This is a genomic window from Pseudomonas sp. S2_F03, from assembly GCF_054668335.1.
The window spans coordinates 3,263,008-3,378,017 of the sequence record NZ_CP162759.1 but is presented as its reverse complement, the minus strand read 5'-3'; the positions used below and the strand labels follow the sequence as shown (position 1 = coordinate 3,378,017).

Here is a 115,010-nt window from a genome sequence, read left to right as displayed (position 1 = left end):
GCTTGAACGGGGTTTTCTGATCCGCCCATTCGGCTTTTTCGGTCAGGAAACGAATTTTCTGATAGTCCGCGAATTTCATATCGCGGAACTCGTTCGGCAGGTTACTGCGCGGAGCTTCGTATTTTTGCGCGGCCAGCTCTTTTGCCTTGACCGACACGTCATCCAGATTGAATGCCCAAAGCTGGCCGGCGCTGAACAGGCAGAGCAGTGCAGAGCCCGCTACCAGAGCGCTTCGGAACCGTTTGGCAGTCAATTTTGGTGCATTACAGGGACTAACAATCACGAGCAACCCTCGCCGAAAACAGATCAAAAAACCAACGGCCAGTTAAAGGATTTGCACGATCAACGGCCTGAAAAAACCGATCTTGCAAACCACTCTTGCCAAGTTGGCGAGCATTGTTCCGACTCCGATGGGGCTAAATGATTCCCCAAACGGTCCAGGACAAGTCTCTACCTAAGTCAAAATGGACCAACGAACGCCGATCCCCGTAGCGCGCGATTATCTAGTAGGCCGCGTTACAACGCATCAGGCGCAACAAAGTATTTCTCGCGTAAAACGCCTGTTTTCAGTCGAAAAGCCCTTAAAAAGTTGTTTCAAGCGCTTTCAGGTCTGTAACAGGAAGGTGACCGGGCCATCGTTGACCAGGTGCACCTGCATATCCGCGCCGAATCTACCTGATGCCACTGTGCCATGCACCTGTTTCGCTTTGCCTAATAGATAGTCGAAAAGCTCCTCGCCCAAGGCCGGAGGCGCCGCGGTCGAAAAACTCGGGCGCAACCCGCTTTTGGTGTCGGCAGCCAAGGTGAACTGTGAGACCAGCAGCAACCCGCCGCCGACATCCGCCAGGGACAGATTCATCTTGCCCTCGGCGTCGCTGAACACCCGATAGTTAAGCAGCTTATTAAGAAGTTTGTCAGCGCTGGCCCGAGTGTCCTCGGGCTCAACCGCGACCAGCACCAGCAACCCCTGGTCGACCGCTCCCACCACCTCGCCCGCGACCTCGACTCGCGCACCCCGTACGCGCTGGAGCAAACCCTTCATGCTTCTTCAGGCGGCAGGTCGAGCAAGCGGCGCGCCATCTGGTTGGCGGCTCGCACCAGCGCATCAGTGATACCCGGTTCGGAGGCAGCATGGCCGGCGTCCCGGATGACCTGCAATTCACTGTTCGGCCAGTTCTGGTGCAATTCCCAAGCGTTATCCAACGGACAGATCACATCGTAGCGACCGTGAACGATCACGCCGGGCAAATGGGCAATCTTGCCCATGTCACGAATCAACTGGTTAGGCTCAAGGAACGCATTGTTGGTGAAGTAATGACATTCGATGCGAGCAATCGACAATGCACGCTGCGGCTCCGAGAAGCGATCGACCACCAGCGGGTTCGGACGCAGGGTGGCGGTCCGGCCTTCCCAGAGGGACCAGGCCTTGGCCGCGTGCATCTGGGCAATCTGGTCATTGCCGGTCAGGCGCTTGTGGAAAGCGCTGAGCAAATCATCGCGCTCGTCCATCGGGATCGGCGCAACGTAGTCCTGCCAGTAGTCCGGGAACAGACGGCTGGCGCCCGCCTGGTAGAACCACTCGATTTCCTGTGGGCGGCAGAGAAAAATCCCGCGCAGGATCAGACCGTGTACACGCTCTGGGTGGGTTTGCGCGTAGGCCAACGCCAGGGTCGACCCCCAGGAGCCGCCAAACAGCACCCACTTGTCGATGCCCAGATGCTGGCGAATTCGCTCAAGGTCGGCGACCAGATCCCAGGTGGTGTTGTTTTCGAGGCTGGCGTGGGGGGTGGAGCGACCGCAGCCGCGCTGGTCAAAGGTAACGATGCGATACAGGTTTGGATCGAAATACCGACGGCTTTGAGCATCACACCCGGCACCGGGGCCGCCGTGGATAAACACCACCGGTAAACCTTCCGGTGAACCGCTTTCGTCGACGTAGAGGGTGTGGGTGTCATCGACGGCCAGATCGTGCCGGGCGTGGGGTTTGATCTGCGGGTACAAAGTCTGCATTGCGCGCTCCGTAAGGGGTCGAGGTCATCCCTGGGGGGACTTCTATTATTCTGCCGTCCGGCATCATAAACCCGAATTACGTCAATGAGCATGCCCCGTGCAGCGTCACAACCTGTCAGCCAAAAACCCGAGCAGTGTTTCATAGAGCGCATCGACCTCGGCGACTTGAGCGCGCGCGCGCAAACAACCATGAACCAGCCCCTCGCCGTAGTACAGCGTGGTGTCCACACCGGCGGCTTCCAGTTGCTCGGCGTAGAGCACGCCGTCATCGCGCAGCGGATCGAACTGCGCAACGGCGATCAATGCCGGCGGTAGACCGCCGAAGTGTCCGGCGAGCAGTGGCATGGCATAGGCCCCCGGATGTCGGGTGCCATGCAGGTACAGCGCGTGATAACAATCCACATCGCTGCTGCTGAGCAACGGCGCATCGATGCATTCGCCGCGCGATGGCAACTGATCACCGCCACCCAGTCCCGGATAGACCAGAATCTGCGCAGCAGGCAATGGCTCGCGGGCATCCCGCAGCGCCAGACATAATGCAGCGGCCAGGTTGCCGCCCGCGCTGTCCCCCATCACCAGCGTCCGCGCAGGATCAAGCCGGAACGGCCCCGTACGCAACGCCCGCCAGACCTTGATGCAATCATCGAACGCCGCCGGAAACGGATGCTCCGGCGCCAGGCGGTAATCAACCGCGATGACCAATACACCGAGGGTTGATGCGAGCTCGGCGCAGATGAAGTCATGGGAATCCAGATCCCCCACCACCCACCCGCCACCGTGCAGATACACAATGCACGGGCAAGCCTCGGACGACGATGAGGCGTGCGGCTGGTAGGACCTGATAGCCACACCCGCCAGCTCGACATCAAGCACATAAAGCCCTTCAGGACGTGGCGGAGTAAACGCCCGGCACATCTCGCTGTAGGCCCGACGCAAACCCTCGAGGCTGCTGTCGGTGCTGTTGAAGCTGACGGTTTTCTCGACGAATGCCGTCATCTGTTCGGAAAGCGGGTAAGGAGCCATGAGCCTGGTGCCAGTCCGTTCAGCGGTTTAAGGAGAGCAACATTTGAATTCAGTTTTTCAAACTGGCCTGAACGGTGGCAACGCCATCCTTACCATCAAAACTGCTGACACCCGCCAACCAACGCTGCATATCTTCCGGGTGATCACGCAACCACTGCCTGGCGACATCCTGCGGCGTCTTGCGCTCCATGATCGGCACCATCAACTGACTTTCCTGCGAGGCGGTGAAAGTCAGGTTCTCCAGCAGGCGATTTACATTCGGGCAACGTTCAGCGTAATCCGGCGAAGTGACCGTAGAGACCGTCGCCGCACCTTCGTTCGGTCCGTAGACGTCTTCACTGCCGGTCAGGTAATCGATCTTCATGTTGATGTTCATCGGGTGCGGGGTCCAGCCGACGAACACCACGAACTCCTTGCGATTCACTGCGCGCTGTACGGCGGCGAGCATGCCGGCCTCGCCGGATTCAATCAGTTTGAAATCCTTCAAGCCAAAGTGATTGGTCTCGATCATGGTTTTGATCGTGGTGTTGGCGCCGCTGCCGGGCTCGATGCCGTAGATCTTGCCGCCGAGCTGGTCTTTGAATCGGGCGATGTCGGCAAAGGTTTTCAAACCGGCGGCGGCCACGTAGTCCGGGACCGCGAGGGTGGCCTGAGCATCGGCCAGGCTCGGTTTTTCCATGACTTTTACTTGGTTGGCGGCCACGAACGGCGCGATGTTTTTGTCCATCGCCGGTTTCCAGTAACCCAGGAAAATGTCCAGGCGCTTGTCGCGGATGCCGGCGAAGATGATTTGCTGCACGGCGCTGGTTTGCTTGCTTTCGTAGCCCAGGCCATTGAGCAATACATCGGCCATGCCACTGGTGGCGATCACATCGGTCCAGTTGACCACGCCCATGCGCACGGCTTTGCAGGAAGCATCGTCACTGGCCAGGACGCCGGTGCTCAGAAGCGCCGTGCCGCAGAGGATTGAGAGACAGCGGGTGAACAGACCTTTGGGGCTTGTCATAGAGAGCATTCTCGTGCGGCAGCGGATTATTGTGAAGGCCGGTGTCTTTATGCACCGTGCCCGAAACATTACGCAGCGTCGAGAAGGTAAAAGTGAACTGTGGCGACCGAGATTTGCACGGTGGCGACCCTAAGCCCGCTATTGCAGCACCGGCAAGTCTATACGTCATAGCCAAAACGAATAAAAAACTGTCAATTATCCCAGTAGCCCTCAACTACTCACTGCTATTGAATGACAGATGTAGTTACCCATCCAGACTGGATACGAAAAGTAAAGACAAGGAGTTCGATCATGACGACTGACTCAATTAAATCCTCGGAAGGTACTTTCAAGGCCACACTTATATTCAAGAACAGTACAGAGGTCTTTCAAGCCAACCGTGTAAGAATGCACGAAATCATTTCAGATTCAGGGAGTAAATATCTGGCAATCAAGGGTTTTCAGGACACCATAAATAAAACGACAAAAACCAAAGAGATCAACTCTATTCAGTTCTTCTTGGACATAAAAATCAACCAGGGCTTGCTCGAACTGTCCCGCCCATTGACGCTGCCACAGATAAGCATCAATAGCGCCGGCTATTACAAATTGGAGGACAGCCCTGATGACGACGACGATGAAGTTGATACAGCCTATGCGTTCCCTTGCATAATAGGAAAAATTGACTATGCGAACAGTCCTGCACACGATCATGCATCCGCAACTTTTAATTTCACCGTTGAGGCCCCCAACGGTGAAAAATTCGACATCAAAGGCGGTTTTGACGTCTACAACCTTGAAGCTCTAGTAGATGTAAGAACCCTTTAAACCCCACACAATCTCCTCTCCGCTTTTAATCCGGGTGAAATGGAGACCAAAACAAAGAAGCCGCCAGGGTTAAGGAGAGCGAGATCCTCTTTAATCAAACTTAAAACTTTTATTTACCAAAGGTATGCTGGCCCCAATCCAGCAATCCTTGCAGCAACTCTTTGAGCACCACTTGCGTTGGCTCCGCCAAGTCCGGCCGGTAGCGGAACGGCTCGAACTCTTCCATGTACGTGCACTGGCCCAACTCCAGTTGCACGGCATGGATATTCTCGGCCGGATTGCCGTAATGCCGGGTGATGTGGCCGCCCTTGAAGCGGCCGTTCAGCACATGGCTGTAATCGCCGTGGCGCGCGCAAATGGCTTCCAGTTGAGTGGCCAACTCAGGATCGCAACTGGCGCCATTGAAGGTGCCGAGGTTGAAGTCCGGCAGCTTGCCGTCGAACAAGTGCGGGATGATCGAGCGGATCGAGTGCGCGTCGAACAGCAACGCATAACCGAACTCGGCTTTCAGCCGTGCCAGCTCGTTTTGCAATGTCGTGTGATACGGCGTCCAGATCTGTTCCAGCCAGGTCGTGCGCTCTTCTTTCGACGGTTCCAGGCCTTCGCGGAACAAGGGAATGCCATCGAACAGCGTCGCCGGGTACAGGCCCGTGGTCGCGCCGACATACAAAGGCTTGTCGTCGGAGGGACGGTTCAGGTCGATGACAAACCGCGAGTACTCGGCGGCCAGGGTGCTGGCGCCCAGTTCCGTGGCAAATTCATAAAGCTTCGGGATGTGCCAGTCGGTATCCGGCAGACTGCGGGCGTCGGGAATCAACCCGGCTTCGACCGCCGGGGTCAGGCGCACGCCCGCGTGAGGCATGCTGATCAGCAGCGGCACACGGCCTTGTTTGAAGTTCAGAACTTTATCCACAACTGTTCTCCTAAACACTTGTCTCGACGCCGTGACGCACGACGCGTTTTTCCAGGTCACCGCCCAGCCAGTACGACAGATCGGCCGGACGATCGATTTGCCAGGCGACAAAGTCCGCGACTTTTCCGGCTTCCAGCGAGCCGTGGGTATCGGCCATGCCCAGCGCGGTGGCGGCATGAATCGTCGCGCCCGCCAGCGCCTCTTCCGGGGTCATGCGGAAACAGGTGCAGGCCATGTTCAGCATCAAGCGCAACGACAGCGCAGGCGAGGTGCCCGGGTTGAGGTCGCTGGCGATGGCTATTTTCACACCGTGCTTGCGCAGCGCGTCCATCGGCGGCAACTGGGTTTCCCGCAGGAAGTAGAATGCGCCCGGCAGCAGCACCGCGACGGTTCCGGACTTGGCCATGGCGATGGCATCGTCCTCGGTCATGAATTCCAGATGATCGGCCGACAGTGCGTGATAACGCGCCGCCAGGCTCGAACCGTGCAGCGACGACAGTTGCTCGGCGTGCAGCTTCACCGGCAAACCGAGTTCCTGTGCGGTGATGAACACTCGCTCGACCTGCGCCGGCGAGAACGCCAGGTATTCGCAGAATGCGTCCACCGCATCCACCAACCCTTCGGCGGCCAGGGCCGGGAGCATTTCGGCGCAGATGTGATCGATGTAGTCGTCGGCGCGGTCGGCGTATTCCGGCGGCAACGCGTGAGCGGCCAGGCACGTGCTGCGCACGCTGATCGGCAATTCGGTGCCGAGGCGGCGAATGACTCGAAGGATCTTGCGCTCGCTGGCCAGGTCGAGGCCGTAGCCGGATTTCATTTCGACCGTGGTCACGCCATCACGCATCAGGCTTTTAAGACGCTTGGCGGCGCTGGCGAACAGCTCGTCTTCAGAGGCTGCGCGGGTCGCGCGTACGGTGCTGGCGATGCCACCACCGGCCGCTGCGATTTCTGCGTAGCTGACGCCTTGCAGGCGCTGTTCGAATTCGCCGCTACGATTACCGCCAAACACCGTGTGGGTGTGGCAGTCGATCAGACCCGGCGTTACCCAGGCCCCTTGCAAATCGTTGACGGCCGGGTACTCGCCCGCCGGCAGGTCAGCGCGCGGGCCGATCCACTCAATGAGCGCACCTGACGTCACGATGGCCGCGTCCTCGATAATCGAGTAGACGCCTTGTGCCATGGTTGCGACGTGGCAGTGTTGCCAGAGAGTTTTCATCCGTGGCCTCCGTTAGGTTATTGATGTGAAAAAGAAGGTTCCTGCTCTACCAGTGCCGCCTGGCCCGCCGCCGGTTTCACCCACGTCAGGTAGGCCAGCACCAGCAGCACGATCCAGACCACACCGACGATCAGCGCCGCCTGGGTGTCCGGGAAATAACCCAGCACGCCGAAAATGAACAGCATGAAGGCAATCGCCGCCATCGGCGCATAGGGCCAGAACGGTACAGGGAACTTCAGTTGTGCGACCTGCTCGGCACTCATGGAACGACGCATGGCCACCTGGGTACACAGAATCATCAGCCAGACCCATACCGTGGCAAAGGTCGCGATGGAGGCGATCAACAGAAACACGTTTTCCGGAATCAGGTAGTTCAACAGCACACCCAGCAGCAGCGCGGCACTCATCACCACCACGGTCATCCATGGCACGCCATTACGCGACAAACGGGCGAAGCCCTTAGGTGCGTGCCCTTGCTGGGCCAGACCGTACATCATGCGGCCAGCGCCGAAGATGTCGCTGTTGATGGCCGAGATCGCTGCCGAGATCACCACAATATTGAGGATGGTCGCCGCCGAGCTGATGCCCAGATTGTCGAAAATCTGCACGAACGGACTGCCCTGGCTGCCGATCTGCTGCCATGGAAAGATCGACATCAGTACGAACATGGTCAGCACATAGAACAGCAAAATACGCAACGGTACGGCATTGATCGCTCTAGGCAGCACATGCTGCGGATCTTTGGCCTCACCGGCGGTCACGCCGATGATTTCAATCCCGCCGAATGCGAACATCACCACCGCGAACGAAGCGATCAGGCCACCCACGCCATTGGGCATGAAACCGCCATGGCTCCAGAGGTTGCTGATATCGGTCGCTTGGGCGCCGGGCGCCGTGCTGATGCCGAACAGCATGATGCCGAAGCCACCCAGAATCATCGCGACGATGGCTGCGACCTTGATCAGTGACAGCCAGAACTCCATTTCACCGAAGACCTTGACGTTACACAGGTTCAAGCCGCCGACCACCGAAACGATGCCCAGCACCCAGATCCAGCGGGAGACTTCCGGGAACCAGAAGCCCATGTAAATACCGAACGCGGTGACGTCGGCCATGCCGACGATGACCATTTCGAACGCGTAGGTCCAACCGAGGATGAAGCCCGCCATCGGCCCCAGATAGGTGCTGGCGTACTGACCGAAAGAGCCGGCCACCGGGTTGTGCACTGCCATCTCACCGAGGGCGCGCATGACCATGAACACAGCTGCGCCACCGATCAGGTAGGCGAGCAATACCGCGGGGCCGGCCATTTGAATGGCCGAGGCAGAACCGTAAAACAGCCCGGTGCCGATCGCCGACCCCAGCGCCATGAAGCGAATATGTCGGGCAGAAAGCCCGCGTTTCAAACCTTTTGCTGGCTGTTGCATTTCTCGTCCTTAATTATTCTTATTCGACGCAAAATCGAATCGCGAGCAGGCTCGCTCCCACAGGGTTTACACAATCCACTGTGGGAGCGAGCCTGCTCGCGAATAGGCCATTACAGGCTCGGCAGCAACTTCGCCATTACCAGCTCGTTCAGGCAACGCGAGGCCAACAACTCAGTCGCCGCATTGATGTCCGGCGCAAAGAAACGGTCCTTCTCATAGAACGGCACTTCCTTACGCAGGATGGCACGGGCCTTTTCCAGTTTTGCCGAGCTCTTCAGGCCTTCGCGCAAGTCCAGGCCTTGAGCCGCCGCCAACCATTCCACGGCCAGAACACCGCGGGTGTTTTCCGCCATTTCCCACAGGCGCTTGCCTGCAGCCGGGGCCATGGACACGTGGTCTTCCTGGTTCGCCGACGTCGGCAGGCTGTCTACCGAATGCGGATGTGACAGGGCCTTGTTCTCGCTGGCCAATGCGGCAGCGGTCACTTGGGCGATCATGAAGCCAGAGTTCACGCCGCCGTTTGCCACCAGGAATGGCGGCAGTTGCGACATGTGCTTGTCCATCATCAGCGAGATACGGCGCTCGCTCAGAGAACCGATTTCAGCGATGGCCAGCGCCATGTTGTCAGCGGCCATGGCCACGGGTTCGGCGTGGAAGTTACCGCCGGAAATCACATCGCCTTCAGCGGCGAATACCAGCGGGTTATCGGAGACGGCGTTGGCCTCGATAGCGAGCACTTCAGCGGCTTGACGGAACTGAGTCAGGCAGGCGCCCATGACTTGTGGCTGGCAGCGCAGGGAGTACGGGTCCTGGACCTTTTCGCAGTTTTCGTGCGAGTCGGACACTTCACTGCGCTCGCCCAGCAGGTCACGGTAAGCGGCAGCGGCGTCGATCTGGCCTTTCTGGCCACGGGCGGCATGGATGCGCGCGTCGAACGGCGAGCGCGAGCCCAACACCGCTTCAACGGTCAGCGCGCCCAGCGCGACAGCGCCAGCGAACAGGTCTTCGCCTTCGAACAAACCGCGCAGTGCATAAGCGGTCGACACCTGAGTGCCGTTGAGCAGCGCCAGGCCTTCTTTCGCGGCCAGGGTCAGCGGCGTCAGGCCGGCGACTTTCAGCGCTTCGGTCGCCTCCATCCACTCGCCCTTGTAGCGCGCCTTGCCTTCACCCAGCAGCACCAGCGACATATGGGCCAACGGCGCCAAATCGCCGGAAGCACCGACCGAGCCTTTCAATGGAATGTGCGGGTAAACCTCAGCGTTGATCAGGGCGATCAGCGCGTCGATGACCACGCGACGGATACCGGAGAAACCACGGCTCAGGCTGTTGACCTTGAGCACCATGACCAGTCGCACCAAGGCGTCGCTGATCGGCTCGCCGACACCGGCGGCGTGAGACAACACCAGCGAGCGCTGAAGGTTTTCCAGGTCTTCGCTGGCGATGCGGGTCGAGGCCAGCAGGCCGAAACCGGTGTTGATGCCATAGGCGGTGCGGTTCTCGGCGAGGATCTGTTCCACGCAGGCAACGCTGGCTTCAATTTGTGCCGAGGCGCTGTTGTCGAGGGTCAATTTCACCGGCTGCTGATAGACATCACGCAGTTGGGCGAGGCTCAGTTGGCCGGGAATCAGGTTTAGCGCAGTCATTTTGTGCTCCTTTTGAGAGTTGTAAATGCTCTCTATTTAGAGAGGCAGACCAGACGCTCCGGAAATGTCCGTTGTCCGTCGCGTCTGCCTCTTGGGGAGACGCGCCTTGGCACGCTGGTTTTATTGGGAAATCAGTTCAGATTCGGTAAAGCCTTTTGCAGCGAAGTCGGGTCTTTGAGCACACCGGCAGCGGCGGCAATATCCGGTGCCAGCCAGCGATCCTGATCGTAGGCAGGAACGCGCTCACGCAGCAGGCGCCACGCCGCATCGGTGCCGGCGCCAAAGCGCTGTTCTTTCAGGAACTCGAACGCCTGAGCGGCGAGCAAGTACTCGATGGCGAGGATCTGCGTGCAGTTTTCCAGTGCGCGGTGCAGCTTCAGCGCGGCGTTGGTGCCCAGGCTCAGGTGGTCTTCCTGAAGGCCCGACGTGACGTAGTTGTCGAGCACCGCCGGTTGCGCCAATTGGCGGTTTTCCGCGCACAGGGACGCGGCGACGTACTGGACGATCATCATCCCGGAGTTCACCCCCGGGTTGGCCACCAGAAATGCCGGCAGACCACTGACGTGAGGGTTGATCAAGCGGTCCAGGCGACGCTCGGCGATGGAGCCGATTTCGGCCATGGCGATGGCCAGCAGGTCTGCTGCCAATGCCACGGACTGACCGTGCGGGTTGGCCTGGGACACCACGCGGTAGTTGTCCGGCGTGCCCAGCACCAGCGGGTTGTCGGTGGCGCTGTTGAGTTCGGTTTCGATCTGTCGGGTCGCGTGAACCAGCTGATCGCGCGCCGCGCCGTGAACCTGCGGGATCGAACGAATGCTCAAGGCATCCTGGGTGCGAATGCCCTTGCTGCTGGCGATCACTTCGCTACCGTCGAGCACCGCACGCAGATTGATCCCCACTTGCTGCATGCCCGGGTGCGGCTTGAGTGCAATGATCTCGGCATCGAACGCATCGATCTGACCGCGCAGGGCCTCGAAACTCATGGCACCGATCACGTCGGCCCATTGCAGCAGGCGCGTGGCATCGGCAATGGCCAGGCAGCTCAGGCCGGTCATGCACGGCGTGCCGTTGACCAGGCACAAACCGTCCTTGGCGCCGAGCTTGACCGGTTGCAGGCCTTCTTCGGCCAGGGCTTGCTGAGCGGAAACGACCTGCCCGCGATAGCTGACATTGCCGACACCCAGCAGCGCAATGCCGATGTGCGCCATGTGGGTCAGGTAGCCGACGGACCCTTGGGACGGCACCTGCGGGGTGATGCCACGGTTGAGCAGCGCCAGCAGGGCTTCGACCACCTGGCGGTGCAGGCCGGATTTGCCGTGGCTGTAGTTGACGACTGCGGCGCACATGATGGCGCGAGTCTGTTCGTTGGACAGCGGCGCACCCACGCCACAGGCGTGGCTGAGCAAGGTATTGCGCGACAACTGGCTGAGTTGTTCATCCGCCAGCGAGACGTTGCACAACGCCCCCAGCCCGGTGTTGATGCCGTAAGCGCGCTCACCGCTGGTGACGATACGCTGGACGATGCCTTGCGCGTTTTCAATCCGTGCCCAGACCTGCGCCGACAGCTCAAGCTGCGCGCCATCACGGGCGACGGCCACCACATCCTGCCAACGCACGGGGGCATCGGCGATAACGATTTTTTCAGCCTGGGACATCTTCAACCTCGTGCGTACAACCTGAATATTGATGCAGCTTCACCGGCCTCATCGCGGGCAAGCCCGGCTCCCACAGTGGAACTCTGGTGTTCACAAAAACCCTGTGCGAGCGGGCTTGCCCGCGATAGGGCCGGCACAGCCACCACAAACCCTCTTAAACCACCGCCGCCCGCCGTTGCACAAACCGGTCGACATACTCATCCGCCGGCGAATGCAGGATCTCTCTCGGGGTGCCGACCTGGATCAAGCGGCCGTCCTTGAGGATCGCGATGCGGTTGCCGATGCGCACAGCCTCGTCGAGGTCGTGGGTGATGAAGACGATGGTCTTGTGCAGGGTCTTTTGCAGCTCCAGCAACTGGTCCTGCATCTCGGCGCGGATCAGCGGGTCGAGGGCGCTGAACGCTTCGTCCATCAGGATGATGTCGGTGTCCGCCGCCAGGGCACGGGCCAGGCCCACACGCTGGCGCATACCGCCGGAAAGCTGATGCGGGTATTTGTTTTCGTAGCCCTTGAGGCCCACGGTGTTGATCCAGTGCAGCGCACGCTCGGCGCACATGGCTTTGCTCTCGCCACGAATTTTCAAGCCGTAGGCGACGTTGTCCAGCACGCTCTTGTGCGGCAACAGGCCGAAGCTCTGGAACACCATGCTGATCTTGCGTCGACGAAATTCGCGCAGGGCTTCCATGTCGTATTGCAGGATGTCCACGCCATCCACCAGGATCGCGCCGCTGGTCGGGTCGATCAGGCGATTGAAGTGGCGTACCAAAGTCGACTTGCCGGAGCCCGACAGGCCCATGATCACGAAGATCTCGCCGCTGCCGATGCTCAGCGACAGATCGTTCACGCCGACCACGCAGCCGGTTTCGGCCAGCACCTGGTCCTTGGTTTTGCCCTGGCCAATCATCGCCAGTGCATCTTTGGAACGGTTGCCAAAAATCTTGAAGACGTTTTTGACTTCGATCTTGCTTACGGTCGCGTTGTTCATTTGCTCACCTCATGCCGGGCCCGACCGTACGCCTGTGTAATGCGGTCGATCACCACAGCCAGAATCACGATCGCCAGACCGGCTTCCAGCCCACGTCCGACGTTGAGGGTCTGAATCCCCACCAGCACGTCTTCACCCAAGCCACGGGCACCGATCATCGAAGCAATGACCACCATCGACAGGGCCATCATGGTGGTCTGGTTGATCCCGGCCATGATGCTCGGCAGGGCTAGCGGCAGTTGCACGCCAAACAGTTGCTGCCAGCGGTTGGCACCGAAGGCGTTGATCGCCTCCATCACTTCACCGTCGACCTGGCGAATGCCCAGATCGGTCAAGCGGATCAGCGGTGGCGCGGCGTAAATCACGGTGGCGAAAATCGCCGGCACCTTGCCCAGGCCGAACAGCATCAGCACCGGGATCAGGTACACGAAACTCGGCATGGTTTGCATGATGTCGAGCAACGGCATCAGCACCGAACGCAGGCGATTGCTGCGCGCCGAGAGAATGCCCAACGGAATGCCGATCAGCACCGAAATGATCGTCGCCACCATCATCAACGCGAGGGTTTGCATCAGCTTGTCCCAGAGGCCGACGGCACCCACCAGGAACAACAAGCCGACGATCACGGCCGTGGTCACGACTTTGCGGGTCGCGTGCCAGGCAACGCCCGCGACGATGGCCAACATCAGCCACCAGGGCGCCGCGCGCAGCAGCCCTTCAAGATTGACGATGGCCCACAGCAGGGTGTCAGAGATCTGCCGGAACACGTCGCCGTAGTTGGTGACCAACGAGTCGACCCAACCGTTGACCCAGTCGGCGATGGAAAAGGTAAAGCTTTCGGGAAACATAAGAGACTCTCAATCAAGGGGTTGCGATCAAGCGTCCGACTGCCGCTACCGGCAGTCGGAGAGGCCCAACCTACAAGGCCGCGTCGATTTTCTTGGCTGCGTCTTCGCTCACCCATGCGTGCCAGACTTCAGGATGTTCCTTCAAGAAGATCTTGGCCAGTTTTGGCGACTCGATCCGCTCTTTGGTCATGCGCCCAAGGTTCTGGTTGAGGATGTCGATCGGCACATTGACTTTTTCCAGTACAGCCACCAGTTCCGGGGCTTGTTCGTGGAACGTCTTGGACAGGCCGACCTTGATATCCACGGTCTTGTTCACGCCTGGCTTCTCTTCGAGTTTCACCACATCGACCTGGCCCATCAGCGGGGTTGGCGACCAGTAGTAGAACAGGATCGGCTCGCCACGCTTGTAGCTCGACAGCACGGCGGCATCCAGCGCCGGGCCGGTGCCTGGGCGGAAGTTGGTGTAGGTGCTTTCCAGACCGTAGCTTTTCAGCATTTCGCTGTTGTCCAGCTCACAGGTCCAGCCTGCCGGGCAATTGTAGAAACGGCCTTTGGACGGCTCTTCAGCGTCTTTGAAGATCGCCGAGTATTTGCCCAGGTCAGCAATGTTTTTCAGGTCCGGGGCTTTAGGTTCCAGTTTGCGCTTGGCGTCGCCTTCGATCACGTAGCGCGGCACGTACCAGCCTTCAACCGCGCCAACAACCGGAGCGCCGACACCGACGACTTTGCCGGCCTTCTCGGCCTTGTTCCAGACTTCGCTGCGGCCGACCCACTCTTCGGCAAACACTTGAATGTCGTTGCTGCTCAGGGCGTTTTCCATGGTGATGGAGTTGCCCGGCAGGCTGTCGGTCTTGCAGTCGTAGCCTTTCTCCAACACGACTTGCAGCACGTCGGTCAGCAGCATGGCGCTTTCCCAGTTCAGGCCGGCAAATTTCACCGGTTTGCCCGACTCGCACCAACCGGCTGCCTGAGTGGCGCCGGCACTGGCCAGCAGGCCCATGGAAAGCAATGTGGTCAGCAGGGTCTTGTTCGATTTCATTGTTGTGACGCTCCTAATCATGAATTGGCTTACGGCAGTCAAGAGGCATCCAGCCCTGTCCACGTCCAATCAGGCCTGCGCCGAAGCGCGACCAACATTCAGCTTTTGTTCAGTGATCGCGTCCTGCTCGACCGGCAGGATCAAACGATCAGGCACTGTGCCGTGCCATTTTTTTGCGCACACGTAATACAGGGCGGCGGGAATCACCAGACCGATGATCCAGGAAATATCCACATCACCCAGGGCCGCCACCAGCGGACCGGTATAGAACTTGGTGGAAATGAACGGCAGTTGAACCAGCACACCGAAGACATAAATGCTGATACCGAGGACGTTCCAACGACCATAGCGACCGTTCGGATCGGCCAGCGCCGGCACGTCATAGCGCTCGCGGGTGATGCAGTAGTAGTCCACCAGGTTGATCGCGCTCCATGGCGTAAAGAACGCCAGCAGGAACAGGATGAAGGACTTGAACGCACCGAGGAACGAGTGCTGGCCGAGCAACGCCATCAGGGTCGCAGCCCCGACGATGACCAGCACGAACACCAGACGCTGCAAGCGCGATACCTTCAGGTCACCACGGAACCCGCTGATGATGGTCGCAATGCACATGAAGCTGCCGTAGGAGTTCAGCGTGGAGATGGTGACTTTGCCGAACGCAATGCTGAAGTACAGCAGCGCAGCGGTGGCACCGGTACCACCCAGACCCACAATGTAGGCCACTTCGTGGCCGGCGAATTGTCCGTTGGCCGAAGCGGCGGCGAACACGCCGAGGACCATCGCCACCTGTGCACCAATCACCGAACCGGCGCCTGCGGCGAAAAAGGTTTTCACCGAGGAAGTCTTGCTCGGCAGGTAGCGCGAATAGTCAGCCACGTACGGGCCAAAGGCGATCTGCCAGGACGCCGCGAGCGACACCGCTAGCAAGAAGCTGCTCCAACTGAAGTGGCGGATTTGCAACAGCGCGCCGACGTCAGTCTGGCTCATCAGACGGCTGAACAGATAAACAAAGGCAATCACGCCAATGACACTGGCGACACGGCCAATCCAATGGATCACCCGATAACCAAGCACCGTGACCAGCACGATGACACTGGCGAAAATGAGGATACCGACGGTATCGCTGACACCAAACAACTGGCCCAGCGCCTGGCCGGAAAGTACGGTTCCCGTTGCGGTGAAACCGAGATACATCAAGCAGACCAATACGATCGGGATGGCCGCGCCATAAACACCGAACTGCACACGACTGGAGATCATCTGCGGCAGGCCAAGCTTGGGGCCTTGCGCGGCATGCAGCGCCATCACACCACCGCCGAGCAGTTGACCGATCAACAGACCGATCAACGACCAGAACACGTCACCGCCAAGGACCACGGCCAATGCGCCGGTGACAATCGCGGTGATTTGCAGGTTGGCACCCATCCACAGGGTGAACTGACTCAACAGACGACCGTGTCTTTCCGCTTCCGGGATGTAGTCGATCGAGCGTTTCTCGATCAACGGTTTGTTACCTGCACGCTCGCTGTTAACAGCCATGGTTCAACCTCTGTGGATTGTTATTCTGGTTTCACTCAATCTCTGTAGCAGCTGCCGAAGGCGGCGTCGGGTTGCGAAGCGACCCCGGCATTCCAACGCGGAACGAAGGTCCTTCGGCCCTTAACGCAGCCTGCGGCAGCTGCTACATGGCTTGTTTATTTGCCGGTGATCATCGGCAGGTTCAGCCCTTGTTCCTTCGCGCAGTCGATGGCGATCTGGTAGCCCGCATCGGCGTGACGCATAACGCCGGTAGCCGGGTCGTTGTGCAGGACGCGAGCGATACGCTCGGCCGCTTCGTCAGTACCGTCGCAGACAATCACCATGCCCGAGTGCTGGGAGAAGCCCATGCCGACGCCGCCGCCGTGGTGCAGGGAAACCCAGGTCGCGCCGCTCGCGGTGTTGAGCAGAGCGTTGAGCAGTGGCCAGTCGGACACGGCGTCGGAACCGTCCTGCATGGATTCGGTTTCGCGGTTCGGGCTGGCTACCGAGCCGGAGTCCAGGTGGTCGCGACCGATGACGATAGGCGCGGACAATTCACCGCTGCGTACCATTTCGTTGAACGCCAGACCCAGCTTGGCGCGCAGGCCCAGGCCAACCCAGCAGATACGGGCCGGCAGACCCTGGAAGCTGATGCGCTCGCGGGCCATGTCCAGCCAGTTGTGCAGGTGGGCGTCGTCCGGGATCAGCTCTTTGACCTTGGCGTCGGTCTTGTAGATGTCTTCAGCGTTGCCCGACAGTGCAGCCCAACGGAATGGGCCGATGCCGCGGCAGAACAGTGGACGGATGTAAGCCGGTACGAAGCCTGGGAAGTCGAATGCGTTTTCCACGCCTTCTTCCTGCGCCATCTGACGGATGTTGTTGCCGTAGTCGAAAGTCGGGATGCCCATTTTCTGGAAATCCAGCATCGCTTTAACGTGCACGGCCATCGATTGCTTGGCGGCTTTGACCACAGCAGCAGGCTCGGTCTGGGCGCGAGCGCGGTACTCTTCCCAGGTCCAGCCGGCTGGCAGGTAACCGTTGAGCGGGTCGTGGGCGCTGGTCTGGTCGGTGACCATGTCCGGGCGTACGCCACGACGAACCAGTTCCGGCAGGATTTCAGCCGCGTTACCCAGCAGCGCGATGGAAATCGCCTTGCCTTCTTTGGTGTATTTGGCGATGCGGGCCAGCGCGTCGTCGAGGTCTTTGGCTTGCTCGTCGACGTAGCGGCTGTTCAGGCGAAAATCGATGCTGACCTGCTGGCATTCGATGTTCAGCGAGCAGGCACCGGCCAGGGTCGCGGCCAGCGGTTGGGCACCGCCCATGCCACCGAGGCCTGCGGTCAGGACCCAACGACCTTTCAGGTCATCGTTGTAGTGCTGACGACCGGCTTCGACGAAGGTTTCGTAGGTGCCTTGAACGATGCCCTGGCTACCGATGTAGATCCAGCTGCCGGCGGTCATCTGGCCGTACATGGCCAGGCCTTTGGCGTCCAGTTCGTTGAAGTGCTCCCAGCTTGCCCAGTGTGGAACCAGGTTGGAGTTGGCGATCAGAACACGCGGTGCGTTGCTGTGGGTCTTGAACACGCCGACCGGCTTGCCGGATTGCACCAGCAGGGTCTCGTCGTCGTTCAGATTGGTCAGGCTTTCAACGATCTTGTCGTAGCATTCCCAGTTACGTGCCGCACGACCGATACCACCGTAAACCACCAGTTCTTTAGGGTTCTCGGCGACTTCCGGGTCGAGGTTGTTCATCAGCATGCGCAGTGGCGCTTCGGTCAGCCAGCTCTTGGCGGTCAGCTTGTTACCGCGGGCAGCGCGGATTTCAACGTCACGAAATTTAGTCACGAAAAAAACTCCTCAGCAATCAATCCAAAACCAACCCAGGCAGTGGGCGAGCAAGCCGATGGGCATCAGTGCACACCGGCGAATCAGTGGACGACGGTTGAGTCTTCGTGACTCATACGCATACGTCTTTACTTGTACATACAAGCATATGCAATCAAGCGGCCAACTTGTTGGATGGATGTTCAAGAAAACCTTTTGGCATGGCTGGAGAGCGCCTGAATCAAGGGTTCTGGCGTAGATGAAATTTTTCGGGGGGATTTTTGGTAGCGCTGGGGTGCTGTTACTAAAGCGAGGTTTTGCGCCGCGCTGGGGCGTTCGGTAACAAGTTGGTGCGCTTAGGGGAACAGAAATGAAGTATCGGGCAACTTGCGATCTGTAGCAGCTGGCGAAGCCTGCGTTCGTCTGCGTAGCAGTCGCCTATCAGATGAGATGGCCCTGGAGACCGCAGTGGCTGATTTCACGACTGCTGCGCAGCCGGAACGCAGGCTGCGCCAGCTGCTACAAAGTGAGTGTTGACTCAGTGAGCCGTCAGTTCGATCACACAGCAGGCGCCGTTGCTCGAGACTTCCAGCAGGCCGGTGTTACCGTCGAGTTGCAGGCAATCATGGCGACCGAGTTGCGACGTGCTGTTACCGACCGTCACGTCCAATGCATCGCTGATGCTGAACACCAACACCGTACGCGCCGAGGCGAAAAACTGCTGCTCGCCGGAAAGCCACTGCAAGCGCGCATCAAAACGCTGCGGCGCATAAATCAGGTTGAAATCGCGAATCGGCCCGCCGAGCAATGTGCAGGACACGTCGCTCTCACCGCTAAAGGCAAACGGGGTCAGCGGTAACAATGGATGCGTATCTTGACCGTCCACCCGCAAGGTCATGCCATCACCTTGCAGCACGGTGATGACGCGCTCGTACCCGGTGAACGTCGAGAAGCCGCCCGACTCGCCGATGTCGGCAATCGACAGGCGCCAGCCAAAACCGTCAAGGCCCGTGCCTGCATCGCGGGTGATTTCTTCTGTGCTGCCACCGCCGTTTTTCCACGGCATGCGTGGGTAATCTTTGGCGCGCAAAACCTTCAAAGCATTCATTTATGAAAGCGTCCTTCCAGACGATGACGGGAACCGGGGTGGATCAAACGGGCGGCGGTCACCGGCTGACGGCCCGACCAGGTGCGGCGGCGAATCAGCAGGCACGGCTCGCCCTTTTCAATCTGCAGCAATTTGCATTCGCTGGCTTCGGCCAGAATCGCCTCGACCACATGCTCGCCCTCCGTCAGCGGCGCGACCTGGTTCAGGTAGGCGTAAGGCGTTTGCAGGGTGAAGTCCTGTTTGAGGTAGTCGGGGGCCACCAGCGCGTTGACGAAACGGTCTTCGATTTGCACCGGGATATCGTTTTCGAAATGCACGATCAGCGAGTGGAAAACCCGCTGCCCTTCGCGCATGTCCAACGCTAAAGCGCGTTCGGAGCCGGCGGCTTCTTCTTCGAGGGTAATCACTTTGCAAGTGTGACGATGGCCACGGGAGGCGATTTCGTCGGCAATGTTGTGCACTTCAAACAGCGCGGACTGGCTTTTCGGCTCGGCGACGAACGTGCCGACGCCTTGCATGCGCACCAACAGACCGTCGGCGGTCATCTCCCGCAGCGCACGGTTGATGGTCATGCGGCTGAAACCGAGTTGGCTGACCAGCTCGCTTTCCGACGGAACGCGGTAGTGCGGCGGCCAGTTTCCACTGTCGATTTGCTGGGTAATCATCTGTTTGACGCGGGCGTACAAGGGCGCCGGACTGTCGCCCATGTTCGCGGCCAACGGTGACACTGGGGGCGGAGTCGGCACGGTTAATCCTTGGTCGTTTAGTGAATATCGCTAGCTTGCCGGAGTTTACCGGGCAGGCAAACGTCTGTATATGTATATACAAATAACACACGATGGGGTGCTGAACCATGTCCGCCTTCTTTGCCGAACGCGCGCTGCTGCCTAGTGGATGGGCCAACAATGTACGTCTTGAGGTCAATGCCGAGGGCGTTTTGACCCATATCCAGGCCGATTCCCATGCAGATGGCGCCGAACGGCTGAGCGGTCCACTGCTGCCGGGAATGCCGAATCTGCACTCCCATGCCTTCCAGCGAGCGATGGCCGGACTGGCAGAAGTGGCGGGCAATCCGAACGACAGTTTCTGGACCTGGCGCGATTTGATGTATCGCCTCGTCGGAAAAATCAGCCCGGACCAACTCGGCGTCATCGCCCGTCAGTTGTACATCGAAATGCTCAAGGCCGGTTACACATCGGTGGCGGAATTTCATTACGTGCATCACGACACCAACGGCCAGCCTTACGCGGACCCGGCCGAGTTGGCGCTGCGCGTCAGCCAGGCCGCCAGTTCCGCCGGTATTGGCCTGACCCTGCTGCCGGTGCTCTACAGCCACTCCGGCTTTGGTGGCCAGACCCCGAACGAAGGTCAGCGCCGCTTCATCAACAGCACCGAAAACTACCTCAAGCTTCAGTCGCGCTTGCAACCACTCCTGGCGCAGCAACCAGCGCAGTCGCTGGGTCTGTGTTTCCACTCATTGCGCGCAGTCACGCCGCAGCAAATCAGCGAAGTGCTGGCGGCCAGCGACAAGCAATGCCCGGTGCACCTCCATATCGCCGAGCAGCAGAAAGAAGTCGATGACTGCCTGACCTGGAGTGGTCGCCGTCCGCTGCAATGGCTGTATGAAAACACCGAGGTCGATCAGCGCTGGTGCCTGGTTCACGCCACCCACGCCAACGCCGAAGAGGTCACGCTGATGGCCAAGAGTCGCGCCATCGCCGGCTTGTGCCTGACCACTGAAGCCAACCTGGGCGACGGGATCTTCCCGGCGGTGGATTTCCTCGCTCAGGGCGGACGCATGGGCATCGGCTCTGACAGCCATGTCTCGTTGAGCGTGGTGGAGGAATTGCGCTGGCTGGAATATGGCCAGCGTCTGCGCGATCAGCGGCGTAACCGCTTGTATGGCGCGGATCAGCCAATGGTGGGCCGCACGCTGTACGACGCCGCACTGGACGGCGGCGCACAGGCACTGGGGCAGCCGATTGGCGCGCTGGAAGTGGGCAAGCGGGCAGATTGGCTGGTGCTCGATGGCAATGATCCGTACCTGGCGACGGCCAGTGGCGACGGGATTTTGAATCGCTGGCTGTTTGCCGGTGGTGATCGCCAGGTGCGCGATGTGCTGGTCAATGGCCAGTGGGTTGTGCGTGACGGGCGTCATGCCGATGAGGAAGAAAGCAACCGCGCTTTCACCCAGGTCCTGCGCGATCTTTTAGGCTGATAAAAAAACCTGTGGGAGCGAGCTTGCTCGCGATGGCGGCCTGTCAGTCAACATTTCTGTTGAAGCTGATGGCCTCATCGCGAGCGAGCTCGCTCCCACAGGTATATGTGCAGTTAGTCCGAGGTCTTGGCCATCTGCTGCTCCGACGCACGCCAGATCAGCCGCGAGGTGTCGTAACCCTGCTGACGCGCCTTGCTCAGCAGTTCCTCGCGCACGACGCCATTGACGGTCGGCGTGCGGGCCAGCAGCCACAGATACTTGCGGCTCGGGTCGCCAACAATGGCTGTCTTGTAGTCGTCGCTGACGTACAACACCCAGTATTCGCCCTTCGCCGTGCCGGGGATCAACCGAGAGAACCAGGTATCGAACTTGACCCACAATTTGTCGGTTTTGCCCGGCACCTGTGGATAAGCCGTGCCCTTGACCTCTTCCCACTGCCACTGCGGCGTCAGGCAGCGGTTCAAGACCGCCAGGTTGCCGTCCGGCTTGAGCGTGTAATGGGCTTCGGATTGTGCGCAGTCACGCTGGAAATACATGGGCATGCGAGCCAACTCGTACCAGGTCCCTTGGTAGCGCTTGAGGTTGACGCTGTTGACGGTTTTTGGCGCCAACGAATCTTGGCCAGAAGTGGCGCAGCCAGCCAAAACCAGGCCGGCAAAAAGTACGAGTAATAACCGCTTCATTGTTTTTCTCCCGCGGGCGCAGCGCCCCGGTTTACTTCAGGCCTTGGCCGGAAAACATCAATACTTTGTCACCGGCGTACTGCACGCTGATAAAGCTGTTTTTGTCGCCCCAGGTGCAACTGGACATGCCGAGCGCGCCCGAGCAATCAGCAGGTGTACCCAGCAACGTCTCGACCTCGGCCTTGGGCATGCCGGTCGATAGTTTCGAGTAGTTTTCCTGATTGACCTTGCTGCATGCGGCCAACAACACGCAGAACGAGAGCAAGGCGATAGAACGCAGCGACATGGTGAGACTCCTGGAACGAAGGGGAATGGCATGGCTGCCAAGCTGAAGCTTAGAAGAGCAAACCCCCATCTGGTTCCCCGACTGTTGTGCTATTTATCGGGCCACTCGTCTGCCTTCTTTCGAAAAATCAGCAACTTTCTCGCGCCATTGAGTATTTCGTCGGTTTTTGCAAAAACGCGCCTAATCTTTGGCGCTGACCAGTCGACATAGAGGCAGCGCCAAGCCCTCGACTGTGACGATTTGACGCCCCTCGCCGACCAGCCCCTCCGCGGTAATGCATTTAATGACCAGAAACATGAAGTTCAGCCACAAGATCCTGTTGGCAGCCGCCCTCGTGGTCGCCGTTGCGTTCGCCTGCTTTATCCTGTTCAACGACTACCGCCAGCGCCAGACCCTGCGCAGCAGTACCGAATCGTCGATGCAGGAACTCGGCAGCCTGACCACTAGCAACATCCAGACATGGCTGGAAAGTCGCATCCAGTTGCTGCAATCGCTGTCCCAGCAGATCGCCGTGGATGGCAGCGCCCAGGCCAGCCTGAAACGCGCCATCGACCTGCCGGCCTACACCAGCAACTTCCAGCTGAGCTATTTCGGTGGCACTGACGGCGTGATGTTCTCGGTCCCGGCCGGCAATCGCGCCGCCGACTACGATCCTCGTTCCCGCGGCTGGTACAAGGCGGCCAACAGCGCACAACAGACCATCGTCACCGAACCATACATTGCCGCATCCTCCGGCAAACTGGTGATCACCGTCGCCACGCCAGTGAAGTATCAGAGCCAGATGATCGGCGTTGCCGGCGCGGACATTGACCTGTCCAGCGTCAGCGCGATCATCAACTCGCTGAACTTCGGCGGCCACGGCCACGCGTTCATCGTCAGTGCCGACGGCAAGATCCTGATTCACCCGGACAACAAACTGGTGCTCAAAGGCCTCGCCGACGCCTACCCGAACGGCGCGCCGAACGTCAGCCCGGGTATGAAAGAAGTCGAGATCGACGGCAAGAAACAGTTCATGTCCTTCACCCACGTCAACGGTGTGCCGTCGGCAGACTGGTACGTGGCACTGGTGCTGGATCAGGACACCGCGTTCTCGATGCTCAGCGAATTCCGCACCTCGGCGATCATTGCCATGGTGATTGCCGTGGTGATCATCATCGCGTTGCTGGGCGTGTTGATCAGCGTCCTGATGCAGCCGCTGCTGACCATGGGCCGCGCGATGCATGACATCGCCGAAGGTGAAGGTGACCTGACCAAGCGCCTGACCATTCATGGCCAGGACGAATTCGGTGCACTGGGCACCTCGTTCAACCGCTTTGTAGAGCGTATTCACACCTCGATTCGTGAAGTGTCGTCGGCCACCGGCCAGGTCAACGAAGTCGCCCTGCGTGTGGTGGCCGCTTCCAACTCGTCGATGTTCAACTCCGATCAACAGGCCTCGCGTACCAGCAGCGTGGCCGCGGCGATCAACGAGTTGGGTGCCGCCGCCCAGGAAATCGCCCAGAACGCCGCCCTCGCCTCCCAGCATTCGAGCGATGCCCGCGCCATGGCAGAAGATGGCCAGCAAGTCGTCGACAAAACCATCGCGGCGATGCAGCAGCTGTCGGCGAAGATCAGTGATTCGTGCGGCAACATTGAAACGCTCAACAGCAACACCGTGAACATCGGGCAGATTCTGGAAGTGATCACCAGCATCTCCCAGCAGACCAACTTGCTGGCCCTGAACGCGGCCATCGAAGCGGCTCGCGCCGGTGAAGCCGGTCGTGGTTTTGCCGTGGTGGCGGACGAGGTGCGCAACCTGGCGCACCGCACGCAGGATTCGGCGCAGCAAGTGCAGAAGATGATCGAGGAATTGCAAGTCGGCGCCCGCGAAGCGGTGAGCACCATGACCGACAGCCAGCGCCAGAGCGAAAGCAGCGTCGGCATCGCCAACCAGGCTGGCGAACGCCTGGGCAGCGTGACGCAGCGCATTGGCGAAATCGACGGGATGAATCAGTCGGTGGCGACAGCGACTGAGGAACAGACTGCCGTGGTGGAATCGATCAACGTCGACATCACCGAGATCAACACGTTGAACCAGGAAGGCGTGGAAAACTTGCAGTCAACCTTGCGCGCCTGCGCTGACCTGGAACAGCAGGCGGCGCGGTTGAAGCAGTTGGTCGGCAGCTTCCGGATCTAAAGCGCTCTCCGGCCCCATCGCGGGCAAGCCCGCTCCCACATGGATCACTGTGGGAGCGGGCTTGCCCGCGATGGGGTCATCAACCGCATTGAAGATTTAGAACCTGGACCCAGGCTTCGACAGAAACGCCAACTCCTCAGCCGTCGACTCCCGCCCCAACACCGCATTGCGATGCGGAAACCGCCCAAACTGCGCAATCACCTTCTGATGCTTCTCGGCATAGTCCAGATAGTCGGTAAACAGTGTTCGATCCGCCTCCGGCTGTTGCGCCAACAAATCGATGTAACGCGAGATGCACTCGTTCTGCACCGCCAGGTGTTCGCAGTGCTCCAGCACCAGATAGATGAACACCCGCTGAATCGGCCGCAACTGCCGGTCGAAATCCGCAGCAATGCCTTGCCCCACCAGTGCCTGAGCCCTGAGATCGCCGGAATAGGATTTGGGGGTGTCGCGGTAGATCATTCGCGGGAGTTGATCGAGCAACAGCACCAGAGCCAGCCAACCTTCGGGGCGTTGCGCCCAATCAGTCAAACCGCCGGTCAGTGCCTGCTCGACCCAGCCCCCGAAACGCGTGCGCGCTTCGAGGTCCTGGCTGTCGCGCTTGCCGAACCACAACTTGCCCTTGTCAGCCGCTATTTCGCTGGCAGATTCGAAAGAACCAAACCACCAATCGAGCAACGGCTGCCAGGGCGCGGTCATGAATCAGGCCTTGTGGTAAGCCGTAACGCGTTCGACTTCTTCTTTCGAGCCGAGGAACACTGCCACGCGCTGGTGCAGGCCATCAGGCTTGATGTCGAGAATGCGCTGGTGACCGTCGGTGGAAGCACCGCCGGCTTGCTCGACCAGGAACGACATCGGGTTGGCTTCGTACATCAGGCGCAGTTTGCCCGGCTTGGACGGCTCGCGGCTGTCGCGTGGGTACATGAACAGACCGCCACGGGTCAGGATACGGTGCACGTCGGCCACCATCGCGGCGACCCAGCGCATGTTGTAGTTCTTTTTCAGCGGACCTTCATCGCCTGCCAGCAATTCGCCGACGTAACGCTGTACCGGTGCTTCCCAGTGACGCTGGTTGGACGCGTTGATGGCGAATTCCTGGGTGGACTCAGGAATGGTGATGTTTTCGTGGGTCAGTACGAAACTGCCCATTTCACGGTCCAGGGTGAAGCCTTTTACGCCATCACCCAGGGTCAGGATCAACATGGTCTGTGGACCGTAGATCGCGTAACCGGCGGCTACTTGCTGGGTGCCTGGCTGCAGGAAGGCCTTTTCATTCAAGGGCTCGTTCTGGCTCAGGTATTCGTTCGGGCAGCGCAGTACCGAGAAGATGGTGCCGACCGGGGCGTTGATGTCGATGTTCGACGAACCGTCCAGCGGGTCGAATACCAGCAGGTACGCGCCTTTCGGGTATTTGCCCGGGATCTGGTAGGCATTGTCCATTTCTTCGGACGCCATGCCGGCCAGGTGACCGCCCCATTCGTTGGCTTCGAGCAGGATCTCGTTGGAGATCACGTCGAGCTTCTTCTGCACTTCGCCCTGGACGTTTTCAGTGCCCATGCTGCCCAGAACACCACCCAGGGCGCCTTTGGACACGGCGTGGTTGATTTCTTTGCAAGCACGCGCCACCACTTCGATCAGGAAACGCAGATCGGCAGGAGTGTTGTTGCTACGGGTCTGCTCAATCAAATAGCGACTCAGGGTAACGCGGGACATGGAAGGCTCCGGTGGAATGGGGGCTAAAAACCCGCGCAGTTTAGCGCGAGTCGAGGCGCATTTCCTCCTATCAGACGTGATACACCCAAGAGAGTTCATGCGCGGGGATTAGCGTAGTTCGAAACGGGCCGAATGTGGACCGGTGGCAGGGGGCAGATTCGAGATTTTCTTTGCCAGGCAGTCCGCCTTCGCGGGCAAGCCCGCTCCCACATTCGACCGCGTATCTCTAATGAAACCCGGTCACCTGTGGGAGCGGGCTTGCCCGCGATTTGGCGCGCAGCGCCAGCCGTTCTCAGGGTTTGACCGGTGGTTTGCGCAGCAAACTGAACGCCATCGCCGCCAGGAACACCACACTGAGCAACAACACGGCCCACAGGCCGAGCTTCTTCCAGCTCGTGTCACCCGTCGCCGGGGCCGCCGATGTAGACACCGGCGTTACCACCGCTCCGCCGTCCACCGTCGCCTTACCCAACGTCGCCACCTTCTGCGCGCTGTAATCGGGAATCAGCGTCGACAATGGCAAGCTCACCGCTTTCGCCGTCGCACTGCCCAGCGCCAGCGTGTAGGGGCCGGGGCCGCGCGCCAGGAATACCAGTTGCGTCGAGCGCACGGCAAATTTCAGCGTCGGCGCGGCGCTGCCCAGGCCACCGCCGCGCTCATCCACCACCAGCTTCAGCTGCTGCACGGTTTGCCCCGGCAACTGCAATTCGTTCTGCACCACGTCCTGGCTATTCTGGGTCAGGCGATACAGCAAACCGCTGCCCAGTGGCTGCCACGGCAAGCTGCTCTCCCGGCGACCCGACAAGGTGACCGGCGCCAGGCTATTGGGTTGGCTCAGGTCGATCTGCACCCGTTCGACATTCAGCCCCATCGGCAACTGCCAGGTGTATTCACCCGCCTTCGAGCTGCTGCCGGCCAAGGCCTGTGACCAGACCAACGGCAGTGGCAGGCTGCGGCTGCTCGCGCTTTCCAGTTGCGCGGACGTCAGCACTGGCGCCGATTGTGGTGAAGTCCACAGCAAGCGCAGATAACGCGCCGATTGCCCCGGCAAGCCGACCTCATGCTGCTCGACCCGTTCGTCGGCAAACGCCAACCGCGCCACCTGCCCGTCGCCCCATGACTGCCAATGCTGCAAGTCGTCACTGGCTTCAATGCTGAATCGCTGGAAGCCGTCGTGCTCGGTGGTCCAGTCGAGGACCAATTGCTGTAACGGCGCCTTGATGCCACTGGCATCGAGCAACCAGCCGCGCAGTTCTTCTTCGCCCGCCTCCAACTGGCTGGACGGCTGCACCTCGACCAACGTGCCGTTGGCGCTTGATTGCACCCGCACGCTGGGCGCGCGCTCGGTGGAATCCGCCGAGCTGTACAACGGGAACCACTTCACATCGGTCAGCGCGCGACTTTCGCGGGTCTGGGCCGATTCTCGGGCCAAGGCATACGCCTGAACCTGGCCAGCAGCGTTGAACACGCGTACATCGCTCAGGTCGGTTTGGCGCGCATTCAACTGCACGCTCAACGGCAAATCGAGGCGATACCACGGGCCTTCGCCGCTCACGGACAACGGCACTTGAGTGGTGAAATCCGCGGGTTGTTCCTGTGCGCCAACCGACAGCGTCACACCCAGCGCAACCACGCTCAACCAGCCCAGATTCAGCTTCTGACTCAAGACGACACTCCTTCGGTTTCCGGGGCCGGTTTTTCTGATTCCGGCACAGCCTCGGCGCGCTTGGGCGGCAGCGGTGCGAAATAACCGACGACCAACAGCAACACGCCAACGCCGATAAACGAGACGATCCGCGCCAGTCCGCCGCGGTTACTCAATTCAACAAAGAACAACTTGGCCACCACCACACCGATCAGCGCCGCACCGATCAGCCAGACTTCGCGGCGATGACGCAAATGACCGCCGATCATCAGGCTCAGTGCCATCAGGGTCCAGACGATGGACAGCCCGGCCTGCACCAGCATCGATTCAAGCAACGCGTCGAACTCAAACGGCACGCCACCCCAATGATGAGCCGTGCGCATGACCAGCGCGGTGAAGAACACGAACAGCGAAACCCCGGCGATCAGTTGCGTGGCGTGTGCGGCGTAGTCCTTGCGGATCGCCAGTTGCGTCACGGCGCTGCGCGACCAGAGGTAGACGCCGAACAGTGCAAACAGCAGGCCCATCTCCAGTGGATTGATCAACGGCACATACGGCAGTGGTTCGGCGGTGCCGTCACTGACGACGTTTGCCAGCCAGAACCAGCCGAGCATCAGCAACGCCAGCGGTGCCGCCGCATAAAGGCGATATTCGCGAGGATAAGCCGACACCGGCCACGGCCCGTTGCGCGGTGCCGCCATCAGCACCAGATACAGGCTCGGCAGAATCGCCCAACCCAACCAGCGCCAGGCGTTGTATTGCTCGGACAACAGCAGCAAGCCGTAACGCAGCTCCAGCGCCAACACACCGATCAACAGCCAGCAGCCGAGCACATGCGCGGTGCTCAGGGCGCGGGCGGGCAACATCGGCGCCAGACGCTTCAGTGAAACGAAATGCACCCCAAACACCGCAGCCCAGGCCAGCCAGCCGAAACTGGCCGCCGGGTGATAACGCGACTGCCAGGCCGCGAGCAGCACGACGCCGGCAGCAGGCATCAGCAATGTGCAGAGCAAACCCAGCGCCGACCAGTTCAGACGTAGCGCCAACACGCTCCACAGCACCACGCTGACCGCCGCGACCGCCAACAGCAACGTTGCTTGCAGACTCTGCGGCGCAAAACGCAGCACTTCGCTGATCCACGCCAGCGCCCACCACCCCGCGCCCCACACCAGCAACACTTCAGACAAACGCCGCAAACTCAGGACATCGAACGCGGAGCCATGGTTACCCAGTTGCAAGCGCCAGGCACCGACCAGCGCGGCCAGGCCCAGCACCAGCGGCGTCCAGAAACCGCTGTGCGCCAGCGGCTTCAGCCCTTCGCTGGCCAACGGGCCGAGCAATTGCGGCCCGGCGAACAGAAACGCCGCGCCACCGATCACTTGCAACAACAGACCGAAGACAAAACTCACGCGCTGCTTCAGGTAAAGGCTCAGCCAGATGATCAACAGACCGCTGGCCGCCCACACCGCACTCGCGGTTTGCCATGGCAAGACGAACAACACCGCCAGATTTATCAGCACCAGACCGGCCAGCAACACCACCGACAATCCGCGCAGCAATCTCACGTCGCTGCGCACCATGTCATCGCGCGCCGCCAGCAACATGCCGGCGATCAACGCCAGGCCGATCAACGATGCGCTGAGCAATCCGCTCCAGCCGGCGCTAAACACCGCAGCCGACTCGCCGCTCGCCCCTTGCAGCCGCAGCAGAAACAACGCGCCACCGAGCAACTGCACAGCAAACGCGGTGAACAGGAACGTGCGCGATTGCAGGCGCAGGCCGACAAACAACGTCGCCAACCCCGCCAACGCCCAACTGATCGCCGTGCCGTGGGTGAGGAAGAACAACGGCGCCAGCAGATAGAGGAAGGTCAGGCCGAGACATGCCAGTACGGGCAGCCCTTGGCGTTCCCACTGCGAGGTAAGCTCGGGCAAGGCCTTGCGTAATTGATAGAAGCTGAACAGCAATGCGATGCCGAGCATCATCGCGCCCAGCGGCGAGCCGTCGAGCAGGCTGCCTTCACCGATACGCAGTTCACTGAGGAACGCCAGCGCCGAACCCAGTTGCAACAGCAAGGCAAAGGCTCGGGCCAATGGGCGTTGCTGGCGCAGGCCGAGCCAGAAGATTCCGGCGCCTTCGACGGCCCAGGCAGCGGCGGTCCAACGGGCATCGAGCCCCAAAGGAATCGCGAAGCTGGCGAAGATCACGCCCAGTGCCAGGCAGGTTTCCGCCAACAGCAGCGCCCGTCCGCCCATCAGCAAACGGGCAAGGCCCATGTAGATCATGCCCAGCGCCAGCGCACTGAACGCAGCGGCTAATTCCAGATGCTGGACCAGCGCGAACTGCAAGCCGAAGCCCACCAGCGGTGGCCCAAACAGCATCGTGCCGTCGACGTAATCACCCTTGCGCGCCGACCAGCGCAGTAGCGCCTCGCGGCTGTCGTCCTTAGGGGCGTCGCTCATTTCCAGCAACTTGCGCCGGGCAAACAGCAGGCCGATGGCCAGGTACATCAGGAAGAACAGGATCAGAAACGGCTCGGTACTCCACAGCAATTCTGGCGCGTAGGAACGCAGCCCCCAGGCGAAACCGATGCCGAAGGTGCCGGCAAAGCCAATCAGGTTGAGCAGCCGCCAGGCCTTGAACCAGGCGATGGCGAGGATGCCGGCATTGAGCAAGGCGAAGTAGCTGAACAGCGCGACGTGGTTGCCGGCGCCGGTAGACGTGAGGATCGGCGCGGCAAAACCGCCCAGCGCGGCGGCGCACGCCAGCGCCAGTGAGTCCTGGGTGATGGCCAGAATGGCCGAGAACACCGTCACCGCCACCAACAGGCCAAGGGCCGCCGTCGGATCCAGCAATGGATGCAAACGCATCGCCGCGAACACCGTCAGGTACAGCACGGCGATCCCGGTGCCTTGCAGCATCAGCGCATAATTGGTATTGCGATGGCGCAGCCACCAGCCCAAACCGAGCAGCCCCAATGCCGCCGCTGCGACGCCGGCGTAACGCAATTCGATCGGCACCACCATGCCTTCGGTGGCATAGCGCAGCAGAAAGGCCAGACCGAGGAAGAGCAACACCACACCGACCCGCAGCACGGTGTTGCCGCCGAACAGCCACGCTCGGGCGCCACTGATGGCACGGTCGATGAAGTTGGGGCCGCGCGGGGTGACGGGTTCTTGCGGTTCGTGGGCGACCGGTTCGGGTTTCCAGGCATCGGCAGGCAGTGGCCGACTGGTTTCAGTGGCCGCCGCCGTAATGGGTTCGAGCTCGGGAGGCAGGTCCCAGATCAGCTCCGGGGTATGGAGCGCAATTTCGTCGAGTGAGAACCCGGCAGTCGGGGCCGGTTCACTAGCAATCGATTCATTGGCAACCGACTCGCTGGTATCAGGCACCTGGACGCCAGACACCTCCAGCAACGCCAGACGTTGCTGCACCGCCTCAAGCGCCACCTGCGCCTGGGCCAGTAATTGGCGTTGCGCGGTGGCTTGCGAATCCAGACGGCCGATGCGAATGGCCTGGCCAATCCCCAACCCGAGCAAGCCGCCCAAGAGTGCATCACTGAACGACTCGTCGAGTATCCAGCCGAGCACCAGCCCTATCAGCATGAAAATCCATTGCATGGTCGATATCCCTAAGCGGCCCATTGCCTTGTGGCGTCTGCACTGACGTCATCGCGGGCAAGCCATGCTCCCACAGTCCGTGTGATCCTGTGGGAGCATGGCTTGCCCGCGATTGAGCGCGCAGCGCTCACTGAAACTGGCGCTTAGTATATCGGTCAGGCCCAACAATCGCCGGGCCTTGCACGCAATTATTGCTAAAAGTTACTCCAGCGCCTTCCAGATATCCGTGGCGTACTCGCGAATGGTCCGGTCCGAGGAGAACCAGCCCATCCGCGCCGTGTTCAGCACCGCCGAGCGCCACCATTCCTTGGAGTCGTGCCAATGGGCTTCGACGCGCATCTGCGCATTCCAGTAAGAATCGAAATCGGCGCACACCAGGAAGCGGTCGTAATCCACCAGCGAATCGATCAGCCCGGCGTAACGGGACGGATCATCCGGCGAAAACACCCCGCCACGAATTGCTTGCAACACGTCATTGAGTCGATGAGACGCGGCGATATCCGGCGTCGCATTGAATTCATGGTTCTGCTTGCGCGCTTCAACCTGCTGCGCACTGAGGCCGAAGATGAACATGTGCTCAGAGCCGATGCGCTCGCACATTTCCACGTTGGCCCCATCAAGGGTGCCGATGGTCAATGCACCGTTGAGGCCGAACTTCATGTTGCTGGTGCCGGAGGCTTCGAAGCCGGCGGTGGAAATCTGCTCCGACAAATCCGCCGCCGGAATAATGCTCTCCGCCAGGCTGACGTTGTAGTTGGGCAGGAACACCACTTTGAGCAAGCCGCGCACCGTCGGGTCGTTGTTCACCACCCGGGCGATGTCATTGGTCAGTTTGATGATCAGCTTGGCCTGGTGATAACTGGCCGCCGCCTTGCCGGCGAAGATCTTCACCCGCGGTACCCAGTCGATTTCAGGTTCCGCCCGAATCGCCTGATACAACGCCACGGTGTGCATGAGGTTGAGCAACTGGCGTTTGTATTCGTGGATCCGCTTGACCTGCACATCGAACATCGCCGCCGGGTTGACCGCCACCCCCAGCCGCTCGTGAATCAGGTGCGCCAGGGCTTTCTTGCTGTGCAGCCGCTGCTCCGCGAACGCCTTGCGGAACGCGGATTTCTCGGCGAACGGTTCCAGATCAAGCAAGCGCCCTTCGGGGTTGTCCAGCAAATCAGGGCCGAGGGCATCGACCATCATCGACGTCAGCTCGGGGTTGGCCTGGTACAGCCAGCGGCGGAAGGTGATGCCGTTGGTCTTGTTATTGATCCTATTCGGGTAGAGCTTGTGCAGTTCGGAGAACACCGTTTTACGCATCAATTGTGTATGCAGGCCGGACACGCCGTTGACGCTGTGGGAGCCGAGAAACGCCAGGTTACCCATGCGCACACGCCGACCGTTGTCTTCCTCGATCAGCGACACAGCGCGCAGCACGTCGAAATCGTGCACGCCTTTGGCGCGTAGCGAATCGATGTGATGGGCGTTGATCAGGTAAATGATCTGCATGTGTCGCGGCAACATCCGCTCCATCAAACCGACCGGCCAGGTTTCCAGCGCTTCCGGCAGCAGCGTGTGGTTGGTGTAGGAAAGCGTGTCGACGGTAACCTGCCACGCCGCATCCCAGGCGACGTCGTAGACATCCACCAGTTGGCGCATCAATTCGGCCACGGCAATCGAGGGATGGGTGTCGTTGAGTTGGATCGCCGCGTGATCGCCCAGGGTCAGGACCGAGGTGTGCATGTTGCGATGGCGACGCAGCAAGTCTTGCAGGGAGGCGGCGACAAAGAAGTATTCCTGACGCAAACGCAGTTCCTGGCCGGCTTCGGTGCTGTCCGCCGGGTAGAGCACGCGGGAGATACTTTCGGCCCGGGCCACTTCGGCCACCGCGCCCAAGTGGTCGCCGGCATTGAAACGCTCCAGGTGCAAATCTTCCATGGCCCGGGCGCGCCACAAACGCAGCGTGTTGACGCTCGCCCCGCGCCAACCGACCACCGGCGTGTCATACGCAATCGCACGGACGGTTTCCACCGGGGTCCAGACCTGCTTGGTCTTGCCGTTTTCATCGGTGAAGGTTTCGACGCTGCCACCAAAGCCAATCGGGTACACAACCTCTGGCCGTTCAAACTCCCACGGGTTGCCGAAGTCCAGCCAGTGTTCGGTCTGCTCCTGCTGCCAGCCGTCGACGATGGCCTGGCGAAACAAACCGTGCTCGTAACGAATGCCATAACCATGACCGGCGATGCCGAGGGTCGACATGCTTTCCATAAAGCACGCGGCCAGACGACCGAGGCCGCCGTTGCCCAGCGCCGCATCGGGTTCCAGCAGGCGGATGCGTTCAAGGTCGACACCGAGTTCGGTCAGGGCTTCGCGAGCGACGTCGAGCAGGCCAAGGTTGCTCAGGCTGTCGTAGAGCAGCCGGCCAATAAGAAATTCCAGGGAAAGGTAATAAACCCGTTTCTGCCCTTTGCGGTAGATCTGCCGGGTGTGGTCCATCCAGTGCTCGACCATGTGATCTCGTGCCGCCAGGGCGATGGCTTCGAACCAGTCGTGGTCGAAGGCGTGATCCGGGTCTTTACCCACCGCGTAAGTGAGTTTGGTCAAGACGGCGTCGCGGAATGCGGCCACCTCTGCATCGCGAACAAGTGGTTCTTGAGTCATCGATAGGACCTCGAGCGAGCGTGGAGTTGTTGAGCCTAGACGGTCTGACAGACGCCGGGGGCTCTGGTTCGGCAGTTTTTCCTGAGAGTGCGAGATCGGTCGGCATTACATTGTCGTGTGCCTGAATCAATGCAGGGGCCGTGCCGGATTAACGGTGCCGATTGGGCAATACAAAAAAATCTGGCGAAAGGTTGTTCAAAAATCCACCAGTCCCGGTATGATCGCGCGCCCTGATGCACGTGCTGGTAACAACCGATGATGAAGCCCAACCTGATCGCCGCCGCTGAGATCGATCGCCTCGATACCTGGGCCAAGTACTCTGCGCCGATGTGCGGTTCCTGCGTGTCCAGCTGCTGCACGCTGCCGGTCGAGGTCAAGATCAAGGATCTGATCCGCATCGGTATCGTCGACGAATTCGAGCGCGGCGAGCCGGCGAAAAACATCGCCAAGCGCCTGCAGAAGGAAGGGATCGTCGAGCGCTACAGCCAGAAAACCGAGATCTTTACCCTCCAGCGCATGAGCAACAACGATTGCCTGTACCTGGATCGTAAGAGCCGTCTGTGCACTATTTATGAAAAGCGCCCTGACACGTGCCGCAACCACCCGAAAATCGGGCCGCGCCCGGGGTATTGCGCTTACAAGCCCAAGGAAGTGGCGCGCGAGACCAGCAGCAGTCGCCGGCCCCTCGAGAAGTTTTAACCCCTTTGCATGAGCATTCCCACGCTCGGCGTGGGAATGCAGCCCGAGACGCTCCGCGTCCCAAAGCGGACGCGGAGCGTCCATAGAGGGCATTCCCACGCAGAGCGTGGGAACGATCAAAACGCATCAATCCCCCCGTAGCAGCTGTCGAGCTTGCGAGGCAGCGTTCGGCTGCGCAGCAGTCGCAGTCCGGGGACAAGGTCGAAATGATGCACCGCAGCGTTTGATTTCACGACAGCTGCGCAGCCGAACGCTGCCTCGCAAGCTCGGCAGCTGCTACAGCCAGACAAACAAAAACGCCCCCGACCTTGCGGTCGGGGGCGTTTTTTTGCCAGCTAACTAAATGACTTAGTTACCGGACTTCTTCGCAGCGCGGGTACGCTCGCTTTCGCCCAGGATCTTCTTGCGAAGACGGATGGACTTAGGAGTGACTTCACACAGTTCGTCTTCTTGTACGAACTCCAGAGCTTGCTCCAGAGTGAACTTGACAGGCGGAACCAGTGCGATGGTTTCGTCTTTACCCGAAGCACGCATGTTGTCGAGCTTCTTGCCTTTAGTCGGGTTAACACCCAGGTCGTTGTCGCGGCTGTTCAAGCCAACGATTTGACCTTCATAGATGTCCTGGCCGTGTTCTACGAACAACTTGCCACGCGCCTGCAGGGTTTCCAGCGAGTAAGTCAGAGCCTTACCGGTCGCTACCGACACCAGTACACCGTTCTGACGGCCGGACATGTCGCCGGACTTCATCACGTCGTAACGGTCGAAGATCGAGGTCAGGATGCCGCCACCGGAGGTCAGGGTCAGGAACTCGTTACGGAAACCGATCAAGCCACGAGCCGGGATGTTGTACTCAAGGCGCACACGGCCCTTGCCATCCGGAACCATGTTGGTCAGGTCGCCTTTACGCAGGCCCATTTGCTCCATGATCGCGCCCTGGGATTCTTCCGGCAGGTCGATGGTCACGTTTTCGTACGGTTCGTGCTTGACGCCGTCAACCATACGGATGATCACTTCCGGACGACCAACACCCATTTCGAAGCCTTCGCGACGCATGGTTTCGATCAGTACCGAGAGGTGCAGCTCACCACGGCCGGACACTTTGAACTTGTCAGCCGAGTCGCCTTCTTCAACGCGCAGAGCAACGTTGTACAGCAGCTCTTTGTCCAGACGTTCCTTGATGTTACGGCTGGTCACGAACTTGCCTTCACGGCCGCAGAACGGCGAGTCGTTAACCTGGAAGGTCATCGAAACGGTTGGCTCGTCAACGGTCAGCGGCTTCATCGCTTCGACGTTCAGTGGGTCGCACAGAGTGTCGGAGATGAACAGTTGGTCGAAGCCGCTAACGCAGACGATGTCGCCGGCAGCTGCTTCTTCAACGTCGATGCGGTGCAGACCGTGGTGACCCATCAGCTTCAGGATACGACCGTTACGGCGCTTGCCGTCGGCATCGATTGCCACAACCGGGGTGTTCGGCTTGACGCGACCACGAGCGATACGGCCAACGCCGATAACACCCAGGAAGCTGTTGTAGTCCAGAGCGGAGATCTGCATCTGGAACGGACCGTCACGGTCGACTTTCGGTGCTGGTACATCGTCGACGATCGACTGGTACAGCGGGGTCATGTCTTCAGCCATGGCGGTGTGGTCAAGACCAGCAATACCGTTCAGGGCCGAGGCGTAGACGACTTTGAAGTCCAGCTGTTCTTCGGTAGCACCCAGGTTGTCGAACAGGTCGAAGATCTGGTCCAGAACCCAGTCCGGACGCGCGCCTGGACGGTCAACCTTGTTGATGACCACGATTGGACGCAGGCCGGCTTCGAAAGCCTTCTTGGTCACGAAACGGGTTTGCGGCATAGGGCCGTCTTGAGCGTCAACCAGCAGCAGAACGGAGTCAACCATCGACATTACGCGTTCAACTTCACCGCCGAAGTCGGCGTGGCCCGGGGTGTCCACGATGTTGATGTGGTAGCCGTTCCAGTTGATGGCGGTGTTTTTCGCCAGAATGGTAATACCGCGCTCTTTCTCCTGGTCGTTGGAGTCCATCACGCGCTCGTCGTTGAGCTCGTTGCGCTCCAGGGTGCCGGATTGACGCAAGAGTTTGTCTACCAGGGTGGTTTTACCATGGTCAACGTGAGCAATGATGGCGATGTTGCGTAGATTTTCGATCACTTGTGTATCTCGATCAGAGGATTCGGTGTGCTGACAAGTCTTGGCAGCGATTTACAGTAGAGTCAGGCCTTGCCGTTACAGCTTGACGGCAGAGTCGGGGGGCCGGTGACGCAGGCCACAGGCATACAGCCCCGGGCTCTTAGCTCGGTCGATAAACGCGCACATTGGCATGCCCCTCACTGAGCAAATGGTGGGCATGCAGGCGACTCATCACGCCTTTGTCGCAATACAGCAGGTACTGGCGAGTAGGGTCCAGTTCCTTGAAACGAGCGTTCAATGCATAAAACGGCATCGTTTGTACCTCGATGCCAGCGAGGTCCAGCGGGTCATCCTCAGCGGCATCCGGGTGACGGATGTCGATGACGATTTGCCCCGCCAGCGCTTCGCTGACTTCTTCAATCTGCAAGTCCTGGCCCAATTCGTCGATTACGCGATCGATCGGCACCAGTTTGGCGTTTTCGAGCGCACGCTCGAGCACCGCCATGTCGAATTCTTTCTCTTCGTGCTCCACCCGGTGGCGCTTGGCAGCCGTCTTCGGATTAACCGAGATGACCCCGCAGTATTCCGGCATGTGCTTGGCGAAGTCGGCCGTCCCGATTTCGTTGGCCAGGTCGATGATGTCCTGCTTGTGACTGGCGATCAGCGGGCGCAGCACCAGCTTCTCGGTCACGCAGTCGATCACGTTCAGGTTCGGCAAAGTCTGGCTCGACACCTGGGAGATCGCCTCGCCGGTCACCAGCGCTTCGATTTGCAGTCGATCAGCAATACGGGAAGCAGCGCGCAACATCATACGCTTCAAAACTACACCCATATGACTGTTATCGACTTTCCCGAGAATTTCTCCCAGTACTTCCTCGAACGGCACACTGACAAATAACACGCGCTGGGAGCTGCCGTACTTCTTCCAGATGAAGTGCGCGACTTCCATCACGCCCAGCTCGTGGGCCCTTCCGCCCAGATTGAAGAAGCAGAAGTGAGCCATCAGGCCGCGACGCATGATCTGGTAGGCCGCCACGGTGGAGTCGAAGCCGCCGGACATCAACACAAGTGTCTGTTCCAGTGCACCCAGCGGATAACCGCCGATGCCGTTGTGCTGACTGTGGATTACGAACAACCGTTGGTCGCGAACTTCGATTCGGACTTCGATTTCAGGCTTTTTCAGGTCAATCCCGGCGGCACCGCACTGACGGCGCAACTGGCTGCCGACGTACTTCTCAATATCTATCGAGCTAAATGGGTGCTTGCCGGCGCGTTTGCAACGCACCGAAAAAATCTTGCCGGCCAGCGCATCACCGTAGTGCTGCTTGCATTTTTCAACGATGTCGTCGAAATCCCCCAGCGGGTACTCATCGATCTGCAGGAAGTGCGCGACGCCCGGCATGCAGCTCAGGCGCTCGCCCATCTCCTTCAGGGCCTTGGGGTCGCTGACGCGGGTTTCCAGCTCGAGGTTGTCCCACACGCCGTTCACCACCACGGCCGGGTCCAGATCGCGGAGCACGGCACGGATGTTCTTGGCCAATTGGCGGATGAAACGCATCCGTACCGGGCGGCTCTTGATGGTGATCTCAGGGAAGACTTTTACGATTAATTTCATGGAAACAGCGCGCGCATGGCCTGCCGAAAAAGGGGGGCGCGGATTATAGCGGAAATTGCTCAAGGTTTAACCAATTAATGTGCAGAAGGTTTTGCGCGCACCAAAACGGGTCATTTGTGAATTTCAGCGCTACATTGTAGGGCGGGATTTCCCACCTAAAGGGCCTTTGCGCCTTTATAAGCGTGTATTTGGGGCAAAAAACCCATGGTGGGGCACTGGCATGCAATTTGCTCCCTTGTGAGGCAGGTTGCCTTGGCAGAGTATTCGCGCCGGCATCACCAACATTCTAAGGGCATCCACTACTAAGCCCGAAGCCACCCGGAGGACACTATGTCGAAGTCGGTTCAACTCATCAAAGATCATGACGTCAAGTGGATTGATCTGCGCTTCACAGACACCAAAGGCACTCAGCACCACGTGACCATGCCGGCTCGCGACGCGCTGGATGACGACTTCTTCGAAGTCGGCAAAATGTTCGATGGCTCCTCCATCGCTGGCTGGAAAGGCATCGAAGCCTCCGACATGATCCTGATGCCGGACGACTCCACCGCTGTTCTCGACCCGTTCACCGAAGAGCCGACCCTGATCCTGGTCTGCGACATCATCGAACCTTCGAGCATGCAAGGCTACGACCGCGACCCACGTGCGATCGCCCGCCGCGCCGAAGAACACCTGAAAGCCACCGGTATCGGTGACACCGTGTTCGCTGGTCCAGAGCCAGAGTTCTTCATCTTCGACCAAGTCAAATTCAAGTCCGACATTTCCGGCTCCATGTTCAAGATCTACTCTGAACAAGGTTCGTGGATGTCCGACCAGGACATCGAAGGCGGCAACAAAGGCCACCGTCCAGGCGTCAAAGGCGGCTATTTCCCGGTTCCGCCGTTCGACCACGACCACGAAATCCGTACCTCCATGTGCAACGCACTGGAAGAAATGGGCCTGACCGTCGAAGTTCACCACCATGAAGTGGCGACTGCCGGCCAGAACGAAATCGGCGTCAAGTTCAACACCCTGGTGAAGAAAGCCGACGAAACCCAAACCCTGAAGTACGTCGTGCACAACGTTGCCGATGCCTACGGCCGCACCGCGACCTTCATGCCTAAGCCTCTGTACGGCGACAACGGCTCGGGTATGCACGTACACATGTCCATCTGGAAAGATGGCAAGAACACCTTCGCTGGCGAAGGTTATGCCGGCCTGTCCGACACCGCCCTGTACTTCATCGGCGGTATCATCAAGCACGGTAAGGCCCTGAACGGCTTCACCAACCCGGCTACCAACTCCTACAAGCGTCTGGTTCCAGGCTTCGAAGCTCCAGTGATGCTGGCCTACTCGGCTCGCAACCGTTCCGCTTCGATCCGTATTCCTTACGTGTCGAGCCCGAAAGCCCGCCGTATCGAAGCACGTTTCCCGGATCCGGCTGCCAACCCGTACCTGTGCTTCGCCGCACTGCTGATGGCTGGCCTGGACGGCATCCAGAACAAGATCCACCCTGGCGACGCGGCTGACAAAAACCTGTACGACCTGCCGCCTGAAGAGGCGAAAGAGATCCCACAAGTTTGCGGCAGCCTGAAAGAAGCCCTGGAAGAGCTGGACAAAGGTCGTGCGTTCCTGACCAAAGGCGGCGTTTTCAGCGACGATTTCATCGACGCTTACATCGCCCTGAAAAGCGAAGAAGAAATCAAGGTACGTACCTTCGTACACCCACTGGAATACGAGCTGTACTACAGCTGCTGATCCGGTAGCGCTGCGGCACGCAGCGTGACAAAAAGAGGCCTCCTTCGGGAGGCCTTTTTTGTGGGCGGCTTCCGACAACGAATATCGATTTCTCCTCCCACACACACAGCATCGTCCGGCATCAACCCAGTTGAATGACTCGTAGCCTGTTCACTACCTGCAATCAATGGATGGAATGATGAAAACTTTCCCACTCAAGATGCTACTGGCCGCCTTCACCGCCCTCCCCCTTCTAGGCTGCACCACAAAACCTCCATCGACAGAAATTGAACGAGAAATCCTGCTCAAAAGCAGCCAGTCGTGGGACAACTCGCCTTACATGCGTTACCCGGATGCCGCACCCGAACTGACCGTGCTCAAACTCAAGATACCGGCCAACACCCAACTGCCCTGGCACATCCACGCCATTCCCAATGCGGGCTATATCCTCTCCGGCGAGCTGATTATCGAGAGCAAGGACAGCGGCCAGACCAGACGCGTCAAACAAGGCGAAGCCGTCGCAGAAATGGTCAATATCACCCATCGAGGGGTCACCGGTGATGAACCGGTAGAACTTATTGTGTTCTATGCTGGCAGCGAAGGTATTCCATTGTCGGAGTAAGTCCTTGCTTTAACAGGGAGTCTGAATGCGGCCATTTTTTATGCTTCTGCTGCTGTCTTTCGTTTCTCCCGTGATGGCCCAGATCTACAAGTACACCGACGCCGACGGCAACACTGCCTACAGCAATCAGCCACCCGATGGCGTCAAGGCCCAGCCGGTTGAGTTGCCACCGCTCAATAGCGTGGAACGCCAAGCGCCTCCCGCAATGCCTGATGCCACCAGCAGCGAACAGCCTCGTAGCGCCTACGAGGTGCTGCAATTGACCGGCCTGCCCACCGACGAAGCCTTGCGCGCCAATAACGGCACGTTCACCGTCACGGTGCTGATCAAGCCTCGCTTGCAAACGCCGCATGTGTTGAGGCTGCTGCTGGACGGTCAACCCTACGGCCAACCCAGCAACGTGCCGATCCTGCAACTGGTGAACATCGACCGTGGCGAACACCGCCTGGCGGTGCAGGTACTCAATGGAGAGACCGTGCTTCAGCAAAGTCCGACCGTGACGCTCACCGTACAAAGGGTGCATAAGTCATGAGTCGGTGGCTGCTGGTGGCCTGGCTGATCGCCCTTCCTGTGTCGGCCGAGGTGTTCACTTACATCGACGCCCAGGGCAACCGCACCTTCACCGACCAGCCGACGCACGGCAACGCCAAACGTGTGCCATTGGCAACCAGCAACCGCATGGCCGCCCACCCTACCGCTGCACAGCCGTTGTTGTCGGCGAACCCGCCCGAAGAACAGCCGCTGTTTCACTACGACATGCTCCGCATACTGGTACCCGAACCGGACGCGACGATCCGTAGCAGTGCTGGCGAAATCATCGTCAGTGTCACCAACGAACCCGGCCTGCAACCGGGTCATCGCTACCGGCTGCTGCTTGATGGCCAACCCACTGCCGAACCCGGCTTCAGCCCTGTATTCCCGCTGAGCAATATCGATCGCGGCACGCACAACCTGTCCGTGGAAATCCTCGATGAGCAAGGCCGTACTGTCGAACGCACGGCTAACCAGCCATTTCACATGCAGCGAACCTCCCCTCGCGCAAAAACGCCAGGTCAAACCCTGCACCCTCACCGACTACGGCCAACGACCGGAATGCCCGCTCAAAGACAAACCGGCAGAAGAAAAAAATCCGTTCTTGCGTTTGTTCTAACGTCGTTCAGGTTTGCGCACTATATTGGTGCAATAGGTTGCACCGTTCCCACATCGCAACCCATTTTGGTTCGAAAGTACCCGCGAAAGCTGGCAGAACGCCACGCAAACGAGCTTCAAACGTCCGTTTCAGGGGTTAAACGCTTCTTTTCGGAGCCTTGGTTTGGTTTTTGCATTTTCCCCGCATCAGCGCTTGTTTCGTGCGCACGCTCCGCCCCAGAAGAGGTCCCGATGACCATTAGCGACGCACTACACCGTTTGCTACTCGACAACCTCACCACTGCCACCATCCTGCTCGACGCCGAACTGCGCCTTGAGTACATGAACCCGGCGGCGGAGATGCTGCTGGCCATCAGCGGCCAGCGTAGCCATGGGCAGTTCATCAGCGAGTTGTTCACCGAATCCACCGAAGCGTTGAATTCCCTGCGCCAGGCCGTCGAGCAGGCGCACCCCTTTACCAAGCGCGAAGCGATGCTCACCGCCCTCACCGGCCAGACATTGACCGTCGACTACGCCGTAACGCCGATCCTGGCCAACGGCGCCACCCTGCTGTTGCTGGAAGTCCACCCGCGTGATCGCTTGTTGCGCATCACCAAGGAAGAGGCGCAGTTGTCGAAGCAGGAAACCAGCAAGATGCTGGTGCGCGGCCTCGCTCACGAGATCAAGAACCCGCTGGGCGGGATTCGCGGCGCGGCGCAATTGCTCGCCCGCGAACTGCCGGAAGAAAGCCTGCGCGACTACACCAACGTCATCATTGAAGAAGCCGATCGCCTGCGAAACCTCGTCGACCGCATGCTCGGCTCGAACAAGCTGCCCTCGCTGGCCATGTGCAACGTCCACGAAGTGCTGGAGCGCGTGTGTCATCTGGTGGAAGCGGAAAGCCAGGGTTGCATCACCTTGGTGCGCGACTACGACCCGAGCATTCCCGACGTGTTAATCGATCGCGAACAAATGATTCAGGCCGTCCTGAACATCGTGCGCAACGCGATGCAAGCCATCAGCAGCCAGAACGAACTGCGCCTGGGTCGCATCAGCCTGCGCACCCGCGCCATGCGCCAGTTCACCATCGGCCATGTGCGCCATCGCCTGGTGACCAAGATCGAGATCATCGACAACGGTCCGGGCATTCCTGTGGAACTTCAGGAAACCATTTTCTTTCCCATGGTCAGCGGTCGTCCGGACGGTACCGGGCTGGGGCTGGCCATTACCCAGAACATCATCAGCCAGCACCAGGGCTTGATCGAATGTGACAGCCACCCAGGCCACACCACTTTCTCGATCTTTCTGCCACTGGAACAAGGAGCCACATCGACATGAGCCGTAGTGAAACCGTGTGGATCGTCGATGACGACCGTTCTATCCGTTGGGTCCTGGAAAAAGCCTTGCAACAGGAAGGCATGACTACGCAAAGCTTTGACAGTGCCGATGGCGTGATGAGTCGCCTGGCGCGCCAGCAGCCGGATGTGATCATCTCTGACATCCGCATGCCGGGTGCCAGTGGCCTGGACCTGCTGGCACGGATCCGCGAGCAACATCCACGGCTGCCGGTGATCATCATGACGGCTCACTCTGATCTGGACAGCGCTGTCGCGTCCTATCAGGGTGGCGCTTTTGAGTACCTGCCCAAGCCATTCGATGTCGATGAAGCCGTCTCCCTGGTCAAGCGCGCCAATCAGCACGCCCAAGAACAGCAAGGCCTGGAAGTCGCGCCAACCCTGACGCGTACCCCGGAAATCATCGGTGAAGCGCCGGCCATGCAGGAAGTGTTTCGCGCCATCGGGCGCTTGAGCCACTCCAACATCACCGTGTTGATCAATGGCGAATCCGGTACCGGTAAAGAACTGGTAGCCCACGCGCTGCACCGCCACAGCCCACGGGCCGCCTCGCCGTTCATCGCGCTGAACATGGCGGCCATTCCAAAAGACTTGATGGAATCAGAGCTGTTCGGCCACGAGAAAGGCGCGTTCACCGGCGCGGCCAACTTGCGTCGCGGCCGTTTCGAGCAGGCTGACGGCGGCACGCTGTTCCTTGATGAAATCGGCGACATGCCGGCCGACACTCAGACGCGCTTGCTGCGTGTATTGGCCGACGGCGAGTTCTATCGCGTGGGCGGTCATGTGCCGGTGAAGGTCGATGTGCGAATCATCGCCGCGACTCACCAGAATCTGGAAACCCTGGTGCATGCCGGGAAATTCCGTGAGGACTTGTTCCATCGCCTCAACGTGATCCGCATCCACATTCCGCGCCTGTCGGACCGTCGTGAAGACATCCCGACGCTGGCCAAGCACTTCCTCAGCCGCGCCGCGCAAGAACTGGCAGTCGAGCCGAAGCTGCTGAAAAGCGAAACCGAGGAATACCTGAAAAATCTGCCGTGGGGCGGCAACGTGCGCCAGCTGGAGAACACCTGCCGCTGGATTACGGTGATGGCCTCCGGTCGCGAAGTCCACATCAGCGACCTGCCGCCCGAGCTGCTGAGCCTGCCGCAAGATTCGGCGCCGGTGACCAACTGGGAGCAAGCGCTGCGCCAGTGGGCCGATCAGGCGCTGGCGCGTGGTCAGTCAAGCCTGCTCGACAGCGCCGTGCCGGCCTTCGAACGGATCATGATCGAAACCGCGCTCAAACACACCGCCGGCCGCCGCCGCGATGCTGCCGTTTTGCTGGGCTGGGGTCGCAATACCCTGACGCGCAAGATCAAGGAATTGGGAATGAAGGTTGATGGCGGAGATGATGACGAGGGGGATGAGGGCTAAGCAGCTTTAGTTCTTCACTGACTGTTACATCCAATCGCGGGCAAGCCTTGCTCCTACCGGTCATACGCCAATTTTGACATTGCGCATGACCGGTAGGAGCAAGGCTTGCCCGCGATGCTTTTAGGGGCCTGGTGCACCGTGGCAATGCACCGTGAACCGCAATCGCGCACAAAGACTGATTCACAACCTCGCATTTTTTCGCAATTGAACCCCACTCGAAAAAACACGAAAGCCCCGAAATACGGGGCTTTGCGCGTTCAAGGACGGCTTTCTGTACCAAATTGTTAAAACCTGGCACGCCCCCTGCAATAGTCCATTCAGTGATTCGGTTCACTACCCGGTTTCGGGGACCTTGGTACAGGCAGGCCGGGGATTCCCCTCTTTAACATCGGGCTCACACCGCACAAGCGACGAGCCCAAACAGTTTTGGGGCCCTTGATACAGGCAGGTCAGGGGTTCCTTCTTTACACCGGGCTCACGACGCAATGCGCGAGCCCTGCCGTTTTGGGAACCTTGGTACAGGCAGGCCGGGGATTCCCTCTTTTATTGCTCCCGGAGATGGATCTCCAGCCGCCAGCGGTCATCGACTTCGCTACCGGCCCATTCGCCTTGCAGCGGCCGGGCGGCCACTACCGACAGCAACAACCCCCCATCACTCAAACGCACCCGCCAGTTGACGCTTTTGTCGCCGAGCCTGAGCTGACCTTTCTGCGCCTTGCCCTCAGCCTCGAACAGCAGCGCGAGACTACCGTCCACGAACTCGCCGTGGCTCTTGGGTTCGTTGTTGAACCACGCCACCAGCCCGTCGCTTGTGACCTCGACCTGCTGCAAAACAGCCGGGTCGGGCGCGGTCAGGCGACCGATCATCAGCCCCACCATCATTCCGACAATCGCCAGCGAACCAAGCACTCGCGGGAATAGTTTCGAACGCGGGTCCTTTGGCGGCGTAGAATGCCCGTCATCTTTACCTTCGGAGCCGTGCATGTTTCACGTCATCCTTTTTCAACCAGAAATTCCGCCGAATACCGGCAACGTTATCAGGCTGTGCGCCAACAGTGGCTGCCACCTGCATTTGATCGAACCGCTAGGCTTCGAGATGGACGACAAGCGCCTGCGCCGGGCCGGTCTCGATTACCACGAGTATGCCACCCTGCAACGTCACGCAGACCTCGCCAGTTGCCTGGAGAGCCTCGGTCATCCTCGGCTGTTCGCCTTCACCACCAAGGGCTCGCGGCCCTTCCACGATGCCAGCTTCGCCGAGGGCGACGCCTTTCTGTTCGGCCCGGAAAGCCGCGGCTTGCCGGCCGACGTGCTCGACGCCTTGCCTGCGGAACAGCGCCTGCGCTTACCGATGCGTGAAGGCTGTCGCAGCCTGAACCTGTCGAACACCGTGGCGGTCGCCGTGTACGAAGCGTGGCGCCAGAACGGCTTCAAGTAACCCCAAGATCATTTTCGCCGGACAGAAACAATCGCGGGCAAGCCCGCTCCCACAGGTTTCGCACAACCCTGTGGGAGCGGGCTTGCCCGCGATTTTCAGCAGCGCCGTTTATTGAACGGTCGGCGTCTCGCCCGCAGCCTGCATGCGCTGCAGCTCTTGCGCATACAGCGCGTCGAAGTTCACTGGCGCCAGCATCAGGGCCGGGAACGAGCCACGGGTGACCAGGCTGTCCAGGGTTTCACGAGCGTACGGGAACAGGATGTTCGGGCAGAACGCGCCGAGGGTGTGGCTCATCGAAGCGTCGTCCAGGTTCTTGATCAGGAAGATCCCGGCCTGTTGCACTTCAGCAATGAACGCCACTTCGCCGTTTTCACCGTTCTTCACGGTAACCGACAGGGTCAGCACGACCTCGTGGAAGTCACCTTCCAGGGTCTTTTGACGAGTGTTCAGATCCAGACCGACGCTCGGTTCCCACTGCTGGCGGAAAATTGCCGGGCTTTTCGGGGCTTCGAAGGACAAGTCGCGTACGTAGATGCGCTGCAAGGAGAATTGCGGTGCGGTTTCTTCTTCGCTAGCTGCAGTGTTCTGTTGGTCAGTCATCTCAGATCCTTTCTGATCTTGGGGTCTTATAGGGAAGGCATTCAGGCCTTGAGCATTGCGTCGAGCTTACCGGCGCGCTCAAGGGCAAACAAATCATCACAACCGCCCACGTGGGTGCTGCCGATCCAGATCTGCGGCACGGACGTACGTCCGGCTTTCTGGGCCATGGCGGCGCGCACCTGCGGCTTGCCATCGACCTTGATCTCTTCGAAGGCCACACCTTTGTTCTCGAGCAGGTACTTGGCTCGCGAACAGTAAGGGCAGTAATCGCTGGAGTAGACGACGACGTTGCTCATATCACTTCACCAGCGGCAGGTTGTCGCCCTTCCAGCTGGAAATACCACCGGAGAGCTTGGCGGCGGTGAAGCCGGATTTCATCAGCTCGCGGGCGTGCGTACCGGCGGTCTGGCCCATGGCGTCGACCAGGATAATGGTCTTGGCCTTGTGCTTTTCCAGTTCGCCGATGCGAGCGGTCAGTTTGTCGTGAGGAATGTTCACCGCGCCAACGATGTGACCAGCGGCAAAGTCCTTGGTCGACCGAATGTCGATCACAACGCCCGCGTCCTTGTTGACCAGCCCGGTCAGTTCACCGGTGCTCAGGCTACGGCCGCCGCCTTGCATTTGATAGGCAATCAGCGACGCCAGCAGTACGACGAAGATACCGACAAGAATGTAGTGGTTAGTGGCAAATTCAATCAGGTGAGCAACCATCGAAGGAGGTTCCAGGGCGTTAAAATGTCGGCCAGTATACACAGCCACTATGGTGGGCCAAACCCCGTCCGGCGGTGACGTGGCCGGAACTTCGCTTTAAACTGCCACTCCCTTTTCCATCGCCCTCTTTTAACTTGAGCCAGAGTGAATCCATGACTACCACGCCTAAACCTTTGGTCCTGATTATTCTCGATGGCTTCGGTCACAGTGAGAGCCCTGAATCCAATGCCATCTTTGCGGCCAAGAAGCCCGTGCTGGACCGTCTGTGGGCCACCGTGCCGAACGGCCTGATCTCCGGCAGTGGCATGGACGTCGGCCTGCCGGACGGCCAGATGGGCAACTCCGAAGTCGGCCACATGAACCTCGGCGCCGGCCGCGTGGTGTATCAGGACTTCACGCGCGTGACCAAATCGATCCGTGACGGCGAGTTCTTCGAGAACCCGACCATCTGCGCCGCCGTGGACAAAGCCGTCGCTGCCGGCAAAGCCGTGCATTTCATGGGCCTGCTGTCCGATGGCGGCGTTCACAGCCACCAGGACCACCTCATCGCCATGGCGGAACTGGCATTCAAGCGCGGCGCCGAGAAAATCTACCTGCACGCCTTCCTCGACGGTCGCGACACCCCGCCTAAAAGCGCACAGTCGTCCATCGAATTGCTCGACGCCAGCTTCCAGGCGCTGGGCAAAGGCCGGATCGCCAGCATCATTGGCCGTTACTTCGCCATGGACCGCGATAATCGTTGGGACCGCGTGGCCCAGGCCTACAACCTGATTGTCGACGGCAACGGCGAATTCAACGCCGCCACCGCCCAGGAAGGCCTGCAAGCCGCTTACGAGCGTGGCGAGAGCGACGAATTCGTCAAAGCCACCTCCATCGGTGAGCCGGTAAAAGTAGAAGACGGCGACGCCGTGGTGTTCATGAACTTCCGCGCTGACCGCGCCCGTGAACTGACTCGCGTGTTCGTCGAAGACGGTTTCAACGAGTTCGAACGCAGCCGTCAGCCGAAACTGGCCGGCTTCGTCATGCTGACCCAATACGCCGCCAGCATCCCTGCGCCGTCGGCGTTTGCCGCGGGCAGCCTGGAAAACGTGCTGGGCGACTACCTGGCAAAAAACGGCAAAACTCAATTGCGCATCGCTGAAACCGAGAAGTACGCCCACGTGACCTTCTTCTTCTCCGGCGGTCGCGAAGAACCGTTCCCGGGCGAAGAACGTATCCTGATCCCGTCGCCAAAAGTCGCTACCTATGACTTGCAGCCGGAAATGAGCGCACCTGAAGTCACCGACCGCATCGTCGATGCCATCGAAAACCAGCGTTACGACGTGATCGTGGTCAACTACGCCAACGGCGACATGGTCGGCCACAGCGGCGTGTTCGAAGCAGCGGTCAAGGCAGTGGAATGCCTGGACCAGTGCGTCGGCCGCGTCGTCGATGCGCTGGAAAAAGTCGGCGGCGAAGCGCTGATCACCGCTGACCACGGCAACGTCGAGCAAATGTCCGATGAAACCACTGGCCAGGCACACACCGCCCACACCACCGAGCCGGTACCTTTCATCTATTTCGGCAAGCGAGACCTGAAGGTTCGCGAAGGCGGCGTCCTGGCGGATGTAGCGCCGACCATGCTGAAGTTGCTGGGCCTGGAACAACCGGCGGAAATGACCGGGACTTCGATTCTGGTGTAATCAAACCTCCAAACACCAAAAAACCTGTAGGAGCGGGCTTGCCCGCGATAGCAATCTGACCGCCAACATACATATTGAATGGTCGAAAGCTATCGCGGGCAAGCTCGCTCCCACAGTGGTTTGTGGTGGTTTTAAAGATTATTTGCAGATGTATCCCAGCCCAGTTATCACACAGTCCCAATTGGGCATTTTTTTTGCCACGCTTGGCGGGCATACTAGGCCGTCCCTTTCCCTGGTGCCGCCCGCCTCTATGCTTCGCGTCCTGATAGCCCTCGCACTGACTTGCCTGCTCCAACCGGCTTTTGCTGACGAGCGCGAGCAAACCCAACAACAGTTGGACGCCACGCGTCAGGACATTGCCGAGCTGAAAAAACTGCTGGGCAAGTTGCAGGAAGAGAAATCCGGTGTTCAAAAAGAACTCAAAGGCACCGAAACCGAAATGGGCAAGCTCGAGAAGCAGGTCGATGCCCTGCAAAAAGAGCTGAAGAAAAGCGAATCCGAGCTGCAGCGACTCGATGCGGAGAAAAAAACTCCAGAGCGCGCGCATTGAACAGCAACGACTGATCGCCATCCAGGCCCGTGCGGCCTATCAAAATGGCCGTCAGGAGTATTTGAAGCTACTGCTGAACCAGCAAAACCCGGAAAAATTCGCCCGCACCCTCACCTATTACGATTACCTGAGCCAGGCGCGCCTGGAGCAGCTGAAGAATTTCAACGAAACCCTGCGCCAACTGGCCAATGTCGAAAAAGACATTGCCGCGCAGCAGGCGCAATTGCTGGTGCAGAAGAGCAGCCTCGACAGCCAGCGTGACGAACTCGATAAAGTCCGTCAGGAGCGCCAGAAAGTCCTGGCCAAGCTCAGCGACGACGTAAAGGCTCGCGACCAGAAACTGGCATCCCGCGAGCAGGATCAGGCAGACCTGTCTAAAGTCCTTAAAACCATTGAAGAAACCTTGGCTCGCCAGGCCCGTGAGGCAGAAGAAGCGCGGCAAAAAGCGCTGATCGCCCAGCAGGAAGCCGAAAAAAAGCGTTTACGTGAGGCGCAGGCTGCAGCAGATGCAGAGACTACCGACGCCCCACGCAAACCGGTTAAATCGACACCCGGCGCTCTGGTTTCAAGTTCCGGCGAGACCTTTGGCGGCCCTTTCGCGTCAACCCGGGGAAAACTTCCCTGGCCAGTTGATGGTCGACTGCTGGCACGTTTCGGTGAAACCCGTGGCGACGACGCCCGCACCAAGTGGGACGGCGTGATGATCAGCGCCTCCGCCGGCAGCCAGGTGCATGCCGTGCACGGCGGTCGCGTGGTGTTTGCCGACTGGTTGCGGGGCGCCGGGCTGCTGGTGATTCTCGACCACGGCAACGGTTTTTTGAGTCTTTATGGTCACAACCAGACGCTGCTCAAGTCTGCGGGTGACGTCGTAAAAGCCGGTGAGTCCATCTCCACTGTCGGCAACAGTGGCGGGCAGGACACACCAGCGCTGTATTTCGCTATTCGTCAGCAGGGTCACCCGAGTGATCCGGCGCAATGGTGCCGCGCGCAAGGATAAGCGTGCCGCCTAATTCAGGAGTTCGTTAGACATGCTGCATTTGTCCCGCCTTACCTCGCTGGCCCTGACGATCGCCCTGGTGATCGGCGCGCCTCTGGCGTTCGCCGCTCAGCCGGCCCCGGCAGTCGCGCCTGCGGGCACTGCCGCGACGACCAAGGCGCCGTTGCCGCTAGAAGAACTGCGCACCTTTGCCGAGGTCATGGACCGGATCAAGGCTGCCTATGTCGAACCGGTGGACGACAAGACCCTGCTTGAAAACGCGATCAAAGGCATGCTCAGCAACCTCGACCCACACTCCGCCTACCTGGGCCCGGAAGACTTCGCCGAGTTGCAGGAAAGCACCAGCGGTGAATTCGGCGGTCTGGGCATCGAAGTCGGCGCCGAAGACGGTTTCATCAAGGTGGTTTCGCCGATCGATGACACCCCGGCCTCCAAGGCGGGTATTCAGGCCGGCGACTTCATCGTCAAAATCAACGGCCAGCCGACTCGCGGCCAGAGCATGACCGAAGCCGTGGACAAGATGCGCGGCAAGATCGGCCAGAAAATCACCCTGACCCTGGTGCGCGATGGCGGCCCGCCGTTCGACGTGACCCTGGCCCGCGCCATCATTCAAGTGAAGAGCGTGAAGTCGCAGTTGCTGGAATCCGGCTATGGCTACATCCGCATCACTCAGTTCCAGGTCAAGACCGGCGAAGAGGTTTCCCAGGCCCTGACCAAGCTGCGCAAGGAAAACGGCAAGAAGCTCAAAGGCATCATCCTCGACCTGCGCAACAACCCGGGCGGGGTGCTGCAGTCCGCGGTGGAAGTGGTCGATCACTTCATCACCAAGGGCTTGATCGTCTACACGAAGGGCCGTATCGCCAACTCCGAACTGCGCTTCAATGCGACGGGCAAGGACGAAAGCGAAGCCGTGCCAATGGTCGTGCTGATCAACGGCGGCAGTGCCTCGGCCTCGGAGATTGTTGCTGGCGCCTTGCAGGACCAGAAGCGTGCCGTGGTGATGGGTACCACCAGTTTCGGCAAAGGCTCGGTGCAAACCGTGCTGCCACTGAACAACGATCGCGCACTGAAGATCACCACCGCGCTGTACTTCACGCCCAATGGCCGCTCGATCCAGGCCCAGGGCATCGTTCCAGACATCGAAGTGCGCAAGGCCAAGATCACTAACGAGCAGGACGGCGAATACTTCAAGGAAGCCGACCTGCAAGGTCACCTGGGTAATGGCAACGGCGGCGCCGACAAACCGACCAGCTCCAGCGGCAAACCCAAGGCCATGCCGCAGGATGATGATTACCAGTTGGCCCAGGCCTTGAGCCTGCTCAAAGGGTTGAGCATCACCTCCGGCCGCTGAGATGTTCCAGCGGTTTATCCTGGGGCTGTGTCTCTGCCTGGCGGGTGCTGTTCACGCAGCGCCCGTCGAAACGCCTTCTCAAAAAGCCTACCTGAGCCTGATCATCGACGACCTGGGGCAGAACCTGCCCCGGGATCGCCGCGTGCTCGCCCTGCCCGGCCCGGTGACCACGGCGATCATGCCCGACACCCCCCATGCCACCGAGTTCGCCCGCGAAGCCCATCGCGCCGGCAAAATCGTGATCCTGCACATGCCCATGGACCCGGCGACCGGCCCGTTCGCCTGGCATCCTGACTTGCCCATCGAGGAGCTGGAAAAGCGCCTGAATGCGGCGTTCAAGGTTGTGCCTTACACCGCCGGGATCAACAACCACATGGGCAGCCGGATGACTGCCCAACCGGCCGCCATGGCCTGGTTGATGGCGGACTTGCAGCAGCGCCACAAATTCTTCGTCGACAGTCGTACCAGCGCGCAAACCGTTGCCGCCGCCCAGGCACAGAAAATTGGCTTGGCGAGCGTATCGCGGGATGTGTTTCTGGATGATGAGCGAACCGAGGCGGCGATTTTCACGCAGCTGCAAACGGCGATCAATCTGGCGCGAAAGCAGGGATCGGCGGTGATGATCGGGCATCCGTACCCGCAGACGCTGGCGGTGCTGGAGCGGGAGTTGCCGAAGCTGAAAGCTCAGGGAATCGAGTGGATTGATATCAAGCAGATGATCAGCGTGCGCGGCAATCGGGCGACAGCGGCTCATGGCAAGGACGGCGTGTACCGTTGAAGCGGGATCGTTCCCACGCTCTGCGTGGGAACGATCAGTGCCCCCTAGAGATACCGCGCCATGATCTCGTCCACCTTGCCTTCTTTACGCAACTGATCCAGCGCAGCCTGCAGTTTGGCCACCGTTTCGTCCGGCACTTCTTTGTTCAGTGCCAGATACAGCTCGGCGCTGTTGAAGCGCAGAACGGTCTTGAGCCCGCTCACACCTTCCTGACGCGCCAGATAACGCCCGGCCGGATCACCGGTGGCCCACAGATCGATCTGGCCGCTGACCAGCTTCTTCGCGTTGTCCTGATCGCGCAGGACCACCACCGGTTTCAAGCCTTGCTTGGCCAGTGTCATGGCAATCGCGTCGCCTTTGTAAGCGCCGATTTTGTACTTTCGCGCGTCATCCAGGGTTTCGAGGGTGATAGTGCTGTCAGCCTTGGCCAGCATGATCCAGTCGTCCGGACCGATCGGCCCGACCCACTTGAAGAGTCTCTCGCGGTCCGGCAACCGCGCCATCACGAATGCACCGTAACCGGGGTTTTCCAGCGCGAGTTTGTAGACCCGCTCCCAAGGGAAGCGCAGCGTCAGGCTGTAGGTAACATCGGCACGCTTGAACATCTCGCGGACGATGTCCACGGCGATGCCATCGATATTCTCGCCCTGAGCAAAGTTTTTGCCGTTCTTGGCCATGTTGTAGGGCGGGAAATTTTCTGTCAGCAACACCAGGTCGGTGCCGGGACTTTCTGCGGCACGCACTCCATTGATAAACAACAGGGAGGCGCTGGCGAGGACTAGAAGAAGGCGTTTGAGCATGTCTGGCTACCGAAATCCATGGCGTACCCAAGAGTGCCTTGAGCCCGCCATGATGTCCACTGGCCTGTATCGTTTGTTTAGGCGCTATACGAAAACTCGTCGAGCGGCGATCAAGCAAACTCGCTTTCAATACAGCATGATCGTCGCGAAGGCAGTTTTCGTAGGAGCCTAACGCATCACGATGCCGCGATGAGCCATGTAGGCCTTGGCTTCCTGCACGGTGTATTCGCCGAAGTGGAAAATACTCGCCGCCAATACCGCGCTGGCGTGGCCTTCGAGGATGCCGTCTGCCAAGTGCTGCAAGTTGCCGACACCGCCGGATGCGATCACCGGAATGCCCAGCGCGTCGCTGATGGCGCGAGTGACGCCGAGGTCAAAACCGTTTTTCATGCCGTCCTGATCCATGCTGGTCAGCAGGATTTCGCCAGCGCCCAGGCCTTCCATCTTCTTCGCCCATTCAACGGCGTCGAGCCCGGTTGGCTTGCGGCCGCCGTGGGTGAAGATTTCCCAGCGAGGGGTTTCGCCAGGTCCCGAGACCTTCTTCGCGTCGATGGCGACGACAATGCACTGCGAACCGAAATGCTGCGCGGCTTCACCGACAAACTCCGGGTTGAACACCGCCGCGGTGTTGATCGAAACCTTGTCCGCACCGGCATTGAGCAGGTTGCGAATGTCCTGCACGGTACGCACGCCACCGCCCACGGTCAGCGGAATGAACACCTGGCTGGCCATGCGCTCGACGGTGTGCAGTGTGGTGTCGCGACCGTCGACGCTGGCGGTGATGTCGAGAAAGGTAATCTCGTCGGCACCTTGCTCGTCATAACGACGGGCGATTTCCACCGGGTCGCCGGCGTCGCGAATGTTCTCGAACTTCACACCTTTAACGACCCGGCCGTTGTCCACGTCCAGGCAAGGGATGATGCGTTTGGCCAGCGCCATGGTCAGTCCTCAGCCTTTGTACGAATCGCAGAAAGCTTGCGCTTCGGCGACATCGAGGGTGCCTTCGTAGATCGCCCGGCCGGTGATCGCGCCGATGATGCCTGGCGCCTTCGCGTCGAGCAGCGATTTGATGTCACCCAGATTGTGAATACCGCCGGACGCGATCACCGGAATGCGCGTAGCAGCAGCCAGCGCGGCGGTGAACGGTACGTTGCAGCCCTGCATCATGCCGTCTTTGGCGATGTCGGTATAAACGATCGCGGACACGCCGTCGGCTTCGAACTGTTTGGCCAGGTCGATGACCTGAACGGTGCTGATTTCTGCCCAGCCGTCGGTGGCAACAAAACCGTCTTTGGCATCGAGGCCAACGATGACCTTGCCCGGGAATGCACGGCAGGCTTCAGCGACGAAAGCCGGATCTTTCACAGCCTTGGTGCCGATGATCACGTAGCTGACGCCGGCTTTGACGTAGTGCTCGATGGTTTCCAGCGAGCGGATACCGCCGCCGATCTGGATCGGCAGGTTCGGGTAGCGCTTGGCGATAGCGGTGACCACTTCGCCGTTGACTGGCTGGCCTTCGAAGGCGCCGTTCAGGTCGACCAGATGCAGACGACGGCAACCGCCCTCCACCCACTTGGCAGCCATGCTCACCGGGTCATCGGAGAACACCGTGGAATCTTCCATGCGGCCCTGGCGCAGACGAACACAGGCACCGTCTTTGAGATCGATAGCGGGAATAATCAGCATCTGGCAAACCTTCAAATTCGAGTATTCAGCTTCGCTCGGAAATCAGTTTTTCTCGAGCGCCCACAAGTCGCTTTCGATGCTTTCGAACCTCTCTTTGAGGTGCGTCTGCACATCGAAAATCGCCCTGTTGTAATAGTGCGGAGCAATTTCACGGGTAAACAGCTCAAGGATTTCGGCCGCTTCGAACGAACCCAGGTCCAGTTCGAAGCGATCCTCCATGAAGCGCTTGATCTTGTGATTGGCCTCGCGCTCCTGTTCGGGCGTGAGGGTCAGGATCAGTGGCTTCTTCTTGACCGCCATTTACCAGCGACCATCCCACGCAGCGAAGTTCTGCAGCAATTGCAGGCCATGGGTATGGCTCTTTTCCGGGTGAAACTGCACGGCGAAACGCGAGCCTTCGGCCAGCGCCGCAGCGAAATCGACACCGTAATGACCGCCGCCCACCACCTGCCGCGCGTTGCCGGCGGCGATGTAGTAGCTGTGCACGAAGTAGAAACGCGCCATGTCCGGAATGTCGTGCCACAGCGGGTGACTCACCTTCTGCTTCACTTCGTTCCAGCCCATGTGCGGGACTTTCAGGTGTTCGCCGTCTTCATGCAGGTCTTTGCCGAAGAACTTCACCGCCCCCGGGAACAGGCCGATGCAGTCAACGCCATCGTTCTCTTCGCTGGAGTCGAGCAAGGCTTGCATGCCGACGCAAATCCCGAGGAACGGGCGGTCCTGGCTGACTTCACGCACCAGCGAATCAAAGCCAAGACGACGGATCTCCGCCATGCAATCGCGAATCGCGCCAACGCCGGGGAACACCACCCGGTCAGCTTCGCGAATCACGTCGGCATCACTGGTGATCAAGACCTTGCCGGCACCGACGTGCTCGAGGGCCTTGGCCACCGAGTGCAGGTTGCCCATGCCGTAATCGATAACCGCGACCGTCTGCATTACAGAACGCCTTTGGTCGATGGCATCTGACCGGCCATGCGGTCATCGAGCTCGACGGCCATGCGCAAGGCGCGGCCGAATGCCTTGAACACGGTTTCGATCTGGTGGTGGGTGTTGGTGCCACGCAGGTTGTCGATGTGCAGGCTGACCAGCGCGTGGTTGACGAAGCCCTGGAAGAATTCCTGGAACAGGTCAACGTCGAAGCCGCCAACGGTGGCACGGGTGTAGGGAACATGCATCTGCAGACCAGGACGACCGGAGAAATCGATCACTACGCGCGACAGCGCTTCATCGAGCGGCACGTAGGCGTGACCGTAGCGACGGATGCCTTTCTTGTCGCCGATGGCTTTGGCAAAGGCCTGACCCAATGTGATACCAACGTCTTCCACGGTGTGGTGGTCGTCGATATGCAGGTCGCCCTTGCTGACAATATCCAGGTCGATCAGCCCGTGACGGGCGATCTGGTCCAGCATGTGCTCAAGAAAAGGAACACCGATATCAAATCGGGCCTTTCCGGTGCCATCCAGGTTGATCGAGGCTTTGATCTGGGTTTCCAGAGTGTCGCGCTCGACTGACGCCTTACGTTCGGCCATCACCAGCTCCGCAAAATCATTGGGCGAAAAAGGCAGCCATTATAGGGGCGCGGGCACGAAACAGAAACACGATACGTAATATCCCTGACGGGCTGAACCCAGCGCTGCCGGGGATAGACATGTCCATACAAGCCGGCAAACACGGACTTTTTGCCTTGTAGAGAACAAATGTGGGAGCGGGCTTGCCCGCGAAGGGGCCATCACATTCAACATACCTGTCGACTGTAAGTCCGCTTTCGCGGGCAAGCCCGCTCCCACAGGGAGGTGCATTAGTGGAAAAGGATCGCCGTTTTCTGCAGGGTCACCCACACACCCCACGCCAACGGAACTCCCACCACCAGCCATGCAGCGACGGCCAGCGGCTTGGTGCCAGCATCGGCTTTCCATTCCAGCACAGTGCTGCTGTCAGCACCTTTGTCATGACCCAGCGCCTGTTCGGCAGCCAGTTCAGCGTCGGTCATGAAGTACTTGTCAGCCACCGGACGCACCAGCAGGTTGCACAGGAAACCCAGCACCAGCAGGCCTGCGAGGATGTACAAGGTGATGTCGTAAGCGGCAGCGCGTTCAACGCCGATGCTCAACTGATACTCACGCAGGTAGTTCACCAACACCGGCCCCAACACGCCCGCCGCCGCCCAAGCGGTCAACAGACGACCGTGGATCGCGCCGACCATTTGCGTACCAAACAGGTCCGCCAGGTAAGCCGGGACGGTCGCAAAACCGCCGCCGTACATGGACAGAATGATGCAGAACGCGGCGACGAACAGCGCGACGTTGCCCAGATGACCCAGGTTCGGGATCAACGCGTACAACGCGAAACCCAATGCGAAAAACACGAAGTAGGTGTTTTTACGGCCCAGGTAATCGGAGAACGAGGCCCAGAAGAAACGGCCGCCGATGTTGAACAAACTCAGCAAACCGGTGAAACCGGCCGCAATCGCCGCAATCGAAGCCAGTTGCCCGGCGTCCAGCTGACCAAACGGCAGGTCTACACCGATCAGTTTTCCACCGAACACTTCCTGCAGCAGTGGCGAAGCCATGCCCAGGATGCCGATACCGGCGGATACGTTCAGGCACAGCACCAGCCACACCAGACGGAACTGTGGAGTTTTCCACGCCACGTTCACGTGGACGTGACGGTGGGTGATCATCGCGTTCGCCGCTTTTTTCGCCGGGGCCGTCCAGCCTTCAGGCTTCCAGCCGGTTGGCGGAACGCGGTACGACAATGCGCCACCGATCATGAACACGAAGTAAATCGCAGCCATCACCAGGAAGCTCTGCCATACGCCGACGCTGTCTGGCGAAGCGAAATGGCCCATCAAGGCTGCGGCCAGCGGAGCACCGACCATCGCGCCACCACCAAACCCCATGATCGCCATGCCGGTCGCCATGCCGCGCTTGTCCGGGAACCATTTGATCAGCGTCGAAACCGGCGAGATATAGCCCAACCCCAGGCCGATACCGCCAATGACCCCGGAACCGACCCACATCAGCCAGATCTGGTGGGTATAAATCCCCAACGCTGAAATCAGCAGACCGCCACACCAGCACAATGCCGATACCACGCCAGCCTTGCGCGGCCCGGCGTGTTCCAGCCAGCCACCCCAGATCGCTGCCGAGCAGCCAAGGAAGATGAAGAACAGGGTGTAGATCCAGCCGAGCATCGAGATCGGCCAGTCGCACTGCGACGAAAACACTTGCGAGATGAAGCTCATGTCCGGCGCGCAGGCCATGGGCTTGGTGACGCCCAAGGCTTTGGACAGTGGCAACCAGAACACCGAAAAACCGTAGGCCATGCCGATGCATAGGTGGATGGCCAAGGCGGCCGGTGGTACCAGCCAACGGTTGAAACCGGGCTTGGCGATGATGCGTTCCTTGGACAGGAACGCAGGCTGGCCGGCGTTAAGGCCGTCCGCCGTGATGCTCGTGGTCATTGTGTATCCCCCAATTATTAGTAGGGTTCGCCAGCCACTCCTCGCCCCCGGCCTTCATGCGCACGCATGACCGTTTTGTTGGGTGAAGTGCCTTTTTGTGCGACATCTGGTCGCAGCGGGACGGACGAACGGGCAAAGGTTACCATTTGCACGTGACAGAAAAACCAAACTGATATCACCTTTTGTAAGTCATCTGTTCTCGTACCTCTTAAGGAGACACCATGCCGATCATTGTCGAACCGCTGAACGAGGCCACGTACCAGGATCAGCAAGACCTGCAGAAAATTTACCGCGACGCTCCGCTTTGGCTGTTCGCCCCGTTTTCAGGGGAAGCGCAGTTGATCGAAGGCTGCCTGCGGGACGGCTCGCTGATCGCAGGACGCTTCAATGATCGACTGCTCGGCGCCGCGCGTTTACAGCGGAATCAGGACGTTTGGCACTTGTCTCAATTGTGTGTACGAAAAATTACCCGTCGGCGTGGCGTCGCCGAGCGCCTGGTGAACCAAGCGCAAAAAATGGCCTCTGAGTCGGGCGCAACCCTGCGTCTGCTGGCCCCCGCCGGGCATCTTGAAGCCCAGGCGCTGGCGGCCAAGCTGAAACTGCCGCTGGATGTGTTGCCCGATTGATCGCCTGACCGGTCGTCCGCTTCGGAGCGCTATACTCCCCGGCTAAATTTCGAATTCGACTAACTACAAGGACTCGCCCATGAAAGCGTTCGGCAAAATCCTGGGTCTGGTGCTTCTCGGGCTGTTGCTGATCATTGTGGCGCTGGGCTTTGCCCTGACCCACCTCTTCGATCCCAACGACTACAAAGACGAGATTCGCCAGATTGCCCGCGACAAGGCCCACATCGAGCTGACGCTCAATGGCGACATCGGCTGGAGCCTGTTCCCGTGGCTTGGCCTGGAGTTGCATGACGCCAGTGTCGCGACCCTGGTCAAGCCAACCGAGCCGTTCGCCGACTTGCAGATGCTGGGTCTGTCGGTACGCGTGCTGCCGCTGCTGCGCCGTGAAGTGCAGATGAGCGATGTCCGTGTCGAAGGGCTGAACCTGCGCCTGACCCGCGACAAGGATGGCCACGGTAACTGGCAGGACGTGGGCAAGGTCCCCGCGCCAGCCACTGCAAGCACGACGCCGACCACCACCGGCGAGCCTTCGCCAGCGGCCACGGCCCCAGTGGAAAAACCGGCCCAGCCCATGCGCCTGGACATCGACAGCCTGACCGTCAATAACGCCCGCGTTGAGTACAGCGACGAGCAGACGGGCAAGCAGTTCAGCGCCGAGAGCATTCAGCTCAGCACCGGCCCGGTCCACGACTCGACCAATATTCCGGTCAAGCTCACGGCATTCCTGGGCACCAACCAACCGGTTCTGCGCGTACGCACCGAGCTCAATGGCGAACTGCGTTTCGAGCGCGCCTTGCAACGCTACAAATTTGAAGACATGAAAATGTCCGGCGAACTCGCGGGTGATCCGCTGCAGGGCAAGACCATGACGTTCTCTGCACAGGGGCAATTGCTGCTCGATAAAGCGGCGAACGTCGCTGAATGGACCGGTATCAAGATCTCTGCCAATCAACTGCGCGCACTGGGTGAACTCAAGGTCAACGACCTCGACAAGACCCCGCAAATCAGCGGCGGCATTTCGATTGCCCAGTTCGACCTGGCGAAATTCGTCGACAGCATTGGCCAGCAACTTCCGGCCATGGCTGAAGGCAGCCTGAGCAAAGTCGAACTGGTCAGCCGCGTGGCCGGCACGCCGAGCAGCGTGGCGTTCGACAATATCAATCTGAAAGTCGATGACAGCAGTTTCAGCGGCCGTATCGCTGTTGAGGATTTCGCCAAGCAATCGCTACGCGCAGTCCTGAAGGCTGACACGTTCAACATCGACCGCTATCTGCCAGCAAAATCCGCCGAAGCCAACAGCGCGACCCAGGTGCGCCAGGCCGAAGTCGCCAGCACCGAGGCCGACGCCATGGCGGGTGCGGGCAGCACGCCGCTACCGGAGAAACCGACCAAAGACGCGTGGAGTTCCGAACGCCTTTTGCCGGTTGAGCGCTTGAGCAAACTCGACGTGGACGCCGACCTGACCTTCGGCCAGTTGACCCTCGACAAGCTTCCGATCCAGAACGCGGCACTCAAGGCCACGGGCCAGGGCGGCCTGCTGACCCTGCAGAACCTGCGCGGCGATCTGTATGGCGGCAACTTCGAAGCCAAAGGCACTCTCGACGTGCGCCAGCAGGTCCCGGCGCTGAGCCTGCAGACGAACATCAACAAAGTACCGGCGGAAAAGATCCTCGAAAGCCAAGGGAAAAATCCGCCGGTCAAAGGCCTGGTGACGCTCAACAGTGCGCTGACCGGTAGCGGCAACAGCCAGAAGGCGCTGATCGACAGCCTCAACGGCAACGCCAGCTTCGTCATCAACAACGGCGTGTTGCTCAATGCCAACCTCGAACAACAGCTGTGCAAGGGCATCGCCACCCTGAACCGCAAAACCCTCAGCGGCGAGCCACGGGGCAAGGACACGCCCTTCCAGGAGCTCAAGGGCAACCTGACGTTCCGTAACGGCGTCGCCAGCAATCCGGACCTGAAAGTGCGTATCCCGGGCATGACCGTGAATGGCGACGGCGACGTTGATCTGCGCGTGCTGGGCATGGATTACCGCGTGGGCATCATCGTCGAAGGCGATACAAGCGCCATGCCGGACCCGGCTTGCCAGGTCGGCGACAAATTTGTCGGTGTCGAGTGGCCGCTGCGCTGCCGTGGGCCGCTGGAACTCGGTGCCAAGGCTTGCCGTCTCGATAACGAACGCATGGGCCAGGTCGCGAGCAAAATGGCCGGCGACAAGATCAGCGAAAAAATCGACGAGAAGCTGGGCGACAAGGTCAGTCCTGAACTGAAAAACGCATTGAAGGGGCTGTTCAAGCGATGAGATCCGAGCAGTTTTCATCGGCGGTGCTGGGTTGGTACGACCGCCACGGCCGCCACGATTTGCCTTGGCAGCAGGGCATTACGCCGTATCGCGTGTGGGTCTCGGAAATCATGTTGCAGCAAACCCAGGTCAGCACCGTGTTGAATTACTTCGACCGCTTCATGGCTTCGTTGCCGACGGTCGAAGCCCTGGCCGCTGCGCCGGAAGACGAAGTGCTGCACCTGTGGACGGGCCTGGGTTACTACACCCGCGCCCGCAATCTGCAGAAGACCGCAAAAATTGTCGTGGCTGAATACGGCGGCGAGTTTCCTCGTGATGTCGAAAAGCTGGTTGACCTGCCCGGCATTGGCCTGTCGACGGCGGGTGCCATCGCCAGCCTGAGCATGGGCCTGCGGGCGCCGATCCTCGATGGCAACGTCAAACGCGTTCTGGCGCGTTTTACCGCACAGGAGGGTTACCCGGGAGAGCCGAAGGTCGCCAAACAGCTCTGGGCCAACGCTGAGCGCTTTACGCCGCATGATCGTGTCAACGCCTACACCCAGGCCATGATGGACCTGGGCGCCACGCTGTGTACGCGCAGCAAGCCAAGTTGCCTGCTGTGCCCGCTGAAAAAGGGCTGCGAGGCGCACATGCTTGGGCTGGAAACCCGCTACCCCATTCCAAAACCGCGTAAAGCGTGCCACAGAAGCGCACGCTGATGCCGATGCTCGCCAACGGTGACGGCGCGATTCTGCTCTACCGTCGCCCTTCCACGGGCTTGTGGGGCGGTCTCTGGAGTTTGCCGGAGCTCGACGACCTCGACGACCTGCAACATCTGGCTTCGCAACACTCACTGGAGTTGGGCAGCCCACAGGCGCTGCCGAGTCTGGTACACACCTTCAGTCACTTCCAATTGTCCATCGAACCCTGGCTGGTCAGGGTCCAGGAGGCCGGCCATCACGTGGCCGAGGCCGACTGGCTCTGGTATAACCTCGCCACCCCGCCGCGCCTGGGCCTTGCCGCCCCGGTCAAAACCTTGCTCGAACGCGCGGCCGCCGTATTGAACGCAGGAGAATCGTCATGACCCGCACCATCATGTGCCGCAAGTACAAAGAAGAATTGCCTGGCCTGGAGCGCGCTCCGTTCCCGGGCACCAAGGGCCAGGACATTTTTGATCACGTCTCTGCCAAGGCCTGGGCCGACTGGCAAAAGCATCAGACGCTGCTGATCAACGAAAAACGCCTGAACATGATGAACGCCGAAGATCGCAAATATCTTCAGGGCGAGATGGACAAGTACTTCTCCGGCGAGGAATACGCCAAGGCCGAAGGCTACGTGCCGCCGGCAGAATAACCCCGCCAAATCGGGGGTCGGATCGTAAGCGACGGTAATAATTAAATTTTTTTTGAAAACTTTCTTGACGACCCCCTGAAAAACCAGTTTAATGCGCCCCGTTGCCCAGATAGCTCAGTCGGTAGAGCAGGGGATTGAAAATCCCCGTGTCGGCGGTTCGATTCCGTCTCTGGGCACCAAATACCGAAAACCCTGAATCGAAAGATTCAGGGTTTTTTTATGCCTGCGATTTGATAACGGCAGAAAACCACAGCACAGACGCCTGAAACATTTCCTTTTTTTGATCCAGTCCAGTGATAGCTCCGTGCTATCATTTTTCGCGTACATGGAAGATGGTCAGCATCGATCCCGACGCCCCCCCGCATTCGGATCAATCGCCACAGGCTAGAGACAGCGCAAGGAGTGCGTGCTTTTCACCCCCTCCCCCGCAGAACACCTTCTCCCCTGCAGGACGATTTGCCCCCCCTTTCAAGCACGCCCTCCCCTCGATCCTGAACATGGAACCGTTATGTCTGACATCAATGAACTCAAAGACAAGATCAACACCAAAACCTTGAATATGGTTTTGCTGTCGGTCGCAACTTTCGGGCTGTACCTGTTGCTGTGGCTTGTCAGAACCAATCAGAAAATCAGCGAAACCACCAAGATCAAACTGGTGGATAACACCTACATAATCTGGCTGGCCGTCTGCCTTGGCTGGAGCCACGCGTTGTCCAATTCAGGCGAGGTATTGTTCGAAGCGTTGTCGGGCATTCTGATTATTGCGACAAACGCCCTGTATATCGTCTGGGCGTTCAAAGCCAAGAATGCCTTGTCGGAATACGCCCTCAGCGAGCACAAAATCGATCTGCGTATGAACGCGTTCTACACCTTCTTCCTGAACGTTTTCTACATCAACTATTGCATCAATGACCTGCCAGAAGAGCAACGCAAGCAACAGATCCTGCGCGGTCAAACGACGCAGGCCTGATGCGACCGACAGGCGAGCAGTCTCAAGACGACTGCCGCCTGTTTGCTCAAGGTATAACGCCGGTCGTTAAAGAAACCGATCAGCTGTTCCAGTGAAAAACCAGGTTGCGCGCTGCGCCGCTACCAATGTCTGTCGTATCCCGCCGCGTTTCTCCATTGCGAGTCGCAACAACGGTGTATTTGCCAGGAGGCAGCTGGACATAAACCAGCGGGCCAGCCTGACTCAACGTCAACACTGTTTGCCCCGCTGCTTTCTGAATCACCACCTCTACATCGGGTATGTATTCATTCCCGGACCCGACAGAAAACGTCATGTGCAGGTTGTAACCCGACGTCTGCTGGATGGCCTTTGATTCATCCTCACCGATACCACCGTTCAGGTAAGTGATGCCGTTCTGCGCTTCACGCTGGACCTGTACGCCTGCGTTATCAACAGGATCAAGACTGGCCGCCGGCGCGATCCCTGGAAAAACCAGCACACCGACAGCGATGAGGGGCAACATGAATGAATGGAAGTTTTTCATGATGACGACTCCCGGGCTCTGTAGAACCCTATCGTTACCCCTTTTTAGACGCCTCGCCGAAGGCCAGGGTTTTAGATTGATTGGTACTTTGGCTCACGGCGAAATGGACTACAGGTTGTATTCCACAAACGTGCTCTGACTTCGGCTTGCTCCTGCAAAACGGATCCGGCATTTCCTTGCGAATCACCAGCGCCATCCTGCATCGCCGAATGGCGCTCCCTTGTCATCCTCTTTCGCCTGTTCCTTCAGCCGCGGAAGACTCCATGAGCCTCGTCAAATCCGATCACCTGCATGACCCACAACTCGCCTCACTGGTGGGCAATCTTGGGGAGCTGATCCGTCAGGCACGTCAAAAGGTGCTGCGCGCGGTCGATACCGTCCAAGTACAAACCTGCTGGCAGATCGGTCGTCATATTGTGGAGTTTGAGCAGGAGGGGGCCCGGCGGGCAGGTTATGGCAAGCAGTTGCTGTCAACGCTGGCGAAGGTTCTGACAGCCGAATTTGGGAAAGGCTTTGATGCCTCCAACCTTCGTTATATGCGCCTGTTCTATCAAGCATTCCCAATGTGTGACGCACTGCGTCACGAATTGAGCTGGACCCATTACCGCCGCCTGTTACGAGTCGATAATGACCACGCTCGCCACTGGTACATGAACGAATCAGCCATTCAAAACTGGTCCAGCCGTGCGCTGGAGCGCCAGATCAACACGCTTTACTACGAGCGCCTGCTGGCGAGTCGGGACCGCGATGCCGTCAAGGATGAAGCAGATACCAATATCCAGAAAATGCGCGCCAGCCCCAGGGATTTCATTCGTGACCCCGTCGTACTGGAGTTTCTTGGCCTGCCCAACGCAGGTCGGGTGCTGGAAACCGAACTCGAACAAGCACTGATCAACCAACTTCAGGGCTTTTTGCTCGAACTGGGCAAAGGATTTGCCTTTATCGCCCGACAGCAACGCATCAGTACCGACAGCAAAGACTTTTACATCGATCTGGTGTTCTACAACTATCTGCTCAAGTGCTTCGTCATCTTCGACCTAAAGCGCGGCGAATTGACCTGCCAGGACGTCGGCCAAATGGACATGTATGTGCGCATGTACGACGAGCTCAGACGAGGACCGGAGGACGGCCCCACTGTCGGCATCATTCTCTGCGCCCAAAAAGATGAATCAGTGGTGCGCTTTTCAATCCTGGAGGGTAATGAGCAACTGTTCGCCAGCAAATACAAACTGGTGCTGCCGAGCGAAGAGGAGCTTCGTGCAGAGCTGGATCGGGAACAGGCAGCGCTAGAAGAACGACTGCTTTATCAGAAATCACGATAGTGCCGGTGGATTGCTCCCAAGCAACGTGAAGACTATCGTTAGCGACTCCGCGCAAAGGCCCGAAACCTATGAATGTGCAGGACATACCGCCATTGGCGCCGGCTGAGATTGAGCTGTCGCAGCCCACCCTGGCTTGCGGCGAACCGTTCAAGGAGCCCGCCGCAGATGGCTTCATGCTCGGCGGCTTCACGTGGCGGCACGCCCGGCAGGATGCAACCCGCCCGGTCGTTATCATCAACGCCGCCACCTCGGTACGCTGCCGCCACTATTCGCGTTTCGCCGATTACCTGTTCGCCAACGGTTTCGACGTGATCACCTTCGACTACCGAGGCATCGGTGAGTCCCGCCCCACCTCAATGAGAGATCTCGACGCTTCATGGTCCGATTGGGGCGCACTGGACTTTGAGGCGATGCTCAGGCGCGCTCAGCGAGAATTCCCCGGCCAGCCCTGCGATGTCGTCGGTCATAGCTTTGGAGGCTGTGCAGCGGGCCTGGGAGCCTCTGGACGGGTCATTCGGCGCTTGGTGACGGTAGGCGCTCAATTCGCTTACTGGCGCGATTACGCGCCGGCCCACCGCTGGCGAATGTTTGGCAAGTGGCATGTAGTGATGCCGCTGGTGACGATGCTTTATGGCTACTTTCCCGGAAAACGCCTTGGCTGGCTGGAAGACACGCCTGCCGGCGTCGTGCATGACTGGAGCACGCCCACCGCCCGCTACGAAAAACGGCCCAGCGGTCGCGTCATCCACGCCAGGGACGGTGGGCTCCCGTTCGCTAACGTCAGCGCAAAAACCCTGGCCATCAGTATCAGCGACGATCCTTACGGCACCGTTGCGGCCATTGAACGCCTGCTCGGTTACTTCACCGGCAGTACAAACACCCACCTGAGAATCGCCCCCGAAGACATCGGCGAAAAAGAAGTCGGACATTTCGCCTTTTTTCGCAGCGCATACCAAGCCACACTATGGCCCATTGCATTGTCCTGGTTGCAGACCGGCGAACTGGCCCCCGATACCCCCGGGCGGCAAGTCCCGCGCAACTGAGCCCCTCAACGAATTACGGAACGACACCCATGGCCTCCGCCAACAAGCAGCACAAACGCGCCACTCGCGCTAAAGCCAAGGCCAAGCAAAACCGCACGCAGCGGGCAGCCGCACCGGTCGAGCTGGACCCGAACGATGATCGCATCGACTTCGAATCGGTGGACCTGACCGAACTGTTCAAGAAAATGATCGACGCCGAAAAAATCAGCCAGCAAGCGATGTGCGTGGCCTTCCTGGAAGACCCGCTGCTGGAGCTGGTGTACGAGCAGGAAGGCGAAGAAGGCGCGATGGACTTCATCCTCGCCGCGCTGATCGAGTACCGCCAATGGTCGACCGAAGTCGACGAGGCTGGCGCCCTGGCGTGGATCGAATCACCGGCCTTCCAGGCCGACTATGTCGCAGCGTCCGATATCATCGCCGCCCAAACCCAACAGAAAACCAACTGAGTTCCCATGGCATCCCTGAACAAGCAACAAAAACGCGCCAAGCGCGCAAAGGCCAAAGCCAAGCAGATCAACATCCACGGCCGAAAGCCCGCCGCGCTGGACGATGACCTTGGCCATCTCGATGAGCCGATCCCGGAATACACCCTGGCGATGTTCAGCAAAATGCGCGACGCGGAAGCCGTCAGCCGCAGTGAAATGCTCTCGGTGTTGCTGACGAACCTCGCCTTTATCATCATCGACCACCCAGAACTGCTGGACATGGAAAACGCCGACGACGAAGGCATGGCTGCCACCCACCTGGCCGCCGACATGCTGATCGACTACCGCATGTGGGCCGACGGCATGGACCGCGACGCCGCCCAGGCGTGGCTGAGCGAGCCACAGTTCATCGCCGATTTCGGCGCTGCATTGGATGTCTACCGTGAGTCGCTGGAAGAAAAAGCCGAGTAAGGATTACGACTCAAACAAAAACGGCCGCTCGTCATCACTGACAGCGGCCGTTTTTTAACTGCAGAAGCTACAAGCCTCAGGCAGCCACAGGATTCAGACGCGGGATTTCCATGCCGATCTTGGCACTGGCGTAGCTCAGATCACCGCTGGCAATGGATTGAGCCTTGAAGCCGGCACCGATCAGATCCTTCACGTACAGCTTGTTGTAGATGAACATGAACACGAGGTTGCTGAGGCTAAAAGTGAAGCAGGCCACGACAAACATGATCGCTGCCCACTTGAAGTCACCACGGAACAAGGCCGGGAAAAAGCCAAAGAAAAATACGGTCCACGAGAAGCCGATTGGCGCTTCTTTCATGGCACCGGTATTCGGGTTTTTGAACACAACCGATGTAAACGCCATGCCTGTCTCCTTGATGCCCCAATGGGTTGGCTGAGTGGCCGGGCTAGCTCCATGCAGCGCTGACTCTGATCTGCCGCTTGAACGGCAGGCACACGCAAATGCATCTGTGAACACACCGCAGATGAAGGAGCAGGCAAGAAAGGGTCGGGGGGCTTTTAGCCGCAAAGGCTGAGGGCGTCGAACAATCCGTGTCCTGAAACTCCATCGTATCCCGTAACAGCGAGATACACATTCGGCGCAAAGGCTACTATCTCGCCATCATCGTGTCTATCCGCTTACTACCCAATAAAGCACCTGAATGAAAGGCAAAAAAACGACCGCGATCATTTCTGATGGCGGTCGTTTCGGTGCCTCAACAACAATTGGCTTGAGTCAGATATCTCAGCGCGCCAAGGCTGCGCTCAGCTTCTCATTGTGACGACGACGAGCTACCAGCACGCCTGCCGCGACTACCAACAGCGCCAGCAGGCCGGTCGCGAGAATCTCTACGCGATGCGCTTCCTGGAACAACATGATGGTCAGGGCCGCCACGATGAAAATGATCACCGCGTAGGTCAAGCCCGGGAACAACCACATGCTGAAGGCGATTTTTTCACCGCGTGCCATACGCTGTTTGCGCATACGCAGCTGGGAAATGGCGATCACCAGGTACACCAGCAACGCGATGGCGCCGGAGCTGGCCAGCAGGAACTCGAACACCGCAGCCGGGGCGACGTAGTTGGCGAACACGGCGAGGAACGCAGCACCGGTCGACAACATCACAGCCCAATACGGCGTGCCGCTCTTATTGGTGCGCTGGGAAACGGCCGGTGCGTCACCGCGCTTGCCCAGGGAGAACATCATGCGCGAGGCGGTGTACAGCGCCGAGTTGAGGCAGCTGGTCACAGCAACCAGTACCACGATGTCGACGATCAGCTTGGCATTCGGGATGCCCATGCGCTCAAGCACAGTCTGGTAAGAACCGACGCTGGCCAGAATCGGATCGTTCCATGGCACCAGGGCCACAACGATGAAGATCGACACGAGGTAGAACAAGCCGATCCGCCAGATAACCGAGTTGGTCGCCTTGGAGATTTGCTGGCCAGGGTTTTTCGATTCCGCGGCCGCGATGGTCACGATCTCGGTGCCCATGAAGGAAAACATGGTGGTCAGGATCGCGCCCAATACCGCGCCCATGCCGTTTGGCAGGAAGCCCTGGGTGTCGAACAGGTGCGAAACGCCGCTGACCTGGCTGCTTGGCAGGAAGCCGAAGATCGCCAGAACACCAAGGACGATGAAACCGATGATCGCTACAACCTTGATCAAGGCGAACCAGAATTCGAACTCACCGTAGTTTTTGACGCTGAACAGGTTGGTCACCGTCAACAGCAGGGTGATGATCAGCGTGAACGCCCAGATCGCCACGTTCGGGAACCAGGCGTGCAGGATGGTGGCGGCGGCGTTGGCTTCCAACGGGATGACCAGCACCCAGAACCACCAGTACAGCCAGCCGATGGTGAAACCGGCCCAGTGACCGATCGCGCGATCGGCGTACGTCGAGAAGGAGCCGGTGTCTGGCGAAGCAACAGCCATTTCACCGAGCATGCGCATCACCAACACCACCAGCATACCGGCGGCAGCGTAAGCCAACAGCACGGCCGGGCCGGCGGCGGCGATGGCGTGACCCGAGCCTACGAACAAGCCGGCGCCGATAACCCCGGCAATCGACAGCATGGTCACATGACGCGGTTTAAGCCCCTGTTCGAGGCCATTGGAGTTTGGGGTACTGCTCATTGAAACTACCTTTGTAAGGAAAAGCGAATGCATGCATCCCGCCTGGTTTTCTTTCTCGTAAAAAGAAACCAACGGGGCGTTCTGGATTCTGTACGCAATAATTGCGCCAAAATGTTTCAAAACCGTCTATCACGGCGATCTCGACCTGACCGGACAGTCATCGCAAGTCATTGAAAGTAATAGCACTTTGCCAGAACGTTACCCTGCGACTCACTTTTCCAACGAGCGCGCGCACCAGAAACACATCCGGTAAACGCTCGACGCACAATAAAAGTGCGGATCAGGAACGTTTGGCCGCTTAGCGCTTCCAACACCCCGCCAAAGCTGGCAACATCGCGCCCTTTTTTACGCCACCCGCGGCTGCTTTGTATTTAAAAGCAGGATCAAACGGCTGTTCGGTTGATAGCAGCGCGACAGTCTGCTGTACCGATGCGACAACCTGCCACATCACTTCCGTTTACCGCCCGTAGCGCTGTTGGCTGCCATTCAAACGCTATGCTAGCGTGGCCGCCTCGCCAGGAAGGCCGCCAACAGCAGGAGCGAAACACTATGAGGAACGCACATGGCTGAGGCCACGCCCGCGCTTGAAATCCGCAATTTGCACAAACGCTACGGACAGCTTGAGGTGCTCAAAGGCATCTCGTTGACCGCCCGCGACGGCGACGTGATCTCGATCCTGGGTTCTTCCGGTTCCGGCAAGTCCACGTTCCTGCGTTGCATCAACCTCTTGGAAAACCCGCACCAGGGCCAGATTCTCGTAGCCGGCGAAGAACTCAAACTCAAAGCGGCGAAGAACGGCGAACTGGTCGCTGCCGACGGCAAGCAGATCAACCGCTTGCGCAGCGAGATTGGTTTTGTGTTTCAAAACTTTAATCTCTGGCCGCACATGAGCGTGCTCGACAACATCATCGAAGCTCCGCGCCGCGTGCTCGGCCAGAGCAAGGCCGAAGCCATCGAAGTGGCCGAAGCCCTGCTGGCCAAGGTCGGCATCGCCGACAAGCGCCATGCCTACCCGGCGCAACTGTCCGGCGGCCAGCAGCAGCGCGCCGCCATCGCCCGAACCCTGGCGATGCAGCCCAAGGTGATCCTGTTCGACGAGCCCACCTCAGCCCTTGACCCGGAAATGGTCCAGGAAGTACTTAATGTCATCCGTGCACTGGCCGAAGAAGGCCGCACCATGCTGCTCGTGACCCACGAGATGGGCTTCGCCCGTCAGGTCTCCAGCGAAGTGGTGTTCCTCCACCAGGGCCTGGTAGAAGAGCAAGGATCGCCACAGCAGGTGTTTGAAAACCCGCTTTCGGCGCGCTGCAAACAATTCATGTCCAGCAACCGCTAACGGAGCTCCCCACATGCAGAACTACAAAAAGGTCTTCCTGGCTGCCGCCGTCACCCTGGCGTTCAGCGCCGGTGCCATGGCCGAAACCCTGAAGATGGGCATCGAAGCGGCCTACCCGCCATTCAACAACAAAGATGCCAGCGGCAACGTGGTCGGCTTCGACAAAGAAATCGGCGACGCCCTGTGTGCCAAGATGAAAGTCGAGTGCACCGTGGTCACCTCCGACTGGGACGGCATCATCCCGGCCCTGAACGCGAAGAAGTTCGACTTCCTGATCTCCTCGATGTCGATCACTGACGAGCGCAAGGGTGCGGTGGACTTCACCGACCCGTACTACTCGAACAAGCTGCAATTCATCGCCAAGAAAGACGCAGACTTCAAAACAGACAAGGCTTCCCTGCAAGGCAAAGTGATCGGCGCACAACGTGCGACCCTCGCCGGCACCTGGATGGAAGACAACATGGACGGCGTCGAGGTCAAACTCTACGACACCCAGGAAAACGCTTACCTGGACCTGACCTCCGGTCGTCTGGACGGCATCCTCGCTGACAAATACGTCAACTACGAGTGGCTGAAAAGCGACGCCGGCAGGTCTTACGAATTCAAAGGCGATCCGGTAGAAGAAAGCGACAAAATCGGTATCGCTGTCCGTAAAAACGACCCGATCCGCGAGAAGCTGAACGTCGCACTGAAAGAAATCGTCGCTGACGGTACCTACAAGAAAATCAACGACAAGTACTTCCCGTTCAGCATCTATTGATTCTGACCTGCCTGACCGGCGCCGCTTTATAGCGGTGCCGGTTCTCGGCATTGCCTGCCGCGATTTGAAAAGAAATCCATGACTATCGATCTCTACGGATTCGGCCCGGCGCTCGCCGCCGGCGCGCTGATGACTGTGAAACTGGCACTCTCGGCCCTGTGCCTGGGACTGGTGCTCGGTCTGCTCGGCGCCTTGGCCAAGACTTCGCCATACAAGCCGCTGCAATGGCTTGGCGGCACTTATTCGACACTGGTTCGCGGTATTCCGGAATTACTCTGGGTGCTGTTGATCTATTTCGGCACGGTCAACCTGATGCGTGCCATGGGCGAGTTTTTCGGTAACCCCGACCTCGAACTGAATGCCTTCGCTGCCGGTGTGATTGCCCTGGGGCTGTGCTTTGGCGCCTACGCCACCGAAGTGTTTCGGGGCGCGATTCTGGCGATTCCCAAAGGCCACCGTGAAGCCGGCGTGGCGTTGGGTCTGTCGAAGTTTCGCATCTTCACCAAACTGATCATGCCGCAAATGTGGCGCATCGCCCTGCCGGGCCTTGGCAACCTGTTCATGATCCTGATGAAAGACACCGCGCTGGTATCGGTCATCGGCCTGGAAGAAATCATGCGCCACGCGCAAATCGGCGTGACCGTGTCCAAGCAACCGTTCACCTTCTATATGGTGGCCGCGTTCATGTACCTGGGCTTGACCGTGCTCGCCATGAGCGGCATGCACTTAATGGAACGACGTGCCGCTCGCGGCTTCGCGAGGAGCACCCAATGAACTGGGAAGTCATCATCAAGTGGCTGCCGAAACTGGCCCAAGGCGCAACGCTGACCCTGGAACTGGTGGCCATCGCCGTGATCGCCGGTTTGCTGCTGGCGATTCCGCTGGGCATCGCGCGTTCGTCACGACTCTGGTACGTACGGGCATTTCCCTACGGCTATATCTTCTTTTTCCGCGGCACGCCGTTGCTGGTTCAGCTGTTCCTGGTTTATTACGGCCTGGCGCAGTTCGATGTCATCCGTAATAGCTCCATGTGGCCGTACTTGCGCGATCCGTTCTGGTGCGCCACCGCGACCATGACCCTGCACACCGCTGCCTACATCGCCGAGATCCTGCGCGGCGCGATCCAGGCGATTCCGCCGGGTGAAATCGAAGCGGCGCGCGCGTTGGGCATGTCTCGCGCCAAAGCGCTGTTCTATATCATCCTGCCGCGCGCCGCGCGCATCGGCCTCCCGGCCTACAGCAACGAAGTGATCCTGATGCTCAAGGCCAGCGCCCTGGCCAGTACCGTGACCCTGCTGGAACTGACCGGCATGGCCCGCACCATCATTGCCCGAACCTACCTGCCGGTGGAGATCTTCTTCGCCGCGGGCATGTTCTATCTGTTGATGGCTTACGTGCTGGTTCGCGGCTTCAAGCTGCTGGAGCGCTGGTTGCGCGTCGATGCCTGCCAAGGGCGTTGATTCCTCCTGCGTACTGACGGGCGAGGCCCTGCTCGCCCGCTTCACGGCGCTGGATGCTTTTCTGATCGAGCATCAAGCGCTGTGGAAGCCACGGCCGTTTACTCATCTGCAACTTCCCTGGGAAGCGTCCTACCCTGAATTGTCCTTGTGGCTACGCAACCGCTCGCTGGACGACGCGGAAAGCAGCCACAACCACCCTTGCTCGTTGAGTGCGCCGGAGCCATTTGCTTCGTTGGCGGCGCTGTCGCTTGAGCTGAGCCAGGTGGCTGAATTGCCGGCGCACGCACTGCAAGCGGCCGGGCATCGCCTGAACGTCGATGTGCCGGGGCGTAAGTGGCAGCAGATTGAGGCGTTTGCCAGTCGCCTGTCGTTTGCTGCGCCGCCGAGGCATTGGCTGGACTGGTGCTCGGGCAAGGGCCACCTGGGCCGGCGTTTGCTGCAAACCGGGCAACAACTGACCTGTCTGGAATACGACCCGGCACTGGTGGCCAGCGGACAGGCACTCAGCCAGCGTCATCACTTGCACGCACTGCACGTCGAACAGGATGTACTGGCCTCGGATGCTGCATCACTACTGCACAACGGACACACACCCGTCGCGCTGCATGCATGCGGTGACTTGCATGTGCGACTGATCCAGCTCGCCAGTGCGGCAGGTTGCAAGCAACTCGCCATCGCGCCGTGCTGTTATAACCGGATCAGTCTTGCGGCCTATCAGCCACTTTCCTCTGCGGCTTTGCGCTCCGACCTACAGCTGTCGCTCGACGATCTCGCCCTCCCGATGAGCGAAACCGTCACCGCCGGTGCGCGCGTGCGCCGTCAGCGTGACACCTCCATGGCCCGGCGTCTGGGTTTCGACCTGCTGCAACGGCAACTGCGCGGCGTTGATGAATACCTGCCGACTCCGTCCCTGCCCAGCGCCTGGCTGGACAAACCCTTCACCGAGTACTGCCATCATCTGGCCGCGCTGAAAGAGTTATCCACAGTTGGCGCGCAAGATTGGTCTGCACTCGAAGCCGCTGGCTGGCAGCGCTTGGCGCATGTACGCAATCTGGAGCTGCTGCGCGGACTTTTCCGACGCCCGTTGGAGCTATGGCTGGTTCTCGACCGGGCACTTTTCCTCAGGGAGCAGGGCTATACCGTTCGTCTGGGCACCTTCTGCGAAACTCCGCTCACGCCGCGTAATTTCCTGCTTCTGGCAGAACGCCCTTAAAGCAATTCAGACCTGTGGATAACTCTGTTGATGAAATAATCGTGGATCCAATAAACACGGCTGTTTCAGAGCTGAAACTAGTCTGTTCACTTTTCGTACACCTGCGAAAAAAACCAGAAAAACAGGCATTTGCGAACAAATGAGAACGGGTCCGCAAAAACAGTAATGAAGGGGGCAAGGCGTGCGGCCCGATGTGCATAAGCATTCAATGCAAAGGACATAAGCGCCGAAGTCAGGACGCCAGACCGGGGAAATTGCACCGCTTCGCGACTCTTGTTATACACAGACGCAAGGACGCCGACAGCGCGACCACCCACAAGAAAATTCGACCGACAGGATGCGACAGTGACGTTCATTTCTTACGCACAGAATTTCGAAGACATCCGCCTGTGGCGCGCCCTCAAGACTGTCGAGAACGGCTTCTATATCGATGTCGGGGCCAACGACCCCACCCATGACTCGGTCACCAAAGCGTTCTACGACCATGGCTGGACCGGCATCAACGTCGAACCGATGCCCAACTACTACGAAGCCCTGTGCCAGCAACGGCCCAAAGACACCAACCTGCAATGCGTGGCCGGCGAAAACGCCGATAGCCTGACCTTCTACGGCATCGCCGGCACCGGCCTCTCGACCGCCGCCCCGGCCATGGCGCAAATGCACAAAGACGCCGGCATGGACGTGCGCAGCCAAACCGTCCAGTCCCGCACCCTGACCTCCATCTGCGAAGAACACGCCCAGGGCCGCCCGATCCACTTCCTGAAAATCGACGTCGAAGGCCACGAAGAAACCGTCCTGCGCGGCATGGACTTCACCCAGTGGCGGCCGTGGGTCATCCTCATCGAAACCCCGTGGGACCGCGACCAGGCCTGGGAAAGCCTCGTCACCGGCGCCGGCTACCAGTCCCTCCTGTTCGACGGCATCAACACCTACTACCTCGCCGAAGAACACCTGAACCTCAAACCCGCCTTCGACATCCCGCCCTGCAACCTGGACGAATTCCAGTTCTGCAAAGGCCACAACTTCAGCCACCCCGTCAGCGATGCCGAACAACAACTCACCGCCGCCCTGCAACGCGCCGAACAGGCCGAAGCACAGCTGCGCGCAATGCAAAACAGCCGCACCTGGCAAGCCATCCAGAAACTCAAGAAAACCCTGCTGCGCGCCTGACCTGACACCTGCGCAAAAATAGTCTGAATTCAGGGGTTTACAGAACCAATCCAATCGCTATAATCGTCGCCCAACACGCCGGTATAGCTCAGTTGGTAGAGCAACTGACTTGTAATCAGTAGGTCCCGGGTTCGACTCCTGGTGCCGGCACCATACAAGGTTCCAGAGAAGGCTTTCAAAATCTCTGGAACCCCCGAAAAACCCGCCTTCTGGCGGGTTTTTTCGTTTTAGCGTTCCATCGGTTTCCGTCAGAAACTGGTGGATTCCAACCGTTTTAAGGGTAGAGTTTGGGATACAGGTCACTTCGATAAAAGGGAGTACCCTTATGTCGCGCACCACAGCTCCGCTCTCCGACGCAGCTTGCCGCTTGGCAAAACCTACAGACCGCGCCTACAAGCTTTTCGACGGCGATGGCCTCTACCTCCTAGTCCAACCCAATGGCCGCAAAGGCTGGCGGCTCCGTTACGTCAAACCTGACGGACGCGAAGGACTGACATCGTTCGGCAACTACCCCGTCATTGGCCTCGCCGATGCGCGCCGCAAGCGCTTGGAAGTCAAGCGAATGCTGGCGGATGGCGTTGATCCTATAGAAACCAAGCACCAAGCCAAGGCGGAAGCCGTAATCAAAGGCAGAACCTTTGAAAGCGTTGCGCTCGACTGGCATACGGAAATGTCGGCCAAGTGGGCACCAGGCCATTCCAAGACAGTGATGAGCCGCCTCAAAACCCACGTATTCCCGCTGATCGGCGCACGCGCCATTGTTGATCTCGACACCCATGACCTTATGCAGCCCTTGGAAGCGATCAAGAAGCGCGGAACGATCGACGTTGCTTTAAGGGTACAAAACTACCTGCAGAGCATCATGCGCGAGGCAAAGCGCCTCCGGCTTATCACCATAAACCCTGCTTACGATCTCGAAGGCTCGATCAAAGCCCCGCGGGTGGTACATCGCCCCGCTCTACCCTTATCGCGACTGCCGGAACTGCAGGAGCGGATCGACACCTATAAAGGCCGGGCACTTACCCGTCTTACGGTGATGCTGTCGCTGCATGTGTTTGTACGATCCAGCGAGCTGCGTTTCGCACGCTGGAGCGAGTTCGACCTCAAGCGTGGCACCTGGGAGATACCGGACACTCGACCCGCGTTGGAGGGAGTACCCTTTTCCACAAGGGGTACGAAGATGGCAGGGGATATCCATTTAGTACCCTTATCGCCGCAAGCAGTGGCGCTACTCGAAAAAATCCATGCACTCACAGGCAAATTCGCATTGGTCTTCGCAGGTGATGCCAAACCCTGGAAACCCATGTCCGAAAATACCGTGAACAACGCGCTACGAACGATGGGATACGACACCAAAACCGATATCTGCGGGCATGGATTTCGTTCGATGGCCTGCAGCGCACTGATCGAGTCAGGATTGTGGTCGGAGACAGCTATTGAACGGCAGATGAGCCACAAGGAGCGCAACAACGTCCGCGCCGCTTACATCCACAAGGCCGAGTTCATCGAGGAGCGCAGGCTGATCATGAACTGGTGGAGCCGGTACCTGGAGGCCAACCGGCAGGAGCATGTCACTCCACACGAATTCGCGAACCAGACCGGAGCGAACGTCACTCGCCTAAAAGCAAAACGTGGCGCAACCGAGTAAGCGCTCGGTATCCATATCTCAGTGATTCGTTTGTCCACGCGGGTCCATCCAAACAGGGCTGCAAAGCCGCCCTGCTTGGATGGACCTCACTTAAAAAATCTAAAGCCCACACAACTGTCTGTGGAAAACCACTGATTTCCACCGGTGGATAATTTCATCCACAGCCGCAGAACTCCCGAATATTGGAGTCTTGACCCGAATTATCCACAGGCGTAGAAAAGATCGGGCAAAGCGCTGTCGTCGACAGCAACCCAGGTAGCCCGAACCTTTAAGGCTACGCCACACGGTGGTGGTTCTCCCAAAGTGCGATTAGCGTCCGGCGGCTCTCACGGTCACAGCGATGTGATGGATGCCTACTTCTACCAGAGTGCCACTGCGGCAACTCATACCCTTTTATAGCTGCCCTGCAGCAACCTATTCGCTTGGCCATTTCATTGCGCCAACCTGCGCCCGTCTCTTTCTCCCAGAAAGAGACGGGCGCTCCTACCGCTGCTGCAGCCCAACTCGTACAAGGCTTTGCGGCATTTCCCCTCGTGACAATCGGCGTGACAAACACCGAAAAGTCACCAGCAACAGCGATGCAGATGATGGTGCCGCAGCCGATGGACAGGCTGCACCTGACTGACAGTCAGGCATGCCCCGGTCATCGCATCACTGCCTTCACCTGACTCAAGATCTCGCGGCGTCGGTCTCGTCGGCCAGCGCAGCCTCCACCCGCCCACTTCCTCGGAAGTGCTCAGGAGGCCAGATCATGAGATGCCCAAGCTCCCGGTCGTAAAGAGCCGCCAGTCCCGCGTTAGTGGACAACCCTCACAGGTCGCAGGGGCCTTGATCCCTGATAACACTCAGCATTCTTGGCGGGATGACGTGGGGAAAGTTTTAAAAGTTTTGGCTTCGAGAGGAGTTTGCTCATGGCATTGGTAGGAAGGCGAGACGGGCGCAATTTTGGCTATGGTCGGCAGCTGAGCTATGCGGGGCCACAAGCATTACGTGATCTTTTTGGCGGCGGGCATTACGGCACGGTCAAAGCGCACAGTGATCGGTGGCAGGCATTTGTGCGGTGGTGTCGGTCGAAGGATGGGCCAGGGTTTAACGATGCGCGGCAGATAGATCGGCAGACCTTGCTGGACTACGCCGGACATCTGCGTCAGCAAGTTGAACAAGGCGCTATAGGCATCGCCACCGCGCAAAACCGGTTGTCCAGCGTGAACCGGACCCTGGCTGCGCTTCGCGGTGATCAGTATATGAGAGCGCCAAGTCCAAGTAAGGCGCTGGGAATGCAGCGCTCCGGTATCCGCAGTGAAGTACCTCAAGGCCAAGACCGCGCACAAGTGAAACGGATCGTTGAAGTGCTATGTGAACATCAGCAGCCACGAGTCGCTGCCATCGTGCAGTTGGCACGCGAAACCGGGATGCGTTTACGTGAGGCCATTTTAGCAAACCTGCCCCGGCTGCAACGTGAGGCCAAACAACTCGGCAGGATCAACATCCAGGACGGCACCAAAGGCGGTCGTTCGGGCGCATCAGCCTCTCGCTGGATTACGGTAAGCAATAAGATCCGCGAGGCACTGGCATTCGCCCATCAAGTTTCGCCAAAAGGTAGCCGCAACCTATTGGCCCCGAACGAAAGCTACCTAGACTTCCTAACGAGCACCGTCCGTCCCGCTCGAGACCTCCTCCACACCCATGAACTCAGAGGCTTTCATGAGCTGCGGGCGGCTTATGCGTGCGAACGCTACGAGGAAATCACTGATCACCTCGCGCCCATCAACGGTGGTAATTGCTACCAACTCAACCAACACCTCGATCAGTTGGCCCGAGTACAAATCAGCTACGAACTTGGTCACGGTCGTATCGACGTGGTTTCGGCTTACATTGGTGGTCGAGCATGAGCAAAACATTTGATATGGAACTGTTCCTGGCGAGCGTACTGACTGGATCGTATACCACACGTCAACGTCACCTTCGGCAGGCAAAGATAATCCAAACGACAATTGTTAATCGCTGGAACCTGGAAAACCCGTGGATATGGCAACGAAAGCACCTTATATGGTTCCTAAACAACAGCGCGAATAATAAGTCAACCTCCACCCATTATTATTACGTACTGACCGCTCGTTTGATCGTATCTCGGTTAAAAAGGGTGGCGGTTACCGAAATAACCATACGAAATTTCTTGGGACGATGCTTACTCTGGAAAAGTCATGCTAAGCTCTGATGCACCAATTAAAAGCGAAAAACCCAACAACAAATTACAACCGGCCAGCAATCAACATTACTCCTTTAAAAGTCACCATGAACAAAAAAGTTATTTTATGTGCCTGGATCTGCGCAACATCTATAATTCAGATTTTTTTGGATAAAGTTATTTTCCCAGAAAATGACAAAATACAATATAGAGAGATGGAGCTCTACAGACCACGAGCGGACTTCGAATACAAATTAACTGAACTGTTAAAAAGTATACGCACCAACCAGTATTATGAGAAGTTAAACATTGAAAATACAAAACGAACAATTGACACAGCCTATATACATACACTTCTTGAGTATCATCGAGAGATCGTTCAGCTCTACGACGTAGCGGGATCAAAAGAAATTCTATTAGCGCTTCAAGAAATGGGTACCGATATTGTACGAATGTCTAAGAGCATTGGATATAATACTTGCGTTCCCAGCGATCAGTTTTCCAACTTCAATACTTCTGCAAAAGAGATAGCCCCGCTAATAGATAAATTAAGTTCCATCAAAGAAAACATATTAAACTTTGACGAAAAAATTCGTAAAGCTAAACCTGATCATCTCGAAAACGGAAAGTTTGATACTGAAGCAGCGGCAGAAAAGGTCAGGCTATTGATCGAGCTTATGAAAGATCCATATCTATATGTTAGATTCAACAACAAAGACCCAATTTCTGATTTCCAAAAATACATAAATGACTTCGACACCATACATGAGACATATAGAACCTGCGCTGCCAACTATGCAGAGAGAAACGAACACAACAACCACATTAAATTGTTTTATCAAATTATGACCTTCTTAATTCTCACCATACTTATGTATAGAAAAGACTTGTTATAAATATTCAAATATTCAAGAAATATCATCCACGTTGATTAGTAATGCTTTACATAGCCATGACTGATCAACACACCGTTCGCCTTTGGTCGAGTAGAGAGAGAGCGCTTACATTCCATGCAAACTTAAACCCATTGAACTGCCTAAAACATACCAAATATCTTGTCACTTTACTTTTACCAAGTCGGTACAGTTCGGGGAGATTATTGGCCACCCTGGATACTTAAATTGATTTCTCCATTGCTAAAGTAAAATTAATAGCGAGATTAAGGCATATCGCTTTTTGGCATAGCATTGAGCGAACTGTCACTTGTAGCCCATGGTTTTACAGTAGTCACAGATTTACGATTCGGCTTAATTTTTTGTTTCCGCACCGACCCCCATTGATAAATAAGTTCTTGTTCGTACGCCTCTACATCCTTGAATGCAGCTTCTCCGATATGTGCAATGTAGAGTGAAAAATCAGATCGTAACATTCCAGCAATCAAGTGCATATATCCACTGTTATACCTAGCAGAAGCTGTATAACCAGAACTTTGACTTGTACCGAAACTCTTAGCTTTACCTATATAAAAAGGCCTATCTCCATCTTGAGGATGGTGGAATACGTACAAACAGAAGCACTGACGCTTAGCATCTTCGAGTGTATCGTATGTAAACTTTTCCCAAACCAGTTGCATTGGTTTACCCCGACATCAAACTACAATCATTATAAAAACAGTGCGGCAAAACTTCAGATTTGTTTTCGAGTAAATCTTACCATGCTATAAATAACTAACTCCCCTTAGGTACTACAAGAGTCACAAAACCAAACTTGCCCTCACTGAACCTCTCAATCAATGAGTACCACTCACAAAAAAGCCCCTAGGAAACGAACACCTTGAATGCCACATCATTATTTGCCGAAGTTGCTGTCCATGAGTCTAGCAACTGGAATGCCTGAAGACTTTCATGTATGCATTCATTACCGCGACTCACTTGATTAGAAAAATGAGTCCGAGAAAAAGCGTTTCCGATCACAATCCAAATTTCTTTTTCCACCCGTAAAGAATTTCTTCGTTCAGTAAACACGCGCCACGCTTCATCAACCACAGTCTCATAACCCACCCCTAATCTCGCCATATAAGCGTCGGGGGCTTCCTTATGAATCAGCCGCACTCGCTTTAGGAGGTCTGGGTGAGTTAGATCTAATCGCCACGGAGCGCCTAGCAATCGATGATTCCCAAACTTAAGATCCTTATTAGGACTTATCAAAACCTCCATATTTTTTATTGCTTGCCCACCTACTTCTGCAATTGCACCCGCTGAGGATCGCGGCTGCAAAGTATCTCCACACTTAACATGTATAAATACCAACTTTGTTTCAGAACTGGCAATAAAATCTGCAGGCTCTGTATTTAAATCAGTGCAGAGCAAATAATCAATATCAGGTATATGCGAGAAAAATGGACCATATTCAGCCACACGCATATTAGAGTCATTTACATTTCGAATTTTGTCTATTAAAAAAAACACGGAATTAGGTAGAAAAGCGTTTTGTACCAACCCAGCGGAACCTCCTTTTTCATCCATTCCGGGCGAAAGTAACTCGTTTACCTTTATAATTGAGCGACCTATGGCGGATTTATCTAAGTCAAATCCCGCCTCAAGTGGTAGTCTAAATTTATAATATCGTCCTTGGTAGAACGCTGATGAATTTATATACAGAATCCTCTGCAATCCAGCAGTAAACACTTCCGTCATCGACTGTCCAGAGAAAAACTCCTGCCCGGAATCAGATATTTGTTGATTAAGAAGCCTGTAGTTACTATCTAAAACAAGTCTAGGTGCGTGTGTATTTATGTCATATGACAAATAGATATGCACATCCCCTAGTTCCGCCCGATAAACAAAACTATTAGAGCCAGACACATACTCTAGATAAATAATATCATTAATTAAATTAAACTCCTGCCCATTTAACGCAAACATCAGAGGATCGGAAAAATCACAAAAATCAAGAATGATGCTTGCAGGCTCACACTCCGGAGGGTTAGCAACGGGCTTCGCGAAAGAATTTATTAAATTACTTTCGACGACCCTTCCGCTATTTATCACATCTACAACATCATCTATCCACGCAGCTAATCCGCGCAGACTTAGGTTCCTATTCTTCTGATCAGAAATTCGTCCAGATCCTACACCGAGGTAATAGCTACTTTGTGCAACACCATTCTGCGATAGATTATCAACCATAAGTGTTGACAGTGCATAGGAGGCGTTGGACTGCGCCGAGTGAATATCTTCGAGATTACGTCCTCGCCATGAGACTCCTTCTGGACGCCGCCTAGCTTCGCCTATGGCCATACTTGTGGCCGACTTGGTTCTAATGCGGTCAGTTCTTGCTCCGAGGGATAGAATTTCCTCCAGTGAAATTACACCGCCAAGACCAATTTCAGCTTCACTCGAATAGTTAACGCCTCTACTATCATAAACAACGAATAGGTCACCAAGCTCTCTACAAATTACAACTTGAAGCGCCGGCTCAAAAAATAAAGAATCCTTTAAAAACCTTGAATTACTAAAACTTATGCTTAGAGCAATTGAAAAACCTAGAGACTCTCGAATTACGACAAGCTCACCAGCCATAGTGAGCTTCCAATATAAGGCATCTATAAATTTAGCCATCGTAAAAGCAGGCGTCTTCTTTATAAAACAGAGAGATGCCAGAGGAATAGTTAAGCTTTGTTCCACATCGAAATTATCAATATCAAATTTCTTCCTAAAGCCTGAGTCAAAATAACTTACATCAGGGAAGGCATCAAGATACCTCTTTAGGAGCATTGATGTATCAAGTGACTTTAAGAACGAAACACAATTATCGCGAACACTAATATACTCATCAAAATCTAGGAAATTTCTCCACAAGCTCGAGTTGGAGTTCGAGTTTATTTCCAACGTAAACGCATCATAATTCCGATGTGCCCGAACAACCCGCCCGACTGTTTGCACAAGCTCTCGACCACTACGGACGGCATATGTCAGAACCAGAATTTTTGCTTGTGGAATATCTATACCTTCATCAAGTTTTCTCTGATGAATAATCACATCATAACTGGAGTTTTTAAGTGACCTAGGAACTGTAGATTTAAAGTTCTCTCTTGCATCGCCTGAAAACTGTTGGTGGACAGCCAATACAGAAAACTCCGGAGAAAATAATTCGGCGTATAACTCTACAGCTTCAACATTTTCGCATTTTACAATACACTTGGTATTAGGCTGTTGCTCTAAAAGTTCTTTTACACGCGGAAGCAGTCTTTCATAAGCCATAGACTCCCAAACCGGCTCACAGAGAACATTGTCTTCAAGCGCATGTTTGTATGTATAAACATAGCTCCATTCGGGAGCAACATCAAATTTAAATAAATCGTTTCTATATGGCGTAGCAGTTATTATGACTTTATGGGCTCTAAATGACCGTGATATTTCACTCCAGATTGGGGACGGCTCGGAATGTCCCTCATCCACAATTACCAGATCCACAGCCTCAACTAACGCACTTAAAGCCACCTCAGATAGCGACGACAACATCTGAAAAGTAGTAACATTTATACTTTTATCTTCAGTAAGTGCCACACCATCAATTACTGTTTTCAATTCAATATCATATTCAGGCAGTCTATCAGTGAAAAACTCCCCTGAAAGCTGCTTAACCAGTTGCTCCCGTACCGCCGAACGATGGCAAATAACTAATATTTTCTGCTGTTGCCCAAAGTGGGCTAGAACAGAAATCACTCCTGTTTTACCACCCCCGGTGGGCATGCTTACCAAGCATGAATGGCGAGTTTCTGGTTGGTTAAGGTAATCGAATGCCAGCTCAAGCGCATTTTTCTGGCCTTTACGAAGGACATTCCAAAGGTCGTCGTTAACTTCTACAGCCCCGAACTCCATTTCTGATCTCCATACCCTACGCTCAGCACCGGGATAGTTAGCTGAGTCGGAAAGCATACCGGCACAAAGCTACTACACCCACATATTTTTGACTATTCACTACCAGCCCTCCCTTCAATGCAATTCGCTTCTGCAAATTAAACGAATATCGCTCATTTTCATCAGTAGGGCTCAAAAAGTCAGATGCGTGCGTCTTCACCTAGCTAGAGGTAGATTTAGGGGTATATCCAAGACTAGCCGCCTATAAAAAACTTTATTTACAGATAGTTAGGTATAGGTTCGACTCCTGGTGCCGCACCATACGCAATATCGAAAAAGGCTCACCGAAAGGTGGGCCTTTTTCGTTTATGGGTCTTACGCTCGCCCGTCTCGCTGAAGGATGGTCATATTCATCAAAGACGCGAGTCGACGCATCCCATTCTGGTACCGCGCATCTACATACCGCCCCGAAACGATGAGCGGTTACGGTCGAAAATCAGTGAGGCGGCATAATGGCAGCAGTGCTTATGCACAATCTGCCACTTCACTCCGCCGTTGCGAGCCCCTTTGTAATGAACACCGAACGACGTTACTCGATCATCTTGGAGCACAGCGCCGAGGTGCTGCTGGAACATGCACCCATGGCGCAGATAGAGGCATTTTGGGACGCCAACGATACCCGCTACTTCGGGTTGCGCATGGAGGACGAGCACAGCGCGCACGCACGAGTGATTGTTACGGACGAAGTCCCCGACGACGAAGATGTGGAGCTTTCTTGTCTGTAGCGAATGTTGCGGGCAACATAAAAAAAGCCCTCGTAGAAATACGAGGGCTTTGTTGTTTCTGGGGTTTGGAGACAATCCCCGGAACGCCAACACATTGGCTTCTATAGAAGCCAACAAAACCTTACCTCCAGCGCCAGACCAAACATTGCCCGCACACCTAATCGTTACAAATTCGCGCCAGTGCAACGTTGACGGGGTCTCACACCTACCTATAATGCACCCCAACACACCCGCCAAGCCTAGGTTGACCCAGTCAGCAAGCTCAAATCGTGCGGGTTTTTTTGCCTGGAGAAAAGCTACATGAGGTCCTTCGACAAACCGGCCCTCAGCGTAGAACAGCAATTGGAACTGCTAAAGCAACGAGGCCTGCAAGTCGCTAACAACGACCGGGCCATGCGTTTCCTCTAAGTGGTCACGCTGTTTCGCCTGAGCCCCTATATGCGCCCCTTCCAAGAGCAAAGGCCAGAACATACCTTCAAACCCGGTAGCACTCTGAAAGCCGTAGTCGACATCTACCGATTCGATGGCTCGTTGCGACGCATAACCATGGACGCCATCGAGAGGGCCGAGGTCGCCATACGAGCAAGCATCAGCAGCCACATGTGCCCCAAGTATGGGGCTGACTGGATCGCCAATGCCTCGGTGTTCTCCTCGTCCTATTCGCACACCGAACTCTTACGCCCCCTTCGGGACCAATTGAGCAAAGAGCGAAATAAATTCGAACGTGAAACAGACCGTATCAAGAAAGGGCGACAGGACGACGGCCTTCAGCAGCAGAGAATCGAAAACCGCATGCGTGATAACTATTTTCGATACTACGGTGCGACCTATGCCTTTCCCGAACTGCCGCCCGCATGGGCCATTCTTGAAGAACTCAGCCTCGGTACGGTATCCACCCTATTCAATGCCATAGGCAGAAGTGCCGACAAGAAAGCTATTGCCGCCAGATTCGGTCTGCCGTTCGATGTTTTGGCTTCGTGGCTCCACACCCTGACCTTCATACGAAACTGTTGCGCCCACCACTCGCGGTTATGGAACCGAGAACTCTCAATTCGGCCCTCGCTACCCAAAGAGTGGAATATCCCAAACGCAGCCGCCAGCAGACCTCAGCCCAAACAGCGGCTTTATATCGTATTGACGATCCTCGCGTATCTAACCGATTTGATCAGTCCAGACAGCCGGTGGAAACCTCGTCTCGCAGAAATCATGGAGCATCTGGAATCAACGAATTTAAGCCTGATGGGCTTTCCTGGCGATTGGAAACGTCAACCGCAATGGCACCTGGAATAAGAACCCGAAGTGAAAAAAGCCCTCGTAGAAATACGAGGGCTTTGTTGTTTCTGGGGTTTGTAAGCCAAGCTTTTAGTGACCAGCGCTCTGCCCACCATCCACGTGCAGAATCTCACCAGTAACAAAGTTCGCGCTATCCAGATAAACAACCGCCTGAGCAATGTCGCTGATCTCGCCCATATGCCCAACCGGGTGCAGATTTCCCAGCGCTTCATGCGTTTCCTCACCATGCATCGGCGTCTTGATGATGCCTGGCGAAACCGCATTCACCCGAATCCCGCGCTTGGCGTACTCAATCGCCAAGGATTTGGTCGCCGCGTTCAAACCACCTTTGGTCAGCGAAGCCAACACCGATGGCACACCATCAACCGCGTGGTCCGTCAGACTGGTGGTGATGTTGACCACGTGGCCTTTGCCTTGTTTTTCCATCTCGTTGATCGCGAGTTGGGTGATGTAGAAGAAGCCGTTCAAGTTCACCGACAACACATTGGCGTAGTCTTCAGCGGTGTAGGCGGTGAAAGGCTTGGCAATGAAGATCCCGGCGTTATTGACCAACGTATCGATGCGGCCAAAGCGGGCGATGGCTTCGCGGATCACTTGTTGCGCCACTGCCGGGTCGCCGATGTCGCCCGCTACAGTGAGGATGTCCGGGTCTGTAGATGGTTTGATCGAACGCGAAGTGGCGACAACCTTGTAATCCAGATCACGGAAGGCTTTGACCATGCCGGCGCCGAGGCCTTGGGATGCGCCGGTAATGACGATGACTTTTTTCGAATTGCTCATGATGAACCTCTGCTAATTAAAAGATGATTTAAAAAAGTAAGTAATCAGGCTTCGGCGGGGGCCTTGGCCATTTGTCTCAGCATTTGTTCGTAGTACTCGACCGACTGCGATCCGGACACCAGTTGACGACCGTTGAGGATCATGGCCGGGACCGAGTTGATGCCGTGCTGGCGGTAGAACGCCTCAAGCTCGCGGACTTCTTTCGCGAACGCTCCGGATGCCAACACTTCTTGCGCAGCGGCCACATCCAGTCCTGCTTCCCCGGCCAGACGAGCCAGCGTTTCGCGATTGCTCGGGTTCTGGCCATCGGTGAAATAAGCGCGCAACAGGACCTTCTTCAGCTCGATCTGCCGCCCTTCCTGCAACGCCCACAACAGCAACCGGTGCGCATCAAACGTGTTGTAGAAGTGCGTGCGCTTTTCCAGATCGAACGTGAAACCGATGGCCTCGCCACGAGCGATTTGCATGGCTTTGCCGGCGGCGACGTCCTCGGCGGTGCGTCCATACTTGCGCATTAAATGTTCAACCGCTTTTTCACCGACCGCCGGCATGTCCGGGTTCAACTCGAAGGGCTTGTAGGTCAGCGCCACCGACACTTCACCGGCCACGTTCTCGATCGCCTGCTCCAGCGCCGTCGCGCCCAACGCGCACCACGGACAGACCACGTCGGAGATGAAGTCGATGGAGACGGACGCGGTCATGACTTGCCCTCCGCCTCTGCCAGTTGCTTGCGGTACTGGGTGGTGGTGATGCCGGCGTAGCCCCAGTTATCAGTGTCGACTTCTTCGATCACGATGTGGGTCAGGTGCGGATCCTTTTTGAGGACGCGTTCCAGGGTTTCAGTGATTTCGGCGATCACCTGAGCTTTCTGCTCTGAGGTAACGCCATCGCGGGTGATGCGAACGCTGACAAAAGGCATGAGGGAATCTCCAGTGACCTGCCCTTCGGAATGAATGGGTAGGCGTTGGAGTTCAATGTAGGGAGTTAGCTGGAGGGGATAAAGGTGGGGACGGGAACATCATTAGTTACTTGGTGTAATGAGTGCGCTAGGGGCAGGCGAAAAAATGTTTGCATCAAAAATGATCAATCGCTAACCTCCATTTATCGTAAATTTTAGATAACCATTTAAAAAAGGAGATTGCTCATGGCAATCCAATTCTTCGACAGTCCGTTCCATGTCACGCATGACGAGGAAGTCGCCAGCAAAATGGCTCTGAAAATGGAGTTGTCCATTTTCATCACTGAGTGCATCAAAAAACTGGGCCTCAAACAGAGTGAGACCGCAGCCAGGTTGAACGTGACCCAATCACGTGTTTCTGAACTCACCACTGGGAAAATCGAGAAGTTTACGATCGATGCAATGATGGACATGCTGGATAAACTCGGCTTTCGCACCACGTTTACTCTGCCATCCAACGATGCTGGCGCGTTGCCTCAGATAGTCATTTCACAAGCTCACGCCTGCTAGACGTTCCACTCCATATTCCGAAGCTCCCGTTTGAGCTCCTTCAACCGATCCTCCGCAACTGCCATTGCGTGACGATCAGTTCGATTCGTCGTCTTCACGAACGAATGAAGGACGAAAATGGTGTCCGCATACTTCGTGATGTAGATGCATCGGTATGCCGGGCTACCATTGATGATCATCTCAATCGTCCCCGCCCCGATTGAACTCAGCTGCTTTATTGCCAACTCTGGATCCCCGCCGTACTGCACACGCATCAGGTCTTTCCCAAACTCATCCTGAACCCAGTCCGGCAAGGCCTTGTACTCCCGTGTTGCAGCTTCACTTACAAAACCAAATCTCTTCAAATGCTGGATTCCTACCTGAAACAGTCGATGCCTTCTCAACGTCCAGTAGACGATTGAAGGGATGCTGTTTAGTAGTTATCGCAGGCTTCTTTTTCCGTAGGACTCAGCCCCTTTTGATGTAGTCCGCTTTGTAACGTGTCGCTTTTTTTCACTTTCTGCGACACGTTATTGGAACGTGTCGCTGATAACGACATGTGCGAGTTGATGCGTTCCTTCGTTAACGGCCTGCCCTCAGCGATTGGAAGCGCTCGGTGCTCATTCATTTCGCGCACAGATTCCAGCAAATCCTTTTGAAACTGATCCAATTCGATATCCAATACTGATGCCTATTTCGCCAGTCGATAAGGTCTCAACAAGCCTTCTCAAATTATCAAAATTATTGCTGGGCAATATTTATTGCCCAGCCATAAAAATCACCAAAACATTTCGGCACGCCACCACCTAGCCACGATTGCGCATCCTCCCCTCTCAAGCTACCTTCAGGTCGTCGCTGCCAATTCAGCGACCGGGCCTGAGAACCCGAGTAAGATACAGGCGCACAAGCGCCCATAATCACGAGTGTTGGCGTTTTTTTGTGCCTGCATTTCCGTGTAATGGCGGCTGTGCGTGGGAGACCTTCGGGTCTGCCGGGTTCCTGTATCTCCGGTTTCTCAGCCCACGCATAGCTGCCACCCATTCGCCTGAGAACGAACGTGGTAGCTCAAACTTTGATTCAGGAGTTTTTGCTAATGCCCGCTATCGATCCGTCCAAAATTTGCGCTACCGCTCCACCAGCCATCACCCACCACCGCCCAAAAAGCGGAGGTGCCCAATGACCAACCCTCAAGACCTCAAAACCATCGGCCTCACCCCTTTCTCCTACCACGCAAACGATGCACTGTTCCGCATCAACGCTGGCGTCCCGGTGATCCAGGCCCTCTCCCACGCTTCCGATCTGCTCCACATCGCCAAACTTCTCGCATCAGATGCCGCGATGGTTCGCGACACCGACCGGCATGCCTGGGCATCGCATTATTTGCAGGATATGAGTAAGGCGATCATTGATGATGTGGTGAAGGTGCTCGCCGCACCGTGTAACAACCGATCCAGTGACGTCGCACCATAAAAAATTGCACGCATAAAAAAGCCCCGAGCCTATCGGGGCGTTTTGAGTCGTTCTTATTAACGTGTCGCAATTTTTCACTTTTTGCGACACGTCTTCGGAACGTGTCGCCGCGGACGACATGTTGGCGACACGTGTCGCCGAAATTGGATTTTTGCGACATGAGCTTTGTCGCGAGGAAGGTTGCTACCGCTTGAGTGCAAAAAAACGGTGTTGCTTGCGAGATTTTGGGGTCCGCTGCGTAGCCCAGCGGGAGCAAGCTCCCCTCGCCACAGGGGTGAGCAATCAAGCGACGTCCACAGTTTCCACCGTGATCTGCTTAAGCGCATAAAACGGCGCCAGCGCTGCTTCATCCGCAGTCGAGCCAGTAATCAACCGCCACTCCCGCTCAATCGGCGTCCAATGCTGTTGCCGCGCGCGGCCGAGTTTGTCGGTGTCGGCGAGGACAACAATCTGCGCCGCACGCTTGATGATGCATTCCTTGAGATACGCCTGCTGCGCACTCGCTTCACACAAACCAAACTCCGCGACCACACCGTCCGCACCCAGAAAGGCCTTGTCGACGCTCAACCGGCTCAACGTCAGTTCCGCCAACGGCCCCAATGTGCTCATGCTCGAACCGCGCAGATCGCCGCCGATCAGGGTCAGTCGCACGCCCGGCGCATTGGCCAGGGTCATCACCGCCAGCAGATTATTGGTCACCACATGCACGTCTTGCCGTGAACACAAATGGTGAGCCAGCGCGGCGCAGGTGGTGCCGCCATCGAGCAATACGGTATCGCCATCCTGAACGTGAGCCGCCGCCGCTTGGGCGATGGCGTCTTTCTGTTCCCACTGGCTGGTTTTGCGTTCTTCGAGGGAAGCTTCCGGCTCATGAACGCCAACCACCGAAGTCGCGCCGCCGTAGGTGCGCACCAGATGCCGCTGTTTGGCGAGCATGGTCAGGTCACGTCGCACGGTCGCTTCCGAGACCCCGAGCGCCGCGCTCAATTGCTCGACGTTGGCATCGCCAATGCGTACGAGATCGAGGATGGCGCGGTGGCGTTCGGAGGCTTTCATGGCGGGTCTCGTTGTGTGGACGGTGGTCGATCTTACACGACAGCGCCCATGCGCCTCATCCCCGTCGCGTGGCAAGCTCCGCACCCTGGCGCAGCGCTTCGAGCAGGCTGCGTTCATCGGCGATGCCCTTGCCGGCGATATCGAAAGCAGTGCCGTGGTCGACCGAAGTGCGGATCACGTCCAGGCCCACGGTCACGTTCACACCAGCTTCAAGCCCCAGCACTTTGACCGGGCCGTGGCCCTGGTCGTGATACATCGCCACCACCAGGTCGAAGTCGCCGCGTCCGGCGCGGAAGAACAGTGTGTCGGCGGGCAGCGGGCCGGTTACGTCGAGGCCGCGTTCCTGCAATAGCTTCACCGCAGGGATGATCTTTTCTTCCTCTTCGCCATAACCGAACAGACCGTTTTCACCGGCATGCGGGTTGATCCCGCACACGCCGATTCGTGGCTTGGCAATGCCGGCCTTGATCAGCGTCGCGTTGCCGCGCTCGATGGTGCGCTGGACCAGGCCCGGTTCGATCTTGCGGATCGCGTCGATGATGCCGATGTGGGTGGTGACGTGAATCACCCGCAGCTGCGGCGCCACCAGCATCATCGAGACTTCGTCGACGTTGGTCAGGTGCGCGAGCATTTCGGTGTGGCCCGGGTATTTGTGGCCGCCGGCGTGCAGCGCTTCCTTGTTCAATGGCGCGGTGCAAATGGCATCAATCTGGCTGGCCTCGGCGAGTTGCACAGCGCGGGCGATGTATTGATAAGCGGCGTCACCGGCGATGGGCGACAGTTCACCGAACGGCAGGTCGTCGGGGATCAGGTCGAGGTCGATGCAGTCAATGGTGCCGGCCTCGTACAACGCTTGGGAGGCATCTTCGATGCGGCGCACTTTAGCGCTGCCGCCGACGATGACGTTGGCCTGCTCCAGGCGACGGGCATCGCCGATCACCAGTGGTCGGCATTGCTGGTAGACGATGTCATGAGTCAGGCTCTTGACGATGATTTCCGGGCCGACGCCCGTGGCGTCGCCCATGGTGATGCCGATGATGGGGAGGTAGTTGTTCATAGTGTTCATTGGAGTCCTTGGATTCGTGTGCGTTTGGACGGGGAGCGATTGGCGTTGTCGCTCAAGTGTTGCCATGCCGCATACAAGGCGTGATCGGTGCCGAACGCGCCTGCCTTGGTAACGATGCCGGGACGATGGCCCTGCCGGGAAACGGTCGGGCGGGCGAAGGCGACGCCGGCTTCGATTTCCGTCAGCAGTTGCAGGCTGTCGATGCCGACGGTGGTCAATATGGCCCGCGCCGTCTCGCCACCCGTGGCGATCAAGCCGCCGATTTTGGCAAAGTGTGGCTCTACCAACACGGCCAGCAGGTTCGAGAGTTGCGCGCCCTCCTGGGGATCGAACGCCTCATCGAGGCCGATGCGCAGCAGCAGGTCACTCCAGCCGTCCAGTTGCTCGCCGATGCGCGCCTGCCACGTCGCCCAATCGACATGCGTTGTGCCCTGGCGAAGGACCTCGGGCGGTACGACCAATTCGCTGACGCCGCCACGCTCCTTGAGCAGTGCGCATTGCCGATCGCAGACTCCGGAAAGGCTACCGACGAGTATCAGGATAGGCGCCTGACTTTTTTCGACGGCATCGGGTTCGATGGCCGTGAAACCTGTTTCGCTGAAGCCAGGAAGACCGGCTATTTCCCGAGCTAGACCACCCGAACCGATCCAGAACACCGGCTGTTCCATCGACGCGGTCAGGCGAGCGAGGGTCAGCAGGTCATCTTCGGTTTGTGCGTCGACGATCAACGCCTGCGTGCCGCTGCGGGCGACTTCGATAATGTGCTGTGCGAGCGCATTTTCGTTGCCGCGCAAGGTGTCGAGGTCCAGCTTCGCGGTGCTCAGGCCTGCGGCGATGAGCATCGCTTCGACGTCCGCCGGGCGGTCGGCGTTTTCGAGTTTCCAGGTGTCGGTGGTTTCCAGTGGCTGGCCGTTCACGAACACCCGACCGCCACGCAACGTACGCCCGGTGGCGGGAAACGCCGGGGCGACGATGGCCAGGCCTGCCAACGGTTGCAGGGCAGCGACTTCGGCCGCCCAGTTGCCGCGCAAGGTCGAGTCAATCTTTTTATACAGTCGCTGCCCAGGTTGATGCAGCGCTTTAAATGCAGCGACGGTGCGCTCGGCGGCCTGCGCGGGCGAGAGGCGTCGAGTGTCCGTATCGGCCGCAATCACCTGAGCGTCAGCCTTGTCATTCAAAGGGTCGAGCGTGACCACCGTTTGTAGCCCCGCGCTCGCAAAACCGATGGCGCAATCTGCCGCGCCCGACAAATCGTCCGCGATGATCAGAATCCTCATCGCAAGGCCTCCTGCTTTTGAGGCTCGATCTCCGGTTCAGGGATAACGACGGGATTGCGTTGTTGCACGCGCTTTGCAACGGCGGCGGTGAGCAGCGGCGCGAGAATCGCTGTGACCACGACACAAGCAGCGACCAATATGGTCGCGCTCTTGGCCGCTTCTGCGTACACCGGATTGGCCGCCGCGATCAGTGCTGGCACGGCGGCGGCGTTCCCGGCGGTGGTGGCCGCTGCGACGCCGGCGACGCCAGTGCCACCGGTCAAACGGTCAGCGAAGAACAGCGGGATACCGGTCAACACGACAACTGCAACACCCATTCCCAGACCGAGCAAACCGGCCTGCCAGACGTTATGCAAATCCAGGCTGGCGCCGAGTGCCAGGGCGAAGAACGGGATCATCACCGGAACGGCTTTGGCCAGAAAATCGCGCATGTCACGGTCAAGATTGCCCAACAACATGCCCAGGGCCAGCGGCAGAATGCTGCCCACCAGCGTCGGCCACGGGAAGGCCGACAGGCCGGCGATACCCAAGGTGACCATCGTCAGAAAAGGCCCGGACTCCAGGGACATGACCGAGTAGGCACCGACGTCTTCGGATCGACCGTATTGCCCCATCAGCGCCATGTACAACCCGCCGTTGGTGTCGTTCATCGCAGCAACGATCGCCAGCGTGGAAATACCGGCGAACAGCCCTGACGAAACCGGCTGCTCACCCAGGAAGTGCCCAAGCACAATGCCGATCAGGACAGCGATGCCGACTTTGGTGATGAGCAGCGTGCCGCCCTTCTTCAGCAGGTAAGGCGTGGCCTTGATGTTGATGCTCGCGCCCATGCAAACGTAGAACACCGCGAGGATGGGTAATGCCCCGGTGAACAGCGCATTGGTGAAAGAGCCGAAAAACTTCGGTGTATCGGGAAGAAAGGTAGCCACCAGCGAACCGATCAGCAGCGGGACAATCATCATGCCGCCAGGGATGCGTTCTATGGTGCGCTTGATAGGAATTTGGGCCACGAGGGTCTCCTTTTATAATTGTTTGGCAAGACGTTTATCACCTCGAAACTGACTGAATCGATCACGCAGTGATTAATTCAGTCAAATTCATCTTAGGCTTTCGTCATGAACTGCGCAAATCAATCATTCAAATGATTGTTTTGATCATTTGTGGTGGAGGAGCCTGCTGTGACAGGTGAATTTATGCCCTCGTTGAAAAGAGGTAACAAGGTGTAAACCTTAATCGGGACGAGCCACCGCGCGCTTAAAAGCCCCGAATTACTCGAGGCTTTTAAGCTTGAGGACATCGTTAGTAATTTCGGCCCTCTGCATAAAAATGAGTTTTCGTGCATAAAAACGATCATAAAACTGCCTGTTTGCATAAAAACGTTTCGAAATCGTCAAATTTATCCGGATGGTCGACTCAAGATCTTCAAGTTGACACCGACGTCGCAAGTGGCAGAGAGTCGGTCCAAGAGCGCGAAACCGACTGCCATCAGGTGGCGATAGTCGGCGTTAGGAACCCCGTTGATGACCTGGAGATCAGCGCTCGGGTGAGACCTCTTCTCCCCTGCTTGAGGGAGCACAATATCAAGCAACCTCTTCAAGAAAAGCAGCCTAATCAGGCTGCTTTTTTTGTTTGTGGGGAAGACATCGTTGATAAACCAACATCCCATGCCGATGCTTGTTTAGTGCCTGGTCCAAGGCGTGATTGAGATCGACTGCACTTGGTTGGTGCGGGCAAATGCCTTGATATCCAATGGGCTCAAATTCGGAGAAAAATCTCGAATTGATGAGTCGATATTTCAGCGAAACAAGTCAGGGATGGAAATCAGGCGGGTCCTCTTTTTGACTGGGAGACGTCCGATAGCCGTGCAGGTAGCGGCTTTCTTATACGTACGAAATGGCGCGCCCATATGAAAACAAACGACAAAAAAATGCCCAAACCTCCCGGTCCGAGCATTCTTTGACCCCGATCACCCACCCTCCCCCAGAAACCCGCGATCCTGCGCAACCCTCCAACCATCGGACGCCAGCATCAATTCGCTACTAAACTCGGGACAAGCGGGTTCAGGTGCAGGATTATAGCCAGCACGTATCGCCCAACCGACGGCCAGGTACACAACAATAGCCAGCCCACTTCAGAGGGCATTACCCAATGGATAGCAGAACCCTACGCAACCTGATGCGCATTGTGCAGACTGGCTCATTGTCAGCGGCGGCAGAGCATTCCTGTTTGACCGTGCAGGCATTGGCTGCACAGCTGAACAAAGTCGAAGAGCAGTTTGGTTTTCGGTTGTTTCGTCGCTCCAACAAGGGGTTGACCCTGACCACGCAGGGCTCGGAACTCACGCCTTTCATGGACAAGGTGTTGGTGGCCACGCGGCAACTGGAAGAAAAAGTTGCTGCGCTGAAAGAGCCTGGGCAGCGCACGCTCAAAGTGGCGCTGAACACAACGCTTTCGGCTGACTTCAATCGGCGAATGATCGGACGCCTGATTGAGGTGTTTCCCGACTATCAGCTGGAATTCAGCTACGCCGAGTCGATGGAAAACCTCAGCAAGCTCAAAAACGAAGACTTTGACCTGGCCGTGTTGATCGGCCCGCAGCAGCCAGGGATGCCCAGCATTATCCTGCCCGAGGTTCAGGTGCAGGTGGTCGGTGCCCATTGCGGTCAGGAACATGATCCGCTGGTGATGCTTGGCAACAAATTTCAGGTGCGTCCGGCCGACGATTGTCCGTATTCCCACAGTTTCTTGCGCTTTCTCGACGCCGGCCTTGGCAATTACGAGTCGAACAAACGGATGGTTTACTCCTGCAGTGAGACGCTGACGCTCTCCTTGATCACGCAAATGGACGGCCTGGGCATGGTGTCCCGTGACGCCGCCCAACGTAACGGCTTGACCATTTTCCCTGGCTTCGAGGATGCCCTCGAAGTTCGGTTGGCGGTCAATAACCCAGAGTTGTCGGGCCAGGCTTTGCACGACGTGGTCGACCTGGCGCTACATGAACGAACCGAGCGCAATGTACGCAGCCGTTCCCACCGCAACGGAGAGAAAGAGGTTTTTGCTGAAGTACGCACATAACAACGTCGGAATCGCGGCATAAAATTCCGGGCGATCGAGCTGCACGTGTTGATCCTTGATCAACAGCGGTGTGACGCTGATGGCAGCGACGATCGCCACCGGCAGGAATTCCAGCGCCCGGGCGACGAAGGGCGGCCAATGGTCGGTGTTCACTTGCAGCGGCAGCGCACGCGGCAAGAACGTCACAGCCATCATCAGGACGACGACCAGAATCAGGAACGTTTGGTCAGGCATACACCCACCCCGCAGCCCACAAAGGTGGCGATGAATACGTTGAACGGCGAGCTGCCGACCAGGCTCAGTGCGCCCATACAGGCGACGGCGGCCAGTGCAGCGATGAGTTTGTTACGCGTATTGCACAGCGAAACCAGCACGTAGAGCATCATCGCCGTCAGCGCGTAGTCGAGCTGATACTTGATCAAGTGCGCCGCGTACTGCGCGCAAATCGCCCCGAGCAATCCGCCGAGCACCCACGAGGTGTGGCAAAACAGATTGAAGCCGATCAGGTAGCGCACATTGACCGGCGCACCCTTGCCCAGTTTGACGCTGTGGAAGGCGAACGACTCATCGGTCAACCCACCCGCATAACACCAACGCTCAAGTCGACTGAGCCCCATCGCCTGCAACGCCTTGGCCATGTAAACGGACATCAGCATGTGCCGCGCGTTGATCAGAAACGTGGTGAGGACGATGGTGGTCAGTGACGCGCCGCTGGTAATCAGCGCCAGCGCAGCGAACTGCGAAGCACCGGCGTAGACAAACAGGCACATCGCGACCGGTAACCACACCGGCATCCCGGCATTGACCGCCATCAGGCCGAACACGAACGACACCGTGAAATAGCCCGCCACTACCGGGCTGGCTTCTGCAAAGGTGCGCGAGCGTTGTTGTGGCCCGACCATCAGCGGACGGCTGCTGGACGTCTCATTCATAGATCCCTCTCAAATGTTCTTTCGCCACGCGGTTCGCAAAAACCCTGGGCACTCCAAAAACGTTTGCCGGCGAGGTTGGCATCGTCGACAAACAGGAACATGCGCAGCACGCCCACGCGTTTCATGTCCGCCGATGCCGCTTCAACCAAGCGTTGACCGACACCCTGGCTGCGATACATCGGGCTCACGGCCAAATGGTTGATCGTGCCGCGACTGCCGAGCATGCCGCCCAGTACCGCGCCGACGATTTCGCCACTGGCGTCCAGCGCGATGAACGCGGTGGTGGTCTTTTGCACCAACACGCCGCGCAGGCATTTGGCGTCCTGCCATTCGCAGAACGACACCTCTTCGAATTGCCGGAAGAAGCGCTCCAGGCGCTGGGCATCCTTGGCTGTCGTACGCCTCAACATCACCGGTGCAGGGCACTCGGCGAGGCTGATCGCGGCGTTGTACTGTTCAGCGAACAATGTCGAAAGCGGTCCCGGGCCGCGAGAAGGAAATCGCCAGAATTTGCCGATAAGCCATGGCGTGGGAATGGGTGTTGCGCGCCGGCGTGACGTAGTGGCGCATGTCCCGATCCAGGAAGTAAGTGGTGTCGAGAATGTCGGTGTAAGTCGTCGACGCCAGATGTTCTTGTTCATGGGCGCTGTACAAGCGGCTTTCCGCCCCCTCCACGTTATTGCGCCCCCAGAAATGCACGCCGCTGAACGGGTAACCGTCGCAGTGAATGCCTTCCGGGGTGATCTCCAGTTGCTTGCCTGGCTTGATCTCGATGCGGATCTGGTGAATCTGGCATTGCCAGATTTCATCGTGCAGTTCCGGCGGCAGAACGTTTTTGTACACCTCGAAATCCGTGTCGATCAGGCTGCGCATCACCGGCGAATGAATGATTTCATCGGAGAAGTCCTGGAAGTGCCGAACCATTCCGCCCACGTAGGCGTTGTTAGCCTTGGACTGGACGTAGGCGCGGTGTTCCAGCTGCGTCAGTTCACGGGTCACCGGGTTGTATTCGAAATCACTGTAGCGACGGTATCGATTGCCCGCGTCAGCCTGACCGTAGTAACTGTCGGGCTCCATGTTTTCCCAACTTCGGGTCAATCTGACGAAGTCGGAGAAGTGACCGAATAGATTGAAGTCACTACTTTTGACGTTGACGTATTTGTCGCGCCGTAGCGATTCGCCCACTTCTTTATTCAAAACGAGCATTTTCAAAATCTCCGTGCATTTAGCTACCTAATCTAGAGAGCACAGGATTTGCGTCCATGAGAAAGAATTTCAGGCATATCAAGCACTGCTTGAAACGGAGTATGAAGTCGCTTCAATTCCACTTTTCAAGACTGAAAACAGCGGTTTTTAGTGCGTTGTTGCAGTCACAAGGCAAAAAAAACCCCGAATCAATCGGGGTTTTTTTCGAGTTTTAACGCTCAGTCGATCATCAGAAGATGCTGATCGGGTAATCCACGAACACACGCACTTCGTTACCGCTGACGTTGTACTCGCTGGATTTTTGCGACACACGCAGAACCGAACTGCGCAACTTCACACTCAGGTCTTTGGCCGGGCCATTTTGCACGACGTACTTGAACTGGTTGAAGATTTCGCGCTCGGTACCGCCTTCGCTGGTGGACGTGGTGATGTTGTCACCGCGCACATAAGCGAAGTTGTAGGTCAGGCCCGGAACGCCGAATGTGCTGAAGTCCAAACCGTAGCCCAACTGCCAGCTGCGCTCGTCTTCAGCGTTGAAGTCGGACCAGTAGGAGTTTGCCAGGTAGATGGTGTTGCCGCCGTCGCCGATACGCCCCTGGTCTTTCTGATAACCACCGTAGGCGTAGCCCAGGTTGCTGTCACCGGTGCTGCGTTGGTGCGCGAGGGTGAACGAGTGCGGGCCGGTGACGAATGTTGCGGCCAGGCTCCAGATCTTGTTGTCGTCGCCGGTGATCCCGTTTTCGCGGACGTAAGCATCGTCCAGCTTGGTGCGGTAACCGTTGAAGTCCAAGGTCAGGGACTGATCCTTGTCGATCGGGAACAGGTAGTTGGCGTTCACGTATTGCTTCTTCAGCACGTCTTCGACATCGGAAGCGTACAGCGCGCCTTTGAATTGTTCGGTGAACTGGTAGCTGCCGCCCAATACGTTGATCGACTTCAAGCCACCGCTGTCACGGCCTTCAGCGCTTTACGCGACTCGGCGGTGAAGCGGCCGGCGTCCAGTTGCAGGCCTTTGATCTCTTTGGAGGTGATCAGGGTACCGGTGTAGCTTTCTGGCAGTAGACGCGAGTTGTCGTAGTTCAACACCGGCAGGGCCGGCATCTGGTCGCCGTAAGTCAGCGTGGTGCTGGACAGACGGAATTTGACGGCCGCGCCGCCCTTGGACAGATCATCAGCAGGCTGGCCGCTGGCGCCCTTCTTGAAGAAGTCGATGCCTTGCGCGCCGCTACGGTCTTCGCTGCGCTCCAGATTAAGGGCGTACAGACCGAAAGCGTCCACACCACACCCACGGTGCCTTGGGTGAAGCCGGACGAGAACGTGCCGATGGCCGCCTGGCCCCACTCGGATTTATCCGGGTTGCCGTCTTTGTAGTCACGGTTCATGTAGGCGTTGCGCAGCAGCACGTTGAGGCTGCTGTCTTCTACGAAACCCTTGGATTGGGCCTGGTCGTTAGCCATGGCCGGTGTTGCACTCAATATCCCCAGAGCGATCAGGCTGATTCGCTTGTTCAACATCTTGTTTTCCTTATTTCGGGTTGAAACGCGCTGTGTCGAACGGCTGAAACGGCGCTATCGCACTCTTTTTTCACCCCAAAACAAAAAGGCCCGCACACGAAAAAATCGTGGCGGACCTTTTATTATTTTTGAGTCGTGGCGGTTAGCCACAGGCGTTGGGCGCGATCCTAGTCGGGCCCACAACTGCCTGTCAATTTGACGAATTGACTATGGATAGACGAAAAACGCCTAAGCGCTTTGCGCAAGCCAGGTCGCAAATGCCTCCGGCTTGCCGAGCCATGGGCTGACATCAACCAGGGAGAATTGGCCATCTTGCTCAAGCGCCAGCGTTGGAAAACCCTGACCGCCGACGCGGGCCAGTAAGGCGCGACTGTCTTTGATGTGCTGATCGGTATTGGCACTTTTCAAGGCGGCCGCAAATGCCACGGGCTCCAAATCGATGCCTATTGCCAATTCAAGCAGCACCGATTCGTCCGCAATGCGCCGACCTTCCACATAGTGAGCGGTCTGCAAACGCCCCAACAACTCGACACCGCGCCCCGCTATCTGCTCAGCGGCCAGCACCGCAGCGATCGGTGGAGCGGAATCGAACACCGCCGTTTCATCACGCAGCAGGCCTTCAAAATAGGCTTCACCAAAGGGCTGGCCCGTGAACTCGGCGATGCGCCGGTCGTGTGGCATCACGTAGTTGCGCAGTTGTGGCGAAACTGCCTGGCGGTTGGCGCCGGTCATCATGCCGCCGCCGTGGGCGATCACGGGCAACACGCCTTGGGCAGCCTGTACCAACGGTTTGGCGCCGTAACACCAGCCGCACAATGGGTCGTAAATATAATGAAGGATCATTGCAAGGCTCCGGCAATACGTCAGGAAGATTCAATGGCCGGCAGACTAATCCTCAGGTGGTTTCGGAAAAACGCTGGAATGGCTTTCAGTCTGTTTCATGAATCGGTCGAATGACGCCGCGTGGCCGTTGTAGCAACTTCGACACAACTCGACACAATCAAACAGCCACCATTTTCAAGAACAATTAACGAAAGTAAATAACAAGCATTACCATTCGCACCCTGAAATTTCCCACCCCTTTCGGATGCGCTTCTTGATGCCTGCCCCCGTTCCGTCTAACGCCCGCTACGCTTGGGCTGTCTGCCTTTTTGTCCACCGGTTTTGCCTGCGCTTCCACCACTGTTTTACCCGAGACCGCGATCAGCGCCGATGTGGAGGCTGATGACCCTCGCGTAAAAGAAACCAACACCGCGACCCGAACAGAGACCCCGGTGCGTTACGTGCCACAGGCCATCGACTCGATCAAAACCTCGAACGTCATGGATTACGGCACCAACGACCTGGGCACAGCGCTCAGTGGCCTCCCCAACGTCAGCAGTGGCGCCGATACCCGCTTCGACAGCCTGCGCATCCGTGGCTTCGACGCGAGCAACGACTTCTACCTCGACGGCATCCGCGATGACAGCCAATACGTGCGCGACTTGCACAACATCGAACGCATCGACGTCCTCAAAGGCCCGGCAGCAGTGTTGTATGGCCGTGGCAGCCAGGGCGGCATCGTCAACCGGGTCAGCAAGGTGCCGGAGTTCGGTCGCCGCTCGACCCTCGAAGCCCAGGGTGGCAGCGATGACCTGCGCAGCTTGTATGCCGACCTCAGCACCGACCCGAGCGAGAACATCAGCCTGCGTTTGAACATGGGCAACATGGATCAGAACAGCTTTCGCGATGGCGTCAGCGGTAATCGGCAATTGTTCGCGCCGTCGATGAGTTGGCAACTGACGCCGGACCTGAACTGGCTGGTGCAATACGAATACAGTCGCTACAACCGTACGCCGGATCGGGGTGTTCCCGGTGTGAATGGGCGTCCGGCGGATGTAGGACGCGATACGACCTACGGCAGCGAGCACGATTTCATCGACGACAAGTCGCAATCCCTACGCTCCAGGCTCAGCTATGAACTCAGCGACAACTGGCAACTGCGCCACACCCTGGGCGTGTTCAAGCTCGACAGCGATTTCGACAACACTTACCTGACCGGTTACACCCCGGCAACCAACAAGGTGACGCGCCAGCACTGGCAGCAAGATCTGACCACCCGCAACGTGTACAACAACGTTGAGCTGGAAGGCGGTTTCCACACGTTTGGACTGGAGCATCGCCTGCTGACCGGCCTCGAGACGGGCAGCCAGCGCCGCGATCCGACCTTGTACAACGCCGCCACTTCCGGACGCGGCAGTTCACCCGTGCCGGCCCTGGACCTGTACAACCCCAATCGCGATTTGCGCCATACCGGACGCATGCAGGTGTCCAGCAGCAGCCACACCGAAGTCGAGAGCCGCGCGGTGTACGTGCAGGATCAACTGCGCCTGAACGATCAATGGCAACTGCTGGCCGGTCTGCGTTACGACACGTTCGACATTGAGTCGACCAACAAGCTGAAGGACATTTCCGAAGACCGTGACAGCCACAGCACCAGCCCGCGTGTCGGGGTGGTCTGGACGCCGCTGCAGAATCATTCCTTCTACGCGTCCTGGACCAAAACCTTTTCGCCGGTGGGCGGCGGTTTGATCGGCATCACACCGGGTGCGCCCGGTAACGCCAATGACTTGAGCCCGGAGCTGACCAAGCAAAAAGAAATCGGGGTGAAGAGCGATTGGCTCGATGATCGCCTGAGCACCACACTGGCGATCTACGAACTGGAACTCTACAACCGTCGCACCAGCGACCCGAATGACCCCACCGTGACCTTGATGAGCGGCCTGCAACGCTCGCGCGGAATCGAGCTGACCGGCACCGGCAAACTCACTGGCAACTGGTATGTACGCGGTGGTGTGGGCGTGCAGGACGCCACCGTCGAGAAGGATAACAACGGCTTTGAAGGCAAACGCATCAGCAATGTGGCCAAGCACAATGGCAGCCTGTTCCTGACGTGGAAACCGGAAATGGGTTGGTACGCCGAAACCGGCCTGACCCTGGTCGGCCAGCGTTATGCCGACAACCTCAATACGGTTGTGCTGCCCGGTTATGGCCGTTGGGATGCACTGGCCGGGTTCCGCCACAAGGACTGGGACTTGCGCGCGGCGCTGAACAACATCAGCGATAAAACCTACTACGCCTCCGCCACGAGTGCCGCGCAGATCCAGCCGGGCGAACCGCGCAGCGTGGTGGTGACCGGAACCTACAGCTTCTAAGGAGGCAGTAAAACCTGTAGCAGCTGCCGAAGGCTGCGTTCGAGGACGAAGTCCTCGTAAACCGGACACCGCTGTTTTTCTGAAAAAACACGCTGTTCGGTTTGACGACTGCTGCGCAGCCGGACGCAGGCTTCGCCAGCTGCTACACGTTCGGTTTACGTCCCATAAAATTCACGCAAAAAAAAAGCGCCGCCATCCCGGCAGCGCTTTATCAATCCTTTGTTTATTCTTCTTATCCTTCCATCACATCCCACAACGCTTCCAGTTCCGCTTCGCTGAATAAACCAGCGGGGTAGCGCTCGATCATCATCCGGCGCGGATCAGGTTCCCCGATCTGACGCGTTCCATTGGACTTGAACCAGTGCGCAAGGACCTGGAGCGATTCGCTATTAATTGCCAGGGGATGCGACGCCCGCTCGCTCACTACGTTCACTTCGGCGTTCATTTCAGCGCTCTCTCCTGGTTTGTGAGCGGCTAACTTATCCAAGGTTTATGACAGAACATCGCAGTTCTCCCCCTCCCTGTTTCACCCATAACAGATACAAGAGCTGTGCCAATGTTTCGCATCTGTCGACAAGCGGATACAAAGAAGCCCGCAGTCCATACGGATTGCGGGCTCTTCGTCGAGCAGCAAAGGGGGTTGCTTTTTTTGATCGATTTCGCAATCGACTCAGGCTGTTACGACCTCACTCACTCCTTGTGCGGAGCGGGTTGTTGTTGGGTAAGGCAGTGGATGTTACCGCCCCCCAGTAACAGTTCACGGCCCGGCACCATCACCACTTCATGTTGCGGGAACAGCGTCTGCAAAATTTCTTTTGCCGGGCCGTCCATCGGGTCATCGAAGCTCGGCGCAATGATGCCGCCATTGACGATCAGGAAGTTCACGTAGGAACCGGCCAGACGAACGGAAGGATTTCGTTCCTGAGTGCCGTCCACCGGGTCGACACCCGCGCACTCTTCTTCGGTCGCGTACAGCGGCCCCGGAATCGGCATCTTGTGCACCGTGAATGGGCGGCCCTTGGCGTCAGTGCTGCTTTGCAGCACGTTCATTGCTGCCTGGCAGCGCGGGTAGTTCGGGTCTTGCGGGTCATCGGTCCAGGCCAGCAAGACTTCGCCCGGGCGCACGTAGCAGCAGAAGTTATCCACATGGCCGTCGGTTTCGTCGTTGAACAAACCGTCCGGCAGCCAGATGATTTTATCCACAGCCAGGTTGGCGCTGAGCACCGCTTCGATATCTGCACGCCCAAGGTGCGGATTGCGATTACGGTTGAGCAGGCACTCTTCGGTGGTGATCAGAGTGCCTTCGCCATCAACGTGAATCGAACCGCCTTCGAGCACGAAGCCCTCGGTGCGATAGCGCTGGCTACGTTCGATCTCGAGGATCTTGCCGCCCACCTGCGAATCACGGCTCCACGGCGAATACAGGCCACCGTCGAAACCACCCCACGAGTTGAAGTCCCAGTTCACACCACGGACTTCGCCACGGTTATTGATGACAAATGTCGGACCGGTGTCGCGTACCCATGCGTCATCGCTGGACATTTCCACCACACGAATATTCGGCACGTCGAGACGGGCGCGAGCGTTTTCGTACTGGCCTGCGGAAACCGCCACGGTCACCGGTTCGAAACGCGCGATGGCTTTCGCCACCGCCACGTGCGCGGCTTGCGCCGGTTTGCCACCCAGGCGCCAGTTGTCCGGGCGCTCGGGCCAAATCATCCAGGTCTGGGTTTGTGGCGCCCATTCGGCCGGCATGTAGAAACCGTCGGCGCGAGGCGTGGTGTGCAAAGTGGTCATGACAATCAGGACTCCAGGGAACCGTCGAGAGTTTTCAGTGCGCCGTAAAGGTTAGGACGGCGATCACGGAACGAACCCCACGCGCTGCGAATGTGTTCCAGCTCGTCGAGGTCGAAAGTGTGCACCAGAATACCTTCTTCGGTTTTGTTGAGCTCCTGAACTTTTTCGCCGAACTGGTTGGCGATGAACGATGAGCCATAGAAGGTGATGTCGTAGCCGTCCTGCTCTTCGTTGCCGATACGGTTGCTGGCAATCAGCGGCATCAAGTTGGCGCCGGCATGGCCCTGCTGCACGCGCTGCCAGTGATCACGCGAAGAGATGGTCTTGTCGTGCGGCTCGCTGCCGATGGCGGTCGGGTAGAACAGGATTTCCGCGCCCTGCAACGCCATGCTGCGCGCCGCCTCAGGGAACCACTGGTCCCAGCAGATGCCCACGCCGATTTTCGCGTAACGGGTGTTCCACACTTTGAAGCCGGTATCGCCCGGATTGAAGTAGTACTTCTCGTGGTAGCCAGGGCCGTCCGGGATGTGGCTTTTACGATAAATCCCGAGGTTGGAGCCGTCGGCATCGATGATCGCGATGCTGTTGAAACGCGCACGGCCGGCCAATTCGTAGAAGCTGATCGGCAGCACCACTTGCAGCTCTTTGGCGACTTTCTGGAAGTGCTTGATGGCGACGTTGTCTTCAACGGTCGTGGCCAGTTGCAGGTAATCCGGGTTCGGCTTCTGGCAGAAGTACGGGCTCTCGAACAGTTCCTGAATCAGGATGATCTGCGCGCCTTTGCCCGCAGCCTCACGGACCAGCTTCTCAGCGGTTTCGATGTTGGCTTCAAGGTCCCAGGAACAGGCCATCTGGGTAGCGGCGACGGTAACGATACGGCTCATGAATCGGCTCCTGAGCAAAGGCGTGGGGTCGAGTGTGGCCTCGACCCATGACAGAAATGGGAAGCATCGGGCGTGGTTCGTCCACACCGAGGCTGCGGTGACTTTATATCCGATAAATATCGGCTTTAGAAGCCACCAACAAACCATTTGTCATATTTTTTTGCCTAAAAGCCGATATCTATCGAATTAATACACCTCTAAAGTGGGAGCGGGCTTGCTCGCGAAGGCGGTGTGTCAGGCGATATTGTTGCCGACTGACGCACCGCCTTCGCGGCAAGCCTCTCCCACATTTGTCCTTATGCACACAGTGAGAAGGTATTTACAGGCCCTCTGCGAGCACCTTCGAGAGCATGTCGACGAAGAAATCCACGCTTTGACGCGAGGTCACCATCGGCGGTTTTATTTTGAGCACGTTGAGGAAGTCGCCGGTCGGCTGCATGAAAATCCCCAGCTCACGCAGGCGATCACACAGCGCCGTGGTTTCTTCGGTTGCCGGTTCCAAAGTCTCGCGATTGCGGATCAGCTCGACGCCCAGGTAGAAACCGGAACCATGCACCGCGCCCACCAGCGGATGGATATCGATCAGTGCTTCCAGTCGCTCTTTGAAGTACCCGCCCACCACCTGGGCGTTTTCCCAGAGATTTTCTTCTTCCATCACATCCAGCACCGCCATGCCGATCTGGCAACTGACCGGGCTGCCACCTGCCGAGGAGAAAAAATACCCTTCGGCTTCCAGCGCCTCGGCGATTTCCCGACGCGTGATCACCGCGCCCAACGGCTGCCCATTGCCCATGCCTTTGGCCATGGTGATGATGTCCGGCACCACGCCCTGTTCCTCAAAGCCCCAGAAGAAGTGCCCCATACGCCCGTAGCCGACCTGCACTTCGTCGGCGATGCACACGCCACCCTGGGCTCGAACCAGTCCATAAACCTGTTTCAGATAACCCGCTGGCAACGAAATCCCACCCGCATTGCCGTACACCGGCTCGCAAATGAAACCGGCCAATGGGCGACCTTGCGCGGCGATTTTCGCCAGGTTGTGTTCGACGCTGCGTACGTAGTCCGGCGCACTGTCCGGGCCTCGGAACTCTCCGCGATACGTATTCGGCGCAATGACCGGATGCACCCAATCCGGACGGCTGCTCAAGGCCTTGGGGTTATCGGCGATCGAAGTCGAGACGGCGTCCGCGCCCACCGTCCAGCCGTGGTAGGCCTCCAGCACGCTGAGCATGTCGCGACCTCCGCTGTAGGCCCACGCCAGGCGAATCGCCAGGTCGTTGGCTTCGCTGCCGCTGTTGACCAGGAACACGCGGTCCATGGAGTCCGGCGACAATTTCAGCAAGCGCTCGGAGAACTCGGCGACCGCGGCGTAGTTGAAGCGCGAATTGGTGTTGAGCAGCGACCACTGTCGACTGGCGACCGCGGCCATGCGTGGATGGCCATGGCCGAGTACCGCGACATTGTTGAGCATGTCGAGGTAGGAACGGCCCTGCATGTCGATCAGGTGATTGCGCCAGCCGCGTTCGATGCGCGGCGGGTCGACGTAGTAGTGCTTCTGGGTGCGGGCGAAACTGGCGTCGCGGCGCGCCAGCAGAGTCTGCGAATCCAGTTCCTCTTCCGCATCACAGGCCAGTCCCAACAGCGCTGCCGGCGACGGGCACAAGGCTTGCCAGGCCAGGGCACGAGAAGGCGTGCAAAACAGGGGCGCCGTGAAGCCAGCGCCTCGGCACAACTGCACGATCAGAGGCCCGCTGACCGAACCCAGCACCTGGCCTTTGACCAGTGCCGCGCCAGTGTGCAGCGACGGGGTCACGCCCCATAGCCGTACGCTGAGTTGCGGGCCGTCGAGTTGCAGCACACCCGTCGCCGGCTGATGAACCACCCCGGCAAACGGCGACTCGACGGCCGTGCCGTGTGGCACTCGCAGCTCGACGTGCAACGGGCAGGTGTCCGGCTCGTCGGCACTGTCTGGTCGCGTGCGCGACAACCGATATTGCCCATATCGACTGGCCGCCAGACCGTGAGCTGCAGCGGCTTCAGTCAGCAGCCGCTGATCGATGCCTTCCTGTTCCCAGTTACCCGCCTCGAAATGCGGGCTGAGCACACCCAGATCAATCAGCGCAAACTCGCGCCCCACCAGGCTCGGCAGCAACGGCGCGAACCCTTCGCTGCCGATGCTCGGCAGGCTTTGGCCAACGCACGTCAGGATCGCCGCGTCCATCAATTCCAGCGGCACCGAGGTGGCGACGCGGAAAATTTCCCATTCATGAATGAGGTTGTCGCGGCTGTATTGATTGCCCGGATCAATGCTGACCTGCTGCTCGCCACTGAGCACCAGCACCGCCGCCCGCGCGACGATCAACGGCCAGAGCGCCAGCAGTTCTTCGCGCTGCAACGGGTTGATCGCGTGATAGGCCTGAATCGCCGGCAAGATGTAAAACGGATCGCTATTGGCGTGATGCAGCAACGCCGCGCAGGTCACCGAAAGATCGGTGATACGCCAGGTGCGGACCAGGTCGCCGAAATCGATCACGCCCTGCAATTGCCACTGGCGCTGCGCATCGCGCTGCCAGACCACGTTGTCGTCAGTGATGTCCATGTGAATGGCCTGCACCGGCAACTTATCTACCAGCGGTTGCAAATGACGCTCGGCGCGTTCGGCGGCCTCGGCGATCAACCGGCGTTGCGCGTCATCCTTGATCACCGGCAGCAAATGGCCGATCAATGCGTTGGCGTGACGAGCGTCCCACTGCAACGTGCGTTCAAGTCCCGGATGGTCGAAAGCGGCCAGGGCCAGGTCCATTTCGCCGCAGAGTTGACCGAAACCGGCGACCACGGCGCCTGGCAAATGATCGAGGTGGGTGAGCGACTGGCCCTCGATGTAGTCGAGCAGGCGCACGTGCACCGATTGGCCTGCGACGTCCAGCGTGAGCAAATCCGCAGCGTTTTTGGCCGGGATAACTCGTGGCACTTTCACGCCGCTGTGCTCGCGCAAATGCTTGAGCCCTGCGTGCTGGGCTTGCAGTTCCAACGCTGAATAGTCGCCACGGCAGATTTTCAGGACGAATCGCCCTTGGTCGCTGTCGACGCGGAAATTGAGATCTTGCTGGCTGCCCAGGGCCTGTAGCTTCCCGCTCAGCCCATAATGCCCCTCCAGCAGCTCAAGCGCTTGCTGCGCAGACACTTGCGGGCTGGGCAAACTGGCGCGATGAATCAACGTGGCGAGCGGCATACAACGACCTCTGAAATTTTATTAGGCGCTTATATCGCCACTGCATCGATCGATAATCAACCCCCGTTGACACTGTAAATCCCAAATACGACCAACAACCCTCTTGCACCACCCTGCTCCTGCCGACAAGCTATGCTCATTCGCTTTATCGTCTTTCGGAAAAAGGCTGGCCAACATGCGTATTCTCATCACCGGCGGTGCCGGTTTCATTGGCTCTGCCCTGATTCGTCACCTGATCCGGCACACCGGGCACGAAGTGCTCAACCTGGACAAGCTGACCTACGCCGGCAATCTCGAATCCTTGACTAGCATTGCCACCGACACCCGCTATGAATTCGTGCAAGCCGATATCGTTGATCAAGCGACCGTCAGCGCGGTGCTGACGCGCTTCCAGCCGCACGCAATCATGCACCTGGCAGCCGAATCCCATGTCGACCGCTCCATCGACGGCCCCTCGGATTTCATTCAGACCAACATTGTCGGTACCTACAGCCTGCTGGAAGCGACCCGCGCCTACTGGCACACCTTGGCCGAGCCTGAAAAAGCCGCCTTCCGTTTCCATCACATTTCCACCGATGAGGTGTACGGCGACCTGCACGGCGTCGATGACCTGTTCACCGAAACCACGCCTTACGCGCCGAGTTCGCCGTATTCCGCCAGTAAAGCCGCGTCCGACCACTTGGTCCGCGCCTGGCACCGAACCTACGGCTTGCCGGTATTGCTGACCAATTGCTCGAACAATTACGGGCCATTCCACTTCCCCGAGAAGCTGATCCCGCTGGTGATTCTCAACGCCCTGGCCGGCAAGCCACTGCCTGTGTACGGCAACGGTCTGCAAGTGCGTGACTGGTTGTTTGTTGAGGATCACGCTCGCGCGCTGCTCAAAGTGGTCACCGAAGGGGTAGTCGGCGAGACGTACAACATCGGCGGTCACAACGAACAAAAGAACATCAACGTGGTGCGTGGCATCTGCGCCCTGCTCGAAGAACTGGCGCCGCAAAAGCCTGAGGGCATGGCGCACTTCGCCGATTTGATCACCTTCGTCCAGGACCGTCCCGGCCACGACCTGCGTTACGCCATCGACGCCAGCAAGATCGAACGCGAACTGGGCTGGGTACCTGAAGAAACCTTCGAAACCGGCCTGCGCAAAACCGTTCAGTGGTATCTGGATAACCTGGAGTGGTGCCACCGTGTCCAGGACGGCAGCTATCAGGGTGAACGCCTGGGCGCCATCAATACCAAGGAGCTGCTCGCATGATGAAAGGCATTGTTTTGGCAGGCGGCTCGGGCACGCGTCTGCACCCGATCACGCTGGGCGTGTCCAAGCAGCTGTTGCCGGTCTACGACAAACCGATGATCTACTACCCGATCTCGGTCCTGATGCTGGCCGGCATCAAGGACATTTTGCTGATTTCCACGCCTCAGGATTTGCCGCAGTACCGCAACCTGTTGGGTGATGGCAGTCAGTTCGGGGTGAACTTCAGTTATGCCGAACAACCGTCACCGGACGGTCTGGCGCAGGCATTTCTGATTGGTGAAGAATTCATTGGCGATGATCCGGTCTGCCTGATCCTGGGCGACAACATCTTCCATGGCCAGCACTTCGGCGATCAATTGAAAAACGCGGCAAAACGCCCCTCCGGCGCTACCGTGTTCGGCTATTGGGTCAAAGACCCGGAACGCTTTGGGGTGATTGATTTCGACAGTGAAGGCCGCGCCTTGTCGATCGAAGAAAAACCGAAAAAACCAAAGTCCAGCTACGCGGTGACCGGGCTGTATTTCTACGACAACGACGTGATCGACATCGCCAAGGCCGTGAAACCCTCGCCTCGCGGCGAGCTTGAAATCACCGACGTCAACAATGCCTACCTCCAGCGCGGCGATCTGCAGGTCGAGCGTTTCGGGCGCGGTTTCGCCTGGCTGGACACTGGCACTCACGACAGCCTGCTAGAAGCCTCTCAGTACGTGCAAACCATCGAGCACCGCCAGGGCCTGAAAGTCGCCTGCCTGGAAGAAATCGCTTACGAAAATGGCTGGATCAGCCGCGAGCTTCTGCTGGAGCGCGCCAGTTATTTCGGCAAGACCGGTTACGGCCAATACCTCTTCATGCTGGCCGGGGAAGAACAATGAATGTGATTGAAACCCGCTTGCCCGGTGTATTGATCATTGAACCCAAAGTCTTTGGTGACGAGCGCGGCTTTTTCTACGAAAGCTTCAATGCCAAGGCGTTCGAAGCGGCCACCGGCCTGAACACGCAATTCGTTCAGGACAACCACTCACGCTCGCAGAAAGGTGTGCTGCGCGGTCTGCACTATCAGCTGGAAAATACCCAAGGGAAACTGGTGCGGGTGACCGCCGGGGAAGTGCTCGACGTCGCGGTGGATATCCGTCGCAGCTCGACACATTTCGGTCAGTGGGTGGCTGTGCGATTGTCCGCCGCAAACCATCGGCAACTCTGGGTGCCCGAAGGCTTTGCCCATGGGTTTGTGGTACTCAGCGACTTCGCCGAGTTTCTCTACAAGACCACGGATTACTACACGCCGTCCGCCGAACGCAGCATCCGCTGGGACGATCCGACCCTCGCCATCGACTGGCAACTGGAAGAACCCCCGCAGTTGTCGGCCAAGGATCAGAACGGTCAGTACTTTCTAGAGGCTGATCTGTTTCCATGAGAATTCTCATCAGTGGTCAGAGCGGTCAGGTCTCGCGTGAGCTGCAGCGGCGCCTGGGTGATGTCGACGAATTGATTGTGCTGGGGCGCGATCAGCTTGATCTGGCTCAACCGGAACAGATTCGCCAGCACGTACAGCAGGTTCGCCCCGACCTGATTATCAATGCGGCGGCTCACACCGCTGTCGATCAGGCCGAGAGCGAACCGGAGCTGGCATTTGCCATCAATGCGATCGGCCCGGGCGTGTTGGCCGAAGAAGCGCAGGCACTGGGCGTCCCGCTGATTCATTACTCGACCGATTACGTGTTCGACGGCTGCAAGACCGAACCGTACAACGAAGACGATGCACCCAACCCGCTCGGCGTCTACGGCAAGAGCAAACGGGCCGGTGAACAGGCGATCACGGCTGTTCAAGGCCAGCATCTGATTTTGCGCACCAGTTGGGTTTACTCGACCCACGGCCGCAACTTCCTGCTGACCATGCAACGCCTGCTGCAAGAAAAACCGGAATTGCGCATTGTCGCTGACCAGATCGGCGCGCCCACCTGGGCCGGCACGATTGCCAGCAGCACCGTCGCGCTGATTGAACGCTGGAAAGCGGGACAGGCCGGCGCTTGGGGCACGTACCACCTGACAGCCCAGGGTGAAACGTCATGGTTCGGCTTCGCCCAGGCCATTGGCGATGCGCTTCGCGAACAGGGCAAGCCGTGCGCAAACCTGCTGCCGATTCCGTCCAGCGACTACCCGACACCGGCTGCCCGGCCACTGAACTCGCGCCTCGATTGCAGCCGACTGCAGCGTGAATGGGGTGTCAGTCAGCCTGACTGGCAAACCGCGTTGCGCGAGTGTCTTGCCGGGCAAGCCTGGGCATAATGCGCCTGTACCCCCAGGCGCCCGATGCTCATGACTCCGACCCTCCCTCGCAGACCCCGCTGGCGCAGCCTCGCCCTGGTGGCGCTATGCCTGGCGCCGTTACTGTGGCCGCTGGAGCACTTGGCCGAGCGCTATTACCGCAGCGAACTGGCCGGGCAAAATCGCCAAACCCTCGACCTGTACGTCGCCAACCTGCTGGGCACGCTGCATCGTTATGAAGTGTTGCCGCAAATCCTCGGCGACTTGCCGGCCCTGCGCGCGGTACTCGGCGCGCCGGACGATAGCGTCACCCAAGGCAATGCCAACCGCTTGCTGAAAAACATCAGCACCCAGACCGGTGCCGAAGTCATGTACTTGATGGACACCCGCGGCAAAACGCTGGCGGCGTCCAATTGGGACAAACACGACAGCTTTGTCGGCCGTAATTTTTCCTTTCGGCCCTATTTCAGCGAAGCCATGGCCGGGCGGCTCGGACGGTTTTTCGGCCTGGGCACGACCTCCGCCAAACGCGGCTACTTCTTCGCCGCCGCAGTACGCGATGGCGAAAAAGTCATCGGCGTGCTGGTGGTCAAGGTTGATCTGGACCACACCGAAAGTCTCTGGGGCAAAACCCCGGAACAGCTGTTGCTGACCGACCATAACGGCGTGGTCATTCTCACGTCACGGCCAGAGTGGCGCTTCCGCTCGACCCGTCCGTTGAGCGACGAAGAAAGCAAAGCGATAACCGCGATCCAGCCCTACCCGACCCGTGACCCCAAACCGCTGAAGCTCAACCCCAACGCCTGGCTGACTCAGACCCAGCAGATCGACGAAACCGGCTGGAACGTCAGCATCCTCGCCCCGCGCACCTTGATCGACCGACCGGTGCGTACGGTGGTCGCCATCGGAGGCGCCACGCTGTTGGTGTTGATGCTGCTGCTTGGGCTGATGATGCAGCGCCGCCGCCATTACCTCGAACGGATCGCCTTCGAAGCCAAGGCCCGTCGCGAACTGGAAGGCCGGGTCGCCGAACGCACCAGCGACCTCGAAGGTCTCAACCGGCGTTTGAAACAGGAAGTGCTGGAGCGCGAACACGCCCAGCAGGAACTGGTGCGCGCGCAGGATGATCTGGTCCAGGCCGGTAAATTGTCGGCATTGGGAACGATGTCGGCGAGCATCAGCCACGAACTCAATCAGCCACTGGCGGCGATTCGCAGCTACGCGGAAAACGCCGAAGTGCTGCTCGATCATCAACGCACCGACGATGCGCGCGGCAATCTCAAACTGATCAGCGAACTGACCGGGCGCATGGCCTCGATCATCGCTCACCTGCGCGCCTTTGCCCGGCGTGATCGTCACGCGCCGGAAAGTGTCGCTCTGCAACCGGCGCTGGATGATGCGCTGGCGTTGCTGGCCAAGCGCCGCCGCAGCATGGAAGTCGAGCTTATCCGCGATTTGCCGGCCGCCACGCTGTGGGTCGAGGCCGGGGAAACCCGTCTGCGCCAGGTGCTCGGTAACCTGTTGGCCAACGCTCTGGACGCGCTGACCGAAAAAGGTCCACCGCGTAAACTCTGGTTGAGTGCCCAATCCACCGCCGACGGCGTCCATCTGTACATTCGCGACAACGGCCCCGGCTTTTGCATGGAAGCCCTGGGTCGCGCCAGCGAGCCTTTCTACACCACCAAGACTCGCACACAAGGGCTTGGGCTGGGGCTGGCGATTTGTGAAACTCTGATGCGTGCCTTCGGGGGTGAACTGTCGTTCGCCAACCACAAGGAAGGCGGCGCCCTGATTACTTTGAAGCTACGCGCTGGCGCACCGGGTGTGAGCCTGCAACCGTCCGAGGACCGAAGTGCATGACCATCGACAACCGCATCCAGGTCGTGTTGATCGACGACGATCCCCACCTGCGTCAGGCCCTGAGCCAGACCCTGGAC

102 protein-coding genes, 2 tRNA genes and 5 pseudogenes (2 of these 109 only partly in view) are annotated in these 115,010 nt (G+C 58.1%); 48 read left to right on the top strand and 61 right to left on the bottom strand.

Features of this window, described 5'->3' with window-relative positions:
• From AB4N76_RS15875 to AB4N76_RS15855, 5 genes are all read right to left on the bottom strand, one after another.
• Positions 1–283, bottom strand: partial view of a glucan biosynthesis protein G gene (locus AB4N76_RS15875; RefSeq protein ID WP_077432304.1) — the 5' end (the start) only. 1,532 nt of this gene lie to the left of the window's left edge; only the first 283 of its 1,815 coding nucleotides appear in the window; the start codon lies at positions 281–283; its stop codon lies beyond the left edge, outside the window.
• A gap of 321 nt (positions 284–604) precedes the next feature.
• Complete coding sequence (dtd, locus tag AB4N76_RS15870) at positions 605–1,042, bottom strand: D-aminoacyl-tRNA deacylase (RefSeq protein ID WP_034148582.1); 438 nt, start codon at positions 1,040–1,042, stop codon at positions 605–607.
• Entirely contained in the window at positions 1,039–2,010 is a 972-nt protein-coding gene (gene pip / locus AB4N76_RS15865; protein WP_046031201.1) for a prolyl aminopeptidase, read from the bottom strand. Before pip ends, dtd begins: the two co-directional genes overlap by 4 nt.
• Before the next feature lie 105 nt (positions 2,011–2,115).
• Positions 2,116–3,033 carry an alpha/beta hydrolase gene (locus tag AB4N76_RS15860; RefSeq protein ID WP_046031202.1) on the bottom strand — a complete coding sequence of 306 codons (918 nt, stop codon included), beginning with the start codon at positions 3,031–3,033 and terminating at the stop codon, positions 2,116–2,118.
• Between the two features lie 49 nt (positions 3,034–3,082).
• Entirely contained in the window at positions 3,083–4,039 is a 957-nt protein-coding gene (locus AB4N76_RS15855) for a choline ABC transporter substrate-binding protein (protein WP_046031203.1), read from the bottom strand.
• Between the two features lie 291 nt (positions 4,040–4,330).
• On the opposite strand from AB4N76_RS15855, the gene AB4N76_RS15850 reads away from it, so the two are divergent.
• Positions 4,331–4,846 (top strand): hypothetical protein, encoded by a 516-nt coding sequence (locus AB4N76_RS15850; RefSeq protein ID WP_046031204.1) that lies wholly within the window; start codon positions 4,331–4,333, stop codon positions 4,844–4,846.
• A 109-nt stretch (positions 4,847–4,955) separates the two neighbouring features.
• Here the strand turns inward: AB4N76_RS15850 and hutG are convergent, their stop codons facing one another.
• From hutG to hutC, 12 genes are all read right to left on the bottom strand, one after another.
• The gene (hutG, locus tag AB4N76_RS15845; RefSeq protein WP_046031205.1) at positions 4,956–5,759 is read right to left on the bottom strand and encodes an N-formylglutamate deformylase; all 804 of its coding nucleotides are present in this window, start codon (positions 5,757–5,759) and stop codon (positions 4,956–4,958) included.
• 10 nt (positions 5,760–5,769) lie between these two features.
• Positions 5,770–6,975, bottom strand: a complete 1,206-nt coding sequence (gene hutI / locus AB4N76_RS15840) for an imidazolonepropionase (protein ID WP_046031206.1) — start codon at positions 6,973–6,975, stop codon at positions 5,770–5,772.
• Positions 6,976–6,992: 17 nt separating this feature from the next.
• Positions 6,993–8,402 carry an amino acid permease gene (locus AB4N76_RS15835; protein WP_046031207.1) on the bottom strand — a complete coding sequence of 470 codons (1,410 nt, stop codon included), beginning with the start codon at positions 8,400–8,402 and terminating at the stop codon, positions 6,993–6,995.
• A gap of 110 nt (positions 8,403–8,512) precedes the next feature.
• Positions 8,513–10,045, bottom strand: a complete 1,533-nt coding sequence (gene hutH, locus AB4N76_RS15830; RefSeq protein ID WP_077432301.1) for a histidine ammonia-lyase — start codon at positions 10,043–10,045, stop codon at positions 8,513–8,515.
• 131 nt (positions 10,046–10,176) lie between these two features.
• Positions 10,177–11,700, bottom strand: coding sequence for a histidine ammonia-lyase (hutH, locus tag AB4N76_RS15825; RefSeq protein WP_046031209.1), 1,524 nt, complete (start codon positions 11,698–11,700; stop codon positions 10,177–10,179).
• Positions 11,701–11,854: 154 nt separating this feature from the next.
• Positions 11,855–12,685, bottom strand: coding sequence for a quaternary amine ABC transporter ATP-binding protein (locus AB4N76_RS15820; protein ID WP_052961897.1), 831 nt, complete (start codon positions 12,683–12,685; stop codon positions 11,855–11,857).
• Positions 12,682–13,533 carry an ABC transporter permease gene (locus AB4N76_RS15815; protein ID WP_046031210.1) on the bottom strand — a complete coding sequence of 284 codons (852 nt, stop codon included), beginning with the start codon at positions 13,531–13,533 and terminating at the stop codon, positions 12,682–12,684. The genes AB4N76_RS15820 and AB4N76_RS15815 overlap by 4 nt, the downstream gene beginning before the upstream one ends.
• 70 nt (positions 13,534–13,603) lie before the next feature.
• Positions 13,604–14,572 carry an ABC transporter substrate-binding protein gene (locus AB4N76_RS15810; RefSeq protein ID WP_046031211.1) on the bottom strand — a complete coding sequence of 323 codons (969 nt, stop codon included), beginning with the start codon at positions 14,570–14,572 and terminating at the stop codon, positions 13,604–13,606.
• A gap of 69 nt (positions 14,573–14,641) precedes the next feature.
• Entirely contained in the window at positions 14,642–16,111 is a 1,470-nt protein-coding gene (locus AB4N76_RS15805; protein ID WP_046031212.1) for a purine-cytosine permease family protein, read from the bottom strand.
• A 155-nt stretch (positions 16,112–16,266) separates the two neighbouring features.
• Positions 16,267–17,934 carry a urocanate hydratase gene (gene hutU, locus AB4N76_RS15800; protein WP_046031213.1) on the bottom strand — a complete coding sequence of 556 codons (1,668 nt, stop codon included), beginning with the start codon at positions 17,932–17,934 and terminating at the stop codon, positions 16,267–16,269.
• 517 nt (positions 17,935–18,451) lie between these two features.
• Positions 18,452–19,021: a HutD/Ves family protein gene (locus AB4N76_RS15795; protein ID WP_077432300.1), complete on the bottom strand. Its 570-nt coding sequence runs from the start codon at positions 19,019–19,021 to the stop codon at positions 18,452–18,454.
• Positions 19,018–19,728 (bottom strand): histidine utilization repressor, encoded by a 711-nt coding sequence (gene hutC, locus AB4N76_RS15790; RefSeq protein WP_154505298.1) that lies wholly within the window; start codon positions 19,726–19,728, stop codon positions 19,018–19,020. The genes AB4N76_RS15795 and hutC overlap by 4 nt, the downstream gene beginning before the upstream one ends.
• A gap of 146 nt (positions 19,729–19,874) precedes the next feature.
• On the opposite strand from hutC, the gene AB4N76_RS15785 reads away from it, so the two are divergent.
• Complete coding sequence (locus AB4N76_RS15785; RefSeq protein ID WP_046031215.1) at positions 19,875–21,239, top strand: formimidoylglutamate deiminase; 1,365 nt, start codon at positions 19,875–19,877, stop codon at positions 21,237–21,239.
• Between the two features lie 113 nt (positions 21,240–21,352).
• On the opposite strand, the gene AB4N76_RS15780 is transcribed toward AB4N76_RS15785, so the two are convergent.
• Both AB4N76_RS15780 and AB4N76_RS15775 read right to left on the bottom strand, forming a co-directional pair.
• Positions 21,353–21,922, bottom strand: a complete 570-nt coding sequence (locus tag AB4N76_RS15780) for a lipocalin family protein (protein ID WP_077432298.1) — start codon at positions 21,920–21,922, stop codon at positions 21,353–21,355.
• A 31-nt stretch (positions 21,923–21,953) separates the two neighbouring features.
• A complete protein-coding gene (locus AB4N76_RS15775) occupies positions 21,954–22,208 on the bottom strand; it encodes a lipoprotein (protein ID WP_046031217.1) in 255 nt (84 codons plus the stop codon).
• Between the two features lie 274 nt (positions 22,209–22,482).
• Between AB4N76_RS15775 and AB4N76_RS15770 the strand changes: the two are divergent.
• A pseudogene (locus AB4N76_RS15770) lies at positions 22,483–23,478 on the top strand (cache domain-containing protein); the annotation flags it as partial.
• A gap of 141 nt (positions 23,479–23,619) precedes the next feature.
• Positions 23,620–24,384 carry a methyl-accepting chemotaxis protein gene (locus AB4N76_RS15765; RefSeq protein ID WP_371916744.1) on the top strand — a complete coding sequence of 255 codons (765 nt, stop codon included), beginning with the start codon at positions 23,620–23,622 and terminating at the stop codon, positions 24,382–24,384.
• Positions 24,385–24,480: 96 nt separating this feature from the next.
• Here the strand turns inward: AB4N76_RS15765 and AB4N76_RS15760 are convergent, their stop codons facing one another.
• The 5 genes from AB4N76_RS15760 to AB4N76_RS15740 all read right to left on the bottom strand — a co-directional run bounded on the left by AB4N76_RS15760 (position 24,481) and on the right by AB4N76_RS15740 (position 34,014).
• Entirely contained in the window at positions 24,481–25,083 is a 603-nt protein-coding gene (locus AB4N76_RS15760; RefSeq protein ID WP_077432297.1) for a DUF924 family protein, read from the bottom strand.
• Positions 25,084–25,086: 3 nt separating this feature from the next.
• Positions 25,087–26,097 (bottom strand): class 1 fructose-bisphosphatase, encoded by a 1,011-nt coding sequence (locus AB4N76_RS15755; protein WP_046031220.1) that lies wholly within the window; start codon positions 26,095–26,097, stop codon positions 25,087–25,089.
• 292 nt (positions 26,098–26,389) lie between these two features.
• Positions 26,390–27,763 (bottom strand): DUF3999 domain-containing protein, encoded by a 1,374-nt coding sequence (locus AB4N76_RS15750; RefSeq protein ID WP_460163233.1) that lies wholly within the window; start codon positions 27,761–27,763, stop codon positions 26,390–26,392.
• Positions 27,760–31,362 (bottom strand): DUF2339 domain-containing protein, encoded by a 3,603-nt coding sequence (locus tag AB4N76_RS15745; protein WP_460163232.1) that lies wholly within the window; start codon positions 31,360–31,362, stop codon positions 27,760–27,762. Before AB4N76_RS15745 ends, AB4N76_RS15750 begins: the two co-directional genes overlap by 4 nt.
• 201 nt (positions 31,363–31,563) lie before the next feature.
• Positions 31,564–34,014: a glycogen/starch/alpha-glucan phosphorylase gene (locus AB4N76_RS15740; RefSeq protein WP_046031223.1), complete on the bottom strand. Its 2,451-nt coding sequence runs from the start codon at positions 34,012–34,014 to the stop codon at positions 31,564–31,566.
• A gap of 258 nt (positions 34,015–34,272) precedes the next feature.
• Between AB4N76_RS15740 and AB4N76_RS15735 the strand changes: the two genes are divergently transcribed.
• Positions 34,273–34,713: a YkgJ family cysteine cluster protein gene (locus AB4N76_RS15735; RefSeq protein ID WP_090473876.1), complete on the top strand. Its 441-nt coding sequence runs from the start codon at positions 34,273–34,275 to the stop codon at positions 34,711–34,713.
• A 348-nt stretch (positions 34,714–35,061) separates the two neighbouring features.
• Here AB4N76_RS15735 and typA read toward each other — a convergent pair whose 3' ends face one another.
• A complete protein-coding gene (typA, locus tag AB4N76_RS15730; RefSeq protein ID WP_007949013.1) occupies positions 35,062–36,882 on the bottom strand; it encodes a translational GTPase TypA in 1,821 nt (606 codons plus the stop codon).
• 139 nt (positions 36,883–37,021) lie between these two features.
• Entirely contained in the window at positions 37,022–38,476 is a 1,455-nt protein-coding gene (thiI, locus tag AB4N76_RS15725) for a tRNA uracil 4-sulfurtransferase ThiI (protein ID WP_046031225.1), read from the bottom strand.
• A gap of 330 nt (positions 38,477–38,806) precedes the next feature.
• On the opposite strand from thiI, the gene glnA reads away from it, so the two are divergent.
• From glnA to ntrC, 6 genes and pseudogenes are all read left to right on the top strand, one after another.
• On the top strand, positions 38,807–40,213 hold the full coding sequence (gene glnA / locus AB4N76_RS15720) for a glutamate--ammonia ligase (RefSeq protein WP_046031226.1): 1,407 nt from the start codon (positions 38,807–38,809) through the stop codon (positions 40,211–40,213).
• A 178-nt stretch (positions 40,214–40,391) separates the two neighbouring features.
• Positions 40,392–40,814 carry a cupin domain-containing protein gene (locus AB4N76_RS15715; RefSeq protein ID WP_460163231.1) on the top strand — a complete coding sequence of 141 codons (423 nt, stop codon included), beginning with the start codon at positions 40,392–40,394 and terminating at the stop codon, positions 40,812–40,814.
• Positions 40,815–40,839: 25 nt separating this feature from the next.
• Complete coding sequence (locus tag AB4N76_RS15710; protein WP_046031228.1) at positions 40,840–41,346, top strand: DUF4124 domain-containing protein; 507 nt, start codon at positions 40,840–40,842, stop codon at positions 41,344–41,346.
• Positions 41,343–41,964, top strand: a pseudogene (locus AB4N76_RS15705) (DUF4124 domain-containing protein). The gene AB4N76_RS15710 and the pseudogene AB4N76_RS15705 overlap by 4 nt, the downstream one beginning before the upstream one ends.
• Before the next feature lie 230 nt (positions 41,965–42,194).
• Positions 42,195–43,280 carry a nitrogen regulation protein NR(II) gene (glnL, locus tag AB4N76_RS15700; RefSeq protein WP_046031230.1) on the top strand — a complete coding sequence of 362 codons (1,086 nt, stop codon included), beginning with the start codon at positions 42,195–42,197 and terminating at the stop codon, positions 43,278–43,280.
• Positions 43,277–44,713, top strand: coding sequence for a nitrogen regulation protein NR(I) (gene ntrC, locus AB4N76_RS15695; RefSeq protein ID WP_046031231.1), 1,437 nt, complete (start codon positions 43,277–43,279; stop codon positions 44,711–44,713). The genes glnL and ntrC overlap by 4 nt, the downstream gene beginning before the upstream one ends.
• Positions 44,714–45,256: 543 nt before the next feature.
• Here the strand turns inward: ntrC and AB4N76_RS15690 are convergent.
• Positions 45,257–45,697, bottom strand: coding sequence for a hypothetical protein (locus AB4N76_RS15690; RefSeq protein ID WP_460163230.1), 441 nt, complete (start codon positions 45,695–45,697; stop codon positions 45,257–45,259).
• Between AB4N76_RS15690 and trmL the strand changes: the two genes are divergently transcribed.
• A complete protein-coding gene (gene trmL / locus AB4N76_RS15685) occupies positions 45,696–46,151 on the top strand; it encodes a tRNA (uridine(34)/cytosine(34)/5-carboxymethylaminomethyluridine(34)-2'-O)-methyltransferase TrmL (RefSeq protein ID WP_046031233.1) in 456 nt (151 codons plus the stop codon). The genes AB4N76_RS15690 and trmL overlap by 2 nt on opposite strands.
• 108 nt (positions 46,152–46,259) lie before the next feature.
• Here trmL and secB read toward each other — a convergent pair whose 3' ends face one another.
• Genes secB through AB4N76_RS15670 form a run of 3 tightly spaced genes read right to left on the bottom strand, consistent with a single transcriptional unit; the run spans position 46,260 to position 47,462 of the window.
• Positions 46,260–46,751, bottom strand: coding sequence for a protein-export chaperone SecB (secB, locus tag AB4N76_RS15680; protein WP_046031234.1), 492 nt, complete (start codon positions 46,749–46,751; stop codon positions 46,260–46,262).
• Positions 46,752–46,792: 41 nt separating this feature from the next.
• The gene (gene grxC, locus AB4N76_RS15675; protein WP_008149430.1) at positions 46,793–47,047 is read right to left on the bottom strand and encodes a glutaredoxin 3; all 255 of its coding nucleotides are present in this window, start codon (positions 47,045–47,047) and stop codon (positions 46,793–46,795) included.
• 1 nt (position 47,048) lies between these two features.
• Complete coding sequence (locus AB4N76_RS15670) at positions 47,049–47,462, bottom strand: rhodanese-like domain-containing protein (protein WP_077432291.1); 414 nt, start codon at positions 47,460–47,462, stop codon at positions 47,049–47,051.
• A gap of 152 nt (positions 47,463–47,614) precedes the next feature.
• On the opposite strand from AB4N76_RS15670, the gene gpmI reads away from it, so the two are divergent.
• The 4 genes and pseudogenes from gpmI to AB4N76_RS15650 all read left to right on the top strand — a co-directional run bounded on the left by gpmI (position 47,615) and on the right by AB4N76_RS15650 (position 52,820).
• Positions 47,615–49,144 (top strand): 2,3-bisphosphoglycerate-independent phosphoglycerate mutase, encoded by a 1,530-nt coding sequence (gpmI, locus tag AB4N76_RS15665; protein ID WP_077432290.1) that lies wholly within the window; start codon positions 47,615–47,617, stop codon positions 49,142–49,144.
• Between the two features lie 250 nt (positions 49,145–49,394).
• A pseudogene (locus tag AB4N76_RS15660) lies at positions 49,395–50,691 on the top strand (murein hydrolase activator EnvC family protein).
• Positions 50,692–50,722: 31 nt separating this feature from the next.
• Positions 50,723–52,042: a S41 family peptidase gene (locus AB4N76_RS15655; RefSeq protein WP_046031238.1), complete on the top strand. Its 1,320-nt coding sequence runs from the start codon at positions 50,723–50,725 to the stop codon at positions 52,040–52,042.
• A gap of 1 nt (position 52,043) precedes the next feature.
• A complete protein-coding gene (locus tag AB4N76_RS15650) occupies positions 52,044–52,820 on the top strand; it encodes a divergent polysaccharide deacetylase family protein (protein ID WP_046031239.1) in 777 nt (258 codons plus the stop codon).
• 44 nt (positions 52,821–52,864) lie between these two features.
• Here AB4N76_RS15650 and AB4N76_RS15645 read toward each other — a convergent pair whose 3' ends face one another.
• From AB4N76_RS15645 to AB4N76_RS15615, 7 genes are all read right to left on the bottom strand, one after another.
• Complete coding sequence (locus AB4N76_RS15645) at positions 52,865–53,620, bottom strand: substrate-binding periplasmic protein (protein WP_046031240.1); 756 nt, start codon at positions 53,618–53,620, stop codon at positions 52,865–52,867.
• Between the two features lie 168 nt (positions 53,621–53,788).
• Positions 53,789–54,559, bottom strand: coding sequence for an imidazole glycerol phosphate synthase subunit HisF (hisF, locus tag AB4N76_RS15640; protein ID WP_007897430.1), 771 nt, complete (start codon positions 54,557–54,559; stop codon positions 53,789–53,791).
• A 9-nt stretch (positions 54,560–54,568) separates the two neighbouring features.
• The gene (hisA, locus tag AB4N76_RS15635) at positions 54,569–55,306 is read right to left on the bottom strand and encodes a 1-(5-phosphoribosyl)-5-[(5-phosphoribosylamino)methylideneamino]imidazole-4-carboxamide isomerase (protein WP_017336056.1); all 738 of its coding nucleotides are present in this window, start codon (positions 55,304–55,306) and stop codon (positions 54,569–54,571) included.
• A 42-nt stretch (positions 55,307–55,348) separates the two neighbouring features.
• Positions 55,349–55,606: a DUF2164 domain-containing protein gene (locus AB4N76_RS15630; protein WP_046031241.1), complete on the bottom strand. Its 258-nt coding sequence runs from the start codon at positions 55,604–55,606 to the stop codon at positions 55,349–55,351.
• The gene (gene hisH, locus AB4N76_RS15625; protein ID WP_046031242.1) at positions 55,607–56,245 is read right to left on the bottom strand and encodes an imidazole glycerol phosphate synthase subunit HisH; all 639 of its coding nucleotides are present in this window, start codon (positions 56,243–56,245) and stop codon (positions 55,607–55,609) included. It lies immediately after the preceding gene.
• Positions 56,245–56,838, bottom strand: coding sequence for an imidazoleglycerol-phosphate dehydratase HisB (gene hisB / locus AB4N76_RS15620; protein WP_003218037.1), 594 nt, complete (start codon positions 56,836–56,838; stop codon positions 56,245–56,247). The genes hisH and hisB overlap by 1 nt, the downstream gene beginning before the upstream one ends.
• A 269-nt stretch (positions 56,839–57,107) precedes the next feature.
• Positions 57,108–58,772, bottom strand: a complete 1,665-nt coding sequence (locus AB4N76_RS15615; RefSeq protein ID WP_077432285.1) for an OFA family MFS transporter — start codon at positions 58,770–58,772, stop codon at positions 57,108–57,110.
• A 221-nt stretch (positions 58,773–58,993) separates the two neighbouring features.
• Here AB4N76_RS15615 and AB4N76_RS15610 point away from each other — a divergent pair, with 221 nt between their 5' ends.
• The 6 genes and pseudogenes from AB4N76_RS15610 to AB4N76_RS15585 all read left to right on the top strand — a co-directional run bounded on the left by AB4N76_RS15610 (position 58,994) and on the right by AB4N76_RS15585 (position 64,005).
• On the top strand, positions 58,994–59,398 hold the full coding sequence (locus AB4N76_RS15610) for an acetyl-CoA sensor PanZ family protein (RefSeq protein ID WP_046031244.1): 405 nt from the start codon (positions 58,994–58,996) through the stop codon (positions 59,396–59,398).
• A 79-nt stretch (positions 59,399–59,477) separates the two neighbouring features.
• Entirely contained in the window at positions 59,478–61,703 is a 2,226-nt protein-coding gene (locus AB4N76_RS15605; protein WP_460163229.1) for an AsmA family protein, read from the top strand.
• Positions 61,700–62,766 (top strand): annotated as a pseudogene (gene mutY / locus AB4N76_RS15600) (A/G-specific adenine glycosylase). Before AB4N76_RS15605 ends, mutY begins: the two are co-directional and overlap by 4 nt.
• Positions 62,763–63,035 carry an oxidative damage protection protein gene (locus tag AB4N76_RS15595; protein ID WP_046031247.1) on the top strand — a complete coding sequence of 91 codons (273 nt, stop codon included), beginning with the start codon at positions 62,763–62,765 and terminating at the stop codon, positions 63,033–63,035. The pseudogene mutY and the gene AB4N76_RS15595 overlap by 4 nt, the downstream one beginning before the upstream one ends.
• A gap of 103 nt (positions 63,036–63,138) precedes the next feature.
• Positions 63,139–63,214 (top strand) — tRNA-Phe (locus AB4N76_RS15590).
• Between the two features lie 329 nt (positions 63,215–63,543).
• The gene (locus tag AB4N76_RS15585) at positions 63,544–64,005 is read left to right on the top strand and encodes a DUF4234 domain-containing protein (protein WP_046031248.1); all 462 of its coding nucleotides are present in this window, start codon (positions 63,544–63,546) and stop codon (positions 64,003–64,005) included.
• Between the two features lie 79 nt (positions 64,006–64,084).
• Here the strand turns inward: AB4N76_RS15585 and AB4N76_RS15580 are convergent, their stop codons facing one another.
• Entirely contained in the window at positions 64,085–64,528 is a 444-nt protein-coding gene (locus AB4N76_RS15580) for a hypothetical protein (RefSeq protein WP_046031249.1), read from the bottom strand.
• 263 nt (positions 64,529–64,791) lie between these two features.
• On the opposite strand from AB4N76_RS15580, the gene AB4N76_RS15575 reads away from it, so the two are divergent.
• The 4 genes from AB4N76_RS15575 (at position 64,792) to AB4N76_RS15560 (ending at position 67,789) form a co-directional block, all read left to right on the top strand.
• Positions 64,792–65,850, top strand: coding sequence for a PDDEXK nuclease domain-containing protein (locus AB4N76_RS15575; protein WP_460163228.1), 1,059 nt, complete (start codon positions 64,792–64,794; stop codon positions 65,848–65,850).
• 68 nt (positions 65,851–65,918) lie between these two features.
• Positions 65,919–66,893, top strand: coding sequence for an alpha/beta hydrolase family protein (locus AB4N76_RS15570; protein ID WP_460163227.1), 975 nt, complete (start codon positions 65,919–65,921; stop codon positions 66,891–66,893).
• Between the two features lie 29 nt (positions 66,894–66,922).
• Entirely contained in the window at positions 66,923–67,339 is a 417-nt protein-coding gene (locus AB4N76_RS15565) for a hypothetical protein (protein ID WP_046031252.1), read from the top strand.
• A 6-nt stretch (positions 67,340–67,345) separates the two neighbouring features.
• Positions 67,346–67,789: a hypothetical protein gene (locus AB4N76_RS15560; protein WP_046031253.1), complete on the top strand. Its 444-nt coding sequence runs from the start codon at positions 67,346–67,348 to the stop codon at positions 67,787–67,789.
• A gap of 76 nt (positions 67,790–67,865) precedes the next feature.
• On the opposite strand, the gene AB4N76_RS15555 is transcribed toward AB4N76_RS15560, so the two are convergent.
• Both AB4N76_RS15555 and gabP read right to left on the bottom strand, forming a co-directional pair.
• A complete protein-coding gene (locus AB4N76_RS15555; protein ID WP_046031254.1) occupies positions 67,866–68,192 on the bottom strand; it encodes a hypothetical protein in 327 nt (108 codons plus the stop codon).
• A 381-nt stretch (positions 68,193–68,573) separates the two neighbouring features.
• Positions 68,574–69,965, bottom strand: coding sequence for a GABA permease (gene gabP, locus AB4N76_RS15550; protein ID WP_046031255.1), 1,392 nt, complete (start codon positions 69,963–69,965; stop codon positions 68,574–68,576).
• A 562-nt stretch (positions 69,966–70,527) separates the two neighbouring features.
• On the opposite strand from gabP, the gene AB4N76_RS15545 reads away from it, so the two are divergent.
• The 10 genes from AB4N76_RS15545 to AB4N76_RS15500 all read left to right on the top strand — a co-directional run bounded on the left by AB4N76_RS15545 (position 70,528) and on the right by AB4N76_RS15500 (position 80,636).
• The gene (locus AB4N76_RS15545; RefSeq protein WP_007897462.1) at positions 70,528–71,301 is read left to right on the top strand and encodes an ABC transporter ATP-binding protein; all 774 of its coding nucleotides are present in this window, start codon (positions 70,528–70,530) and stop codon (positions 71,299–71,301) included.
• A gap of 13 nt (positions 71,302–71,314) precedes the next feature.
• Positions 71,315–72,061 (top strand): ABC transporter substrate-binding protein, encoded by a 747-nt coding sequence (locus AB4N76_RS15540; RefSeq protein WP_460163226.1) that lies wholly within the window; start codon positions 71,315–71,317, stop codon positions 72,059–72,061.
• A 78-nt stretch (positions 72,062–72,139) separates the two neighbouring features.
• Complete coding sequence (locus tag AB4N76_RS15535; RefSeq protein ID WP_046031257.1) at positions 72,140–72,835, top strand: ABC transporter permease; 696 nt, start codon at positions 72,140–72,142, stop codon at positions 72,833–72,835.
• Entirely contained in the window at positions 72,832–73,521 is a 690-nt protein-coding gene (locus AB4N76_RS15530; RefSeq protein ID WP_046031258.1) for an ABC transporter permease, read from the top strand. The genes AB4N76_RS15535 and AB4N76_RS15530 overlap by 4 nt, the downstream gene beginning before the upstream one ends.
• Positions 73,502–74,734: a methyltransferase gene (locus AB4N76_RS15525; RefSeq protein ID WP_077432278.1), complete on the top strand. Its 1,233-nt coding sequence runs from the start codon at positions 73,502–73,504 to the stop codon at positions 74,732–74,734. Before AB4N76_RS15530 ends, AB4N76_RS15525 begins: the two co-directional genes overlap by 20 nt.
• Before the next feature lie 345 nt (positions 74,735–75,079).
• On the top strand, positions 75,080–75,904 hold the full coding sequence (locus AB4N76_RS15520) for an FkbM family methyltransferase (protein WP_046031260.1): 825 nt from the start codon (positions 75,080–75,082) through the stop codon (positions 75,902–75,904).
• A gap of 77 nt (positions 75,905–75,981) precedes the next feature.
• A tRNA-Thr gene (locus AB4N76_RS15515) sits at positions 75,982–76,057 on the top strand.
• Positions 76,058–76,229: 172 nt separating this feature from the next.
• Positions 76,230–77,552, top strand: coding sequence for a tyrosine-type recombinase/integrase (locus AB4N76_RS15510; RefSeq protein WP_201256173.1), 1,323 nt, complete (start codon positions 76,230–76,232; stop codon positions 77,550–77,552).
• 911 nt (positions 77,553–78,463) lie between these two features.
• Positions 78,464–79,444: an integrase domain-containing protein gene (locus tag AB4N76_RS15505; protein WP_107323068.1), complete on the top strand. Its 981-nt coding sequence runs from the start codon at positions 78,464–78,466 to the stop codon at positions 79,442–79,444.
• A gap of 325 nt (positions 79,445–79,769) precedes the next feature.
• Positions 79,770–80,636: a hypothetical protein gene (locus AB4N76_RS15500; protein ID WP_460163225.1), complete on the top strand. Its 867-nt coding sequence runs from the start codon at positions 79,770–79,772 to the stop codon at positions 80,634–80,636.
• Between the two features lie 263 nt (positions 80,637–80,899).
• Here the strand turns inward: AB4N76_RS15500 and AB4N76_RS15495 are convergent, their stop codons facing one another.
• Complete coding sequence (locus AB4N76_RS15495) at positions 80,900–81,313, bottom strand: hypothetical protein (protein WP_133822111.1); 414 nt, start codon at positions 81,311–81,313, stop codon at positions 80,900–80,902.
• A 184-nt stretch (positions 81,314–81,497) separates the two neighbouring features.
• Positions 81,498–84,563, bottom strand: a complete 3,066-nt coding sequence (locus AB4N76_RS15490; RefSeq protein ID WP_460163224.1) for a DEAD/DEAH box helicase — start codon at positions 84,561–84,563, stop codon at positions 81,498–81,500.
• Between the two features lie 551 nt (positions 84,564–85,114).
• Here AB4N76_RS15490 and AB4N76_RS15485 point away from each other — a divergent pair.
• Together AB4N76_RS15485 and AB4N76_RS15480 are read left to right on the top strand one after the other, a co-directional pair.
• Positions 85,115–85,327: a hypothetical protein gene (locus AB4N76_RS15485; RefSeq protein ID WP_059181808.1), complete on the top strand. Its 213-nt coding sequence runs from the start codon at positions 85,115–85,117 to the stop codon at positions 85,325–85,327.
• A 408-nt stretch (positions 85,328–85,735) separates the two neighbouring features.
• Positions 85,736–86,617 carry an Abi family protein gene (locus AB4N76_RS15480; protein ID WP_460163223.1) on the top strand — a complete coding sequence of 294 codons (882 nt, stop codon included), beginning with the start codon at positions 85,736–85,738 and terminating at the stop codon, positions 86,615–86,617.
• 72 nt (positions 86,618–86,689) lie between these two features.
• Here AB4N76_RS15480 and AB4N76_RS15475 read toward each other — a convergent pair whose 3' ends face one another.
• From AB4N76_RS15475 to AB4N76_RS15465, 3 genes are read right to left on the bottom strand one after another with little or no spacing between them, the layout of a single operon-like run.
• Positions 86,690–87,400 (bottom strand): SDR family NAD(P)-dependent oxidoreductase, encoded by a 711-nt coding sequence (locus AB4N76_RS15475; protein ID WP_046031261.1) that lies wholly within the window; start codon positions 87,398–87,400, stop codon positions 86,690–86,692.
• 44 nt (positions 87,401–87,444) lie between these two features.
• On the bottom strand, positions 87,445–88,101 hold the full coding sequence (locus AB4N76_RS15470; protein WP_460163222.1) for a DsbA family oxidoreductase: 657 nt from the start codon (positions 88,099–88,101) through the stop codon (positions 87,445–87,447).
• The gene (locus AB4N76_RS15465) at positions 88,098–88,319 is read right to left on the bottom strand and encodes a tautomerase family protein (protein WP_059406388.1); all 222 of its coding nucleotides are present in this window, start codon (positions 88,317–88,319) and stop codon (positions 88,098–88,100) included. Before AB4N76_RS15465 ends, AB4N76_RS15470 begins: the two co-directional genes overlap by 4 nt.
• A gap of 225 nt (positions 88,320–88,544) precedes the next feature.
• Between AB4N76_RS15465 and AB4N76_RS15460 the strand changes: the two genes are divergently transcribed.
• The gene (locus AB4N76_RS15460) at positions 88,545–88,868 is read left to right on the top strand and encodes a helix-turn-helix domain-containing protein (RefSeq protein WP_046031264.1); all 324 of its coding nucleotides are present in this window, start codon (positions 88,545–88,547) and stop codon (positions 88,866–88,868) included.
• Here the strand turns inward: AB4N76_RS15460 and AB4N76_RS15455 are convergent.
• Positions 88,865–89,212, bottom strand: a complete 348-nt coding sequence (locus tag AB4N76_RS15455) for a type II toxin-antitoxin system RelE/ParE family toxin (RefSeq protein ID WP_077432269.1) — start codon at positions 89,210–89,212, stop codon at positions 88,865–88,867. The genes AB4N76_RS15460 and AB4N76_RS15455 overlap by 4 nt on opposite strands.
• A 68-nt stretch (positions 89,213–89,280) precedes the next feature.
• Positions 89,281–89,529 (bottom strand): hypothetical protein, encoded by a 249-nt coding sequence (locus AB4N76_RS15450; protein WP_139348152.1) that lies wholly within the window; start codon positions 89,527–89,529, stop codon positions 89,281–89,283.
• 494 nt (positions 89,530–90,023) lie between these two features.
• On the opposite strand from AB4N76_RS15450, the gene AB4N76_RS15445 reads away from it, so the two are divergent.
• Entirely contained in the window at positions 90,024–90,317 is a 294-nt protein-coding gene (locus AB4N76_RS15445) for a DUF3077 domain-containing protein (RefSeq protein WP_046031266.1), read from the top strand.
• A 282-nt stretch (positions 90,318–90,599) separates the two neighbouring features.
• Here AB4N76_RS15445 and AB4N76_RS15440 read toward each other — a convergent pair whose 3' ends face one another.
• From AB4N76_RS15440 to AB4N76_RS15425, 4 genes are read right to left on the bottom strand one after another with little or no spacing between them, the layout of a single operon-like run.
• Positions 90,600–91,373: a DeoR/GlpR family DNA-binding transcription regulator gene (locus AB4N76_RS15440; RefSeq protein WP_046031267.1), complete on the bottom strand. Its 774-nt coding sequence runs from the start codon at positions 91,371–91,373 to the stop codon at positions 90,600–90,602.
• Positions 91,374–91,428: 55 nt separating this feature from the next.
• On the bottom strand, positions 91,429–92,430 hold the full coding sequence (pdxA, locus tag AB4N76_RS15435; RefSeq protein ID WP_046031370.1) for a 4-hydroxythreonine-4-phosphate dehydrogenase PdxA: 1,002 nt from the start codon (positions 92,428–92,430) through the stop codon (positions 91,429–91,431).
• A 5-nt stretch (positions 92,431–92,435) separates the two neighbouring features.
• Entirely contained in the window at positions 92,436–93,716 is a 1,281-nt protein-coding gene (locus tag AB4N76_RS15430; RefSeq protein ID WP_460163221.1) for a four-carbon acid sugar kinase family protein, read from the bottom strand.
• On the bottom strand, positions 93,713–94,726 hold the full coding sequence (locus AB4N76_RS15425; RefSeq protein WP_077432267.1) for a 2-keto-3-deoxygluconate permease: 1,014 nt from the start codon (positions 94,724–94,726) through the stop codon (positions 93,713–93,715). Before AB4N76_RS15425 ends, AB4N76_RS15430 begins: the two co-directional genes overlap by 4 nt.
• Positions 94,727–95,864: 1,138 nt before the next feature.
• Between AB4N76_RS15425 and AB4N76_RS15420 the strand changes: the two genes are divergently transcribed.
• On the top strand, positions 95,865–96,791 hold the full coding sequence (locus AB4N76_RS15420; protein ID WP_046031271.1) for a LysR family transcriptional regulator: 927 nt from the start codon (positions 95,865–95,867) through the stop codon (positions 96,789–96,791).
• Here AB4N76_RS15420 and AB4N76_RS15415 read toward each other — a convergent pair.
• From AB4N76_RS15415 to AB4N76_RS15390, 6 genes and pseudogenes are all read right to left on the bottom strand, one after another.
• Entirely contained in the window at positions 96,708–97,025 is a 318-nt protein-coding gene (locus AB4N76_RS15415; protein ID WP_077432265.1) for an AzlD domain-containing protein, read from the bottom strand. The two genes, AB4N76_RS15420 and AB4N76_RS15415, sit on opposite strands and share 84 nt — an antisense overlap.
• The gene (locus AB4N76_RS15410; RefSeq protein ID WP_046031272.1) at positions 97,004–97,723 is read right to left on the bottom strand and encodes an AzlC family ABC transporter permease; all 720 of its coding nucleotides are present in this window, start codon (positions 97,721–97,723) and stop codon (positions 97,004–97,006) included. Before AB4N76_RS15410 ends, AB4N76_RS15415 begins: the two co-directional genes overlap by 22 nt.
• Positions 97,720–98,133: a GNAT family N-acetyltransferase gene (locus AB4N76_RS15405; RefSeq protein ID WP_175649052.1), complete on the bottom strand. Its 414-nt coding sequence runs from the start codon at positions 98,131–98,133 to the stop codon at positions 97,720–97,722. Before AB4N76_RS15405 ends, AB4N76_RS15410 begins: the two co-directional genes overlap by 4 nt.
• Before the next feature lie 46 nt (positions 98,134–98,179).
• Positions 98,180–98,929 carry a 2OG-Fe dioxygenase family protein gene (locus tag AB4N76_RS15400; protein WP_046031273.1) on the bottom strand — a complete coding sequence of 250 codons (750 nt, stop codon included), beginning with the start codon at positions 98,927–98,929 and terminating at the stop codon, positions 98,180–98,182.
• A gap of 229 nt (positions 98,930–99,158) precedes the next feature.
• A pseudogene (locus AB4N76_RS15395) lies at positions 99,159–100,443 on the bottom strand (OprD family porin).
• Positions 100,444–100,671: 228 nt separating this feature from the next.
• Positions 100,672–101,286 (bottom strand): DsbA family protein, encoded by a 615-nt coding sequence (locus AB4N76_RS15390; protein WP_460163220.1) that lies wholly within the window; start codon positions 101,284–101,286, stop codon positions 100,672–100,674.
• A gap of 260 nt (positions 101,287–101,546) precedes the next feature.
• On the opposite strand from AB4N76_RS15390, the gene AB4N76_RS15385 reads away from it, so the two are divergent.
• The gene (locus tag AB4N76_RS15385) at positions 101,547–103,637 is read left to right on the top strand and encodes a TonB-dependent receptor (protein WP_460164615.1); all 2,091 of its coding nucleotides are present in this window, start codon (positions 101,547–101,549) and stop codon (positions 103,635–103,637) included.
• A 232-nt stretch (positions 103,638–103,869) separates the two neighbouring features.
• Here AB4N76_RS15385 and AB4N76_RS15380 read toward each other — a convergent pair whose 3' ends face one another.
• The 4 genes from AB4N76_RS15380 to AB4N76_RS15365 form a co-directional block, all read right to left on the bottom strand.
• Positions 103,870–104,082, bottom strand: a complete 213-nt coding sequence (locus AB4N76_RS15380; RefSeq protein WP_046031276.1) for a hypothetical protein — start codon at positions 104,080–104,082, stop codon at positions 103,870–103,872.
• A gap of 245 nt (positions 104,083–104,327) precedes the next feature.
• Positions 104,328–105,434 carry an agmatine deiminase gene (gene aguA / locus AB4N76_RS15375; RefSeq protein WP_046031277.1) on the bottom strand — a complete coding sequence of 369 codons (1,107 nt, stop codon included), beginning with the start codon at positions 105,432–105,434 and terminating at the stop codon, positions 104,328–104,330.
• 5 nt (positions 105,435–105,439) lie between these two features.
• Positions 105,440–106,318 carry an N-carbamoylputrescine amidase gene (gene aguB, locus AB4N76_RS15370; protein WP_046031278.1) on the bottom strand — a complete coding sequence of 293 codons (879 nt, stop codon included), beginning with the start codon at positions 106,316–106,318 and terminating at the stop codon, positions 105,440–105,442.
• Between the two features lie 319 nt (positions 106,319–106,637).
• Entirely contained in the window at positions 106,638–109,550 is a 2,913-nt protein-coding gene (locus AB4N76_RS15365; protein ID WP_460163219.1) for an aminotransferase, read from the bottom strand.
• A gap of 175 nt (positions 109,551–109,725) precedes the next feature.
• On the opposite strand from AB4N76_RS15365, the gene rfbB reads away from it, so the two are divergent.
• The 6 genes in view from rfbB to AB4N76_RS15335 are tightly spaced (at most 30 nt apart) and all read left to right on the top strand, a layout consistent with a single transcriptional unit that may run on beyond the window.
• The gene (gene rfbB, locus AB4N76_RS15360; protein WP_077432261.1) at positions 109,726–110,808 is read left to right on the top strand and encodes a dTDP-glucose 4,6-dehydratase; all 1,083 of its coding nucleotides are present in this window, start codon (positions 109,726–109,728) and stop codon (positions 110,806–110,808) included.
• A complete protein-coding gene (rfbA, locus tag AB4N76_RS15355) occupies positions 110,805–111,680 on the top strand; it encodes a glucose-1-phosphate thymidylyltransferase RfbA (protein WP_077432260.1) in 876 nt (291 codons plus the stop codon). Before rfbB ends, rfbA begins: the two co-directional genes overlap by 4 nt.
• Positions 111,677–112,222, top strand: a complete 546-nt coding sequence (gene rfbC / locus AB4N76_RS15350; RefSeq protein WP_046031282.1) for a dTDP-4-dehydrorhamnose 3,5-epimerase — start codon at positions 111,677–111,679, stop codon at positions 112,220–112,222. The genes rfbA and rfbC overlap by 4 nt, the downstream gene beginning before the upstream one ends.
• Positions 112,219–113,094 carry a dTDP-4-dehydrorhamnose reductase gene (gene rfbD, locus AB4N76_RS15345; RefSeq protein WP_460163218.1) on the top strand — a complete coding sequence of 292 codons (876 nt, stop codon included), beginning with the start codon at positions 112,219–112,221 and terminating at the stop codon, positions 113,092–113,094. Before rfbC ends, rfbD begins: the two co-directional genes overlap by 4 nt.
• A gap of 30 nt (positions 113,095–113,124) precedes the next feature.
• Positions 113,125–114,933, top strand: a complete 1,809-nt coding sequence (locus AB4N76_RS15340; RefSeq protein ID WP_460163217.1) for a sensor histidine kinase — start codon at positions 113,125–113,127, stop codon at positions 114,931–114,933.
• Positions 114,930–115,010, top strand: partial view of a sigma-54-dependent transcriptional regulator gene (locus tag AB4N76_RS15335; protein WP_460163216.1) — the 5' end (the start) only. The gene runs 1,302 nt beyond the window's last position; 81 of the gene's 1,383 nt are visible here — the first part of the coding sequence; it begins with the start codon at positions 114,930–114,932; its stop codon lies beyond the right edge, outside the window. Before AB4N76_RS15340 ends, AB4N76_RS15335 begins: the two co-directional genes overlap by 4 nt.

What these genes read in the sequence shown, in the direction of transcription:
- dtd (WP_034148582.1), bottom strand. Translation starts at nt 1,042, where the DNA reads ATGAAGGGTTTGCTCCAGCGCGTACGGGGTGCGCGAGTCGAGGTCGCG.
- pip (WP_046031201.1), bottom strand. Translation starts at nt 2,010, where the DNA reads ATGCAGACTTTGTACCCGCAGATCAAACCCCACGCCCGGCACGATCTG.
- AB4N76_RS15860 (WP_046031202.1), bottom strand. Translation starts at nt 3,033, where the DNA reads ATGGCTCCTTACCCGCTTTCCGAACAGATGACGGCATTCGTCGAGAAA.
- AB4N76_RS15855 (WP_046031203.1), bottom strand. Translation starts at nt 4,039, where the DNA reads ATGACAAGCCCCAAAGGTCTGTTCACCCGCTGTCTCTCAATCCTCTGC.
- AB4N76_RS15850 (WP_046031204.1), top strand. Translation starts at nt 4,331, where the DNA reads ATGACGACTGACTCAATTAAATCCTCGGAAGGTACTTTCAAGGCCACA.
- hutI (WP_046031206.1), bottom strand. Translation starts at nt 6,975, where the DNA reads ATGAAAACTCTCTGGCAACACTGCCACGTCGCAACCATGGCACAAGGC.
- AB4N76_RS15835 (WP_046031207.1), bottom strand. Translation starts at nt 8,402, where the DNA reads ATGCAACAGCCAGCAAAAGGTTTGAAACGCGGGCTTTCTGCCCGACAT.
- hutH (WP_077432301.1), bottom strand. Translation starts at nt 10,045, where the DNA reads ATGACTGCGCTAAACCTGATTCCCGGCCAACTGAGCCTCGCCCAACTG.
- hutH (WP_046031209.1), bottom strand. Translation starts at nt 11,700, where the DNA reads ATGTCCCAGGCTGAAAAAATCGTTATCGCCGATGCCCCCGTGCGTTGG.
- AB4N76_RS15820 (WP_052961897.1), bottom strand. Translation starts at nt 12,685, where the DNA reads ATGAACAACGCGACCGTAAGCAAGATCGAAGTCAAAAACGTCTTCAAG.
- AB4N76_RS15815 (WP_046031210.1), bottom strand. Translation starts at nt 13,533, where the DNA reads ATGTTTCCCGAAAGCTTTACCTTTTCCATCGCCGACTGGGTCAACGGT.
- AB4N76_RS15810 (WP_046031211.1), bottom strand. Translation starts at nt 14,572, where the DNA reads ATGAAATCGAACAAGACCCTGCTGACCACATTGCTTTCCATGGGCCTG.
- AB4N76_RS15805 (WP_046031212.1), bottom strand. Translation starts at nt 16,111, where the DNA reads ATGGCTGTTAACAGCGAGCGTGCAGGTAACAAACCGTTGATCGAGAAA.
- AB4N76_RS15795 (WP_077432300.1), bottom strand. Translation starts at nt 19,021, where the DNA reads ATGAATGCTTTGAAGGTTTTGCGCGCCAAAGATTACCCACGCATGCCG.
- hutC (WP_154505298.1), bottom strand. Translation starts at nt 19,728, where the DNA reads ATGGGCGACAGTCCGGCGCCCTTGTACGCCCGCGTCAAACAGATGATT.
- AB4N76_RS15785 (WP_046031215.1), top strand. Translation starts at nt 19,875, where the DNA reads ATGTCCGCCTTCTTTGCCGAACGCGCGCTGCTGCCTAGTGGATGGGCC.
- AB4N76_RS15780 (WP_077432298.1), bottom strand. Translation starts at nt 21,922, where the DNA reads ATGAAGCGGTTATTACTCGTACTTTTTGCCGGCCTGGTTTTGGCTGGC.
- AB4N76_RS15775 (WP_046031217.1), bottom strand. Translation starts at nt 22,208, where the DNA reads ATGTCGCTGCGTTCTATCGCCTTGCTCTCGTTCTGCGTGTTGTTGGCC.
- AB4N76_RS15765 (WP_371916744.1), top strand. Translation starts at nt 23,620, where the DNA reads ATGTTCAACTCCGATCAACAGGCCTCGCGTACCAGCAGCGTGGCCGCG.
- AB4N76_RS15760 (WP_077432297.1), bottom strand. Translation starts at nt 25,083, where the DNA reads ATGACCGCGCCCTGGCAGCCGTTGCTCGATTGGTGGTTTGGTTCTTTC.
- AB4N76_RS15755 (WP_046031220.1), bottom strand. Translation starts at nt 26,097, where the DNA reads ATGTCCCGCGTTACCCTGAGTCGCTATTTGATTGAGCAGACCCGTAGC.
- AB4N76_RS15745 (WP_460163232.1), bottom strand. Translation starts at nt 31,362, where the DNA reads ATGCAATGGATTTTCATGCTGATAGGGCTGGTGCTCGGCTGGATACTC.
- AB4N76_RS15740 (WP_046031223.1), bottom strand. Translation starts at nt 34,014, where the DNA reads ATGACTCAAGAACCACTTGTTCGCGATGCAGAGGTGGCCGCATTCCGC.
- AB4N76_RS15735 (WP_090473876.1), top strand. Translation starts at nt 34,273, where the DNA reads ATGAAGCCCAACCTGATCGCCGCCGCTGAGATCGATCGCCTCGATACC.
- thiI (WP_046031225.1), bottom strand. Translation starts at nt 38,476, where the DNA reads ATGAAATTAATCGTAAAAGTCTTCCCTGAGATCACCATCAAGAGCCGC.
- glnA (WP_046031226.1), top strand. Translation starts at nt 38,807, where the DNA reads ATGTCGAAGTCGGTTCAACTCATCAAAGATCATGACGTCAAGTGGATT.
- AB4N76_RS15715 (WP_460163231.1), top strand. Translation starts at nt 40,392, where the DNA reads ATGAAAACTTTCCCACTCAAGATGCTACTGGCCGCCTTCACCGCCCTC.
- AB4N76_RS15710 (WP_046031228.1), top strand. Translation starts at nt 40,840, where the DNA reads ATGCGGCCATTTTTTATGCTTCTGCTGCTGTCTTTCGTTTCTCCCGTG.
- glnL (WP_046031230.1), top strand. Translation starts at nt 42,195, where the DNA reads ATGACCATTAGCGACGCACTACACCGTTTGCTACTCGACAACCTCACC.
- ntrC (WP_046031231.1), top strand. Translation starts at nt 43,277, where the DNA reads ATGAGCCGTAGTGAAACCGTGTGGATCGTCGATGACGACCGTTCTATC.
- trmL (WP_046031233.1), top strand. Translation starts at nt 45,696, where the DNA reads ATGTTTCACGTCATCCTTTTTCAACCAGAAATTCCGCCGAATACCGGC.
- AB4N76_RS15690 (WP_460163230.1), bottom strand. Translation starts at nt 45,697, where the DNA reads ATGCACGGCTCCGAAGGTAAAGATGACGGGCATTCTACGCCGCCAAAG.
- secB (WP_046031234.1), bottom strand. Translation starts at nt 46,751, where the DNA reads ATGACTGACCAACAGAACACTGCAGCTAGCGAAGAAGAAACCGCACCG.
- grxC (WP_008149430.1), bottom strand. Translation starts at nt 47,047, where the DNA reads ATGAGCAACGTCGTCGTCTACTCCAGCGATTACTGCCCTTACTGTTCG.
- AB4N76_RS15670 (WP_077432291.1), bottom strand. Translation starts at nt 47,462, where the DNA reads ATGGTTGCTCACCTGATTGAATTTGCCACTAACCACTACATTCTTGTC.
- gpmI (WP_077432290.1), top strand. Translation starts at nt 47,615, where the DNA reads ATGACTACCACGCCTAAACCTTTGGTCCTGATTATTCTCGATGGCTTC.
- AB4N76_RS15655 (WP_046031238.1), top strand. Translation starts at nt 50,723, where the DNA reads ATGCTGCATTTGTCCCGCCTTACCTCGCTGGCCCTGACGATCGCCCTG.
- AB4N76_RS15650 (WP_046031239.1), top strand. Translation starts at nt 52,044, where the DNA reads ATGTTCCAGCGGTTTATCCTGGGGCTGTGTCTCTGCCTGGCGGGTGCT.
- AB4N76_RS15645 (WP_046031240.1), bottom strand. Translation starts at nt 53,620, where the DNA reads ATGCTCAAACGCCTTCTTCTAGTCCTCGCCAGCGCCTCCCTGTTGTTT.
- hisF (WP_007897430.1), bottom strand. Translation starts at nt 54,559, where the DNA reads ATGGCGCTGGCCAAACGCATCATCCCTTGCCTGGACGTGGACAACGGC.
- hisA (WP_017336056.1), bottom strand. Translation starts at nt 55,306, where the DNA reads ATGCTGATTATTCCCGCTATCGATCTCAAAGACGGTGCCTGTGTTCGT.
- AB4N76_RS15630 (WP_046031241.1), bottom strand. Translation starts at nt 55,606, where the DNA reads ATGGCGGTCAAGAAGAAGCCACTGATCCTGACCCTCACGCCCGAACAG.
- hisH (WP_046031242.1), bottom strand. Translation starts at nt 56,245, where the DNA reads ATGCAGACGGTCGCGGTTATCGATTACGGCATGGGCAACCTGCACTCG.
- hisB (WP_003218037.1), bottom strand. Translation starts at nt 56,838, where the DNA reads ATGGCCGAACGTAAGGCGTCAGTCGAGCGCGACACTCTGGAAACCCAG.
- AB4N76_RS15615 (WP_077432285.1), bottom strand. Translation starts at nt 58,772, where the DNA reads ATGACCACGAGCATCACGGCGGACGGCCTTAACGCCGGCCAGCCTGCG.
- AB4N76_RS15610 (WP_046031244.1), top strand. Translation starts at nt 58,994, where the DNA reads ATGCCGATCATTGTCGAACCGCTGAACGAGGCCACGTACCAGGATCAG.
- AB4N76_RS15605 (WP_460163229.1), top strand. Translation starts at nt 59,478, where the DNA reads ATGAAAGCGTTCGGCAAAATCCTGGGTCTGGTGCTTCTCGGGCTGTTG.
- AB4N76_RS15595 (WP_046031247.1), top strand. Translation starts at nt 62,763, where the DNA reads ATGACCCGCACCATCATGTGCCGCAAGTACAAAGAAGAATTGCCTGGC.
- AB4N76_RS15585 (WP_046031248.1), top strand. Translation starts at nt 63,544, where the DNA reads ATGTCTGACATCAATGAACTCAAAGACAAGATCAACACCAAAACCTTG.
- AB4N76_RS15580 (WP_046031249.1), bottom strand. Translation starts at nt 64,528, where the DNA reads ATGAAAAACTTCCATTCATTCATGTTGCCCCTCATCGCTGTCGGTGTG.
- AB4N76_RS15575 (WP_460163228.1), top strand. Translation starts at nt 64,792, where the DNA reads ATGAGCCTCGTCAAATCCGATCACCTGCATGACCCACAACTCGCCTCA.
- AB4N76_RS15570 (WP_460163227.1), top strand. Translation starts at nt 65,919, where the DNA reads ATGAATGTGCAGGACATACCGCCATTGGCGCCGGCTGAGATTGAGCTG.
- AB4N76_RS15565 (WP_046031252.1), top strand. Translation starts at nt 66,923, where the DNA reads ATGGCCTCCGCCAACAAGCAGCACAAACGCGCCACTCGCGCTAAAGCC.
- AB4N76_RS15560 (WP_046031253.1), top strand. Translation starts at nt 67,346, where the DNA reads ATGGCATCCCTGAACAAGCAACAAAAACGCGCCAAGCGCGCAAAGGCC.
- AB4N76_RS15555 (WP_046031254.1), bottom strand. Translation starts at nt 68,192, where the DNA reads ATGGCGTTTACATCGGTTGTGTTCAAAAACCCGAATACCGGTGCCATG.
- gabP (WP_046031255.1), bottom strand. Translation starts at nt 69,965, where the DNA reads ATGAGCAGTACCCCAAACTCCAATGGCCTCGAACAGGGGCTTAAACCG.
- AB4N76_RS15545 (WP_007897462.1), top strand. Translation starts at nt 70,528, where the DNA reads ATGGCTGAGGCCACGCCCGCGCTTGAAATCCGCAATTTGCACAAACGC.
- AB4N76_RS15540 (WP_460163226.1), top strand. Translation starts at nt 71,315, where the DNA reads ATGCAGAACTACAAAAAGGTCTTCCTGGCTGCCGCCGTCACCCTGGCG.
- AB4N76_RS15535 (WP_046031257.1), top strand. Translation starts at nt 72,140, where the DNA reads ATGACTATCGATCTCTACGGATTCGGCCCGGCGCTCGCCGCCGGCGCG.
- AB4N76_RS15530 (WP_046031258.1), top strand. Translation starts at nt 72,832, where the DNA reads ATGAACTGGGAAGTCATCATCAAGTGGCTGCCGAAACTGGCCCAAGGC.
- AB4N76_RS15525 (WP_077432278.1), top strand. Translation starts at nt 73,502, where the DNA reads ATGCCTGCCAAGGGCGTTGATTCCTCCTGCGTACTGACGGGCGAGGCC.
- AB4N76_RS15510 (WP_201256173.1), top strand. Translation starts at nt 76,230, where the DNA reads ATGTCGCGCACCACAGCTCCGCTCTCCGACGCAGCTTGCCGCTTGGCA.
- AB4N76_RS15505 (WP_107323068.1), top strand. Translation starts at nt 78,464, where the DNA reads ATGGCATTGGTAGGAAGGCGAGACGGGCGCAATTTTGGCTATGGTCGG.
- AB4N76_RS15500 (WP_460163225.1), top strand. Translation starts at nt 79,770, where the DNA reads ATGCACCAATTAAAAGCGAAAAACCCAACAACAAATTACAACCGGCCA.
- AB4N76_RS15495 (WP_133822111.1), bottom strand. Translation starts at nt 81,313, where the DNA reads ATGCAACTGGTTTGGGAAAAGTTTACATACGATACACTCGAAGATGCT.
- AB4N76_RS15490 (WP_460163224.1), bottom strand. Translation starts at nt 84,563, where the DNA reads ATGGAGTTCGGGGCTGTAGAAGTTAACGACGACCTTTGGAATGTCCTT.
- AB4N76_RS15485 (WP_059181808.1), top strand. Translation starts at nt 85,115, where the DNA reads ATGAACACCGAACGACGTTACTCGATCATCTTGGAGCACAGCGCCGAG.
- AB4N76_RS15475 (WP_046031261.1), bottom strand. Translation starts at nt 87,400, where the DNA reads ATGAGCAATTCGAAAAAAGTCATCGTCATTACCGGCGCATCCCAAGGC.
- AB4N76_RS15470 (WP_460163222.1), bottom strand. Translation starts at nt 88,101, where the DNA reads ATGACCGCGTCCGTCTCCATCGACTTCATCTCCGACGTGGTCTGTCCG.
- AB4N76_RS15465 (WP_059406388.1), bottom strand. Translation starts at nt 88,319, where the DNA reads ATGCCTTTTGTCAGCGTTCGCATCACCCGCGATGGCGTTACCTCAGAG.
- AB4N76_RS15460 (WP_046031264.1), top strand. Translation starts at nt 88,545, where the DNA reads ATGGCAATCCAATTCTTCGACAGTCCGTTCCATGTCACGCATGACGAG.
- AB4N76_RS15445 (WP_046031266.1), top strand. Translation starts at nt 90,024, where the DNA reads ATGACCAACCCTCAAGACCTCAAAACCATCGGCCTCACCCCTTTCTCC.
- AB4N76_RS15440 (WP_046031267.1), bottom strand. Translation starts at nt 91,373, where the DNA reads ATGAAAGCCTCCGAACGCCACCGCGCCATCCTCGATCTCGTACGCATT.
- pdxA (WP_046031370.1), bottom strand. Translation starts at nt 92,430, where the DNA reads ATGAACAACTACCTCCCCATCATCGGCATCACCATGGGCGACGCCACG.
- AB4N76_RS15430 (WP_460163221.1), bottom strand. Translation starts at nt 93,716, where the DNA reads ATGAGGATTCTGATCATCGCGGACGATTTGTCGGGCGCGGCAGATTGC.
- AB4N76_RS15420 (WP_046031271.1), top strand. Translation starts at nt 95,865, where the DNA reads ATGGATAGCAGAACCCTACGCAACCTGATGCGCATTGTGCAGACTGGC.
- AB4N76_RS15415 (WP_077432265.1), bottom strand. Translation starts at nt 97,025, where the DNA reads ATGCCTGACCAAACGTTCCTGATTCTGGTCGTCGTCCTGATGATGGCT.
- AB4N76_RS15410 (WP_046031272.1), bottom strand. Translation starts at nt 97,723, where the DNA reads ATGAATGAGACGTCCAGCAGCCGTCCGCTGATGGTCGGGCCACAACAA.
- AB4N76_RS15405 (WP_175649052.1), bottom strand. Translation starts at nt 98,133, where the DNA reads ATGTTGAGGCGTACGACAGCCAAGGATGCCCAGCGCCTGGAGCGCTTC.
- AB4N76_RS15400 (WP_046031273.1), bottom strand. Translation starts at nt 98,929, where the DNA reads ATGCTCGTTTTGAATAAAGAAGTGGGCGAATCGCTACGGCGCGACAAA.
- AB4N76_RS15390 (WP_460163220.1), bottom strand. Translation starts at nt 101,286, where the DNA reads ATGATCCTTCATTATATTTACGACCCATTGTGCGGCTGGTGTTACGGC.
- AB4N76_RS15380 (WP_046031276.1), bottom strand. Translation starts at nt 104,082, where the DNA reads ATGAACGCCGAAGTGAACGTAGTGAGCGAGCGGGCGTCGCATCCCCTG.
- aguA (WP_046031277.1), bottom strand. Translation starts at nt 105,434, where the DNA reads ATGACCACTTTGCACACCACGCCTCGCGCCGACGGTTTCTACATGCCG.
- aguB (WP_046031278.1), bottom strand. Translation starts at nt 106,318, where the DNA reads ATGAGCCGTATCGTTACCGTCGCCGCTACCCAGATGGCCTGTTCCTGG.
- AB4N76_RS15365 (WP_460163219.1), bottom strand. Translation starts at nt 109,550, where the DNA reads ATGCCGCTCGCCACGTTGATTCATCGCGCCAGTTTGCCCAGCCCGCAA.
- rfbB (WP_077432261.1), top strand. Translation starts at nt 109,726, where the DNA reads ATGCGTATTCTCATCACCGGCGGTGCCGGTTTCATTGGCTCTGCCCTG.
- rfbA (WP_077432260.1), top strand. Translation starts at nt 110,805, where the DNA reads ATGATGAAAGGCATTGTTTTGGCAGGCGGCTCGGGCACGCGTCTGCAC.
- rfbC (WP_046031282.1), top strand. Translation starts at nt 111,677, where the DNA reads ATGAATGTGATTGAAACCCGCTTGCCCGGTGTATTGATCATTGAACCC.
- rfbD (WP_460163218.1), top strand. Translation starts at nt 112,219, where the DNA reads ATGAGAATTCTCATCAGTGGTCAGAGCGGTCAGGTCTCGCGTGAGCTG.
- AB4N76_RS15340 (WP_460163217.1), top strand. Translation starts at nt 113,125, where the DNA reads ATGACTCCGACCCTCCCTCGCAGACCCCGCTGGCGCAGCCTCGCCCTG.